This is a genomic window from Kiloniella sp. EL199 (genome assembly GCF_900313065.1).
In the GTDB taxonomy this organism is placed as follows: domain Bacteria; phylum Pseudomonadota; class Alphaproteobacteria; order Kiloniellales; family Kiloniellaceae; genus Kiloniella.
Window position 1 is genome coordinate 115,343 of sequence record NZ_OMPU01000004.1, and the last position, 115,343, is coordinate 230,685.

General features: G+C 43.7%; 102 protein-coding genes (2 of these 102 running past the window's edge). 41 read left to right on the top strand and 61 right to left on the bottom strand.

Annotated elements, in window-relative coordinates:
* The 6 genes from D9A03_RS01235 to D9A03_RS01260 form a co-directional block, all read left to right on the top strand.
* Window positions 1-114, top strand: the end of a protein-coding gene (locus tag D9A03_RS01235; protein WP_120495419.1) for an RNA polymerase sigma factor. Its footprint begins 456 nt before the window's first position; 114 of the gene's 570 nt are visible here — the last part of the coding sequence; its start codon lies beyond the left edge, outside the window; it ends in the stop codon at window positions 112-114.
* A complete protein-coding gene (locus tag D9A03_RS01240) occupies window positions 111-914 on the top strand; it encodes an anti-sigma factor (RefSeq protein WP_120495420.1) in 804 nt (267 codons plus the stop codon). The genes D9A03_RS01235 and D9A03_RS01240 overlap by 4 nt, the downstream gene beginning before the upstream one ends.
* A 166-nt stretch (window positions 915-1,080) precedes the next feature.
* On the top strand, window positions 1,081-1,485 hold the full coding sequence (locus D9A03_RS01245; protein ID WP_120495421.1) for a tellurite resistance TerB family protein: 405 nt from the start codon (window positions 1,081-1,083) through the stop codon (window positions 1,483-1,485).
* A 76-nt stretch (window positions 1,486-1,561) separates the two neighbouring features.
* Window positions 1,562-2,233, top strand: a complete 672-nt coding sequence (locus D9A03_RS01250) for a VOC family protein (protein ID WP_120495422.1) — start codon at window positions 1,562-1,564, stop codon at window positions 2,231-2,233.
* 94 nt (window positions 2,234-2,327) lie between these two features.
* On the top strand, window positions 2,328-3,386 hold the full coding sequence (locus tag D9A03_RS01255; RefSeq protein ID WP_120495423.1) for a COX15/CtaA family protein: 1,059 nt from the start codon (window positions 2,328-2,330) through the stop codon (window positions 3,384-3,386).
* A 29-nt stretch (window positions 3,387-3,415) separates the two neighbouring features.
* Window positions 3,416-4,519 carry a GTP-binding protein gene (locus D9A03_RS01260; protein ID WP_120495424.1) on the top strand — a complete coding sequence of 368 codons (1,104 nt, stop codon included), beginning with the start codon at window positions 3,416-3,418 and terminating at the stop codon, window positions 4,517-4,519.
* 11 nt (window positions 4,520-4,530) lie between these two features.
* On the opposite strand, the gene D9A03_RS01265 is transcribed toward D9A03_RS01260, so the two are convergent.
* The 5 genes from D9A03_RS01265 to D9A03_RS01285 all read right to left on the bottom strand — a co-directional run bounded on the left by D9A03_RS01265 (window position 4,531) and on the right by D9A03_RS01285 (window position 9,616).
* On the bottom strand, window positions 4,531-6,738 hold the full coding sequence (locus D9A03_RS01265; protein ID WP_120495425.1) for an EAL domain-containing protein: 2,208 nt from the start codon (window positions 6,736-6,738) through the stop codon (window positions 4,531-4,533).
* A gap of 133 nt (window positions 6,739-6,871) precedes the next feature.
* Complete coding sequence (locus D9A03_RS01270; RefSeq protein ID WP_162937913.1) at window positions 6,872-7,141, bottom strand: hypothetical protein; 270 nt, start codon at window positions 7,139-7,141, stop codon at window positions 6,872-6,874.
* A gap of 219 nt (window positions 7,142-7,360) precedes the next feature.
* Window positions 7,361-7,954 carry a biotin transporter BioY gene (locus tag D9A03_RS01275; protein ID WP_120495427.1) on the bottom strand — a complete coding sequence of 198 codons (594 nt, stop codon included), beginning with the start codon at window positions 7,952-7,954 and terminating at the stop codon, window positions 7,361-7,363.
* A gap of 202 nt (window positions 7,955-8,156) precedes the next feature.
* Entirely contained in the window at window positions 8,157-9,149 is a 993-nt protein-coding gene (locus D9A03_RS01280; RefSeq protein WP_120495428.1) for a glycerophosphodiester phosphodiesterase, read from the bottom strand.
* On the bottom strand, window positions 9,149-9,616 hold the full coding sequence (locus tag D9A03_RS01285) for an NUDIX domain-containing protein (RefSeq protein ID WP_120495429.1): 468 nt from the start codon (window positions 9,614-9,616) through the stop codon (window positions 9,149-9,151). Before D9A03_RS01285 ends, D9A03_RS01280 begins: the two co-directional genes overlap by 1 nt.
* A 340-nt stretch (window positions 9,617-9,956) precedes the next feature.
* On the opposite strand from D9A03_RS01285, the gene D9A03_RS01290 reads away from it, so the two are divergent.
* From D9A03_RS01290 to D9A03_RS01315, 6 genes are all read left to right on the top strand, one after another.
* Complete coding sequence (locus D9A03_RS01290) at window positions 9,957-11,195, top strand: ABC transporter substrate-binding protein (protein ID WP_216825350.1); 1,239 nt, start codon at window positions 9,957-9,959, stop codon at window positions 11,193-11,195.
* Window positions 11,171-12,952, top strand: a complete 1,782-nt coding sequence (locus D9A03_RS01295; RefSeq protein ID WP_254054951.1) for an ABC transporter permease — start codon at window positions 11,171-11,173, stop codon at window positions 12,950-12,952. Before D9A03_RS01290 ends, D9A03_RS01295 begins: the two co-directional genes overlap by 25 nt.
* Before the next feature lie 8 nt (window positions 12,953-12,960).
* On the top strand, window positions 12,961-13,647 hold the full coding sequence (locus tag D9A03_RS01300; RefSeq protein ID WP_120495431.1) for an ATP-binding cassette domain-containing protein: 687 nt from the start codon (window positions 12,961-12,963) through the stop codon (window positions 13,645-13,647).
* Between the two features lie 206 nt (window positions 13,648-13,853).
* Window positions 13,854-14,246: a Co2+/Mg2+ efflux protein ApaG gene (gene apaG / locus D9A03_RS01305; RefSeq protein WP_120495432.1), complete on the top strand. Its 393-nt coding sequence runs from the start codon at window positions 13,854-13,856 to the stop codon at window positions 14,244-14,246.
* 52 nt (window positions 14,247-14,298) lie between these two features.
* Window positions 14,299-14,907, top strand: a complete 609-nt coding sequence (gene folE, locus D9A03_RS01310) for a GTP cyclohydrolase I FolE (protein WP_047765473.1) — start codon at window positions 14,299-14,301, stop codon at window positions 14,905-14,907.
* 163 nt (window positions 14,908-15,070) lie between these two features.
* On the top strand, window positions 15,071-16,591 hold the full coding sequence (locus D9A03_RS01315) for a TrkH family potassium uptake protein (RefSeq protein ID WP_371682933.1): 1,521 nt from the start codon (window positions 15,071-15,073) through the stop codon (window positions 16,589-16,591).
* Between the two features lie 25 nt (window positions 16,592-16,616).
* Here D9A03_RS01315 and D9A03_RS01320 read toward each other — a convergent pair whose 3' ends face one another.
* Window positions 16,617-17,258 (bottom strand): response regulator transcription factor, encoded by a 642-nt coding sequence (locus D9A03_RS01320; protein ID WP_120495433.1) that lies wholly within the window; start codon window positions 17,256-17,258, stop codon window positions 16,617-16,619.
* Complete coding sequence (locus D9A03_RS01325; RefSeq protein WP_120495434.1) at window positions 17,255-18,649, bottom strand: cache domain-containing protein; 1,395 nt, start codon at window positions 18,647-18,649, stop codon at window positions 17,255-17,257. The genes D9A03_RS01320 and D9A03_RS01325 overlap by 4 nt, the downstream gene beginning before the upstream one ends.
* 285 nt (window positions 18,650-18,934) lie before the next feature.
* Here D9A03_RS01325 and D9A03_RS01330 point away from each other — a divergent pair, with 285 nt between their 5' ends.
* The 4 genes from D9A03_RS01330 (at window position 18,935) to D9A03_RS01345 (ending at window position 23,791) form a co-directional block, all read left to right on the top strand.
* Window positions 18,935-20,029 (top strand): TRAP transporter substrate-binding protein, encoded by a 1,095-nt coding sequence (locus tag D9A03_RS01330; protein ID WP_120495435.1) that lies wholly within the window; start codon window positions 18,935-18,937, stop codon window positions 20,027-20,029.
* A 205-nt stretch (window positions 20,030-20,234) separates the two neighbouring features.
* A complete protein-coding gene (locus D9A03_RS01335) occupies window positions 20,235-20,777 on the top strand; it encodes a TRAP transporter small permease subunit (RefSeq protein ID WP_120495436.1) in 543 nt (180 codons plus the stop codon).
* A gap of 1 nt (window position 20,778) precedes the next feature.
* On the top strand, window positions 20,779-22,404 hold the full coding sequence (locus tag D9A03_RS01340) for a TRAP transporter large permease subunit (RefSeq protein WP_120495437.1): 1,626 nt from the start codon (window positions 20,779-20,781) through the stop codon (window positions 22,402-22,404).
* 181 nt (window positions 22,405-22,585) lie between these two features.
* The gene (locus D9A03_RS01345) at window positions 22,586-23,791 is read left to right on the top strand and encodes a benzoate/H(+) symporter BenE family transporter (RefSeq protein ID WP_120495438.1); all 1,206 of its coding nucleotides are present in this window, start codon (window positions 22,586-22,588) and stop codon (window positions 23,789-23,791) included.
* A 47-nt stretch (window positions 23,792-23,838) separates the two neighbouring features.
* Here D9A03_RS01345 and parC read toward each other — a convergent pair whose 3' ends face one another.
* From parC to D9A03_RS01410, 13 genes are all read right to left on the bottom strand, one after another.
* Window positions 23,839-26,091: a DNA topoisomerase IV subunit A gene (gene parC, locus D9A03_RS01350; protein WP_120495439.1), complete on the bottom strand. Its 2,253-nt coding sequence runs from the start codon at window positions 26,089-26,091 to the stop codon at window positions 23,839-23,841.
* Between the two features lie 105 nt (window positions 26,092-26,196).
* Window positions 26,197-27,018, bottom strand: coding sequence for an ABC transporter substrate-binding protein (locus tag D9A03_RS01355; protein ID WP_120495440.1), 822 nt, complete (start codon window positions 27,016-27,018; stop codon window positions 26,197-26,199).
* 35 nt (window positions 27,019-27,053) lie between these two features.
* Window positions 27,054-27,767, bottom strand: coding sequence for a DNA repair protein RecO (gene recO / locus D9A03_RS01360; RefSeq protein WP_120495441.1), 714 nt, complete (start codon window positions 27,765-27,767; stop codon window positions 27,054-27,056).
* A 111-nt stretch (window positions 27,768-27,878) separates the two neighbouring features.
* Window positions 27,879-28,835: a GTPase Era gene (gene era / locus D9A03_RS01365; RefSeq protein WP_120495442.1), complete on the bottom strand. Its 957-nt coding sequence runs from the start codon at window positions 28,833-28,835 to the stop codon at window positions 27,879-27,881.
* Window positions 28,836-28,837: 2 nt separating this feature from the next.
* Window positions 28,838-29,551, bottom strand: coding sequence for a ribonuclease III (gene rnc, locus D9A03_RS01370; protein ID WP_120495443.1), 714 nt, complete (start codon window positions 29,549-29,551; stop codon window positions 28,838-28,840).
* On the bottom strand, window positions 29,538-30,317 hold the full coding sequence (gene lepB, locus D9A03_RS01375; protein ID WP_120495444.1) for a signal peptidase I: 780 nt from the start codon (window positions 30,315-30,317) through the stop codon (window positions 29,538-29,540). Before lepB ends, rnc begins: the two co-directional genes overlap by 14 nt.
* A 50-nt stretch (window positions 30,318-30,367) precedes the next feature.
* The gene (acpS, locus tag D9A03_RS01380) at window positions 30,368-30,775 is read right to left on the bottom strand and encodes a holo-ACP synthase (protein ID WP_120495445.1); all 408 of its coding nucleotides are present in this window, start codon (window positions 30,773-30,775) and stop codon (window positions 30,368-30,370) included.
* 43 nt (window positions 30,776-30,818) lie between these two features.
* Window positions 30,819-32,966 (bottom strand): bifunctional (p)ppGpp synthetase/guanosine-3',5'-bis(diphosphate) 3'-pyrophosphohydrolase, encoded by a 2,148-nt coding sequence (locus D9A03_RS01385; RefSeq protein WP_120495446.1) that lies wholly within the window; start codon window positions 32,964-32,966, stop codon window positions 30,819-30,821.
* Window positions 32,967-33,086: 120 nt separating this feature from the next.
* Window positions 33,087-33,461: a DNA-directed RNA polymerase subunit omega gene (gene rpoZ, locus D9A03_RS01390; protein WP_120495447.1), complete on the bottom strand. Its 375-nt coding sequence runs from the start codon at window positions 33,459-33,461 to the stop codon at window positions 33,087-33,089.
* A gap of 131 nt (window positions 33,462-33,592) precedes the next feature.
* Complete coding sequence (folK, locus tag D9A03_RS01395) at window positions 33,593-34,105, bottom strand: 2-amino-4-hydroxy-6-hydroxymethyldihydropteridine diphosphokinase (protein ID WP_120495448.1); 513 nt, start codon at window positions 34,103-34,105, stop codon at window positions 33,593-33,595.
* Between the two features lie 97 nt (window positions 34,106-34,202).
* The gene (locus D9A03_RS01400) at window positions 34,203-35,291 is read right to left on the bottom strand and encodes a helix-turn-helix transcriptional regulator (protein WP_120495449.1); all 1,089 of its coding nucleotides are present in this window, start codon (window positions 35,289-35,291) and stop codon (window positions 34,203-34,205) included.
* Window positions 35,224-37,440 carry a xanthine dehydrogenase family protein molybdopterin-binding subunit gene (locus tag D9A03_RS01405; protein ID WP_120495450.1) on the bottom strand — a complete coding sequence of 739 codons (2,217 nt, stop codon included), beginning with the start codon at window positions 37,438-37,440 and terminating at the stop codon, window positions 35,224-35,226. Before D9A03_RS01405 ends, D9A03_RS01400 begins: the two co-directional genes overlap by 68 nt.
* Before the next feature lie 3 nt (window positions 37,441-37,443).
* A complete protein-coding gene (locus tag D9A03_RS01410) occupies window positions 37,444-37,896 on the bottom strand; it encodes a (2Fe-2S)-binding protein (protein ID WP_120495451.1) in 453 nt (150 codons plus the stop codon).
* Window positions 37,897-38,262: 366 nt separating this feature from the next.
* On the opposite strand from D9A03_RS01410, the gene D9A03_RS01415 reads away from it, so the two are divergent.
* On the top strand, window positions 38,263-38,910 hold the full coding sequence (locus D9A03_RS01415; protein WP_120495452.1) for an NYN domain-containing protein: 648 nt from the start codon (window positions 38,263-38,265) through the stop codon (window positions 38,908-38,910).
* A 93-nt stretch (window positions 38,911-39,003) separates the two neighbouring features.
* On the opposite strand, the gene smpB is transcribed toward D9A03_RS01415, so the two are convergent.
* Both smpB and dapA read right to left on the bottom strand, forming a co-directional pair.
* Window positions 39,004-39,492 (bottom strand): SsrA-binding protein SmpB, encoded by a 489-nt coding sequence (gene smpB / locus D9A03_RS01420; RefSeq protein WP_120495453.1) that lies wholly within the window; start codon window positions 39,490-39,492, stop codon window positions 39,004-39,006.
* 4 nt (window positions 39,493-39,496) lie between these two features.
* Window positions 39,497-40,390: a 4-hydroxy-tetrahydrodipicolinate synthase gene (gene dapA / locus D9A03_RS01425; protein ID WP_120495454.1), complete on the bottom strand. Its 894-nt coding sequence runs from the start codon at window positions 40,388-40,390 to the stop codon at window positions 39,497-39,499.
* A 252-nt stretch (window positions 40,391-40,642) separates the two neighbouring features.
* On the opposite strand from dapA, the gene D9A03_RS01430 reads away from it, so the two are divergent.
* From D9A03_RS01430 to D9A03_RS01440, 3 genes are all read left to right on the top strand, one after another.
* Window positions 40,643-42,712, top strand: coding sequence for a lytic transglycosylase domain-containing protein (locus tag D9A03_RS01430; RefSeq protein WP_120495455.1), 2,070 nt, complete (start codon window positions 40,643-40,645; stop codon window positions 42,710-42,712).
* 100 nt (window positions 42,713-42,812) lie between these two features.
* Window positions 42,813-43,499: a haloacid dehalogenase type II gene (locus tag D9A03_RS01435; protein WP_120495456.1), complete on the top strand. Its 687-nt coding sequence runs from the start codon at window positions 42,813-42,815 to the stop codon at window positions 43,497-43,499.
* A gap of 19 nt (window positions 43,500-43,518) precedes the next feature.
* Window positions 43,519-44,502, top strand: coding sequence for a threonine/serine dehydratase (locus D9A03_RS01440; RefSeq protein WP_120495457.1), 984 nt, complete (start codon window positions 43,519-43,521; stop codon window positions 44,500-44,502).
* On the opposite strand, the gene D9A03_RS01445 is transcribed toward D9A03_RS01440, so the two are convergent.
* Both D9A03_RS01445 and D9A03_RS01450 read right to left on the bottom strand, forming a co-directional pair.
* Window positions 44,499-45,167, bottom strand: coding sequence for a polymer-forming cytoskeletal protein (locus D9A03_RS01445; protein WP_162937914.1), 669 nt, complete (start codon window positions 45,165-45,167; stop codon window positions 44,499-44,501). The genes D9A03_RS01440 and D9A03_RS01445 overlap by 4 nt on opposite strands.
* The gene (locus D9A03_RS01450) at window positions 45,148-46,743 is read right to left on the bottom strand and encodes a M23 family metallopeptidase (protein ID WP_162937915.1); all 1,596 of its coding nucleotides are present in this window, start codon (window positions 46,741-46,743) and stop codon (window positions 45,148-45,150) included. The genes D9A03_RS01445 and D9A03_RS01450 overlap by 20 nt, the downstream gene beginning before the upstream one ends.
* Window positions 46,744-47,238: 495 nt before the next feature.
* Here D9A03_RS01450 and D9A03_RS01455 point away from each other — a divergent pair, with 495 nt between their 5' ends.
* Complete coding sequence (locus D9A03_RS01455; RefSeq protein ID WP_120495460.1) at window positions 47,239-49,572, top strand: methyl-accepting chemotaxis protein; 2,334 nt, start codon at window positions 47,239-47,241, stop codon at window positions 49,570-49,572.
* Between the two features lie 73 nt (window positions 49,573-49,645).
* Here the strand turns inward: D9A03_RS01455 and D9A03_RS01460 are convergent, their stop codons facing one another.
* The 6 genes from D9A03_RS01460 to D9A03_RS01485 form a co-directional block, all read right to left on the bottom strand.
* Window positions 49,646-51,208 (bottom strand): alkaline phosphatase family protein, encoded by a 1,563-nt coding sequence (locus tag D9A03_RS01460; RefSeq protein ID WP_120495461.1) that lies wholly within the window; start codon window positions 51,206-51,208, stop codon window positions 49,646-49,648.
* Between the two features lie 182 nt (window positions 51,209-51,390).
* Window positions 51,391-52,398, bottom strand: coding sequence for a hypothetical protein (locus tag D9A03_RS01465; protein ID WP_120495462.1), 1,008 nt, complete (start codon window positions 52,396-52,398; stop codon window positions 51,391-51,393).
* A complete protein-coding gene (locus D9A03_RS01470; RefSeq protein WP_120495463.1) occupies window positions 52,395-52,910 on the bottom strand; it encodes a (2Fe-2S)-binding protein in 516 nt (171 codons plus the stop codon). Before D9A03_RS01470 ends, D9A03_RS01465 begins: the two co-directional genes overlap by 4 nt.
* Complete coding sequence (locus tag D9A03_RS01475; RefSeq protein WP_120495464.1) at window positions 52,903-55,674, bottom strand: xanthine dehydrogenase family protein molybdopterin-binding subunit; 2,772 nt, start codon at window positions 55,672-55,674, stop codon at window positions 52,903-52,905. Before D9A03_RS01475 ends, D9A03_RS01470 begins: the two co-directional genes overlap by 8 nt.
* A 201-nt stretch (window positions 55,675-55,875) precedes the next feature.
* Window positions 55,876-56,829 carry a nucleoside hydrolase gene (locus D9A03_RS01480; protein WP_120495644.1) on the bottom strand — a complete coding sequence of 318 codons (954 nt, stop codon included), beginning with the start codon at window positions 56,827-56,829 and terminating at the stop codon, window positions 55,876-55,878.
* A 1-nt stretch (window position 56,830) separates the two neighbouring features.
* Entirely contained in the window at window positions 56,831-57,730 is a 900-nt protein-coding gene (locus tag D9A03_RS01485; protein ID WP_162937916.1) for a ribokinase, read from the bottom strand.
* A gap of 443 nt (window positions 57,731-58,173) precedes the next feature.
* Between D9A03_RS01485 and hppD the strand changes: the two genes are divergently transcribed.
* Entirely contained in the window at window positions 58,174-59,277 is a 1,104-nt protein-coding gene (gene hppD / locus D9A03_RS01490) for a 4-hydroxyphenylpyruvate dioxygenase (protein WP_254054953.1), read from the top strand.
* Window positions 59,278-59,368: 91 nt separating this feature from the next.
* Here the strand turns inward: hppD and D9A03_RS01495 are convergent, their stop codons facing one another.
* The 3 genes from D9A03_RS01495 to D9A03_RS01505 all read right to left on the bottom strand — a co-directional run bounded on the left by D9A03_RS01495 (window position 59,369) and on the right by D9A03_RS01505 (window position 63,746).
* Complete coding sequence (locus D9A03_RS01495; protein ID WP_120495466.1) at window positions 59,369-60,853, bottom strand: aldehyde dehydrogenase; 1,485 nt, start codon at window positions 60,851-60,853, stop codon at window positions 59,369-59,371.
* Window positions 60,853-62,043, bottom strand: coding sequence for an epoxide hydrolase family protein (locus D9A03_RS01500; protein ID WP_120495467.1), 1,191 nt, complete (start codon window positions 62,041-62,043; stop codon window positions 60,853-60,855). Before D9A03_RS01500 ends, D9A03_RS01495 begins: the two co-directional genes overlap by 1 nt.
* A gap of 245 nt (window positions 62,044-62,288) precedes the next feature.
* Window positions 62,289-63,746, bottom strand: a complete 1,458-nt coding sequence (locus tag D9A03_RS01505) for a PLP-dependent aminotransferase family protein (RefSeq protein ID WP_120495468.1) — start codon at window positions 63,744-63,746, stop codon at window positions 62,289-62,291.
* Window positions 63,747-63,962: 216 nt separating this feature from the next.
* Between D9A03_RS01505 and D9A03_RS01510 the strand changes: the two genes are divergently transcribed.
* The 3 genes from D9A03_RS01510 (at window position 63,963) to D9A03_RS01520 (ending at window position 66,979) form a co-directional block, all read left to right on the top strand.
* On the top strand, window positions 63,963-65,003 hold the full coding sequence (locus D9A03_RS01510; protein ID WP_120495469.1) for a TRAP transporter substrate-binding protein: 1,041 nt from the start codon (window positions 63,963-63,965) through the stop codon (window positions 65,001-65,003).
* 101 nt (window positions 65,004-65,104) lie between these two features.
* Window positions 65,105-66,394, top strand: a complete 1,290-nt coding sequence (locus D9A03_RS01515) for a TRAP transporter large permease (protein WP_120495470.1) — start codon at window positions 65,105-65,107, stop codon at window positions 66,392-66,394.
* A 27-nt stretch (window positions 66,395-66,421) separates the two neighbouring features.
* Entirely contained in the window at window positions 66,422-66,979 is a 558-nt protein-coding gene (locus D9A03_RS01520) for a TRAP transporter small permease (RefSeq protein WP_120495471.1), read from the top strand.
* 22 nt (window positions 66,980-67,001) lie between these two features.
* On the opposite strand, the gene maiA is transcribed toward D9A03_RS01520, so the two are convergent.
* From maiA to D9A03_RS01585, 13 genes are all read right to left on the bottom strand, one after another.
* Entirely contained in the window at window positions 67,002-67,655 is a 654-nt protein-coding gene (gene maiA / locus D9A03_RS01525) for a maleylacetoacetate isomerase (RefSeq protein WP_120495472.1), read from the bottom strand.
* A 3-nt stretch (window positions 67,656-67,658) separates the two neighbouring features.
* Entirely contained in the window at window positions 67,659-68,156 is a 498-nt protein-coding gene (locus D9A03_RS01530; protein WP_120495473.1) for a MarR family winged helix-turn-helix transcriptional regulator, read from the bottom strand.
* Window positions 68,157-68,231: 75 nt separating this feature from the next.
* Complete coding sequence (locus D9A03_RS01535) at window positions 68,232-69,536, bottom strand: TRAP transporter large permease (protein ID WP_120495474.1); 1,305 nt, start codon at window positions 69,534-69,536, stop codon at window positions 68,232-68,234.
* A complete protein-coding gene (locus D9A03_RS01540; protein ID WP_120495475.1) occupies window positions 69,533-70,063 on the bottom strand; it encodes a TRAP transporter small permease in 531 nt (176 codons plus the stop codon). Before D9A03_RS01540 ends, D9A03_RS01535 begins: the two co-directional genes overlap by 4 nt.
* Window positions 70,064-70,139: 76 nt before the next feature.
* Window positions 70,140-71,165 (bottom strand): TRAP transporter substrate-binding protein, encoded by a 1,026-nt coding sequence (locus D9A03_RS01545; RefSeq protein WP_120495476.1) that lies wholly within the window; start codon window positions 71,163-71,165, stop codon window positions 70,140-70,142.
* Window positions 71,166-71,303: 138 nt separating this feature from the next.
* A complete protein-coding gene (locus D9A03_RS01550) occupies window positions 71,304-73,373 on the bottom strand; it encodes a CocE/NonD family hydrolase (RefSeq protein WP_120495477.1) in 2,070 nt (689 codons plus the stop codon).
* Window positions 73,374-73,490: 117 nt separating this feature from the next.
* Window positions 73,491-74,330, bottom strand: a complete 840-nt coding sequence (locus D9A03_RS01555; protein ID WP_120495478.1) for an alkaline phosphatase family protein — start codon at window positions 74,328-74,330, stop codon at window positions 73,491-73,493.
* Window positions 74,331-74,398: 68 nt separating this feature from the next.
* Window positions 74,399-76,033, bottom strand: coding sequence for an ABC transporter ATP-binding protein (locus D9A03_RS01560; RefSeq protein ID WP_120495479.1), 1,635 nt, complete (start codon window positions 76,031-76,033; stop codon window positions 74,399-74,401).
* A complete protein-coding gene (locus tag D9A03_RS01565) occupies window positions 76,033-76,854 on the bottom strand; it encodes an ABC transporter permease (RefSeq protein ID WP_120495480.1) in 822 nt (273 codons plus the stop codon). Before D9A03_RS01565 ends, D9A03_RS01560 begins: the two co-directional genes overlap by 1 nt.
* A 9-nt stretch (window positions 76,855-76,863) precedes the next feature.
* A complete protein-coding gene (locus D9A03_RS01570; RefSeq protein ID WP_120495481.1) occupies window positions 76,864-77,823 on the bottom strand; it encodes an ABC transporter permease in 960 nt (319 codons plus the stop codon).
* 10 nt (window positions 77,824-77,833) lie between these two features.
* On the bottom strand, window positions 77,834-79,420 hold the full coding sequence (locus D9A03_RS01575; RefSeq protein ID WP_120495482.1) for an ABC transporter substrate-binding protein: 1,587 nt from the start codon (window positions 79,418-79,420) through the stop codon (window positions 77,834-77,836).
* A gap of 475 nt (window positions 79,421-79,895) precedes the next feature.
* Window positions 79,896-81,389, bottom strand: coding sequence for an aldehyde dehydrogenase family protein (locus D9A03_RS01580; protein WP_120495483.1), 1,494 nt, complete (start codon window positions 81,387-81,389; stop codon window positions 79,896-79,898).
* Between the two features lie 79 nt (window positions 81,390-81,468).
* Window positions 81,469-82,578, bottom strand: a complete 1,110-nt coding sequence (locus D9A03_RS01585) for a mandelate racemase/muconate lactonizing enzyme family protein (RefSeq protein WP_120495484.1) — start codon at window positions 82,576-82,578, stop codon at window positions 81,469-81,471.
* 117 nt (window positions 82,579-82,695) lie between these two features.
* Between D9A03_RS01585 and D9A03_RS01590 the strand changes: the two genes are divergently transcribed.
* Window positions 82,696-83,598: a LysR substrate-binding domain-containing protein gene (locus D9A03_RS01590; RefSeq protein WP_120495485.1), complete on the top strand. Its 903-nt coding sequence runs from the start codon at window positions 82,696-82,698 to the stop codon at window positions 83,596-83,598.
* A gap of 18 nt (window positions 83,599-83,616) precedes the next feature.
* Here D9A03_RS01590 and D9A03_RS01595 read toward each other — a convergent pair whose 3' ends face one another.
* The 7 genes from D9A03_RS01595 to D9A03_RS01625 all read right to left on the bottom strand — a co-directional run bounded on the left by D9A03_RS01595 (window position 83,617) and on the right by D9A03_RS01625 (window position 92,730).
* Window positions 83,617-84,129, bottom strand: a complete 513-nt coding sequence (locus tag D9A03_RS01595) for a hypothetical protein (RefSeq protein WP_120495486.1) — start codon at window positions 84,127-84,129, stop codon at window positions 83,617-83,619.
* Between the two features lie 116 nt (window positions 84,130-84,245).
* Window positions 84,246-85,871, bottom strand: a complete 1,626-nt coding sequence (locus tag D9A03_RS01600; protein ID WP_120495487.1) for a GMC family oxidoreductase — start codon at window positions 85,869-85,871, stop codon at window positions 84,246-84,248.
* A 170-nt stretch (window positions 85,872-86,041) separates the two neighbouring features.
* Window positions 86,042-86,824, bottom strand: coding sequence for a carnitinyl-CoA dehydratase (locus D9A03_RS01605; protein ID WP_120495488.1), 783 nt, complete (start codon window positions 86,822-86,824; stop codon window positions 86,042-86,044).
* Complete coding sequence (locus D9A03_RS01610; protein WP_120495489.1) at window positions 86,824-88,902, bottom strand: acetate--CoA ligase family protein; 2,079 nt, start codon at window positions 88,900-88,902, stop codon at window positions 86,824-86,826. The genes D9A03_RS01605 and D9A03_RS01610 overlap by 1 nt, the downstream gene beginning before the upstream one ends.
* A gap of 32 nt (window positions 88,903-88,934) precedes the next feature.
* On the bottom strand, window positions 88,935-90,095 hold the full coding sequence (locus D9A03_RS01615; RefSeq protein WP_120495490.1) for an acyl-CoA dehydrogenase family protein: 1,161 nt from the start codon (window positions 90,093-90,095) through the stop codon (window positions 88,935-88,937).
* A gap of 204 nt (window positions 90,096-90,299) precedes the next feature.
* A complete protein-coding gene (locus D9A03_RS01620; RefSeq protein WP_120495491.1) occupies window positions 90,300-91,793 on the bottom strand; it encodes a carnitine 3-dehydrogenase in 1,494 nt (497 codons plus the stop codon).
* A 43-nt stretch (window positions 91,794-91,836) separates the two neighbouring features.
* Entirely contained in the window at window positions 91,837-92,730 is an 894-nt protein-coding gene (locus D9A03_RS01625) for a 3-keto-5-aminohexanoate cleavage protein (protein WP_120495492.1), read from the bottom strand.
* 151 nt (window positions 92,731-92,881) lie between these two features.
* Here D9A03_RS01625 and D9A03_RS01630 point away from each other — a divergent pair, with 151 nt between their 5' ends.
* The 4 genes from D9A03_RS01630 to D9A03_RS01645 all read left to right on the top strand — a co-directional run bounded on the left by D9A03_RS01630 (window position 92,882) and on the right by D9A03_RS01645 (window position 99,130).
* Window positions 92,882-93,856, top strand: a complete 975-nt coding sequence (locus tag D9A03_RS01630; protein WP_120495493.1) for a GlxA family transcriptional regulator — start codon at window positions 92,882-92,884, stop codon at window positions 93,854-93,856.
* A gap of 249 nt (window positions 93,857-94,105) precedes the next feature.
* A complete protein-coding gene (locus D9A03_RS01635; protein ID WP_120495494.1) occupies window positions 94,106-94,642 on the top strand; it encodes a VOC family protein in 537 nt (178 codons plus the stop codon).
* Window positions 94,643-94,678: 36 nt separating this feature from the next.
* Window positions 94,679-95,698, top strand: a complete 1,020-nt coding sequence (locus D9A03_RS01640) for a fumarylacetoacetate hydrolase family protein (protein WP_120495495.1) — start codon at window positions 94,679-94,681, stop codon at window positions 95,696-95,698.
* Between the two features lie 459 nt (window positions 95,699-96,157).
* Window positions 96,158-99,130: an NAD(P)-dependent oxidoreductase gene (locus tag D9A03_RS01645; protein ID WP_120495496.1), complete on the top strand. Its 2,973-nt coding sequence runs from the start codon at window positions 96,158-96,160 to the stop codon at window positions 99,128-99,130.
* 115 nt (window positions 99,131-99,245) lie between these two features.
* Here D9A03_RS01645 and D9A03_RS01650 read toward each other — a convergent pair whose 3' ends face one another.
* The 3 genes from D9A03_RS01650 to D9A03_RS01660 are packed head-to-tail and all read right to left on the bottom strand — an operon-like array spanning window position 99,246 to window position 101,566.
* On the bottom strand, window positions 99,246-100,085 hold the full coding sequence (locus tag D9A03_RS01650) for a substrate-binding domain-containing protein (protein ID WP_120495497.1): 840 nt from the start codon (window positions 100,083-100,085) through the stop codon (window positions 99,246-99,248).
* A gap of 15 nt (window positions 100,086-100,100) precedes the next feature.
* Window positions 100,101-100,862, bottom strand: coding sequence for an ATP-binding cassette domain-containing protein (locus D9A03_RS01655; RefSeq protein WP_120495498.1), 762 nt, complete (start codon window positions 100,860-100,862; stop codon window positions 100,101-100,103).
* Entirely contained in the window at window positions 100,862-101,566 is a 705-nt protein-coding gene (locus D9A03_RS01660) for an ABC transporter permease (protein WP_120495499.1), read from the bottom strand. The genes D9A03_RS01655 and D9A03_RS01660 overlap by 1 nt, the downstream gene beginning before the upstream one ends.
* Window positions 101,567-101,791: 225 nt before the next feature.
* On the opposite strand from D9A03_RS01660, the gene D9A03_RS01665 reads away from it, so the two are divergent.
* Entirely contained in the window at window positions 101,792-102,709 is a 918-nt protein-coding gene (locus D9A03_RS01665; RefSeq protein ID WP_162937917.1) for an aldose 1-epimerase, read from the top strand.
* Between the two features lie 23 nt (window positions 102,710-102,732).
* On the opposite strand, the gene D9A03_RS01670 is transcribed toward D9A03_RS01665, so the two are convergent.
* From D9A03_RS01670 to D9A03_RS01685, 4 genes are all read right to left on the bottom strand, one after another.
* The gene (locus tag D9A03_RS01670; protein WP_120495501.1) at window positions 102,733-103,359 is read right to left on the bottom strand and encodes an AAA family ATPase; all 627 of its coding nucleotides are present in this window, start codon (window positions 103,357-103,359) and stop codon (window positions 102,733-102,735) included.
* Window positions 103,360-103,367: 8 nt separating this feature from the next.
* Window positions 103,368-104,153 (bottom strand): ATP-binding cassette domain-containing protein, encoded by a 786-nt coding sequence (locus D9A03_RS01675; protein ID WP_162937918.1) that lies wholly within the window; start codon window positions 104,151-104,153, stop codon window positions 103,368-103,370.
* A complete protein-coding gene (locus tag D9A03_RS01680) occupies window positions 104,150-105,205 on the bottom strand; it encodes an ABC transporter permease (protein ID WP_120495502.1) in 1,056 nt (351 codons plus the stop codon). Before D9A03_RS01680 ends, D9A03_RS01675 begins: the two co-directional genes overlap by 4 nt.
* A 167-nt stretch (window positions 105,206-105,372) precedes the next feature.
* The gene (locus D9A03_RS01685; RefSeq protein WP_120495503.1) at window positions 105,373-106,401 is read right to left on the bottom strand and encodes a sugar ABC transporter substrate-binding protein; all 1,029 of its coding nucleotides are present in this window, start codon (window positions 106,399-106,401) and stop codon (window positions 105,373-105,375) included.
* A 305-nt stretch (window positions 106,402-106,706) separates the two neighbouring features.
* On the opposite strand from D9A03_RS01685, the gene D9A03_RS01690 reads away from it, so the two are divergent.
* From D9A03_RS01690 to D9A03_RS01700, 3 genes are read left to right on the top strand one after another with little or no spacing between them, the layout of a single operon-like run.
* Window positions 106,707-107,849 carry an ROK family transcriptional regulator gene (locus tag D9A03_RS01690; RefSeq protein WP_120495504.1) on the top strand — a complete coding sequence of 381 codons (1,143 nt, stop codon included), beginning with the start codon at window positions 106,707-106,709 and terminating at the stop codon, window positions 107,847-107,849.
* 29 nt (window positions 107,850-107,878) lie between these two features.
* Entirely contained in the window at window positions 107,879-108,565 is a 687-nt protein-coding gene (locus tag D9A03_RS01695; protein ID WP_120495505.1) for a D-lyxose/D-mannose family sugar isomerase, read from the top strand.
* Between the two features lie 3 nt (window positions 108,566-108,568).
* Window positions 108,569-109,513, top strand: a complete 945-nt coding sequence (locus D9A03_RS01700) for a carbohydrate kinase (protein WP_120495506.1) — start codon at window positions 108,569-108,571, stop codon at window positions 109,511-109,513.
* Here the strand turns inward: D9A03_RS01700 and phnF are convergent.
* Window positions 109,510-110,247 carry a phosphonate metabolism transcriptional regulator PhnF gene (phnF, locus tag D9A03_RS01705; RefSeq protein WP_120495507.1) on the bottom strand — a complete coding sequence of 246 codons (738 nt, stop codon included), beginning with the start codon at window positions 110,245-110,247 and terminating at the stop codon, window positions 109,510-109,512. The genes D9A03_RS01700 and phnF overlap by 4 nt on opposite strands.
* Window positions 110,248-110,373: 126 nt before the next feature.
* Between phnF and phnG the strand changes: the two genes are divergently transcribed.
* The 7 genes in view from phnG to D9A03_RS01740 are tightly spaced (at most 10 nt apart) and all read left to right on the top strand, a layout consistent with a single transcriptional unit that may run on beyond the window.
* On the top strand, window positions 110,374-110,871 hold the full coding sequence (phnG, locus tag D9A03_RS01710; RefSeq protein WP_120495508.1) for a phosphonate C-P lyase system protein PhnG: 498 nt from the start codon (window positions 110,374-110,376) through the stop codon (window positions 110,869-110,871).
* Complete coding sequence (gene phnH / locus D9A03_RS01715) at window positions 110,868-111,497, top strand: phosphonate C-P lyase system protein PhnH (protein WP_120495509.1); 630 nt, start codon at window positions 110,868-110,870, stop codon at window positions 111,495-111,497. Before phnG ends, phnH begins: the two co-directional genes overlap by 4 nt.
* A 1-nt stretch (window position 111,498) precedes the next feature.
* Complete coding sequence (locus D9A03_RS01720; RefSeq protein WP_120495510.1) at window positions 111,499-112,644, top strand: carbon-phosphorus lyase complex subunit PhnI; 1,146 nt, start codon at window positions 111,499-111,501, stop codon at window positions 112,642-112,644.
* A gap of 4 nt (window positions 112,645-112,648) precedes the next feature.
* Window positions 112,649-113,569, top strand: coding sequence for an alpha-D-ribose 1-methylphosphonate 5-phosphate C-P-lyase PhnJ (locus tag D9A03_RS01725; protein ID WP_120495511.1), 921 nt, complete (start codon window positions 112,649-112,651; stop codon window positions 113,567-113,569).
* Window positions 113,566-114,369 (top strand): phosphonate C-P lyase system protein PhnK, encoded by an 804-nt coding sequence (phnK, locus tag D9A03_RS01730; protein ID WP_120495512.1) that lies wholly within the window; start codon window positions 113,566-113,568, stop codon window positions 114,367-114,369. The genes D9A03_RS01725 and phnK overlap by 4 nt, the downstream gene beginning before the upstream one ends.
* A 10-nt stretch (window positions 114,370-114,379) precedes the next feature.
* Window positions 114,380-115,081 carry a phosphonate C-P lyase system protein PhnL gene (gene phnL, locus D9A03_RS01735; RefSeq protein ID WP_216825351.1) on the top strand — a complete coding sequence of 234 codons (702 nt, stop codon included), beginning with the start codon at window positions 114,380-114,382 and terminating at the stop codon, window positions 115,079-115,081.
* A protein-coding gene (locus D9A03_RS01740) for an alpha-D-ribose 1-methylphosphonate 5-triphosphate diphosphatase (RefSeq protein WP_120495513.1) crosses the window boundary here: on the top strand, window positions 115,078-115,343 show its 5' end (the start). Its footprint extends 877 nt past the window's final position; only the first 266 of its 1,143 coding nucleotides appear in the window; it begins with the start codon at window positions 115,078-115,080; its stop codon lies beyond the right edge, outside the window. The genes phnL and D9A03_RS01740 overlap by 4 nt, the downstream gene beginning before the upstream one ends.

Here is a 115,343-nt window from a genome sequence, read left to right on the forward strand (position 1 = left end):
CGGGCAAGAGAAGCTTTGCGAAAATCGACAACAACACAGTCCCCAACGAAAGAACCACTTGTCAGGACAGATGATAAATCCGTAAGAAAACCCGCGATCAGGAGAATAAAATGAGCAAGAACAGATTTGAGGGCTCAGAACTTCTCCACGCTTATGTTGACGGAGAACTGAGTTTAGAAGAAAAACTACGCGTCGAACAATGGCTCGAAACGCATCCTGATGACGCCCGAATGGTTGCTGAGTGGCAAAAACAAAACCAGGGCCTGAATGATCTTTTTGCCACCAAAATCAATGAGCCAGCCCCGGAAACTCTCTCGGTCGGCACCGATTCTCATCAGCCACTTTCCCAAAACAGCACCCTGCCTTCGCTCTTGCCTCAAATTGCAGCATCCTTCCTGATACTCGCCCTTGGCGTTGCTGGTGGCTGGTTTGGACGAGATTATCTCAACAACTTAACAGCCGAACAAACCATCAACCTGGCCACGCATCAAAGCTTTGCCCAACCAGCTATGGAAGCTCATTGGATATACACCCCCGAAGTTCGCCACCCTGTTGAAGTCGCACAAAACGAAGAAGATCATCTTGCCAAGTGGCTTTCTTACAGACTTGAAACACCGCTCACCATCCCGGACCTCACAGCACAAGGCTTTGATCTGATGGGTGGTCGCCTCTTACCTTCAGGAACCGGGCCCGCTGCGCAGTTTATGTATGAAAGCAAAGAAGGCAGCCGTATTACCATCTATCTCAGCAAGTCGTTTAGCAACACCCCGGCGGAGGCTGCATTTCATTTCAACCAAGCCGGATCAACACGCGCATTTTATTGGTATAGCGGTAATCTGGGCTACGCTGTTATCGGGGATATTGAACGGAATAAACTGTTTACAATTGTAAATGATGTCTATCAGCAACTTTGAATGAAAAAATAACGCCCCTTTTCAAGAGTTTCTAGGGACTTATTCATCAAGACTGTTATAGTAATGGAAAAGCTATTGAAATTTACCGCGCTTCTTCTCAAGTAAGATGTTCAGTATTTCAGATATTAAATATAATGTTTATACACGTTCATAAGGAAGTGTCTCAATGACCGATTATCGTTCTGCCTTGGTCTATGTAATGGTTCTTACATCTGCAGCTGACAGCGACATGACTGATTCAGAGCTATCAACGATTGGTGAAATCGTAAAATTCCTGCCTGTCTTCAAGGGTTACAATCCAGAAGATCTTCCGATGGATTCTCGTGAGTGTGCGAATCTTCTCGAAGGCGAAGATGGCATTGACCGTGTCCTTGATAAAGTTGTCGCAGCTCTGCCGGAACACCTCAGAGAGACAGCTTACGCACTAGCGCTGGAAGTGGTTGCCGCAGATGGCATTGCCAGTCAGGAAGAGTTACGTCTTTTGGAAATTCTACGTCATACACTTGATATCGAACGCCTTGCTGCCGCGGCAATTGAACGTGGCGCCCGCGCCCGCTATATGCACGCCTAAGTTTTTCATTACCTGAATTGATAAAAAGGGAGGCCCTTCGCCTCTCTTTTTTCTTCCCCAAAAAACGCTTTTGTCCATGCTTGAGATTGATCATCTTTTTGTCTTCGTAGAACCTCCCAAAGAGGGAGACACACCTGCCGAGGGCTTTCTTCTCGAAAAAGCTGGTTTAGTGGAAAGTTATCGACGCAATCATCCCGGACAAGGCACGACAAACATCTGCTATTGCTTTAACAATGCCTATATCGAACTACTATGGGTGAACGACGTCATAGACATCACAAGTTCCCTGATCAAAGGCACAAAGCTATTTGAACGTTCACAGTGGCAAGAAACAGCAGCCTCACCATTTGGTATTGCCCTTCGTCCGGAAATACCTTGTGACACATGGGATTATCGCCCTCCCTATTTGCCATCAGATATGTCAATTCCTGTGGCAACAACAAGTCTTGATGCTCGCCAACCCTTTATTTTCCAGTCTCCCGGTGGCAAACAACCTGATCATTGGCGCGACCAAAAACCCCTGCAACAAAACGCCCCCATTGGTTCACACACCATCTCATCTATATCTTTGGATATTCCTGAAAACTATCCAGCAAACATCAACTTGGACATGCTGGAGAGACAAGAGCTAATTCAAGTAAATCGTGGCAGACATTCGCACAAGATGGCCCTGTCACTTACAGACAAGAATGGCCAAGTAACTCATTATCTGGATCTCCCGAGTTGCCGTGTCACGAAAGTTCTTTAACAGACAATCTGTACCCCCGTGATTTCTACTATTGATACCCACCGAAATCCTTATATAAGACCTATATAGAACTACCCTTTTCGGCAGACACAGCATGATATCTGACACACGACAACAAGATCGCCCCATTGCCTTCTGGCTTTTGCTTTGCTGCGGAATGATTCTGGCGATGGCCGTGATCGGGGCCATCACCCGCTTAACCGAATCAGGTCTGTCAATTATGGTGTGGGAACCTTTCAAAGGCATTCTACCGCCAATGAATCAAGCTGAATGGGAACGTATGTTTGATATCTACAAACAAATTCCCGAATACCAGCAAGAAAACCTGGGCATGAGTCTGGAAGAGTTTAAAAGCATTTTCTGGTGGGAATTCATCCATCGTCTATGGGGCCGTGCTATTGGTGTTGTTTTCCTATTGCCTTTCCTATGGTTCCTGATCAGAGGAAAAATCCGAAAACCGCTTATTCCCCATTTGATTCTAATGTTTATTCTTGGCGGACTGCAGGGTGGTTTGGGATGGTATATGGTGGCCAGCGGCTTTGCAGACAGGACTGATGTCAGCCAGTACCGATTAACCGCACACCTGTTAATGGCCTTTGCCATTTACGCCTACATCTTCTGGATAGCTATCGGCTTATTACTTCCGCTTCCAAGCAGGAACTCTGCCCTATCAAGCGCAAAGCTACACATAGCGCTTTGTCTTATTCCTATACTCGTCACCATAACAATTGCTTCCGGTGGTCTTGTTGCCGGCCTCAATGCAGGCATGATTTACAACGATAGTTTTCCGTTTATGGGCGAAGGCCTGATGCCTGAAGCTTATAACTTTCTATCTCCTTGGTATTTAAATTTTTTTGAAAATGTAGAAGCAGTTCAATTCAATCACCGAGTATTAGCAGTATCAACATTCTCAATTACTTTGATTGTTTGGGCTTGGTCAATAATACTAAAGCGATCTTCAGCATTGGCTTATGCCCTTAATCTTTTAGTTCTAGCCTCATTCTTACAAATAGGACTAGGTATCGGTACACTTGTCATGGAAGTACCCATCTCATTGGCAGCCATGCATCAGGCCGGTGGCCTCTTGTATCTTACCGCCAGCCTCTATGCTCTCTATGTTGTGCGCCGGGATAAAAACCCCGCACTCTTTTAAAATTTATTGGCTTTTAAGGTTTACTGGATATGTCAGATTATAAATTTCAGGTTCACGATATGGACATCCCCGATGAACCGCTTGCCATCTCTGTTCTGACAGGTTTTCTCGGAAGCGGTAAAACCACTCTGTTGAAAGAACTATTACAACACCCTGATATGGACGAGACAGCCGTTATTGTGAACGAATTCGGTGAAATCGGATTAGATCATCTATTGGTGGAAAACTCTACGGAAGACATCGTCCTGATGAACAGCGGTTGTCTTTGCTGCACGGTACGCGGAGACTTGGTCGAAACAATCAGAAAGCTTTATAAACAACGCTTGATACAGGAAGTGCCAGCCTTCAAACGCATTGTGATTGAAACAACTGGCCTCGCAGATCCTGCACCAATACTCCAGACTTTAATGTCGGACCCTTTTTTAAGTGATCGTTTCCGATTGGATGGTGTTATTGTAACCGTTGATGCCATCAATGGGACAGAAACATTAAACAACCATCAGGAATCGATCAAACAAGCTGCCGTTGCGGATCGTCTTCTCCTGACCAAAACAGATCTTTCCAAAGACGGTGATTTTGGCGCTATTCTCGCCCGCCTCAAAGAACTGAATCCAACAGCCAGTGTCTTTAAAACATCAAAGGGTCAAATTGATCCTGCACAGCTTTTCAACGCTGGCCTCTATAATCCGGAAACGAAATCACTGGATGTACAGAACTGGCTCAAAGCAGAAGCCTTTGAGGACAGTCATCATCACTCTCACGAACACACACATGACCACCACCATCATGATCATAGTCATGATGTCAACAGACACGATGACAAGGTCCATGCTTTCTGCCTGACACATGACAAACCACTCGACTGGGATCAGCTTAATTCTTGGGTGGATATGCTCATCACGCTATACGGCAGTAATTTGCTTCGTATAAAAGGCATACTTAATATTGAAGGCGATCAGAACCCCATCGTCATCCATGGAGTTCAGCATATTTTCCACCCACCAGTAATGTTAGAAAGCTGGCCGGATGATGATCACCGATCAAAAATTGTCTTCATCGTTAGAGATTTGAAACAGGAAATGTTCGAAGATACCTTCAAAGCCTTCATAGAACAGAATCAAGATCTAATCTAAAGAATACAGGTTTAGCTTGCCATATTTTTAAACCGATCTGTTCCCTCTGCAGTACACCATCTGAGGAAGTCTTCGGCAGGCATTGGCTTGGCAAAGAAATATCCCTGTGCTTCTTCACAACCACGTTCCTTGAGAAACAGCATGTGGGATTTTTCTTCCACACCCTCAGCAAGAACTTTGGTTCCCATCGCGTGTGCCATGGATATAATCGCGGCTGTAATCGCAGCATCATCCTGATTTTGATCCAGTTTCAGCACAAACGATTTGTCAATTTTCAACTTATCAACCGGGAATCGCTTCAGATAAGAAAGCGAAGAATACCCCGTACCGAAATCATCAATGGCCAAATGCACTCCAAGTTCAGCAAGACTATTCAGGATACGATCAGCTTCTCTAAAATCAGCCATAATTGCTGTTTCGGTAATTTCCAGTTCCAAACATCCAGGGCTAACCTGTGTAAACTCCAGAACTTCAGCCACCTTATGAACAAAATCGGCCTGCCTGAACGAAATGGCAGACAAGTTAATCGCAACACGAATACCGGGCAAAAGGCTTTGCCACTCTCTGGCCTGTGTACAGGCCGTTGTCATTACCCAATCCGTTATAGGATCAATCAAACCAGTTTTTTCCGCAATGGGAATAAAGCGATCCGGGCTGACCATACCTTCACTGCTATGCCAGCGGATCAGGGCCTCAGCTCCTATCAAGCGACCGGTCTGAAGTTCAATTTGGGGTTGGTAGTAAAGCTCAAATTCATCCTTGTCCAACGCAGCACGAAGCAAGTGTTCTATCCGGCTACTTTCTTCCAGATTCTTTTTTAAACTACTATCAAAGAACGTGTAGGTTGACCGCCCTTTGTGCTTTGCCTGATAGAGCGCCATCTCTGCATGCCCTAGAAGCTCTGTCGCCGTTGATCCATGTTCAGGAGCAATGGCAATGCCAACACTACATCCGGAATAAACCTCTTTGTCACTCAGAAAGAAGGCCTTACCCATCCGCATAAGGAGCCGTTGTGCACAGTATTCTGCATCAACCTTTTCTTCAATTGGCAACATAAGGGCAAACTCGTCTCCACCCAAGCGAGCTAAATGAGCACCCGGTACCAACTCTTCTTTGAGCAACCCTGCAATCTGGCGCAAAAGCTGATCACCGGTTTCGTGCCCAAAGATGTCATTAAGATCTTTAAAATGATCCAGGTCCATCACAAGAACAGCGCAATGTTTTTGCGAACCGCACGATTCGTTATTATTTTGCAGAACAGGGGCTTGATCAACGCAATGTACAAATTGCATACGATTACCAAGTCCGGTTAAAGCATCATGATATGTCATGTGCTCAACTGTTTCCTGCGCTTCAATACGAGCTTTGATCTCCTGGGTCAGTTCTTGCGTACGCTCTGCTACCTTTCGCTTCAACCCCCCTTGGATACGAAGAAGTTCTTCTTGTCGCAACAACAAATCATTAATATCTTTGGCTTCGATTAAATACCCGCCACGTCCACCATGACGAAACCTTGAAACAAACATCTCTACCCGGAGTTCACTTCCTTTCAGGCCGATGAGTTTCAATGGGAAAGCCTGTGTTTCTTCGGAGAGAACGCTGAAATCTTGATTAAAAACAGACTTATAATCCGGGTGAACAAATTCTGAAAAAACCTTGCCAAGAACTTCTTCATCACTTTCACCTTCAAGTAACTTCAACCCGGCAGGGTTCATGTAACTGATACCTTTGTCATCGCAAATACATAGGAATGAAAGAGCAGCATCCTTTAAAATGCGTTGAGACATCTCACTTTCAACTAAAGCGGCGGCATTTTTTTTGGCAAGAGAAAAATCCTTGCCATAAAGGATAATAGTATCCTGTTCAGCTTCAATGACGGAATCTGCGTAAAACATGATTTCATGCTGGCTATTGTTCAACCCGACCAGTTTCAATGGAAAATCAGTCTTGCCGCTTTCAATCAATCCATGCCAAATTTCATCAAAAACATCATGGTAGTCGGCATCAACAATATCAATAACTGCTAGAACAGATTTGTGATCAGCGTCATCATAACCAAGCAGACGACACCCGAAAGTGTTGCAAAAAACAACTTTCTGATCCCGTACTAAAAGGGCTAAATCAGGTAATGCATTAAGGATTTGCCGAATATCTGTATTCAAATCTTGTTTAATGGCGATCACAGAAGAAGCCATCCATCCCATCATAATTTCTGCCATCTTTTATGGCAGACGTCAAAAACTAGAAAAAACTCTATTCAATCTTCTTTCCTAGGCTACCAAAATGACTCTTACTGGAATGTAAACATCAGCACTATTTACTGATTTTTTTGATAATAAAAATTACTTTTCGTTATTCAATATGATTATTCGGTCCACGATCTCTGAAATATTTAATCAGGAAATTAATCGCGACGATAGGTAAGACCAGACCGGCGCCTAAAAGAATATAGTGTCCGCCCCAATCGACAAGCTCGGCAGCTGAATCAACAACCTTTTGAAAATTATCAACTATCCAATTCAAGAGCCCCAATGCATCTGTGTTGAAGGCAGCCAGAACAACACCAACAACAAAACAGAGAAGTACGATCTGAATAATGCGGCCAACCATGTTATTCCCCATACAATCCTTGATCCCGTCAAGAATTTCGTATTGTAAGCAAATTCGATAAATCAGCTATTTTCTAGAATCTGAAAACTCACAGAGCAAGGACAATCAACAAGATCATTATCCGTTTCGATAAAAACAGGCTGTTGTGATTTAAACTACTGAATTGAAAAGAGCGTCATTCTCACGAAGAAAACAACGCTCTTGAACTCTATTCCAAAACGGTAAAATCGATTACTTTCGATTCCCCAGCAATTTCCATGTCGTTGGCAGCAAAAGAGAAGCTAGGGCCAACTTAACGGCATCACCAATCAAGAAAGGGAACATCCCCCATTCCAACACTGGCTTATCCCAACCAACAATAGAACCAAGCCATAAAATACCGAAAGTATAAACCACAGCATTGCCAAGAATCATTGCAACAGCTGTTGAAATATAATTACGATCCCATCCCTTTTCAGCTAACCAGCCAAGTAAGACAGCAGCAAAGAAGAAGCCGAGCAGATAGCCCCCTGTTGTTCCCATCATATAGACAAGACCCAATCCTTTTTCTGGCGTTCCAGAAAAGACAGGAAGCCCCATTGCTCCCTCAAAGAGGTAAAGCATGATCGTCAGGCCGCCAAGGCGCCATCCATAAGCCATACCAATCATAAAGACCACAGTGGTCTGCATAGTCATTGGTACGGGATAAAAGGGGATTTGAATTTTAGCTGACGCCCAAAGAGCAAGGGATCCAACAAGTACCATCAACACCTTTGTTAAAAGACTGGAATAAGAACCAACAAGGTGCTGACCCAGTGTCAGGTGAGCGTTCTGTACCGAGAGCATCAACATGCCTCCTGCAAAATAATCATCTATTTATCGAGTAACACAAACAAAAGAATCGATAATCTCGTTTGGACTCTAACAAGCTCTATACATATAAGAAAGGCGCAATTCTGCAGGTATGAATTGGTAAAGATGCCTCAGAGGTACTCTAGATTCCCCCCATTTCATACCCGTATAACAAAATATTGTATTATTCTTTTACTTAGGGGAATTGTAGATTGGGATAATCGGTAATAATACCATCCACCCCCATTTTCACTAACAGTGCAAAATCTTCGCGATTATTGACCGTCCAGGGAATGACTTTCAGGCCTTGTTCATGAGCTTCATTCAACAGCTCAGATGTAAGTTCCCGATAGAAAGGTGACCAGACACTTCCCCCGGCAGACTTAACCATCTTGGGAACACTGCCCTCATAGTCATCAATGTCAAAATCTGCTGTCCAGCCACTGGTCCCGTCTTGCCCCATGGCAATGTTATCCAGCCATTTTTGTTGAGCAGTCAAATAAACAGTCGGAATATCAGACGCCTCTTTCTGCACAATCTGGAGTGTTCGCCAATCAAATGATTGAATAGAAACGCGATCTTGCATGTTGTATTGTTCAATAACCGTAAGAAGAGCCTTCGCAAAATCATCCGGTCCTACTGTAGCTCTCGGTAATTCGGGATTAATTTTGGTTTCAATATTAAAGCGAACGGTTTCATTGTCCGATTTTTTAACCAACTCAAAGAGATCAGCCAGCTTGGGAATAACCTGAAATTCTTCAGATTGTTGACGAGAAAATCGTTCGGCGTATTTGGTTCCCGGCCTTAATTTACCCACATTAAATTGTGCGATTTGATCGTAATTCATTGTCATTAAAACAAGGAATTTGTCCTCAACCCATTTACCACCTGAATCTCGGGTTATATTAGGGTTTAGATAGGCATCATGATGAATAACAACAACCCCATCTTTGGTAACACCAGTATCAAGTTCAAGCGTTGTCACCCCAAACTCCAGCGCCTTGGAAAAACCAGCCAGGGTATTTTCCGGTGCCAAACCACGGGCGCCACGATGCCCTTGCAGATCAAAATTTTCTTTAGCCCCGAGATCAAGGAGATTGAGCGAGACAGTTTCAGCACCTGCAACCTGCCCAAAACCAGACATAAAACATAAAACAACAGCCCCAAGAGTGATCTTTTTCCAAAACATCAGTTCACTCTGACAGGTTGTTCGACTGGCTGTCCGATTGATTTGTTCTCATCAAAATTCAGAACAAGTACCTGACGAGTTAAAGGAGCAACTTTCATGGACCCCAGATTTCGCGGATCAATCCAGATCGCCTGTTCAATTTCTGCCTGCGGCCCGACAGAAGTATCGCTTTTGATATAAAAAACGTCTGCTTCAACAGCTGCGTGTTCTTCATTTGCTGCCGGAGCTGTAAATTTCCCCAGAAAACGACATTCAGCGCGGTCAAACGTAAAGCCAAGTTCTTCACTGAGTTTACGCTCCAGCGCGACCAACGGTTTTTCACCCGCTTCAATTTTCCCGCCAGCTTGCATGAAAAAAGACATCCCCCGCTTTCGAACCAGAAGCATCTTTCCATGACGATTACCGATCACAGCAGCTGCAATCCTGATTACTTCCGACGTTTCATTATTATTTTCCCGGGAACTCATCAAGGAACTTTCTTCTGAATTAAATAGTTATGCTAACGAATGGTAACTTCGTTAGTCTGAAAGCAAAAAATAACTGTGGAGCGAGTGAAGGGAGTCAAACCTGCGTCATGTTAATATTGAACTACACCTGTAATTATGTTGTACATATTGAACTTATAGTCTTACCTCTCGCCGAGGTGTATGACAAATTATCATCATTTCAAGTTGTTCATCCGACATAAAACCCTCGTGATCAGAGATACTTGAGGCTGACAAAGCAACTTTTGATCTATACCTTTGCGATAATTTAACAAAACAAGAAGCAATCAGCTTGCTGCCGATTTCATAAATGAGGTTATCTATGGGGATCAAAAAGACTTTCACTTCCGCCGTTCTTTTAGCAGGATTTATTTTCAGCTCATCAACAGCACAAAGTGTTCTTGCTCAGGATAGCGATCTGCCTAATCAGGACTGGTCAAAAATTGAAGCCAAAGCCGCGGGACAAACCGTTTATTGGAATGCCTGGGGTGGCAGTGAACTTATTAATGAGTACATTGCCTGGGTTGGCAAACGGGTTTGGGAAGATAATAAAATCACCCTTAAACACGTCAAAGTTACGGACACCGCAGATGTTGTCAGCCGGGTTCTTGCCGAAAAAACCGCCGGTAAAAACACCGAGGGCTCTGTAGATCTCGTCTGGATTAACGGTGAAAACTTTGCCTCGATGAAAAAGAACGAGCTTCTATTTGGTCCCTTCACAGAAAATCTTCCGAGCTATCATCTTGTGGATATCGAAAACAAAGCCACCACAACAACGGACTTCACAATTCCGGTTGATGGTCTGGAAGCGCCATGGGGAATGGCGAAGTTTAACTTCATCTATGACAGCGCCCGTGTAAAGAATACACCAAACTCTGCAACAGAACTCTTAACGTGGGCCCAGAACAATCCCGGACGTTTTACATATCCATCACCACCAGACTACTTGGGGTCTACCTTTCTAAAACAGGTTCTTGTTGAATCTGTTCAAGATCCAGAAATCCTTCGAGAAGAAGTAACCGACGAGGCCGAGTTCAAAAAAACTACCTCAGCTTTATGGAGCTATCTTGATCGGATGCACCCGGCTCTCTGGCGTGATGGCAAACAGTTTCCGGCAAGCAGTTCGGCACAACAGCAACTGCTGGATGACGGCGAAGTCGATATTCACCTCTCTTTCAATCCAGGATCAGCATCTTCCCTTATCAAATCAGGTGAACTGGCACCAAGCGTGAGAACCTTTGTTTTCGGCAAGGGAACAATTGGGAATACCCACTTTGTTGCCATTCCTTATAATTCATCCAGTAAAGAAGCCGCGATGATTGTTGCCAATTTTCTGATGAGCCCGGAAGCACAGGCCCGTAAACAAGATCCGCAGTACTGGGGTGATGATACTGTTCTTTCTATCGCAAAACTGTCACCTGAAGATAAAAAGACATTTTCTGAAATTGAATTGGGTGCTGCGACACTGTCTCCGCAAGATTTAGGGCCAACCCTGCTGGAACCACACCCAAGCTGGATGGAACGCATCGAAAAAGAATGGCTGACGCGATACGGACAATAAACTGTATTATCCGTAAGCGAATACGATACTATCAAGCCATGACAAAACCTTTCAATTCAGCTCTCGGCGTTCTTTTTAGCTTGCGTACTGTGCCTGTGCTGACACTTATGGTTTTTCTACTACCCGTTCTCGCTGGCTTTCTCAGTACCGTTCTACCAGCCTTTGGATACTTGCCCGTCATCGGGCAGGTATCTTTCAATATAACTGCATGGATACAACTTTTTGACCATCCAGCGTTACACAGTGCCCTTCTCACATCTGTAAGCAGCGGGATAATAGCAACACTTCTTTCCTTGATATTATCGTTGTCTTTTGTCGCAGCGTGGCAAGGAACAAACAGCTTTGAAAAAGCACGTCAGCTTCTGGCCCCAATTCTTGCTATTCCACATTCAGCACTCGCCATTGGTCTTGCGTTCTTCATCGCCCCAAGTGGCTGGATCGCAAGAGCGTTTTCTCCCTGGGCAACAGGATGGGACCGCCCTCCAGATGTTGCGATTATCCATGATGAATGGGGGTTATCCCTCATTCTTGGTTTGATGATCAAAGAAACACCCTACCTGTTGCTGATGATATTGGCCGCACTGGATCAATCACAAGCAAAGCAACGCCTCAAGCTGGCTAAAACTTTGGGATACCACCCCGTTTCAGCATGGGTAAAAGGTGTCTTGCCTATCATCTACAAGCAAATTCGTCTTCCCATTTACGCCGTGCTTGCTTTCTCCCTTTCCGTTGTTGACATTGCCCTTATCCTTGGCCCCACAACACCGCCAACATTATCAATACTAGTTCTTCGATGGTTCAACGATCCTGATTTGAGCTATCGAACAATCGCCGCTGCCGGGGCATTGCTTCAGCTTCTTGTTGTTGTCAGCACAATTTTCCTGTGGTGGACCGCAGAGAAAACAATATCCCGGTTGAGCAGACGTTGGTTAACAAATGGTAAAAGACCTCTGGCTGAAAGATCTGTTCGGATACTCTCCAAAGTATCATTAAATAGTATTTTTATTTTGTTTTTTGGCAGCCTACTTGTCATAGTTCTCTGGTCCTTCACCCGTAGATGGAGATATCCGGATTTTGTACCATCGGTCTGGAGTACACAAAATTGGAACCGCAATATACATGACCTGTTGTGCAGCAGTTCCTCGACCCTGATTATCGGCTTGATTAGTTCTTTTATTGCAGTTGTTCTCGTCGTTGCGTGCCTTGAAAATGAGAAACGTCGGGGAAAGTCAGCGGGGTCAGGAGCTCTATGGTTGGTATATTTACCGCTTATGATACCACAGGTTTCTTTTCTTTTTGGCGTACAGGTTTTGACAATAAAGACGGCAATTAACGCCAGTTGGCTTGCAATAATCTGGAGCCACCTTCTCTTTGTTCTTCCCTATGTTTTTTTATCCCTTACAGATCCTTATCGACAACACGATGATCGCTATATCAAAGTAGCCCTTTCCATGGGGATAAGTCCTGCACGTGCTTTTTGGCGTATAAGATTGCCAATGTTACTCAGACCATTGCTTTTTGCGCTCACAATCGGTTTTGCTGTTTCAGTTGCTCAATATCTACCCACTCTCTTTGTCGGCGGCGGGAGATTCTCTACTTTGACAACCGAAGCCGTTAATCTCTCGGCAAGTGGAAACAGACGCATTATTGCTGTTTATGCGTTGCTTCAGGCCTTGTTACCCTTGTTATGTTTTGCGGTTGCATTGGCTTTACCAAATATTGTCTTTCGTAATCGTCGTGCCCTGAAAGGACATTAAGTTACACAATGAAACAGAAAACCTTTCAACAGGCTTCAATTTCTGCAACGTCGGCCCCTTCTCTCCATATAAAAGAGCTTACGCTTTCGTTGGGAGGAGAGCGGCTCTTTTCAAAAATATCTCTGAGTATTTTTCCGGGGGAAATTGTAACTATAATGGGGCCAAGCGGTTGTGGAAAATCAAGCCTGCTTGCTGCAATCAGCGGAACGCTAGAAAGGGATTTCTCTCTCGAAGGTCAAGTTCTTCTGGATGAACTCAATCTCATAAACTTGCCACCGGAAGAACGTCACATAGGTATGCTTTTCCAAGAAGACCTCCTTTTCCCTCACATGTCCATCAACGAGAATCTGGGTTTTGGGATTCCCGCTCATGTGAAAGGAAAAAGAGAGAGAAATACTTTAATCATTCAGGCTCTTAACGATGCCGGATTGTCGAAGTTCGGAAACCGTGACCCGGCAACTTTATCTGGCGGACAGCGTGCACGAATTGCCGTTCTGAGAACGCTACTCTCTCAACCACGCGCACTCTTGCTTGATGAACCTTTCTCCAAACTTGATGCTGAATTACGCGCCCGTTTCCGTAATTTTGTCTTTCGTCACGCCCGCGCCAACAACCTGCCAGCACTTTTGGTGACTCATGATCCTGATGATGCCAAATCAACAGGTGGAAGAATCATTCAAATATCCGATTTTTAGAACCAATTTTCCGAATACTTTTCATCATTATTTGTACAAACAATACAAAGAAGGGATTGCTTTCTGGTGATATATTTATATTAACAGTCATCTCACAAAGTGATATTAGATTTTTTTAATAACAGAATACCATCTTGATTTTTGCTCTCGCGACAGAAACGAGATAAAAGCTTCCACGTTTTAGGATAGCTTAGGAGCCCGTGTTCATGTATAGCCAGACAACCCGGTCTATAACGGTAACAGTAACACCGACTTTTCTTGAAGATCAGTCGTCACCTACTGATGACCATTATGTCTGGGCGTATCAGGTTCAGATAGAGAATACAGGTAATGAAGCCGTCACCCTTAAAAATCGCTATTGGCGGATTACTGATTCAATGGGACGTATCCAGGAAGTCAGAGGTGCAGGTGTGGTTGGTGAACAACCTCTCTTGAAACCCGGTGAAAGTTTCGAATACACAAGCGGGACGCCCCTTTCTACTGCCTCAGGGATCATGTGTGGTAGTTATGAGATGGAAGACCCAAGCGGGGAACTGTATGACGTACTGGTTCCTCCCTTTTCACTGGACAGCCCTTACGAGATCGCGCGTCCAAATTAAAACAACCCTTCTTGCGGAATATGCCCGGAAGAAGCTTTAAGGATTACAGTCCGTGAGTGACAAAGATAGCAAAGTCATCCGCCCTTCACGCGATGAAGCACTGGCCGCTGTTGAAACCCTTCTTCGCTGGGCCGGCGACGATCCGACCCGCGAAGGTCTGCTGGGCACGCCAGATCGCGTGGTACGTAGTTATGAAGAGTTTTTTGCTGGCTATAATGTAGAGCCAAGAGAACTTCTGGAACGCACTTTTGAAGAAGTCGAGGGATACGACGAGATTGTACTGCTCAGAGACATCCGTTTTGAATCTCACTGCGAACACCATATGGCACCGATTATCGGTAAAGCACATGTAGCCTATCTGCCCAATAATCGTGTGGTTGGCATCAGTAAGCTTGCCCGCGTTATTGAAGCCTATGCAAAACGATTGCAGATTCAGGAAAAGATGACGGCACAAGTGGCAAACGCGATTAACGAAGTACTTCAACCCAAAGGCGTCGCGGTTGTTATTGAAGCCGCGCACCAGTGTATGACCACACGCGGTGTCCACAAGTCAGGTGTCACAATGGTAACCAGCCGCATGCTCGGCCTGTTCCGGACCAACCCGTCAACGAGACGAGAGTTCCTGTCTCTGATTGGAAACCCTTCTTCTTCAGCATCTTAAGACAGACAAAAACACAAAGCCCCCATTAATCCGCAATGCGGATAGGGGGCTTTTGCATACCAATAAGCTTAAATTTCTGGTACTCTCCCCGAGATTTCACCCTTGGCTTTGCCCATCACCTTGAACAAAGCCAAGATCTCTTAGGCGCCATTCAGGCAACCCGATGGACGACCCCGGGAACATTTCCGACGGTATTTCATTGGTCAAAATAAACGCTATTCGACCAAAAGGTTTGAAGATGATCAAGTTCCGCCCCGTCGTCTTCGTTACAGGAATACTGCTCTCAATCATGGCCATTGCCATGATCATACCTGCCATCGTCGATGCCGCAGCAGGACACCCTGACTGGCGCGTTTTCGCGACGTCTTCTGCCCTCAGCCTTTCTGTTGGCATATCCATGGTTTTGGCAACCAACGCGACCTGGACTGCCTTTAGTCTGCGCGAAGCCTTTATTATAACAAATCTGGCCTGGCTAACCATTGCCATTGCGGGGGCCGTCCCACTCGCATTTTCGGAACTTGAGTTAAGTATCACCGACGCCTTTTTTGAGTCCATGTCGGGGATCACAACAACAGGATCCACCATTATTGTCGGGTTGGATGAAACACCTCCGGGTATTCTTCTCTGGCGTGGCATTCTGCAATGGCTTGGCGGTATCGGTATTATTGTGATGGCCGTTGCCATTCTTCCGATATTGCAAGTTGGTGGTATGCAGATGTTCCGGGTTGAAGCTTTTGAAGCTGACAAAGTTCTTCCAAAAGCAGCCCAAATTGCCGCCGCTATCGCGATCTTTTACGTCTTTATCACAATTGGTGCTGCTATCGTTTTATCTCTGTTGGGTATGAGCGGTTTTGATGCTGTCGTACACGCAATGACATCAATTGCAACAGGCGGCTTCTCTACCTACGATGCATCAATAGGACATTTTCAGGATCCGAAAATTCACTGGGCTATCAGTGCCTTTATGGTGTTGGGGTCGATACCCTTTATTCTTTACCTGCGTGTTATTCGGGGTGATTTCAAATCGTTGATACAGGATAGCCAGGTAAAAACATTTCTGATCATTCTCGGACTTTCAATTGCTCTGATCACTTACTGGCTCATCGCTGATAATGGCTATTCTTTCGCCACCGCCTTACGGCTTTCAGCTTTTAACGTCATCTCTCTGATGACCGGTAGTGGCTTTACGACTGCCGACTATGGAATGTGGGGTGGCTTTGCCCTTGCTCTGCTATTTATTCTGATGTTTGTGGGCGGCTGTGCAGGATCCACAACCTGCGGGATCAAGATATTCCGCCTGCAAGTACTCTACTCCACAGCAGAGGCACAGCTTAACCGCTTGATCCAACCGAACGGCATTTTCTTTCCAACCTATAACGGTAACCCGATCCCGGAAAATGTATCAAACTCAGTAATGAGTTTCTTCTTCCTCTTTGCCGTCAGCTTTGTCTTGCTCGCAGTTGGTTTGGGTTTCTCCGGTCTGGATTTCATTACTGCCGTTTCAGGTGCAGCAACAGCGATTGCAAATGTCGGTCCTGGTCTTGGGGAAACGATCGGCCCTGCCGGAAACTTCCAGCCTTTACCGGATAGTGCCAAGTGGCTCATGTCCGCAGGAATGCTTCTTGGACGACTGGAACTCTTCACCATTATGGTAATGATTCTCCCACGTTTCTGGCGTGGCTAAAACTATATTTCAGGAAATCATTACTTTAGCTTGAAAGCAATCCATTCTCGAGCGCGTATCGTGTAAGACCAGCTGTGGAACTGATATCCAACTTTCTTTTGATATTCTTGCGATGCGTTTCAACTGTTCGTACACTTATGTCCAATTCCAAGGCAACATGCTTGTTACTTTTTCCTTCTGCCAACAACAACAAGATTGTCTGTTCACGCGTTGTTAACGGCCCCTCCACATCATGATCCTGATATGACATCAGGATTTTAGACACGCCAGAACTAAAATAAGTTCCGCCAAGATGAACTGCTTCAATCGCGGCAACAACTTCCTGAGATGGGACATCCTTCAGCACATACCCCCTAGCTCCATAACGCAAGGCACTTGATATATACTCACGATTATTGTGCATACTAAGGATCAAGAGCTTGATCTCAGGATATTTTTCCGCAAACATCTCAGTTGCATCCAGCCCATTCAGTTCCGGCATGTTAATATCCATTAAAACAACGTCAGGTCTCAGCTCTTCGGCTTTTGCCAAAGCTTCAGTTCCTGTGGTTGCTTCTCCGATCACTTCAATGTTGTCATAAAGCTCCAGACAGGACCTTAGGCCATCCCGAACCAAAGGATGATCATCACATAGCAACACAGATATTACTGTTTGTTCATTTGTCATGATTTAATCTCGGCTTCCGTACGCAGAATACCTTTTGGAAGTGTCGCAACAATTTTTGTCCCTGATAAGGAAGATGTAATCTCCAGCTCCCCACCATGATGTTCCATACGCTCCTGCATATTTCGCAACCCAATTCCGGCGAGAGGATCTTTTTTTGTATGAAGCCCCTGAATATCAAACCCCGAGCCATTATCAGAAATTTCCAATGTCACGATTCCCTGATGCGCAGTCAACGCAATATTTACATAGTCAGCATTTGCATGACGTTCAATATTCGTCAACGCTTCCTGTGCCACTCTAAAGAGAGTTGTCTTTGCATCTTTCGGTAACAAATTTCTAAAGGTTACCGTACTGATTTTAATTTTGATATCCGTACGTTCTGAAAACTCATGCCCCAGGCTTTCCAAAGCTGGGGATAGCCCTAAATCATCAAGCAAACTTGGTCTGAGATCCCTGGAAATACGCCGAACTTCACTAATCGCAATGTTTAAAGCATTTGCCCCTTTTTCAATGGCACCGGCAACACCTTCGGTATCTTCTGTTATCCGCTGGGCTTTTTTCAATGCAATTTCATGTGCATATTTTATGGAAACCAAAATCTGGCTGATACCATCATGAAGTTCGCGTGCCACTCGCCCCCGCTCTTCTTCTTGCGTTTCAATAATACGCTGTGTCAGGTCTTTTAGCTTTCCGTCGGCCACCCGGCGTTCATGCAGATTAATGGCAATTCCTGTAATAAAAACACCGCCGACTGCCGTAAAGGTGATCACTAAAATAATTAAAGACGTTTGCTTGATACGCTCTTCAACTTCCAGCTCAAACTCAGCCACCTGCGCAATGACATCGTCAATATAGAGCCCGGTTCCCAGCATCCAGCCCCATTTATCAAGTGCAATAGCATAACTGATTTTATCTCTAATCTCTCCGCTGGAAGGCTTCGCCCAGAGATAACGATGAAAACCACCCCCCTCTTGCGCTCGGAAGATCAAATTCTGAATAACTAAATTACCTGTGGTATCTTCAAGATTCCACCAGTTCTTCCCAATCAATTCGGACTGCTTGGGATGGACCAGATTTGTTCCTTCGAAATCATAGACGAAGAAATAACCATCTTCACCGTAAGTTAGCGTCTTCAGGATTTCTTTTACTTGCGCCTTGGCTTCTTGATCACCTGCAGCTGCCGGTTCATAGATATGTCTTATGGATGTCTGTGCCAAACTAAGGTAATTGAGCAACTCCAATTTCTTGGCATTAAGCATATTTCGTTCAAATGCCGCTATCTCGTCATTAGACAGACTCTGTGTTTGATAGGTCACCAAAATGGATATGGCCGATATTGCCAATATCAAGGGAACGGTTGCAAGCAAGAGTACTTTCTGCTTTAAATTCATAAAGTTACTTTCCGTTCACCTTTTAATACATATGGGATATTTGCGACAAAATCAGACTATAGCATGCAACTTTTTGCTTTTCTCTCAGTATTAGTTGGTATTTCCGTCCCCCCACTAAACGTGATTAACTACCAACTGCTGCGAATTTAAATCCCGGACTGTTGCTGATAAACAGTCTCCAAGATTCTAGGCATAGAACCAAGCCGTCATAGAAACGGTGTCATAATAAAAATGAGAGATCTTAAAAAACTTTGAGATTATTCTTTCCAACTGGAGGCAATTTTAATGAATCGTAGAAAGTTTCTAACGGGTGCAGCTACGGGTGTAGCAGCAGGTGCTGCAGCGGCCACACTGAGCGCACCAGCGATTGCACAGGGCAAACGCGACCTGAAAATGGTAACCACCTGGCCAAAGAACTTCCCCGGTCTGGGAACCGGTGCCCAGCGTGTTGCCGATCGTATCACGGCTGCTTCCGGCGGCAAGTTGAACGTAAAACTATATGCTGCGGGTGAGCTGGTGCCACCTTTTGAATCCTTTGATGCCGTTTCCAACGGTACAGCGGATATGTATCACGCAGCCGAGTACTACTGGCAGGGTAAACACAAAGCCTTTAACTTCTTCACAGCTGTTCCTTTCGGCTTYACAGCCAACGAACTCGACGCCTGGGTACACTATGGCGGCGGTCAGGAACTRTGGGACAAGCTGTCTGCACAGTATAACCTRAAATCCTTCATGGCYGGTAACACTGGTGTGCAGATGGGTGGTTGGTACAACAAAGAAATCAATACACTCGAAGATTTCAAAGGCCTCAAGATCCGTATGCCAGGTCTTGGTGGTGAAGTTCTACGCCGTATTGGTGCAGCGGCTGTAACCCTRCCGGGTGGCGAAATCTTCCCATCMCTCGAATCAGGTGCGATTGATGCGACTGAGTGGGTTGGTCCCTGGAACGATCTGGCCTTTGGTTTCTACAAAGTCACCAARTACTACTACCAGCCAGGTTTCCACGAGCCAGGTTCCGGCCTTGCTTGCGGTATGAATAAAGATGTTTGGGAAAGCTTCTCTCCGGATGAGCAGGCCCTGATCCAGTCTGCCTGTGCTGCCGAGAACAACATGATGCTTTCAGAGTACAACGCCAAAAACGGTGACTCTTTGGATGTATTGCTCAACAAGCATAATGTTGAGCTTCGGACTTTCTCTCAGGACATCATGGAYGCTCTTGGCGCCAAGTCCGAAGAAGTTGTGAAAGAAGTCGGGCAAACGGACGATATCTCCAAAGAGATCTACGATAGCTATGTTGAATTCCGTCGCAAGGTTTCCCGCTGGACCAAACTGTCCGAGTCAGACTACACAGCTGCACGTGGCGCTGCACTGAAGATCTAACCATTGTCGGATCAGTGAAAACCAACATGAAAGAGGCCAGCCCCTGCTGGCCTCTTTTTGGATAAATAATAAGAGTAGTCATTTTACTTCACTCTTTCTCAGCGTTGCAGCATCCTTCGTGTAAGACAATCTACACGTCACTCTTCGCGCCTTGAGTAAAAGTAAATTAAAAAGACTATGATAATAGATTGATAGGGAGACTACTGTGGCAGGGTTTCTTTCCCTCGCAAAGGCCATYGATGCTTTGAACGAACGCGTCGGCCGGACTGTTTCCTGGCTGGCACTTTTTATGGTGCTCGTTCAGTTCRCTGTGGTTCTGTTGCGATATGTTTTCGGGATTGGTTCCATCTTCATGCAGGAATCAATTATCTATATGCATGGCTTTCTCTTTATGCTCGGTGCGGGTTATACCCTGTTGCACGGTGGGCATGTCCGGGTAGATATCTTCTATGGGGCAGCCAGTGAACGTAAACAGGCCTTTGTSGAYTTCTTCGGGGTGATCTTTTTCCTGCTCCCKGTTYTGGCACTGATCCTGATCTATGGGTGGCCCTATGTSGCAGATTCCTGGTCCATTTTCGAATCTTCCAAAGAGACCAGCGGTATCCCCGCAGTCTATATTCTCAAAAGCTCGATCATTGCCTTTTGTGCCCTGATGGCTTTGCAAGGTATTTCCATGGCCATTCACGCGCTCGCCATTATCAAAGGCGCTGAACATAAGGCCGCAGAAGACGGCCCGGGAGTAATATAGTATGGCTGAAACTCTTGATCTCCTGATGTTTGCCGCGGCCTGCTTCTTTCTTATGGCAGGTTTCCCTGTGGCCTTTACCCTTGCGGGCGTTGCCATAGCCTTTGCCCTGATTGGCTATGCCACAGGTGTTTTTGATCTCTCTTTCTTCGGGGCTTTGCCATCACGTATTTATGGTAATGCCATGACCAATGAGATCCTCATTGCCGTCCCGCTCTTTGTCTTTATGGGTGTGATGCTCGAAAAGTCCAAGGTTGCCGAGGAACTGCTCGATACCATGGGGCAGCTCTTTGGCTCTGTCCGCGGTGGCCTGGGGATTTCCGTGACCATCGTCGGGGCCTTGCTTGCGGCCTCAACCGGGATTGTCGGCGCCACGGTTGTTACTATGGGACTGCTGTCCCTGCCGACCATGTTGCGCCGAGGCTATGACCCTTCCCTYGCTTGTGGATCTATCTGTGCGGCGGGAACCCTCGGTCAAATCATTCCACCCTCAATCGTTCTGGTTATCCTTGGGGATCAAATTTCCAATGCCTATTCCGATGCCCAGCGGGCAATCGGTAACTGGTCTCCTGATCCTGTGTCGGTTGGGGATCTCTTTGCGGGTGCTTTGATCCCCGGCTTGATGCTGGTGGGCATGTACATCGCCTATCAGATGATCGTGGCCATTATCCGCCCGGACAGCTCTCCGCCAATTCCACGGGATGAAAACCATATTGAGCCCGGGGCTTTCCTGAACAAGATCCTTCATGCATTGGTGCCACCGGTGGCGTTGATCGTCTCGGTTCTGGGATCAATCCTCAGCGGGATTGCAACTCCTACGGAAGCAGCGGCTGTGGGTGCCATTGGTTCCCTCTTGCTGGCGGGGATGCGAACACAGGAACTCGGGCTATTAGAACATGCTGACCGGACCTCTCCATTTGACTTTATGGACTTTGGCAGTCGTCGCCCAACCATTATTGCAACCCTCTGTCTGCTCTTTATGCTGGTGCTGATTTCTTTCTTTGACCTGCGGGTTTCCAGAAATGAAATCCCGACAACAGATATGATTGCCATTATTGCTGCGGGTATTGCTTCTATCGGTCTCTTTTGGGGGATTTTGGTATCTCTTGGTCGGGTTTGGCGTACCAACATTCTGCGTCCGATCATGCGCTCGACCATGGAAATTTCTTCGATGGTCTTTGTGATCCTGATCGGGGCCTCCGTTTTCTCTCTGGTCTTCCGTGGGTTGGGGGGGGATGACATGGTGCATGAGTTCCTCAGCCACATGCCGGGGGGAACCTATGGCGCGCTTGTGATTGTCATGCTGGTGATGTTTGTCCTCGGTTTCTTTCTCGACTTTATCGAGATCACCTTTGTRGTGGTTCCCATTGTTGCCCCGATCCTGCTGATGAGTGATATCAGCCCGGTGTGGCTTGGCGTGATGATGGCCATGAACCTGCAGACCTCCTTCCTGACACCACCTTTTGGCTTTGCCCTCTTTTATCTCAGAGGTGTGGCACCAAAGGAAGTCACGACCATGCAGATCTACAAGGGCGTTATTCCCTTTGTGATCATTCAGATTATTGCCCTGCTTATTCTGGCTCTCTTTCCAGAACTGGCAACATGGTTACCGAAAGTCATCTTTGGCTAACACAACAGCCTAAAGACAAAACAAAAAAAGCCGCTGAGGGTTAATTTCAGCGGCTTTTTTTAATTACTGTTCCGAAGAATATTCAAACCTAAAATCATTTTTACCGTCAAGGCTTGATAAGTTTTAGATTTTTATATAACTATGATAATTAAAGTTATCTATAATATACAAATAAAATGCTATGTTACGTGATTTATCATTACAAAGTACATTTATGGGGCTGCTAGTCGCCTTTGTGGGGTTTGTCAGCTCTTTTGCTGTTGTTCTTCAAGGTATCAGAGCTGTTGGTGCTTCGGAAGAAGAGGCTGCGACAGCTTTAATGATTTTATCCATTGCAATGGGATTATGTGCCATTGTTCTCAGTCTGCATAGCAAACTTCCTGTTAGTGTTGCCTGGTCAACGCCTGGGGCGGCACTTTTAGCCAGTACGAGCACTATTCCCGGTGGTTTTTCTGTTGCGGTTGGTTCATTTGTTCTTTGTGCGGTTTTATTTGTTATTGCAGGCCTTTGGAAATCACTGGGACGAGCGGTTAATAAGATCCCCTCGGCTCTTGCCAATGCAATGCTTGCCGGGATTTTGCTTGGTTTATGTCTGGCACCGATTAAAGCAATTGCAGAAAAGCCATTGTTTGGACTTTGCATTCTTTTGGCCTGGATCATAGCGGGGCGTATAAATAAATTGCTTGCCGTTCCAGCAGCTCTGATTGCTTTAATTCTTATCATGATTTTTGGTATCGACTTTACGACAGCCAACAAAACTGAACTATTTAGTAATATTGTGCCTTCTTTTACAACGGTTTCCCCTGAATTCAGCCTAGCGGGGTTAATTGGAATTACCATTCCTCTTTTCATTGTGACGATGGCTTCGCAAAATGTACCTGGTATTGCGGTTTTAAAACTCCATAACTATGAGCCAAACTCCGGGTCACTGATTGCGATTACGGGATTCTTTTCCGGTGTCAGTGCACTTTTTGGTGGGCATGCCGTTAATCTGGCTGCGATTACAGCAGCAATGTGTGCCAGCGAGGATGCTCATCCTGACCCGACAAAACGCTATTGGTCTGCGGTTATAAGTGGCCTTGGTTATATTGTATTTGGCTTACTTTCCGGGCTTGTGACAACATTTGCTGTTATTGCTCCCGGTATATTGATTGCCGCAGTTGCCGGTCTTGCTTTGATTGGTGCTTTTTCCAATGCTGCTCTTGCTGCATTTAGTGACTCTGATAAAAGAGAGGCATCGGCTGTCACCTTTCTTACAACAGCTTCTGGTGTTACTTTTTTTGGAATTTCCGGCGCTTTTTGGGGACTATTGGCAGGCGGTTTAATTCTTTATATAACGCATCTATTTTCTCTAAAGAAGAAGCAAGTAGCTTTAAGCGAAGAATAGAATGATAACGTAAAAGACGATATCATATATTGATATCGCCTTATGATTTAACTGAACTTGTTGGTTCTTGGGAAACCAGTCGGCGGAAGGCGTCCAGCGCTTGCTCTGCGGCCATGCCAATCAATGATTTCATTACGGGTCCATGTACGTCCTGACGTATCACACCAGGTTAGCCCCTCACCTTTTTCCATACCGTTTTTAAATGTTTTAATATCTGACAGACCACCATCTCGATATTTTTGGAGAATAACGCCACGTCCTCTGGCCATTTCAGGTAACTCTTCAAGTTTGAGGACCAGTAACTTTCTGTTCTCACCAATAACGGCGACCATGTCATCGTGTTCGCCAATCTGATAACAGATGAAAGCGCTGGCTCCATCAGCAACATTTAAAACTTGTTTACCCGTGCGTGTCTGGGCAATGACATCATTTTCATTAATCTGGAAGCCTCTGCCATCAGTTGATGCCAATAGCAATTGCTGACCAGGACGATAAACAAGAATATCAACGATTTCCTGATCATTAGGTAAATCCAGAATAAGGCTTAAGGGTTCACCAAAACCACGCCCTCCCGGTAACTTATCAGCACCTAATGTATAGAAGCGTCCATTGCTCGCAAAAACCAAAAGTTTATCAGTTGTTTGTGCAAGAATAGAGAAACGTCCGGTATCGCCCTCTTTGTACTTGGCGTCACTTGTATCTTCCTGATGACCTTTTAGCGCACGTATCCAACCCTTCTCTGAACAAAGAATTGTCAAAGGTTCTTTTTCAATCACAGCTTCAAGCGGCACAACAACATCAGTTGGTGCATCTGCTACTTCTGTGCGGCGTTTGCCAAGTTCTGTTTTTTGTCCGTAGGTTTTGCGCAGATCTTTGATTTGATTGCCAACAATTTCCCATCGGCGCTCTTCTCGCGCCAGAATGTCTTCAAGATCTGCTTTTTCTGCTGTTAGATCTGCGTGCTCACCTTTGATGGCAATCTCTTCAAGTTTTCTCAAAGCGCGTAAGCGCATATTGAGAATGGCTTCCGCCTGAATTTCGGAAAGTGAAAAGCGCTTCATCAGAGCCTGTTTCGGCTTATCTTCTTCCCGGATAATCTTGATAACCTCATCCAGATTAAGATAGGCAATCAAATAACCTTCGAGAATTTCAAGGCGGGTTGCAATCTTATTCAGGCGGAAGTTACTGGCCCGGACAAGAATTACATGACGGTGATCCAGGAATGCCTGTAAAACTTCACGCAGATTCATAACGCGCGGAACCTGATCAGCATCCAGGACGTTCATATTCAAGCTTGCCCGACTTTCCAGTTCGGTCAATTTAAATAATGATTCCATCAAGACGACAGGGTCAACATTACGGCTTTTGGGCTCAAGAACAACACGAATATCTTCAGCAGATTCATCACGGACATCATTAAGAAGGAAGAGCTTTTTATTGTTAATAAGCTCTGCAATTTTCTCAATCAATTTGGATTTTTGAACCTGAAACGGAATTTCGGTAATAATAATCTGATATTGCCCGGCCTTGAGGTCTTCTGTTTCCCATTTGGCCCGAACCCGGAAAGATCCTCGGCCAGTGCTATAGGCTTGTAGAACGGCATCACGCCCTTCGACCATGACACCCCCTGTCGGGAAATCCGGTCCGGGAATAAAATCAACAAGCTTATCAAACCCAACATTCGGGGTTTTGATCATATAAAGAAGTGCATCACATATTTCGCCAACATTATGTGGCGGTATTGATGTTGCCATCCCCACGGCAATTCCCTGGGCCCCATTTGCGAGGAGATTGGGAAAGGCAGACGGCAGAATACAGGGTTCATCAGATTCACCATCGTAAGTCGGACGCATATCAACGGTGTTTTGATCTATATCTCTAAGAAGTTCCCCGGCAATTGCCGTTAGACGGGCTTCTGTGTACCGCATTGCAGCAGCATTATCCCCGTCAATATTTCCGAAATTACCCTGACCATCGATCAAAGGAAACCTAAGGGAAAATTCCTGCGCCAACCTGACAAGGGCGTCGTAGATTGATTGATCGCCATGAGGGTGGAATTTACCCATGACATCACCGACAACACGAGCAGACTTTTTAAAGCCTGATCCAGGATCAAGTTTTAATTGTCGCATCGCATAAAGAAGACGTCTATGGACAGGCTTCAAACCATCGCGAACATCCGGCAAAGATCTGGACATAATAGTTGATAATGCATAACTGAGATACCGATCAGAAAGTGCATCAACGAAACGAATATCCTGGATTTCCCGGGACGAAACTCTATCTGAAGAACTGCTCATAAACCCCTCACAAACTCTTGTTTCATTTTACTCAACAGTTCCGTTGAAGCAACTTGTTTGAATGAATAATGAGACGAATAAAGGACTGTTAAGAAAAAGAAATCATCATTTTGCAATCAAAGGTGATGACGTAATTAGCTTTTCCCATAAACCTTCATTTTTCATTTCACCGAGGGTTTCGTCAAAATCGGATATAAAAGCCTGACCAAAAGGTGATTTTTTAGACACCAGAAGAGGGAACTCTGGGCTGGACTCCATTACGATGGGTAAAATCTTTACCTGTGTGCCCAGTTGTAATTCTTTAATAAAATCCGCTGCTACAGGTTCAGCATGGATAATAATATCTGTCTGCCCTTGTACCAGGTGTTTTAAACAAACATCAAGTGTTGGCACGATCAGGTATTTCAAATTTTTTTTACGATAAAATTCCTTTGCCCAACCATTTCCCAAAACGTCACAATATCGCTTTGATTTGAGAGTGGTTGTTATATCTATTTCAGATTTAAATCTTGACTCTTCTTCTGAGTTGACCCGAACAACTGGCTGAAAGCGTAAGGGAAAAACAACATTTTTTGATGCGCGAGAAAATTCTAATCTTTCATTTGTCGGCGTAGTAATAAAAGCATCTACTTCACCGGATTTAACAGCCTGTTGCGCACGAGCCCATGGAAACCCATGATGTTCAACAGGAATACCCATTCGTTCCTGAATAACGCTTTCCATAAGCTCTGGAAGCATGCCTGTCACAGTCCTGGCCGAGCCAATAGAAATCGGCGCCCAGGATTCTGCGTATGCAATTTTGAATGGCTGTGTCTTCTTCTCATCTGCATGTAGTGAAGAAGAAAAAACGAAAAGACACCACACAGAAATGGCAAGCACAGTATTACGTGCCAAAATCACCTCCGAATCATATATAATTTTATACATACTATAGTATGTTATTATTTTTAACAAATAATAAGTTATATGAAATTTTCTACAAGGCGATCCCTTACAGATGGTAACGTTTTATCATGGGGATGAAATAAGTGACGTTCCAGGAAATATCCAGAAATTTTAAGCCCTTGATAAACCTCTACCGCCCCTCCTCCCTCTCGTCCGAGCAAAAACAGAGGAAGGGGGAAGAGTTTGTCTTTGTAGGGCTCACCGATTGCCAATGATACCGCACGACCTGATTTGGGACTGATGTAAGCCAGTTGATCGTTACTTCCACCGCCTGCGCAAGCACTCAAGTCGATACCAAAACCGAGGGCAGATAGTTGAGCCAATTCCCAGCGGACATAAATCTCTCCCCAGAAATCACTCTCCAGATGTTCCAGAAGAACTAAAAAACCTTCGTAAAAGGATGAATTCTCTTCGCGCTCTGGTACTGACTGTTCACAAATTGCTGCAGCTGATAATAATGCGGCAAGACGTCCTGGCTCATCAAAAAGGCGGCCCGAAATATTATCCAGCACCTCGGCGTCGTAATGTCCCAGGTGTTCTGCTAAACGTCCGCCCCATCTCACATGGAGATGGTTTCCCGGTTCGTAGGTCGAGCGTTTTTTAATGCTTTGCCCACCTCTGACCAAGCCGGCATGGCGTCCGTGTTCACGGGTTAATACCTGTACAATAATGTCATTTTCACCAAATGGCCGCGCAGAAAGGAGTACCCCCTCGTCTTCCCAATGTATCATCACCCAACCCAAAAAGAACAACAGGTGAACATATTAGTCATTTCCAGACCAAAGATCTAGAAAAGAATACCCTAAAATATTTCCCAGATATGGCCGAAAGCATGTCTAGGCTTAACTGTTAAAATCCAATCCCATTTCACGATATCTTTCGGGATCGTCTGCCCATTTTGCACGTACCTTGACGTGAAGGAAAAGGTGAACTTTACGTTCGACGGTTTCTTGCAAATCGTGCTGGGATTTAGAGCGGATCAACTTGATTGTTCTTCCACCTTTGCCAAGACACATTGCTTTGTGCTGTTCACGCTGGACATAAATGGTCTGTGATATCTTAACGCTTCCATCGTCAAAATCTTCCCAGCTATCCGTTTCTACTGTCAAGTTATAAGGAAGTTCGTCATGAAGATTAAGGAAAAGCTTCTCACGAGTGATTTCAGCTGCGATGGACCTCATGGGATGATCTGATAATTGATCTTCCGGATATAGCCACATGCCTTCGGGCACAGTGCTTGCCAAATGATCCAGCAAGTCATTTACACCGTCGCCTTCTTGAGCAGAAATCATGAAAATTTCAGAGAAAACACCCATTGTCATAAATTCTTGTGCCAAGGCCAAGAGCTTTTCCGGCTTTATGGAATCAATCTTGTTCAGCGCCAAGATTGCTTTGCGATCTTGTGTTTCCAATCCAGCGATAATAGCACGGATATCTTCGCCAATTTTCTTTCTGGAGGCATCGTGCAAAACAACAACAATTTCCGCATCCCCCGCGCCTTGCCAGGCGGAAGAAACCATGGCACGTTCCAGGCGCTTTTTCGGCGCAAAAATACCCGGTGTATCAACAAATATCAGTTGGGCATTTTTGTGCATCGCGATACCGCGAATTTGCGACCGGGTGGTTTGTACCTTATGGGTAACAATTGAAACCTTCCCCCCGACCATCCGGTTCATCAGCGTTGATTTTCCGGCATTTGGTGCGCCGATTAACGCGATAAATCCGCATCTCATATCTACGGGTAATTCAGTGCCAAGTTCGTCTTCTATTTTTGAGGGAGTTTCTTCTTTATTGCTCATGGTTACACACCACTTTCGCTAATAAATCGTAAGAGTTCTTTTGCCGCTTCCTGTTCACCCTTGCGTTTTGAATTTCCTTGCTTAATAACCGGGTCAAGGCCTTTAACAAAAACTTGGATGTCAAAAAGAGGAGCATGTGGTGGACCGGAACGTGATACTTCTTTGTAGGTTGGTAACGGTAACCCTCTTCCCTGCGCCCATTCCTGCAGGGTTGATTTGGCATCTTGTGGAGGCGATAAATCCTGATTTAGAAGCGGCTTCCAATTTTTTTGAATAAATCTTTGAACAGCTTCATACCCAGCATCCAGATAAAGCGCCCCGATCAATGCCTCGCAAACATCCGCTTGAAGGGCCGGGTTTTCGCGTTCACCACTTTCTTCTTCGCCTTTGGCGAGGACAATCAGCTTATCAAAGCCGAGTTTTTGCGCCACAATAGCAAGAGCTTCTCGGCGGACCAAGGCTGTAAAGCGCTTCGCAAGAGAACCTTCACTCTCTTTGGGGAAAGTCTGTAGAAGCATATCGGCGATAACAAGCCCGAGGACACGATCACCAAGGAATTCAAGTCTTTCATAGCTATCAGATACAATCTGATTCCGGCCACAGGCACTGGGATGCGTCAGCGCCTGCTTGACTAACTGAGGTCGATCAAACTTGTGTTCGAGAGTTACTGTAGCCACGTCGAGGTTACGGGCGTGGAATTCATCAATCGATGGCATTAAAAATACGCCCAAACCTGATCATTGATGGCCATTTCCAAACTTCCCACCAGTCACCATAATCTTCACCATTATCGTCTCCACGGTGCGAGAAGAACAACATATCAGCCCGACCGATGAAGTTTTCATAAGGTACTGGGCCGACAGAACTGAAACGACTATCCTGGCTGTTATCTCTGTTATCACCCATAAAGAAATAAAAACCTTCAGGAACAACATAAGCAGGGGTATTGTCTGAAAGAGGTTGATTGTCACTACGCTCCCATATCAAATGCTTAACACCATTGGGGAGCGTTTCTTCATATTCTTTTTCACCAAGATTCAAGCCATCACTGCCATCACCGATTCTGACCAGTGTACGAGGAACAACCTGATTGTTTATGTAGAGTTGCCCCTGCTTTACTTGTACTGTGTCACCAGGCAGACCAATCAGGCGCTTAATATAATCAATGTTAGGATCGGTAGGTTTTCTGAAAACGATGACATCGCCTCGCTCTGGCTCGCTACCAAGAATGCGGCCTTCAAAACTATCACCAAAGATTTTCGCACCAAAAGGGAAAGAGTATTTACTGACACCGTAGGAGAATTTAGAAACAAAAAGATAGTCACCGATCAAGAGTGTCGGCTTCATCGAGCTTGAAGGAATATTAAAGGGTTCAAACAGAAAAGTTCGTACCGTTAAGGCGATCAACAGCGCGTAAACAACTGTTTTGACAACACCTTCGTCTTCTTTTGTTTTTTCCACGTTTTCTGACCCAGTCGTCATTTTATTGATTCCATCATTATATCAATCAGATAAAAATTTTATCTAATATTTTAACTATGTTCCGGAACGGCAGAAATAATAACAAAGGCCTGCGCGTGCGGATAATCGTCAGATATAGTCACATGTAGCTGAGCTGTCATCCCCTGAGGGATAATATTATTTAAATGTTCCCGTGCCGCTCCGGTGAGTTTCAGCACAGGTTGACCATTTGAACTGTTCGTAACACCTATATCGGTAAAGAGAACTCCCTGTCGCCACAACCCCGTACCAAGGGCTTTGGCGCAGGCTTCTTTTACCGCAAAGCGTTTGGCATAGGTTGCCACCGGATCAGGGCGAGATGTTGCTCTCTTCTTTTCTTCCTCGGTGAAAACTCGATCAGTAAATCGGTCCCCGTATTTTGTCAGAGATTTCTCAATACGTCGGATATCGACGAGATCATTTCCAATCCCCAATATCATTGAAAACTCTCAATTTGAGTATTATGAAATGATAAAAGGACGATCAATTTCTGGCTCGTTCAACAGAGTTAACAACAGACATAGCCCGAAGTGCAGCGGTAATATCAGCCAGATGCTTTACATCTGTAACCTCAACATCAATCCTCATTTCAAAAAAATCCATTGAACGATGTACAATCTTCAAATTACTGATATTTCCCTGATTTTTACCAATAACAACCGACAGGCTACCAAGGCAACCGGGTTCATTGGCCACAATCAGCTTGAGACGACCCGTATGTTGCGGGCTTTCGACTTCCATGGAATCCCAGGAAACATCAATCCATCGTTCTGGCGTATCCTGATAGTTTACCAGATTATCACAATCTATCGTATGAATTGTAACCCCTTTACCCGTGGTAACAATCCCAACGATACGATCCCCAGGCAATGGGTGGCAGCAACGGGCATAGTGCACGGCCATTCCCGGAATAAGACCTTTAATGGGAAGCGCATTGTCTTTTGTACCTGATGCTTTTTGTTTCTTACGTTGTGTGCCTGGGCTTGGGGATTTCGGTAGAACTCGTGCGCCGGGATAAACCGCGACAAGTACTTCACGGGCCGTATGATGCCCTTGCCCAACGCTGACATAAAGATCTTCGGATTGATCCATATGAAACTTGCCGAGAATGCCTTCAATACCTTTTTCCGTAAACTCGTAGCCTTCCTGGCGAAAAATTTTCTGAACCATCTGATGACCAAGAGAGCTGTATTGATCACGCTCCTGAAGCCTTATATAGCGACGGATACAGGCTTTGGCTTTACCGGAAACAACAAATTTTTCCCAATCGGGTGAAGGGCTTTGGTTCTTTGATGTTAAAATTTGAACCTGATCACCATTATGCAGAATGGATCTAAAGGGAACCATGCGTCCGTTGACTTTTGCACCGACGCAGGTGTTTCCAACCTCGGTATGGACGGCATAGGCAAAATCAATCGGGGTTGAGCCGTTGGGCAGGGAAAGTAATGCTCCTTTAGGGGTAAAGCAGAAAACCTGATCCTGAAACATTTCCATCTTGGTATGTTCCAGAAACTCTTCCGGGTTTGAAGCATGATCCAGAATATCTAGGAGTTCGCGAAGCCAACGGTATTGACGCCCTTCCATATGCTCACCGCCTTGCTTGTAAGACCAGTGAGCAGCAACACCCATTTCCGCAATATCATGCATTTCTGCCGTGCGGATTTGTATTTCAATCTTGTGTTTTTCCGGGCCAATCACACAGGTATGGATTGATTTATAACCATTGGGCTTTGGTGTGGATATATAATCTTTGAAGCGACCGGGAACCACGGGGTAACTACCGTGTATTACCCCCAATGCCTGATAGCAGTTGGCCATATCTTTAACGATAAGCCGGAATGCCATAATATCTGAAAGCTGTTCAAAGGTGACAGCTTTGCGCTGCATTTTTTTCCAGATTGAATATGGCGCTTTCAGGCGCCCAAAAACTTCCCCTTCAATCCCCTGGGTTTTTATCACCCTGTTAAGTTCATCAATAATCTTTTTGGCAAGATTATCTTCATCTTCACCTTTGAGGAATTCCAGACGCTTAACAATAGATTCCCGTGCTTCAGGATTAAGTTCGGCAAAGGAAAGATCTTCCAGTTGATCTTTGAATCTATGCATACCGATACGTTCGGCCAAGGGGGCATAGATGTCCATTGTTTCTCGGGCAATCCGGCGACGTTTCTCTTCTTTTTTAATATACTTAAGCGTTTGCATGTTGTGCAAACGGTCCGCCAGTTTTACCAATAATACCCTGATGTCATCAGACATGGCGAGTACAAGTTTCCGGAAGTTTTCGGCGTATTTACTTTCTTCTGATTGAAGTTCGAGGCGTGTAAGTTTTGTTACGCCATCAACAAGTCTGGCAATGTGAGTGCCGAATGCTTTTTCAACTGTTTCCAGGCTGGCTTCTGTGTCTTCAACGACATCATGCAACAAGGCTGTGATAATGGAATTATGATCCAGCTTGAGATCAGTAAGAATACCTGCGACTTCAACAGGATGTGAGAAATAAGGATCGCCAGATGCTCGTTTCTGTGATCCATGATATTTGGTCGCAAAAACGTATGCTCTGTTTATAGCATCTTCATCTGCGTCATGATCATACGATTTAACGCGCTCAACCAACTCAAACTGACGGATCATTGTGGATCAAACAGCCCTTATGCAAAAATATAGCCTTCCAGAAAATGATACGCCGGGAAAAGGCGTAGGCCAAGCTCTGGAAGGCTATATTCTTAGAATTATTTGCTAAACTGGGTTTATTTACTCAGAATCTTTAGCAAGTTCGGTTGGCGTATCTTCAACAGACATACCATCTGCGTTTGCATACTGTTCGCCAGCATCAGCAGAGATAAGCGCTTCTGGGCCAATTGCATCAAACTCTGGCTCATCTTCGTCAACTTCAGAAAACGCGGCCTGTTTTTGGAGACCTTGCACCAATGAAGACTTCACAGCATCAAGGCTAATTGTTTCTTCTGCGATTTCGCGAAGAGAAACGACCGCATTTTTATCGTTATCCCGCTCTACAGTAAGAGGAGCGCCAGATACGATTTCCCTTGCGCGTTGGGCTGAAAGCATAACAAGTTCAAAGCGATTAGGAACTTTTTCTACACAATCTTCGACTGTGACGCGTGCCATAGATGATAACTCCAGTAGTCGTAGTTCACCCTTCAACAGGGTATTGAATCGATGCAATATATGAAGCGGTTCATAAGAACGCAAGGATAATCAACATTATCCAGTTAAAAAACTTTATAAGAACAAATTGCTTAATTTTCCATAGAACTGTCCGAATATTCAGTTGTTTCCTGATCGACAGGTATGGACAGGGAGAGCTCTTTTGCTGTTTTGCCTATAACAGGATGAAGCCAGTCTTCATCAATATCCATTAAAGGCAAAAGAACGAAAGCCCGTTCATGCATGCGTGGATGAGGAACAACAAGATGATCCCCCGGAGAGCTTATAAAATCATTATAGGCAATTATATCCAAATCAAGTATGCGTGGCGCGTTAATAAAAGGCCTGACACGTCCAAACTCGTTTTCGATACTATGCAGTAACTTCAAGAGTTCATCAGGCTTTAAATCCGTTTTAATTTGCGCAACAGCATTCACATACCAAGGAGCATCTGAAACAGGTACTGGCGCTGTTTTTAACCATCTTGATTGCTTTACTATTTCAACCCCAAGCTCTTCTAGTCTGGAAAGAGCTTTCTGGCATGTTTGCAAAGGCAGACCGTATTTAGGACTTTCGAGATTGGCCCCGATTGCAATAATAATCACTTTGATTCCTAGCTTAAAATGGTGTTCAGTATTCACAGTCTGAAAAGTTAATTATCATACCTTGGCAAAACTTAAAGTCGAATGATTGAGAAACAATTTAAGGATACAGTGACTTCCTATAGGCAGAAGGGCTCATCCCCATACTTGCTTTGAAATCTCGGCTAAAATGGGCGCTGTCAGAAAAACCCAGGCAAAATGCGATTGAGGTTAGAGAGTTTTTTTTCTGAGAAAGCATTTTACATGCAAACTGAATTCGAATGAGTCTGATTAATTTCGAAAAGCTTAGATCGGACATGGTTAAAAGGCGTTGTAGAGAGCGAATGGAATACCCCATTTCCCATGCGACATCTTCAATTTTCCACACTCTACTAATATCATTGGCAACATGTTGAGTTATCTTTTTCACCTTATCCTGATTTTGCAACAAGGTGATCGGCGGGAGTTCAAAATCAAATTCTTTTTGAATATTATCATTATCAATTTTCCGAGGCATAATTTTGTGCCAGGAAATCAACCAACGACTTGTATCGAGATTGTATATAGAAACAGGATTATCTGTGTGTAAAGTGAACTGATGCTTCTCTCTGACCTTATGCCATTCCCCATTTTTATCCGGCATATAACATTCTAAACTTTGACAACCTATTGCTTCAAGCAAGGCAATCATCACGCCACAAATTAGCAAATTTTCTGGTATACTTGGTTGATATCCCTCAATGCCATAACGTGTAAAGCTCGCCGAGCAATCAGACTGTTTTTCTATTCTTACCCTGTTCGTTGAATGCGCATATCTCTCAAATCGGTTCCACTTATCAAACAGAACCTTAGGTGTTCGAGACCTTAGGGCATAATACCAAACAGGATCATACTCGATTGTATCAATTGCTTGCCCAAGAGACAGCAAAGCAATGGCGCCTGCTTTTTCCAACAGTGTTTTTAGAAGCTCTCTTTTCATATCTGCGGAAACATAAGCATTACGAACAGGGTCTGGTGTTGGCTCTGCTGCAGCTAATAATTCAGGGTAGTCAGATTTTATTTGCCCTTGAATAAGCGCACTCAAACTGGCTTTTGCAAAATTCTTAATATTCCCCTCCCCTTCAAATCTAAAATTTGTCTTTTCAGAACAAATCATCATATGTAATTGGCAAATCCCGAATTCGTACACTTGTCGCATTAAAAACAGCATTAGCAATGGCGGCTGCCACAGGCCCCAAAGCGGCTTCACCGGCACCTGTGGCCGGTTTATCGGATTTCACTAATTCAATGTTTATTTCTGGGCATTCGTCATGTCGTAAAATCTGATAACCATCAAAGTTGTTTTCAACAACGTGCCCCTCATCAAACGTTACCCTTTCTTTTATCGCCATACTGCATCCCCAAACAAGATTTCCCATTATCTGGTTTTTAACCTGTTGCGGATTGATAATTGCCCCGCAATCTTGGACACAGTTAATTTTACGGATGAAAATATTTCCTTCAGAATGATCTATATCGACCTGAACAGCAACGGCAACAGGCGTTTGATTTTTATAGACAGCGCAAGCTATGCCATACCCATAATCCCGCTCTATAGAGTTTACAGATTGCTGTGAGCGCTCTTGAAGGCCAGATTTCATTTTTTCCAAGGTTATCAGGGTGTTTTTTAAACGCTCATGATTTGGTGATAGATTGTAAAGGCGAAAATCTAATGGATCAATTCCAGCTTCATATGCAAGCTCATCCATCATACTTTCGATTGCAAAACAATTAGGAGCAGAACCCAGCCCGCGCCAAGCGCCAATTGGTACCTCAGTTCTTATATCAGAATATCGGATACGTTGATTAACTATGCCATAGGGATGAAGGCTCCCTCTGGCAGTTCCTTCATCTGCTTTAAAGCTATCAACAACCCATGCTATCGAGTTTGGGATGGGACCTGTTATAATCGGGGCAGATGCAAAATCATGCTGCCAATAAGCTATACTACCGTTTGCAGTAACTCCGGCTTCGATGGAATGAGAATAAGGCGGTTGGAAATAGTTGTTTTGAAACTCGTCTTCTCTTGACCACTCCACCTTCACGGGCTTGCCGACAAGCCTGGATAATAGAGCGGCTTCCTCGGCAGGTTGACACAAAACGCGTCCACCAAATCCCCCGCCAACGCGCAATGAGTGAACAATGACATCATTAAGATCACTGCCAAGTAGTTTTGCAACTCTGCTTTTTACAAAAAAGGGATCCTGGCTCCCACACCAGATTTCAACTTTATCCTGCTGGACCCACGCTGTGGCAGCACGAACCTCCATTGATGCATGTGCCATACAGGGGGTTGAATAATTTGATTTTATGATCTTTGCGTTTGGGGGTAATGTTTCACTATCACCTTTTTCAACAAGAATGTGCTCTAAGTCTTTATTATTTTTTATTTTCGCTACATTTATCTTACTGAGTAATTCAGTCGTATTAATGCTAGATGATCGCCAAATTACATCTATTTCTTCAACGGCCAAACGCAGCGAAATGGGATCTGTCGCGACAACGGCAACCAGATTTTCCTCTATTTGTTTCTTAACTCTAATAACACCATTTATATCCTGCACATTATTCAGGTGAGCACTTTCGATTTTCACTCCTAATGCAGGGGGTCGAAAAAAATGCCCAAACACTGTATCCGGTATTTTAAAATCACGGGCATAGATCTCTGTCCCTGTAACAATGTTTTTCATTGTTGTAGAAACTCTATCATGTCCAATATGAAGTTTGCTTCTGGAACTTTGCAGGGAATATAGTTTTACGTTTTTAACTTCTATCGGATCCGGAACATTGAGAAGAATAGGTTCATCAGAAACCAAATCATGATAAAGAATTATACGATCATCCTCTATCTTGAAGCCATTATAAGCATCACTTATTTTGTCAACTTCAATTCCGGCAAGACTAGCGGCTCTCCCTCTCAATGCTTCGCGCATATGCGCTGCGCCATAGGCGACAGGTTGCCAAAATTTGGCAATCCCCTCTGATCCGACAGTCATTTTAAAAGGGGGCACTTGCTCTGTGGAAGCGGTCAAACATTCTATGTCTGCAAAATCAACATTCAACTCTTCGGCAACAACTTGGCTGAGACCTGTTGTTGTGCCCTGCCCCATCTCTATTCTGGGACAGAAAAATTTTACCTTGCCTGATGGCAAGAGTTGGAACCAATAAAAAGCATCCTCAGAAACAGGATCAGATGTTGAAGGTAAAGCAGGTAAAATTGAGCTACAGGAACTCAGAAGGGTCATGCCAACCGCTGACCATCCTGTCGCCTTTAAAAGTTGTCGTCTAGACAGAGAAATATCTTTAATCGAATTAACCATTATTTAGCCCCCGCGAACAACTTCATTAATTGCAGCTTCAATTTTAGGGTAAGTGCCACAACGACACAGGTTCCCTGACATAGCGTTTCTAATTTCAGCTGTAGATGGCTGGCTGTTTTCTTTTAACAATGCTGAAGCTGACATAAGTTGACCTGCCTGACAGTAACCGCATTGTGGAACAGCATTTTTAATCCATATTTTTTGCAAAGGATGTAAACCGTTTACGGAAAGCCCTTCTATGGTTGTCACGGCTTGTCCATCAATTTCTTCTATTGAAGTTTGGCAGGCACGAACTGCCTGTCCATCAAGATGTACCGTACAGGCACCACAAAGCCCCTGCCCACATCCATACTTGGTTCCCGTCAAACCCAACACATCCCGCAAATAATTTAATAGAGATAAACTCTTGTGCTGTTCGGGGATCGTTAAATCGATTTTATTCACTGTGATCTTCATTCCTGACCTCCTGTTTCAAGTAGGTTAGGTGAAGTAGACGAGAGTTAATTTGATAATCACGCCAATATTTTGGAAACTGTATGCCAATCTTCCACAGGTAAAAAGTGTAGATTCAGAGATAATTCCTGTTACGTTAGAACGTCGTATTTATAACTCTCAAAAATCGCTAAATTTATAATTTAAATTACCTTTTATGTGTTTTTGCTTTAATTTGATTGTTGATAGGTGGTCAAAAAAGAGTAAGCTTAGGGCACGAAGGAAAGAATATAATTTCGCGGGATCCGTTATTTTTAAGAATATCTCGGTATAATCATCGTTAATTTATGTTCTGAATGTTATTTAAATATATTTTTTAAGGGTTTAAGAATGAAATTTTATCCTCAGGAACGCGTTGCCCTTTTTATTGACGGATCTAACTTATATGCGACGGCGCGCGCGCTGGGATTTGATATTGATTACAAAAGGCTTTTATCGTTATTTGCGGAACAGTGCAGTCTTGTCCGTGCTTTTTATTACACAGCACTAATCGAAGATCAGGAATATTCTCCAATACGTCCACTCGTTGATTGGCTGGATTATAACGGTTACACAATGGTAACCAAGCCAGCCAAAGAGTTTACCGATGCGGCTGGACGCAAGAAAATCAAAGGTAATATGGATATTGAATTGGCAATTGATGTCATGGAAATGTCCGAACATATCGAACATATTGTTTTATTCTCTGGCGATGGTGATTTCCGTCGCCTTATAGAAGCTGTTCAACGCAAAGGTGTTAAGGTAACGGTTGTCTCAACAGTCCGCAGCCAACCTTCTATGATTGCCGATGAACTTAGGCGTCAGGCAGATATCTTTCTGGATTTGATTGAACTCAAAGACGAAGTTGGTCGTAAGGTATCAGATAATCGTCCTGTTACTCCTAACCCTATTCAGGCCCTTGATGACCAGCCTGTTGATGAAGACTACGATGATGAATACTATGATGACGAAGACGATTACGATGAAGAACAGGATTAATATCTTCGGTGTATTCAATCTGGAAATTAAAGGCTATCTGGTATAAATTAGATAGCCTTGTTTCTTGGTATTGCCGACTGAAGCCTGCAAAACTTATCCACGATCTCGTAAAATTCGAGATTGCTGGCGTTTCCAATCTCTTTCTTTTTCCGTATGGCGCTTATCAACAGCCTTTTTACCACGAGCAAAGCCCAGGTTGATTTTGGCAATACCTCTGTCATTGAAATAGAGAGACATGGGAACAATCGTGTACCCATCCCTGCGGCAGAGACTAATCATCTTTGCGAGTTCTTTACGGTGAACAAGTAATTTTCTATGACGTTTCGGTTCGTGATTAAAGCGATTTGCAGCTTCGTAAACGGGTATATTAGCATTAATCAAAAAGAATTCACCCTCTTCTTCACTGGCATAGGCTTCTTGTATCGAAGCCTTGCCGGTGCGAAGAGATTTGACCTCTGTCCCTGTTAGAACAAGGCCAGCTTCCAGCGTATCTTCAATATTATAGTCGTATCGGGCGCGGCGGTTAACCGCGACCGTATTTCCTTTGCCAGAAGAAGTACTTTTCTTTTTTGACTTAGCCATAAACTTAACCGTCGATCAGGCCTGCATGTGCCATGGCTGCACGAACGCGATTTTCGGTTTCCTCGCTAACGGGAAGCAAAGGCAAGCGAAGTGTGTTTGTCCCCCACCCCAGAAGGTGCATACCGTATTTCACAGGTCCTGGGCTTGATTCAATAAAGAGAGCCTCATGTAAAGGTGTCAACAGATCATTAATCTTGCTCACCTTTTCAAAATCATTCGCCCACCAGGCTTCATGCAATTCAGAGCAAAGTTTAGGTGCTACATTTGCTGTCACCGAAATACATCCGTGTCCGCCCAGAGACAGGAACGGAACGATGGTCGCATCTTCGCCACTTAAAAGCGTGAAGTCATCACCACATGCCAATCTGGTTCGTACTGGCAAAGCCAGATCAGCCGTTGCGTCTTTTACGCCCTGTATTCTCGGTAAATCTGACAAACGTTTTAGTGTGTCAACATCGACATTAACAATACTGCGGCCAGGCACGTCATACACAATAACAGGAATATCTGAATTATCGTGGATTGCTTTAAAGTGCTGATACAAGCCTTCTTGTGAAGGTTTGTTGTAGTATGGCGTAACAACCAATGCAGCGTCTGCACCAACTTGCTGTGCGTGTTGTGTAAAATCAATTGCTTCGCGTGTAGAGTTTGAACCGGCACCAGCAATAACGGGTACCTTGCCCTTTGCAACTTCAAGACAGAGTTCTGTTACACGTTTATGTTCGTCGTGACCTAGGGTTGGCGATTCCCCCGTAGTTCCGACGGGGCATACCGCGTGGCTCCCTTGATCGATCTGCCACTGTACGAAGTCTTGAAACCGTTTCTCGTCAACATCACCACTTTCAAGCATGGGCGTTGCGAGAGCAGGAAAAGAGCCTCTAAAAAGCGGGCCGGTCATAGCGATACCTCAAAATATCATCGTTTCGTTGTCAAAAGGGCCGAATGCCTTAATGAAAGGCGGAGAATAGCGGCAGATTTGCATTGCGAAAAGGCTAAATAAAGAGTTCGGTGTTATTTCTTTAATAGTTAAGGGATATCCTTGGTAAATATGTGCGGATTTAACGCCAGATTTGCTGATAGAATCGCTCCTGTTTATTTTGTGATCATCCTTTATGTGGTCAGGACTGCGAACGACTGTTAAGGTTCGAATATGTTTGAAATTATGCGCCGGCTTCGGAAAACCAATTCATTAAAAGCAATCGGGATCATCGGGATTCTCGGAAGTATTGATTTTACCCATACTTCCCCCTCTACGCAGCTTGTATCCTCATTAATAAGACAAGCAGAAGCTAATACAACGACAGAAACAAAGGATTTTATGACCGATAAGGCCAATTTTAAATCTGTTTCTCAGCATGTATCCCAAAAGCAATATACCCGTGCCCTTGCTCAAGCAAAAAAGATCCAAGCACCTCTTATGCAAGATGTTGCGCTTTGGATGATTTATTCTAATGATGGGTCGACAAGTGACTTTGAGGCACTTTCCAAGTTTACAAATGATCCATTAAACTGGCCGAGACAATCAAAGCTCACCAGAAACGCAGAAAAAGCTCTTCCCGGCGCTCTGTCTAACCAACAAATTCTGGAATGGTTTCAAGATAAACCCCCCAGAAGCTACAGTGGTTTGGTTAGGTATGTTGTTGCTCTGAATGCCACAGGCCAACAAGAAAAGTCAGAAACCACAGTTAAAAAATTTTGGATCGAACAGTATTTGGGAAAAACTGACGAGAAAAAATTTACGACTAAATATAAATCAATTATCACATCACAAGATCATATTGATCGCCTTGATAATCTGATCTGGAACAAGCACTTTGTTGCTGCACAACGACAATTAACAAGAGTATCCAAAGACTATCAGAATTTAGGCAAAGCAAGGATTGCGTTGCTTACAGATAAAGGAAATGTGGACGGTTTAATTAATAAAGTTTCTGCCGAGTTAAAAAAAGACCCGGCCTTAATCTATGCACGTGCGCGATGGAGATTGCGGGCAAATAAAAACAAAGAAACTATTGAACTTCTTGATCCTCCCATACCTACGGCAAGGCAAGCCGATAAATGGTGGGCTATTCGCCATTGGGCAGCCAGAAAAGTTCTTGTACAAAAGGACTATGAAAAGGCCTACCGCATAGCATCGGGACATGGCCTGACCCAAGGCGTCGGCTTTGCCGAAGGGGAGTTTCTGGCTGGTTGGATAGCGCTTAGAAAGTTATCTATGCCTCGGCGGGCCTATACACATTTCCACCAGCTTTATAATGGTGTCAAATCCCCGATTAGCAAAGCAAGGGCATCTTATTGGGCCGGACGAGCAGCCAAAGATATTGGTCACAATGATTGGGCGACCCGCTGGTATAATCTTGCGGCTACACATCAAACGACTTTTTATGGGCAGCAGGCAAGTTATGAGCTTGGGCAAGAGCCGACGATAGACATCGCACATAAGGAAATTGATACAGCTCAGAAAGTGGTATTTAATAACAAAAAAATTGTCCGCACCATAAAGCTTCTGGATCAACTGGACGAAGACAAGCTGGTGATAACCTTTTTGACGCGACTTAGGCTTGATGCTCAAACTGATGAAGATCATATTTTAGCTGCAGAACTTGCCAATGAAGTTTCTCATCCAAATATTGCCTTGAGAACTGCGAAATCAGCTCGCCAAAAAGGAATTCTATTACCGGACCTTCTTTATCCTGAAATGCAGATAGACGCGATAAAAGATTCCAATGCAGAACCTGCTCTTGTACTTGCTCTTATCAGACAAGAAAGTGAGTTTAATCACAAAGCCATAAGCCATGCTGGTGCACGTGGTTTGATGCAATTGATGCCCGCGACGGCCAAGTCAGTCGCAAAAAAAGAAAAATTGTCATACAAAAAACGCCAACTAATAGACGATCCCACGTATAATATACAACTTGGCACGGCTTACCTATCTGATTTAATAGGTTATTTTAATGGATCATACGTTATGGCTCTAGCGGGTTACAATGCTGGCCCTCACCGTGTTCGGAAGTGGGTTAAAGATTACGGCGACCCCAGACATTCCGATGTTAATATTATCGACTGGATGGAACAAATTCCCTTTAACGAAACCAGAAACTACGTCCAGCGTATATTAGAAAGTCATGTCATATATCGCAGTAAAATAAAACAGACTAAAACAGAGATTACAGGTAATCTTCCCTTTTCATTATGGGGACATACAAATGCAGGAGGATGATCACTTTAGCTTTGTTCTCCAACTCTGAATTGTGACTGTAAGTAATATTTGAGTTAGCCTTTCAAGCATGTTCCTGTGCTAAAGTTTTTTTGGTATTAACATGACACAACGTGATATCAGAGCATTTGTATTTGATGCTTATGGCACCCTGTTGGATGTCTATTCAGCTACTCGTTCGCTATCCGAAGAACTTGGACCCAACGCACAGAGTATTTCGGATCTTTGGCGTACAAAACAATTGGAATATTCCTGGTTACGCAGCCTGATGGAAGCGCACAGTGATTTTTGGAATGTCACCTCAGATGCTCTTACTTATGCGTTGAAATATCATGATATAAAAGATCAGGATCTACACGCCAGATTAATGTCTTTGTATCTTGAACTAACAGCTTATGAAGATGCTATAAGCACCTTGAAAAAAATAAAAAAACACAAACACACTACTCTGGTTTTGAGTAATGGTTCTCAGGAGATGCTTGATAAATCTTTAGAAAGCTCAGGTCTCCAACAATTTCTTGATAAAACTATTTCAATTGATGATGTCGGTGTCTACAAACCGAGCCCGCAAGTCTATAAACTGGCAACTGATTACGTCAGGTGCCACCCTGAAGAAATTCTGTTTGTTTCTGCTAATGCCTGGGATGTCGCCGGAGCAAATCATTTTGGTTTCAGAGTAGCGTGGATTAATCGTTTCAAACGACCACCTGAAATTTTGCCCGGCGGACCCGAACTCATTATTGATAGCCTCTCAGAGCTTAATCAACTGTATAAATTCAGCAGCAATTAATTATTTGGAATTATCGACAATGTCACCCATGGCACCCCCGACTTATGAAGATATTTGTAAAGCCCGAGAGAACCTGTACGAAAAAGCCATCTATACACCGCTTCTCGAAAATGCAGAGTTAAACCGTATTACTGGTGGGCGGATTTTTCTTAAGGCAGAAGTTCTTCAACATACCGGTTCTTTCAAATTCAGAGGTGCATTTAGTTTTATTAGCACGCTATCCTCGCAGCAAAAAGAACAAGGCTTGCTAACATTCTCATCAGGAAATCATGCACAAGGCGTTGCTTATGCATCGAAGTTACTCAACGCCAAAGCCACAATTATAATGCCGAGCGATGCACCCGAAATCAAAATCGAAAATACACGTTCTCACGGCGCCAAGGTCATTCTCTATGATCGTTTCAATGAAGATCGGGAAGCAATCGGCGCTGACATCATAAATTCTACAGATGCATTATTAATCCCCCCTTATGATCATCCACTTATTATTGCAGGACAAGGCACATGTGGGACAGAGATTATAGAACAATTATCCGATAAAGACATTTCTCTGGATGCGGTCGTTTCCTGTTTTGGTGGTGGTGGTTTAACCTCTGGTATTGCTCTTGCGTTCAAAGAAAAATCCCGAAATACTAAAATTTATTCTGCTGAACCTTTTGGGTTTGACGATATGGCCAAATCGTTAAAAACAGGAAAACGAGTGAGTAATGATCCCTCAGCCAGATCTATTTGCGATGCTGTTTTAACACCAACCCCGGGCAAGATAACCTTTTCACTTTGCAGTGAACTGATGGAACAAGGTCTGGTTGTTACAGACGAAGAAGTCAAGACTGCAGTTAAGTTCGCCTTTAAAACACTCAAGTTGATAGTTGAACCTGGTGGTGCTGTTGCCTTAGCCGCAGTACTGCATAATAAATTACCAACAAAGAAAAGGGTCATCGCCCTTATCCTGTCTGGTGGGAACGTTGACCCTTCAACTTTTAAAATGTGTCTGGAAAGCTAGTTAGAGCTATTCCACGATGAAGAAGCACCATAGATACTGGATTTCTTTTCTTCTGGTTTTTCTTCTGATTTAACTTCGGTCAAAGGTACAGTTGATGCTGAAGAGCCTGCCGCACTACTTTCCTGTGAATCAGTTGATTGTGTAGTGGAGGAAGAAGATCCTTCTGAAGCATTCTCTACGGCATTAATTGCTCCACTATTAACTGCGGCTGGTGATGCAATCTTTGCGGTTTCAGTTTCAGGAAGCGCGCTAACTGTTGAACTAACAGGCTGTTCTGCTTTATCAGAAATACGTCTGAACTGACCTTCTACCTGAGCACCTGCTTCTATTGCTATTGATTTGTGTAAAATATCGCCTACAACCTTTGCGGTACTTGCCAAGGTAATTGTATCGGCATTTAGTTGACCACTAACCATTCCACACACGCGTACTTCATCGGCTTTTACAGAACCAGTGACAACTGCTTTTTCACCAATAGTAACCGCGTGGCAAATAATGTCACCTTGTACATTACCATCTATCTGCAAATCACCCGTAGATGTTAAATCACCAACGAGGCTTAAATCAGGACTCAAAATAGAAGGTATCCCCGAAGGAGCAATTTTTTTTGGAGTATCAGAAGGAGCAGCAACTTTTGTGTTTGTTTTACTGGACTTTGAAAACATGTCTACCTGCCAAAATAAATTTACGGGGATCAACGGGCTTATTGTTATAAAGAACTTCATAATGAACGTGAGGCCCTGTACTCCGTCCAGAATTACCAAGTAGAGCAATCTTTTCTCTGTGAGAGACTTCCTGACCTTGTTTTACGAGTAACTTTCTCAAGTGCCCGTAGCGTGTCCGAATGCCATTACCATGGTCAATTTCTACCAATCGACCATAACGACCTCTCCAACCGGCATAAACGATTTTACCTGGTGCTGGTGCATAAACGGATGATTTCATCGGTGCAGCCATATCAAGGCCATTATGCACAGACGTTTTACCTGTTACTGGGTCGCGACGTTTTCCAAATGAGCTTGTGATACGATATTGATCAATCGGTGTCGTTAGCGGTAGCTTGGCAACCACATCCTGTAGTGTTTCCCAGCGAGTCAATTGCATATCAAGCATGTTAACTGAAGCTTCAAAGTCGGCACTTTCCTGGATTTCATCAACAGGAATGTATGGCCCTCCCTGCCCCGTATCCAGATTTTCTGATCCAAGCAAAGTTTCCAGATTGAGACCAGTCATCTCTACAGTTTTTTCAATAACCCCTAAACTATATTTTGACCGTTCTGTTAAACGATCTACGAGTTCTCGCTGGATATTGGACACTTCTATTAAAGAATTCTGTAACTGATCAACTTCACTTTCAAGACCCACGTTCTTCTCACGGTACATTTCGAGGATAGAAACTTGCTCGATAAATTTATCTTTGGCTTCTTGTGAAGACTTGTCAGCGACTCTCCTTGCTTCCATCAGAGAAGCCATTTGCGCTTGCTGCTCTTCGAAAAGTTCGTCTTTTTCAGATATCTGCCCTTTAAGACTTACAATTTTTGCTTCCAGAGCATCAACATTTGCAAGAATGGTAACCTTGTTAGTTTCCAACTCTTCTTTTGCCAGAGTGACGGCTTCCAATTCTTTTTGAAGTTTTAAAAGCTTGCTTCCAAGCATTTTCCCTGCTTCGGCAGATTTAAACCTTTCCTCTTCTGATGTTGCCAAGACCCGCCGTAACTGTTTTGCTTGGGTTTCAAGTGCTTCGCTCTGTCCAGCTATTGTTTCCAGATCATCTTCAAATTGGTCAAGTCTGTCTTCGAGAACCTGTCGTGCCAAAGCGACACGTGCGCGCTCATTTTCAGAATTCTTTAGATTAACAACCTTAGTACTTTCATCTGTATCAACTTCATTACCATCCAACAGGCTGATAAGCTGGTCCTGATTTTCCTGAAGGTCTTTTGTAATTTTAGAGAATTGAGTGTGATATTCTCCAACCTGTTGTAACAGATCAAAATAGTTGAGCTTCTGTTCTTCTATAATCGTATCTTTTTGGGCAAGCCTTTGTTCCGTATAAAACAAAGATCCCGAAGAAAAGGCAATCCAACTTGTTAAAGCCAGAACACTTGTTGTTATGATTTTCTGAAATCGCGGTGTCAGGCGGATAAACTTTACCTGATCATGAGAACGAATATGGATTTCACGCTGTGCAAATACTTGGTCAATTTTAAGCTTTGCGTTTCGCGCGAACTCATGCACGTCCATTCTTCCCCCCCTCTTACCTTTTGTCTGTATCTTTACAAAATGACCCATGTTGGAAATTTTGTATGTAGGATGGCAAATAATTCTGGGCGAATTTATACATCATGATTTCACTTCTTTCAAAGAGAAACCGCGAGCAAATTGCATTTGTTTGTACAACAGGAAGCATTCCAACGTTCCTTAAGGCTATAAAGGTGGCAAAGCTCCTAACCAAATATGTCAAAAAATATTATGATATTAAAAGGTTAATAGAAAAATAACACTAATGTTTAACCTAAAATAGAGATTTAGATTTTAGCAGAATAAATTTCGTCTAAAAATGCAAGAAAGTAATATGTATAAAACATAAAAACCATATCTTTTACCCAATACCATACGAGATAAAGTCGAGATTGAATAAAAGTACTTTTATTTACCATATCGCAACACTTGTATGAACAAATTTGCAAAAGAAAAAAATTTAAACAATAGTGTAACAATAAATTAGGAACAAAAATCATGTTTGGGTCGGGGGACCATAAAAAGTCCACTATATGGACTTTGCGTAAGATACTTTTTTTGATTGGCCTATTGGCCTCTATTGCGATTGTTGCTGCGCAGTTCTGGTCGTTTGAGAAATATAAAAATTTCTCACTTGATACATTGCAAAAAGAAAGCACTACTCAATTTCAGCTAATGGTGCTCGAGCGGGTTATTCAGGCTTACGAACCCAAGCTCAACACTCTTGGTTCTGATTGGGCCAGATATACCCATCTTGTCAAAGCTATGAAAACCAATGATCCAGAAGAAATCGTTGCTTTTGATAAATGGTACCGTGATAATAAAGAAATTCAAACCGGTGAAATTTCCCTTATATCCACGCACTTTTATAATCCAGATATGGACTTGATTACCTCTTCACAGGATGGACGCATCACCGATAATGCAACCATACTGGAAGAACTCAAAGCCAGAGACAAAAAAGAAAAACGTAAACCTGTATCTTATATTTGGTCTGATCCTAATGGACGCCCCGTACATTCAACAATCTTCCCCATCGGGGGGTTTAAAGTGGCTGGTTTTGTCGAACTTGTCACTGATCCCATGCAATACCTAGCCGGCATTAGTGAAACATTAGGGGCCGATGTAACAATCTATGATCCATCAAGCGAAACCGGGTATGCTTTTCAAGAAAACAGTCACAAAGAAACCGAGACAACAGAAGAAACAGCCGAACAGGTAATCGAAGCAGAAACGTCTTCTGCTGAGAGCGAAGAAGTAAAAGAGCCAGAAGTTACAGAAGATGTAAAAATAGATAGCAGAGCCCTAGAAGATGGTCTCAAGCTTGACGGATCAACAGCCTATATCACAGCAACAATTATGGGAACGCATGATACTGTCTGGGCAAAAGCTACCTTGGTGCGTGATGTAAGTGATTTTGCCGAAGGCTCTCAACAATTGACCGAGGACGCAATCAAGGTTCTGGCGGGTGTATTCCTGACAACGTGGCTTGTTGCCTTCCTCATGCTTCGTTTTGCTGTTTTTGGCAAATTAAAAGCCTTTGCCAAAGCAATGACCTCCATTAGCGAAGGCGAAGTTGACATTACGCCCCCAACAGTGGGACCCGATGAATTCAAAACCATGGCAACCGCTTTGGATCAACTCAGCAACAGCGTTGCCCAGGTTTTCCAACTGCAAAACATGGTTGAAACAAGCCCTATGTCTACGGTTATGATTGACTTGGATGGTGCTCTCTCTTTTGCGAATCTAAGAGCGAGAAACTTTATTAGTCCAGAAAACGCAGATACTGATTTAACAGGGACAACAGGTAACTTCTTTCAACTTGAAGAAACTGAATTCAATGAGTTAACTTCACCGGAAAACCTGCCGTCGAAACGTACGGTTACCTTCCAAGGCCGACAACTGGAAGTATCTGCATCTTCTGTGATAGATAATGCCGGTGAATTCAAGGCCTGTATGCTTACCTGGCTTGATGTGACAGATCGCGAAAGCAATAAACAGGCGGCAAGTGAATTAATTAGTAGTGTTCAACGTGTTGCCGATCGTGTGAGTGCTTTGTCTAAAAGTGTTGAAGAAACTTCTACATCTTTGAACACGCAGTCACAAACAGTTACTGAACAAGCAGAGAATACACAACAATTAGCACAAAGCGGTTATGATTCTGCACAAGGTGTTACACAGACAACAGAAACCATGTCTTTTGATATCAGAACAATTAATACTGAATCGGATCATGCAAGAAACACATCAACAGAAGCCTTAAGTCATCTGACACAAGCATCTGAAACGGTTACTCAACTTCGTAGTTCCAGTGACAAAATCAACCAGATTAACGAGTTGATCACGACGATTACCAACCAAACCAAAATCTTGGCTATGAACGCGACAATTGAAGCAGCAAGAGCTGGAGAAGCCGGACGCGGGTTTGGTGTGGTGGCATCAGAGGTAAAAGCACTTGCAGAACAAACCGCCTCTGCGACAGATCAGGTTGCCGCAATGATCAGAGAATTACAGGTACACGCCCAGGCCACGACAGATAAAATGGATTCAATAGATACAGTTATGCAGCAAGTGGGGGAAACCCAGAACAAGATATCTGATTCCATTAATGAGCAGGATCGGGCGGCAGGCGAAATTGCCCAGAACATTGAAAGTATGGCACAGGGATCAAGACAAATTGTCGATCTGGTAAATGACGTGCACCAACAGTCAATTAACACGGGAAGTTCGGCACAGAGTCTTCTTGGAACATCAAAAGAACTCGCCGAAGAAGCTGAAAAATTAAGCGAACGTCTATCCGAATATCAAAGACATTTGGATCAGGCAGGATAATAAAAATTACAGATCTTATTTGCTAAAAAGAAGGCGGTGGTTCATTGGATCATCGCCTTTCTTAATTTACCGATTAAATTCTGCTATACTCGCGTTCTAAAACCCCATCAGGTGTCAGCTGAATATGACTCATGCGACGCGCAACATAATTTTGACGCCAGCTAAGCATTTTCTGAGTATAAGATAACACGGTAGACGTATAATCAGAGTGTTCAGCAAGATTGACAGATTCTTCATGGTCGTTTTTAAGATCAAATAATAAAGGTGGAAGAGTTGTAAAGTGAACATATTTAAAATCATCATCTCGAATGATTGTCATGACACACTGATCGCTTGTTAGACCAAACTTTTCTTCTGCGCTGAATTTCTTCAAGTCTCTAAAATCGACTTCCCAGTGGACTTCATCTCTCCATTTATCGGGTACCTCACCTTCAATAAAAGATCGAAGAGAATGCCCGTCACATTGCATCGGTGGTTTTGTTCCAATCAAATCAAGAATGGTCGGCATAATGTCGACAGCTTCTGTAAAGTAGCCCTCAACGACCTTCCCGCGTGACCTATTAGCGTCTTCTCTGGGGTCCCTGATAATCAGGGGAATATGACAACTCTCGTCAAAGTAACCTAGTTTTCCCCAAAGCCAGTGATCTCCAAGTTGCTCGGCATGATCAGAGGTAAACACTATAAGCGTCTTATCGTACTGATCAGAATCTTTCAGTGCTTGGATAACACGCCCTATTTGATCATCAACCTCGGAAATCAAACCATAATAGGCGGCTCTCATTTGTTTGATTTCATGGTCAGGAAGGTCGCGAACATTTTCCTCATGTCCCATATACGCACTAACTTTGGCCATGTTATCCAATGCAAATTCCAAATAAGGATGTTGAGTTTTCTCTGCCTCGACATTCCTTGCACGATGCGGCATTTCAATATCGTCAGGATTATACATTGTATTGTAAGGCTCTGGGGCAAACAAAGGAGGATGAGGCCTCAAAAAAACACCATGAAGGAACCAGGGATCTTTGTGAATCTTTATATAATTGATAAGTTTGTCAGCAATAAAAGCTGTATCGCTACTGTCCTTGTCATAGGCAGGAGGTGCGAAGCTCAATCCCCTCTCCTCTACGCCAGGATAATCATCTTTGCCAATTGTTATATCAAACTGATTTCCCGGTAACTTATATCCTTTGGTTTCCAGTTCTCCGAACCAGTCAACGGCCATTTCTTCGCTAACCAAAGAACCTACTTTAAATCCAGGCATAATCCCGCAGTAAGTCTTTAAATCAGGATCATTTTGATCTCGCCCTCTGGGGTCGACGGGTGTATCTGTATAACCATAGAGTGTCGGTTCATAGCCTTTTTTACGAACTTCCAACGCAATATTTGTAAAATTTGCATCCAATGGCGTTCCATTAGACACATGTCGATGGTTCATCGCATACATTGATGTTAAGAGCGATGTTCTCGAAGGGCCACAAGGAACGCACTGTGTATAGTGCTTTCTAAACGCGATGCCATCCGCAGCCAATTTATCAAGATTTGGTGTTTGTACCATATGTCCTGCGGCAGAAAGACATTCCCCGCGCCATTGATCGACGGAAATAAGCAGGATGTTTCTAATTTGTTTGTCTGTCATCTTTACACCGAAGCTAAGCAGATTGGCGATTGGTATTGTTTTTCTTATTTAAATGCTTGTTCTGAAGACAAGTATAGATCCACTTTGCCTTTATTGACCAAGCCACAACAATGAAATTTTTACAACAGATATAATTGGTCGTTGCAGTCATAAAAAAGCCCCGCATAAGCAGGGCTTTTTTATCAGGGTTTACCACCTATTGGATCGAGTATACAGCCTAGCCTTGCCAACTCTTTTTTGTCGCCTTTTTGATAAGCATCATGACAGCTAAGAATTTCAGATACTGATTTGGCATAAATGACATTCCATTGTGCTTCAGAATGGAAGTTGCCGACAGGCATAAAATGCGATGCAGGATAGGTTTGTGCCCAAGTATTGGCGTTTGGAATATCTACCATTCCGACAGCCTCTTCTGTTGCTTGACCACTGGTGAAGTCAACACCAAGACGGTGGCAACCAACACAAGGGTTATCGCGAGTGCTCAAAGAAATTGGTTTCCATTTTTGGAAATCTCGCCCCAGATGTTTATACCACCCTTCGGGATCAGTAGGTACTTTGTCCCAGACTTGCCCAATAAATGGACTGAACATAAAGGGGTCATTATCATGACAATCTCCGCAACCGTCGTTTGAGACTTCTTTCGGCGTATTCCAGAATTGTTTGGCTTCTTCATACTCGTTAAAGGGAGCCTTCTTCATTGGCGAGGGTACCAAGGATCCATCAATTGGAAGTCCGTTTGAACCAGTTGCCTGAAACCAGCAAGTACTGCCATCTTTTGCAGAATGAGCCACAACATCAATTTCATCGTAATAGATACTGCTTGCTGTTCTGATTTTCTTTTGCCTACACAGAACTGCTACCTGATCATCACCTTCTGACAAATCAAGTACGCGCGAATAAGGAACGCATTGACCATCAGCATCTTTGCCAAGCGGCAATAGCGAAGGACGATCACAATCCATATTCGGATAATATTTATCCGGGGTCTCTCCGCCATTAATTGTGATTGGTATTATGGTTCCAGCCTGACAATTAAAGGCGGGTAAATCTCTTATGGCTTCCGCGCACATATTTCCATAGGAAGCAAGATCCTGCCCCTCTTCATGCTGTTTCGGCTGTTCACCAGGTGTGCAACTGACTAGAAAAACAAGAGATGCACAGGAAACACTTTTTAGAAAATTTTTCATCATGCCACCATCCCCGGCTGTTTGAGAATAGCAGCCTTAACTGCCTCATAGTACCTTATATATCCGGTGCAACGACAGATGTGATCCTTCAATGCATCATCAATAACTTTATCCAACGAAGCTTTTGGAATGGGGTTATCTGTTAATCGATCCCAAAGGGTCATCGCTGCCATAAGAAAGCCAGGCGTGCAATATCCACACTGAAAAGAAAAATGATCCAAAAACTCTTGCTGTAGCGGGTGTAACTTACCGCCATCAGCAACGCTTTCTACCGTATAAACCTCGACACCAGACAGGGATGATAAAGGCGTAGAGCAAGCAATCATCGGTTCGGATGGTGCTCCGGGTTGACGCCGGACAGATACGGTACAGGCACGACAAACACCAATACCACAACAGAATTTAGTGCCGGTTAGATTTAAATCTTCTTGTAGAAAATCAATGAGCGGCAAATCTGCTTCTTCCTGAGAAGCATGAACAGTTTTACCGTTTACTGAGAAAGAGATATCAGCCATTTTTATCCATCCCCTTGCGAATTTTTTCTGCTGTTATGGGAAGGTCACGAAACCTTACGCCGGTTGCGTCATAGAGGGCATTGGATATTGCCGGAGCCACTGAACACATAACTGCTTCAGCGATACCTTTACCGGTCTTGTCATGCTTGAGAGGTTCCAACGTAATCAACTCCTGTCCCTTGAGTGCGACATCACCTGAACGAGGAACGAAATATCTATTAAGGTTCCAGTCTCCATCCGCAGGACCACCTAACCCTGGCGGCATATCTTCGAGCAAACTATATCCAATGGCCATGGCAACACCACCCTGACTTTGCCCGGACACTAGCCCTTCTGTGATAATCTTTCCTGCATTAAGGACAGATAAAGATTTGCGAACAACAGTTTCTCCGGAAACAGGATCAACTGTTAAACCGATGATATTCCCACAAGGTGCAAATGTGGTTCTGGAATAACGAGACGACGCAGGTGATGGGTAAATCCCCGTATTAACTTCCCGTCGAATAATTTCAGGTTTGTTCTGTCCTGCCGAATAAACCGCCAGGCCATCAATCTCCCAGTTATGGGTGATACCTTGGACATCAAAATCTGCTTTTACCCAAATTTCCTGAAAATAAGCGTGCACAAGTGCACCTTTGATACGACCTGTACGATGAATAACATCCGCAATAAGATCCATTGGAATTGGGGGAAGGTCCCTGTCTTTTGCGTATAGTCGCTCATTATCCCAGATTAGATCATGAGCCGGAATATCAGGTAACCCGAATATTTCCCGTGCAACAGGGGCAATTGCGGTATCAAACAGGACTTTTGAAGCCTGGTTAATAGCATGTACTTGATGAAATGCGGTAAGACAGGCACTTGATGACCCAACCCCGTTAGCCGTCCAATCAGGTTCTTTCCATGATCCTTTGTTGTCAGAGTTCATTTTTAGAACTGGATAGAGATCAGGGTTCCCCATATCAATGGACGATGCATTGCGGCCAAGATGATGAGCAGTTGAAACAGCGAGGGTTGTTGCAGATCCATTCCCCATGTCAACTGCGTTTGTTTTCACAACCAGTTGACCTTTGGGATCAAGCTCAACATAACCGATTAATCCATCACCAGAGGTGCCAAAAGCCTGCATGGACATTGCAAAACCAACGCCATATAACAAGCCCTCCTTGCGCCATCTCTCTTTTTCTATTTTCTGACTTTTCCAGATATCATGATTTTCTGATTTATCGAGAATTTCATGTAAACGAAGTTTCTCTGTTATAGGTCCCCCAACAACCGTATTTTCACCTTCATCAAGGGTGTTTTTTCGTCTGAATTCAATAGGGTCCCAACGGTTGTCTTTGGCAATATCGTCAAGAAGCGTTTCAATGGCAAAAAACGCCTGAGGGCCGCCAAAACCGCGTTGAGATCCGCCAGAAATATTTTTTGAATACATGGCGTTAGAATTAATAGCGGCACGGGGAATGCTATAAGATCCGCCTGCGCACAATCCTGCGAGTTGAGCAACCCACGGGCTGAGGTTTTCACGCCCGCCGCCATCAAAGGACATCATAACATCCAATGCCTGGATTTTCCCCTGATCATCAACAGATAAGCTCTCTGTTAACTCACAGGCATGACGCTTTAATCCTGCTTGAAATTGCTCAAAACGATCATAAGCTAATCGGATAGGTTTTCCACCAGCATAGGCAGCAGCGATAGCAAGGTTCAAGGTAAAGACAGAACTGTCTCTTCCACCAAACCCACCGCCGGGATAGCAAGAAATGATATTAACCGTTCTAACCTTAACGACTGGGTTATCCCCGGTAAACATTTCCAGAACGTCTTTCATGTCACCATCTGGAGATTGCGTACCAACCAGCAAGTTTAATGTTTTATTCGCGGCATCGTACCATCCCAGACCATTTTCTGGCTCCATGAACATAGGATCCATTGCCTGCATTGAACAATCGGCACTATAGGTCTTCCACTTTCCAGAGGCCATTTGCTCTTGAATTCGAGTTCGATGTGCAAAGGCTTTTTCGGAATAGTTTTTATCGTCCCCATTTTTCGCATAGGAGAAGACATCTACCCCTTTTTGTTCAGATGCCACACGGACATAATTTGTCAGAGGGTTAAATGGAAAGACAGGTTTGTTACTCGGTCTTTTGTCATAAAGCACAAAGTCAGCGTTAAATTGTATTGCTTTTTTTGCTGCTCTATAATCTTTACGGTTTTCAAAAATCAAAAAAGCTACTGGCTGACCATAAAAGCTTGCCCGTTTACCCTTGGAAACAATAAAAGGCCAAGTTAACGCACTTGGTCGTTTGATTTCTACATCTTGTATAAGAGGCTTGTTCTCTTGCTTATCTTCGTCCTGTAACTTATTAGGACGAAGAACTTCTTTTATGATTTTTTCGCCATAGAGTATCTCTACAGGTTGTGCGTTCTTTGGGATTAAAGAAAGATCCAGCCCTGTAAATGGATTATTAACATCGGTTGCCCGAATGATCATTACAGGGCGTTCTTCTTTGGGCCACCCGGGAAGGTTCCACGCGTGATAGTCACGTGCAAAAACCTTCTGTCCTGTAACTTTCACCAAGCCATCAACACGGTACCGGGCTTTCCCGGGTGATTTTGACCAGTCGCCACTATTTAAGGATGTTATCTCGTCCGTTTCATCCGCAAGCAACTCTGTGACAGGTATCATGTTTACGGAAAACGATACCCCTGCTACGGTTTTAATGAAACTCCGACGCGTCATCGAAAACGCGGTATTTTTCATGAACTCTCCCCTGAGAAAAGATTACGGGTAATTAAAATTACCTCTCACTTTCGAATTCACAGTGAAGCATTCCAATGGTTTATTCTTGGTAAAGTTTTGTAATTATTTTTCTCCTATTAAGAGAATTGACAAAGGCGCCACCAATCATGATAGCGCCTTTAATTATTTAAAAATAATTGCGTGAGAAATTAACTGACAAATTTATTCAGCGAATTTAGCGATCGTTCCCAAAACTTCGTCTTTTGTTTCTGTATCCTTAACCTGCATTAAGATCTTGTGATTACGACAACCATCCCATTCTGTTGATGGTCCCGGATGTCCCTTTGGTTTAATCAAAGTTTGCCCAAAAGCCGGTCCTTCACAACTCACCCGTACGGCAGCATCAATTGATCCAAAAAGCTCTGGATTTACATAATACGCTGTCGCACACGGATCATGAAAATAGCATCCGTCTATTCCAAACGTCCCATTATAAAACTTGAAATACAGATCTGCAGCATCAAGCAAGAAACCACCAATTCTTGGTACTTTTTGTGCCAGTTCTTCAGCTTCTTTTCTGTGCAAAATAACTTGATGAGTTACATCAAGCCCAGCCATGACCATTGGCCAGTCAGCACCAAAAACGATATCAGCAGCATGAGGATCATTGAATATATTTGCCTCGGCAACAGCAGAAACATTTCCGTATTCTTTAGCAGCACCGCCCATAATAATGACTTCTTTAACCAACGGGGCAATATCTGGTGCCATACGAAGAGCCATTGCCAGGTTTGTTAAAGGTCCAACCGCAATAATGGTTACTTCGCCCGGTTGTTTTCGCACAGAATCAATAATGAACTGTGGGGCGTATGTTTTTTCAATACTGCCTTTAGGATCTGGCAGATTGATATCACCAAAACCATCAGCCCCATGGATAAAATCGGGGAAACCTTTGTGCTGGGCGACAAGTGGCCCTGATGCCCCCTGAAACACAGGGATATCCTGACCAGCCATCTCAACAAGAATTTTTGCATTCTTGGCAGCAGTTTCTACCGGAACATTTCCAAAAACAGTCGTTAGGCCGATCAAATTAATTTCAGGATGGTAAAGGGCATGATGTATGGCAAAAGCATCATCAATCCCCGGATCTGTATCAAAAATTACAGGGTTTTTCATTTTATAAATCACTCATATTTTCTATAAATTGCGTCACCTCGGCAGAGGCTGGAATTGCAACTGAAGCTCCTGCTTTTGTAACAGCCAGTGCCGAGGCCGCACTTGCTCTTTGCATTGCTTCTTTTAACGGTAACTTTTGAGCTATAGAGGATAATACATAGCCAACAAAGGTATCCCCGGCACCAGTAGTATCAACAGCCTCAACTTTAAATGCCGGAACCTCAATCGTCTCATTTCCAGAATAGCAGATGGCACCTTTTGTGCCTCTGGTCACAATCACAACCGGACAAAGTTCTCCAAGTTTGCCCAAATCCCCTTGGCACTTTGCTTTAGCCAGCTCTTCCGCTTCCAAATCATTTACAATCAATAAATCCACAAGATCATAATCAATTGCTTGTGCCGCGCTATCAAAGGGGGCGGGATTAACAGCAACCTTGGCACCCATTTCTTTTACCAAAGAAATCATCTGATTGAGATTTGGCATCTCATTTTGAAAAAGGACCCATCCCCCTTTTTCAAATCCAGTTAACTTATTAGATAAATTATCAACATTAAGCTCATGATTAGCGCCAGCAAAAAGCAAAATGCAGTTTTCCGCATTATCATCAACCTGAATCAAGGCATGACCGGTTGCAACAGACACAACCTCAATTGATGATGTATCAACTTTTGACGATTTCAGTTCATCAATAATCCAAGTGTGATCATCGCCGATAACACCAATGTGCTTTACGTTTTCGCCAGCTCTGGAAAGGGCAACAGACTGGTTTGCGCCCTTCCCGCCTAAAACCCGTTGATAGGATTTGCTTGGCAGGGTTTCGCCCGGCTTTACGAAATAAGGAACGCGATAGACGTGATCGACATTTATAGAACCAATGTTGATAATTGTATTGTGTTTCACAAAATTCTTTCTGGCATATAGGTCTGGAATTAGTTGATCATACACAGGTCCATAAAAGCCAGACAATAATTTTCTGAATGGTAAATTTTTTATCACATTAATCTAAGAACAACATGATAAATTTTTACGGAAATACTCTCTGAAAACTCTTTAGTTATTCTTGACTATCCAACCATTCGTAAATATAATTTCATATGAAACTAATATCTTATCCATCTTAACCAAGGGTTACACGCGATGAAAAAATATCACCGTATAAAAACAGCCCTTAGTTATGGTATTGATGCTTTTCGCTTAATGGTGCTTATACGGGTTCTTGCCCCTTATATTGTTATGACAATTGGGCAGACTCTATTCAATGAAAACAGAGGTCTATCCAGAGGTTCCCCTCGGTAACAAAGTTAGAACAACCCTAATTTTGATTACATTCTATGGATAAAAAGATGACCACAATGAACAAAATGGCAGAACGTTCCGATTTGTTTGATAACCCTATGGGCCTGAATGGCTTTGAATTTGTAGAATTCGCAGCCCCAGACCCCCAAGTGCTTATAGATCTCTTTACGACAATTGGATTTTCGCTAGTTGCGAAGCATCGCTCAAAAAATGTTGATCTCTATCGCCAAGGCAATACGAATTTTATCCTTAATAAAGAAAAAAACAGCCCGGCATATTATTTTGCGGAAGAACATGGCCCTTCCCCCTGTGGTATGGCGTTCAGAGTGGATAATGCACATCAAGCTTATAACAGGGCGTTGGAACTTGGTGCCCAACCGATGGATATTCCCTGCGGCCCGATGGAACTCAAGCTGCCTGCAATCAAAGGTATTGGCGGTGCACCGATCTATTTAATTGATCGCTATGAGGACGGGTCCAGTATTTATGATATCGATTTCGAGTACCTACCCGATATGGACAGAAATCCGATTGGTTATGGCATGGATATCATCGATCATCTCACACACAACGTCTATCGTGGTCGCATGGCCTATTGGGCTGATTTCTATGAGGAATTCTTTAACTTTAAAGAAATTCGTTTCTTTGATATCAAGGGCGAATACACTGGCCTAACGTCGAAAGCAATGACGGCACCTGACGGAAAAATTCGTATTCCCTTGAACGAAGAATCTTCAGCTGGTAAAGGCCAGATCGAAGAATATCTAATGAAGTTTAATGGCGAAGGCATTCAGCATATCGCATTAACGACACCAGATATTTATAAGACAATATCAGACATGCGCGCCAATGGCGTTGAGTTTATGGATGCTCCCCCAGCAACCTACTACGAAATGCTGGACGATCGCCTCCCCGGTCATGGTGAAAACCCGGAAGAGCTAAAAAAACTCGGTATTCTTTTAGATGGCGCAACAGAAGCAGGTGATCCACGCCTTCTGCTTCAAATCTTTACCAAGTGCGTCATCGGCCCTGCCTTTATTGAAATCATTCAGCGTAAAGGTGACGACGGCTTTGGCGAAGGTAACTTCAAAGCCTTGTTTGAATCAATCGAACGCGATCAAGTTAATCGCGGTGTGTTGAAAACAGATTAGGTTTTACGCTGAAATTTTAAAAAGAACCCTGGATTTATCAATCCAGGGTTCTTTTTACTGCCTCTTGATCAATATACAATCTAATTCCTAGTTAATTATTGATCCAGATTGTCTTGGTTTGAGTGTATTGCGCCAGCGCTTCGGTACCATTATCACGCGCCAAAGAACCAGATTGCTTATAACCGCCAAAGGGCGTTTTAATATCTCCTTCGGAGAAACCATTTACAGACACAGTTCCGCAAGGCAGCGAACGGGCCATATGAATAACCCGATCAATATCCCGGGAAAAAATTGTCGCATGTAGTCCATAATCTGTATCACAGGCTATCGCCAGAGCATCATCCACTGATTGTATTGGCATGATCCCGAGTACTGGACCAAAAATTTCCTCACGTGCTATTTTCATATCCGGGGTAACATTCTGAAAGATCGTCGGTTCTATAAAACAGCCCGGTAAATTACTGTGTCCTCCCATAATTAGCTGAGCACCTTCATCTTGGCCACTTTGAATATAATTCATGACCATTTCCTTATGATTTTTGGTAATCATAGAGCCAATATCAGTAGCTGTATCCAGCGGATCTCCAAGACGAAACTTTTTAACACGTTCACTTACTCGAGCTGTAAATTCTTCGATTAGAGGGGCGGCAATAAGCTGGCGCATATTAGCTGAACAATTTTGCCCTCCATTCCAAAAAGCGGACATAGCAGCATGTTCAATCAAATTATCATTGATCACAGCATCATCAAGCACAATAAATGGGCTTTTACCCCCCATCTCAAGACCTACACCTTTAAGGTTGCTATCTCCGGCATAACGCAAAAACATCCGGCCAACCTCAGTTGATCCAGTGAAGGAGACTGTATCTATATCATTATGTAGGCCAATAGCTTGACCTGCTGTGTGACCATAGCCTGGAAGAATATTAATAACACCAGCAGGCACACCTGCTTCTTGCATCAACTCTGCCAAACGAATAGTGGTGAGTGGTGTTTGTTCCGCTGGCTTAATCACTGCTGAACAACCAGCGGCAAGTGCGGGGGCAATTTTCCAGGCGGCCATTACAAGTGGGAAATTCCAAGGTAAAACTGCCCCGGCAATACCTGCAGGTTCTTTTATAATCAATGCTAATGCACTTGGGCCAGTAGGAGCAATTTTACCAAACGTTTTATCAGTTAATTCTGCGTACCACTGAAAAAAGTTTGGTACTTCTGTGCCTATTTCATGAAGGCAATCAGTAATTGTTTTACCAGTATCCAAACTTTCAAGAACAGCCAACTCATTTGCATGTTCTCGTACCAAACTAGCTACTTTTAAAAGAATTTCCTTGCGGTACTCTGGTTCAGTGCGAGACCATGTACCATCATTAAAAACGCGTCTTGCGGCAACAACAGCGCGATCGACATCTGCAGATTTGCAATGGGCAACACTCGTTAAAACTTGGCCAGTGGCTGGATTGATTGTTTCAAATTTATCGCCATCGTCTGCATCACAAAATGCCCCATCAATGAAAGCTTGACCATTGGGAGACAATTTCGCCGCTATAGATTGAAATTCTGTATAAGAAAGAGTCATCAAAGACCTCCATTATTTGAAGAACGTAAAGAACGTGCAAATTTACGAATATCAGCGAGGAGCATTTCCGGCTCTTCCATTGCTGCAAAATGACCACCATGTGGCATCTCTGTCCATTGCTGTATGTTGTATATCCGGTCTACATAAGAGCGTGGAGGCCAGTTCAACATCTCAGCTGGGAATACTGCACAGCCTGTGGGCACTTCAACACGGTGCCCTTCTGGTGACAGAATACGACCTCCTTCTTCTCGTCGTCCGTAATAAATCCACGAAGCCGAATTGAAGGTTTTCGTTGTAATGTAGATCATAATATTTGTAAGTAGATCATCCTTTGAATGAACTGCTTCAATGTCATTATTTTCAATATCAGACCAAGAATGGAACTTTTCCACTAACCAAGCTGCTATACCCACTGGACTATCCATCATTGCATAGCTGAGTGTCTGTGGTCGGGTAGCTTGTTGTGTACGATAGCCATTTTGCATAACTTGGTCGTGATCGAACTGTATTTCCCAAGCTTGTTCTTCAGGGGTTTGGGGGCCATCAGGGTGACGCATTGTAAGAACATTAAGGTGAATAGCAGCACAAGCAGGTGCATGTTCATAGCCTAACCAAGAACAAATTGCCCCTCCCCAGTCACCTCCTTGTGCCAGATAGCTGTCATACTCCAGAACCTGACACATCAAAGAATTGATAACGCCCGCAATTTTTCGAGGTCCATATGGACGTGGAGGTCGGCCAGAAAAAGCAAATCCAGGCAAAGATGGCGCAATGACTGTAAAGGCATCCTTTACGTCACCACCAAAACGTTCCGGATGTGCTAGTGGCTCTATCAGATTGTAAAATTCTGCGACAGATCCAGGCCAACCATGACTTATCATCAATGGTATAGGGTTATCACCACTACCTTCTTCATATATGAAATGCATGTCGATACCTTCGACAATGGCTCTGCAATTCGTGAAGCTATTTATTTTCGCTTCCTGGGCTCGCCAGTCAAAATCATTAACCCAATAAACACAAAGCTCCTTGAGGTAATTCATATTAGTTCCATAATCCCATCCCCCATCATTGGGCATTTCGTGCCAAGGGTAATTCGCAACACGTTCCTTTATTTGTTTGAGAGTTTCATCTGCTACAAAAAACTGGAATGGTGTCACTTGCGGGTTGGAAAAAATACAATCTGTCAACGGACCAAATCCTCAATCTGAAAGGGTGATGCTCTGTCATAATTGTTCAGCATCTTCCATATCAAATAACGAATATTTAGCTCTTTCGGCGAGAGACAGGTAAAGGCTTTCGAAAGGACAGTTGACGATATTAAAGATATCCCTCAACTTATTAATAGTGAATTACAATATGAATAATTATTACAAATCAAATAGATAAAAAGTATTGTTGCAAGATTAAGATTACTCATTTGATTTAATTCAAATTATAACATGGCACGAACTTCATCTGCGATCAGTTGCAATCCCGCGTCCATTTTGGATACAGGAACATACGCAAATCCAAGACGAAAACTGCGATTATCATTATTATTTAAATAATAGTCTTGGCCTCGATCCACGAGAACACCTTTTTCACTCAAACGGTTTGCTAATTCACTTGCATCAAAGTTATCAGGCCCAGTGAGCCAAAATGAAGTTCCACCCTCAGATTGAGTATGTTTGAGCATGTTGAGGTGCTTTGTCAATGCAGAGTACATAGCATGCCAACGCTTCTTGTAACGTCGCTCAATATTACGTAAGTGTGCATCGTAAAAACCTAATTGAAAAAATAAGGCTACAATTTCTTGTACGATTGTTGGTGGATGTCGCATCATAACACCACGGGCAATTCGAGCCTCGCGAATAATGTCTCGATGGGCAACAATGAAACCTAATCTAATTCCTGGAGAAATGGTTTTTGAGAGACTGCCAATATAAATAACTCGTCCATTTTTATCTAAAGAACGTATTGATGGAGACGATTGAGCCACATAATTCATTTCTGCCTCATAATCGTCCTCTACAATAAGAAAATCTTTCTTTTCAGCCATCTCGAGTAATTCTTCACGACGATGTTGATTCATAGTCACCATGGTTGGGAACTGATGACTGGGCGTCGTAAAAGCCAGCTTACAGCCAGTAGGAATAGCAGAAGGAATCAATCCTTGATCATCAATAGGTACACCAATTAACTCATTGCCAGATAATCGAAACGCATTACGAGCTCCAAAAAAACCAGGGTCTTCTAATGCGATCGGACGTCGATTTTGAGCAAAGATGGTACCTAGAATAAACAAGGCATTTTGTGCGCCAAGGGTAATAAGAATTTCATCTTCATCAGCATAAATACCACGTGTATTTAATAATCTTTGTCGTAATTGCTGCACCAGATGTGGACTGTCACTTTCAACGGAATCACTTGCCCAAACGGGCATTTTTTTACGTCCTAGGGCTTGTCGGGTACATTCGCGCCAACCATCCACAGGGAACAAATCAGGATCAATTTGATTATAAATGAAGGGATAAGGATAACTTTGCCAATCTAAAGGGTTGACCACTGGAACCAATTCATTTGATTGAAATTTAACAGGGCACGAGATGTTATTTTCCGTTGTATTTTCTGGTGTTGTCTCTTTAGGGATCACGACATCCGAGTTCACAAAATACCCTGATCTATCACGAGATACCAAAAAATCCAAATCCACAAGCCGATTATAAGCTGCAAACACAGTATTACGTGACACACCCAGTTGATTTGCCAATTTCCGACATGAAGGTAACGGGCGATCAATAGCTAATGCCCCTGAAATAATTGCTGCGCTAACGGATTCGCAGATTTGATCGCGTAAACTTAAGGTCGAATGTTCGGGTAATTTGGTAAACCTGGGCGTCGTTGAACTCAATTATTTACTCCTAATCAATACATCCCTTATTCCACAAAGGCTATGCGATTCTTCTAACGCAAGCTATGTGTTTCTGTTATACAGGCTATGCGATTTTTACTTTACTCATCAGGTATCTTCTCGTCTGTCCCTTTATTTCGCGCGATCTGTCACTTTCAATGTGCTCTGACCAGCTTAATGCTAAGCGAAGAAAAAAAATGTCAATGGGAGGTTTCGATGAAGTTAAAATTTATAGGAAAATTGCTGTGTGCAGCTTCAGTTATTACAATATTCACACAAACAGTAGCTGCAGAAACAGTCTTGAAGCTCGGCACTGTCGGGCGTTTAGGTATGCCTATTGGCGATGCCATTGACCAAGCTTTGATTCCCACCTTAACCAAAGTCTCAGGAGGACAGATGAGTGTTGAACCGCATTATCGGGGGTCACTATGCGGAGAACAAACTTGTGGGGAGCAAGCTAATCAAGGGCTTTTACAACTTTGGACAAGTTCTACTGCCAATTTTGGGAACTTTGGAACTGCTCTCTCTATTTTTGATTTACCATATATTTTTAAAAGCATCGAAGATGCGGATAGAATTTCTTCTACATGGTTGGCAAAAAAACAATGCGATATTGCTGCTGAAGAATCAGGACATGTTTGCTTAACAGTTTATTCAAGCGGTGGTTTCCGTCAATTGGGTAATGCCTCACGCCCAGTACACGTTCCTTCGGATATGGAAGGTATTAAGTGGCGTGTCACCAAAAGTCCAATTGAATATACGCTAATCAAAAATTGGGGAGCGGTTCCGGTTCCCTATGACTGGACTCAACTTTATCAAGGGCTTCAAACCGGCGTTGTTTCCGGGCAATATGTTGCAACACCGTGGCAACATATTGCCAAACTTCATGAAGTCGCAAAATATTACACTCAAATCGGAGGTTCTTGGTCAGGAAATCAACTATCAATGGACAAGCGCCAATATGACAAGTTGAGTGATCAGGAACGGGAATGGCTTCACATGGCTGCAGAAGCTTTTGGTCAACGTGTTCAAGAACTTGACCGCCAATGGGTCGCAGATGGCGAAGCTGCTATAAAATCTGAAATAAAAGAATGGTACGTACCAACAGAAGATGAGTTAGCACTCTGGCGAGCGGGCGCTATTGATGCCTGGATCAATGCCAAAGGTACTTTTGATCCAGAGACAGCCACGCGTGTTCTCGAAGAACAAGGAATGACTGATTTCATTGACCAGCTTAAAGCAGCTAACGCTCTTTAAAAGAAGATTGGCTTTAATTTCCAATCGTTGGCGCGAAGCTTTCTTCGCGCCAACTCACTTTTAGTTCTTCAAAGTTTTATTGTGTAAAAAGGGATACGTTAATGGAAAGCATCATACTTTTAGTTGTCCTTGTACTACTGATTATGCTGGGTGCTCCTGTAGGATTTACTTTAATCTTAATTCCAGTGGTTTATATTCTTATTACAGACGTAGCCCCTATGATTCTGATCCCGAGCCAAATGTTCAGTGCCATAGACGCAGTTCCTCTTACGGCTATTCCTTTCTTTATGTTGACTGGTGAGTTGATGACCAGCGCAACCATTACTGATCGGTTAGTTGAATTAAGCCAACGTTTAATTGGTCGGATGCGTGGCAGCATGGCACAAGCCAATGTACTAGTTAGCATGTTTTTTGCTGGTATGAACGGGTCTGTGGTCGCTGATACTGCCACTGTGGGATCACTATTGGTGCCCGCAATGAAACGTGCTGGTTATCCAGGCGCCTTTGCCGCAGCAATCACAGCTGTAAGCTCTACTATTGGTGGAATTATTCCACCGTCGATTATGATGATTGTTCTGGCAAATGCTGGTGGGATTTCTGTCGGCGCTCTGTTCGCTGGTGGTATCATACCTGGAATCATGATTGGTGCCCTCTTGATGGTGATCAATCATATCATCGCAAAACGTAATAATTTTGAACGTAATGAAGAACCTTTCAGCCTCAAGGCCATTGCAATTGTCAGTTATAAATCATCCTTTGCTCTACTGATACCTGCAGTATTGGTGGGGTCTGTTGTATTTGGTATAGCTGGCGTTGTTGAAGCTGGTGCATTAACTGCAAGTATCGCCCTTTTCGTTGGACTTTTTGTTTATCGCACAATTAATTGGGATAATTGCAAAAGTGCTTTTGAGCGAGCTTTCCGTAATTCAGCTATGGTATTCATCATTATTGCCGCATCTGGACCGTTCAGTTGGCTGTTAACATCGTTGGGTGCCATTAATGAGCTAGAACAATGGCTGCTTAGTTATACTTATAATCCTTTGCTTTTTGCATTGGTTCTCGTGTTGTTTATCTTTCTTTTAGGCATGGTAATGGATTCAGCAGCAAACATTATTGTTGTCGGCCCAGTCTTGGTCGATGTGATGGTTAAAGCAGGTTATGCTGATGTTCAAGCTGCACTGGTTGTCGTTGTTGGGTTTTTGATCGGCTCAGTAACTCCGCCTGTTGGTGTTGCATTCTTTACCGCAGGGGCTATTGCCAAAGTGCGGTTAGAAAAGGTTGCCTTGGCCATGTTACCTTATCTGGTTGCCTTATTCATGCTCTTGTTTTTATTAATAATTGCACCCCAAATTACAATGTTTTTACCTCAGGCTTTTGGGTTTGTGAAATGATGCGATTATTTTGTGGAGATTTGCCAAATGGCTGAAATTATCAAATTGTTTGATGTTGCGGTCAGTAAAATTCTTACAGCCCTTTGTTCTGTTTTGCTTCTTCTGATGGTAATTTTCACCGTTTATTCTATTGTTATGAGATATGTTTTTGAAAATCCACCTGTTTGGGGAGATCTTCTGACTGTACTCAGTAATATCTGGCTCGTTTTTTTCGCTTTAACCCTGACGGTTAGAAATAAAGATCATATTGCTCTGGATCTTATATATTCTCTCCTCCCCCTTAATGTTGCTTTTGCAATTCAGCAATTTTGGACTTTGGTAATTGGCGGATTGGGCGTAATAATGATTATTTATGGAATGGAAGCTGTTGAAACAATGGGGGGTAAATATTGGGAAATGTGGTATTTTACCTGGGAAAATGGGACAATAGTATTCAAAGAAAATTACATGCCCAAGAAATATGCAATTGCTATCGTACCTATTTCGGGATTTCTTATTTGTATTGCAGCATTAATTTCGGTTTTGGAAGATATTTTTCGATTAAAGGCAGGAACTTACGAAAGAGCACAGGAAGCAGATCTATAATTCAGTTTTATGAATTAACTCCTCAATTTATTTCTGCATCTATCTGATTTTCTGGTCGCGCTTTTTCAAAAGCTTCCAACTTCAGACAGTTTTCTTCTATTCTTCTTATCTCAGAAAATTTTGCGATAGAGATATCAAAGCGGTGCGCGTTATAGAGTTGGGAAACCAGACAACAATCAGCCATTCCCGGCTCTGTTCCAATACAATATGGCCCTTCTGTTTTACGCATTTTCAAACGCTGTTCAAACGCTGATAATCCCTCTAGAACCCAATGCGCGTACCATGTGGATTTTTGATCTTGAGAAAGTAACATTTCCCCCGTTAGGTACTTAAGAACTCGTAGATTGTTTATCGGGTGAATGTCACAACAGACCAGTTGAGATAGGCTTCTGACAAAGGCTTTATCGGCGGCATTATTTGGTAATAAATTATGCCCAGACAGGACCTCATCCAGATATTCAATTATTGCCATTGATTGCGTTAGAGTGCCGTGTTCTTTCGTTTCCAAGACTGGCACAAGTTTTTGTGGATTTATTTCTTTATATTTATCCCCCAGTTGCTCTCCACCATTTTTAACAAGATGCACAGGTACAATATCGTATTCAACTTTTTTGAGATTCAGAGCAATTCGAACACGGTAAGCCGCTGTTGATCTCCAATAGCTATAGAGCTTCATTGATCAAATATCCTCGACCAGTTTATCCGCCCCAAAGCATTTATCTGCATTTTTCAAAACACGAGCCATAAGCTTTTCCAGCGTTTCCTTTTCAGTTTCACTCAAACCATCAAGAATTTCCTGTTCGCGTTTCAAGACAAGTGGAATAAGCTCTTGAAGTGTATCGTTCCCCTTCTCTGTCAAAAGCAAATTCACTTTGCGCTTATCAATCTCATCCACATGGCGTTCTATAAACTCTCGCTCTAAAAGACCTTTGATCGCCCTGCTGACCTGTACCTTATCCAGACTGGAATAGTCGACCACTTCGCTAGCTGAAAGCGGTTGGCTATTCCCTAAAACAACCATCACACGCCATTGATATACGGTTAGCCCCTTGGACTTTGTATAGACTTCGGCAATCGACTGGCTTACAGAGCGGTAAAAAACACGAACTTTATAAGGAAAAAAGTCCTTTAAATCTAATATTTCGCTATCTGGCTTTATTGAATTCTCATCGGTCATTTTGTCTTATACGCCACGTTTTATGAATAGGTTGATTTACATTTTTGTCTGTTTAACAAATCGACATCATCTCAGCTAATCCATTAATAATGCCGGCAACCACATAGATAGTGCCGGGAAAAGGATTAAAAGAGCCAACCGAACAACATCTGCCATTAGAAATGCGACAACGCCTCGGCTAATCGTTTGCAATTTTAATCCAGGTGTCCCCGCCATAATGATAAACAAATTCATTCCCACAGGTGGGGTAATCAAGCCAACTTCGACAACTGAAACCATAATCACACCGAACCAGATTGGATCAAATCCCATGTTGGTAATCAAAGGATAGATAAAGGGTAACGTCAGCAAAATCATTGATAACGCATCCATGAAACACCCCAGGATAATATAGAAGACAATAAGCAGTATCAGGATGGTATATTTATTCCAGCCCAGTTCACTGACATAAGCTACCAAAGCTTGCGGAAGTCCCGTTGTTTCTACAAAATAATTGAACACCGCAGTTCCAATAAGAATCATAAAAATCATTCCGGTTGAACTCGCGGTTTCTTCCAAACATTCGATAAATGTATGGCGATCCATTTTCCTCTTGAGCAATGCAAGAACAAAGGCCCCTATAGCCCCTATCGCAGCGGCTTCTGTTGGGGAAAACCATCCAGCGTAAATTCCACCAATGACAACAGCAAATAACAGGATAACCGGCCAGACATTTAGCATGGAAATTACCCGCCCGGACCAGTCAACAGGTATATCTGCGGGGGCCAAGCCGGGATTTTTGGCCGTTTTTATTCTTACGGCCAGCATGTAAAGTATCGTCGCAAGTAAACCGGGTATGAGAGCCGCAGCAAAAAGACGACCGATCGATTGCTCTGTCAAAATGGCATAGATCACCATAATAACGCTGGGAGGGATCAAAACCCCGAGTGTTCCACCAGCAGCAATTGTTGCGCTCGCCAAGCCATCGTCGTAATTCCGACGGCGCATTTCGGGCATTGCAACACGACACATGGTCGCTGCCGTTGCCAAAGACGATCCGCAGATGGCACCAAATGCAGCGCAAGCCCCAACCGTTGCCATAGCCAATCCACCCTTGTAATGCCCGATAAAAGCGTGCGCAGCATCATAGAGTGCCCTGGATAACCCTGCTTTCGAAGAAAAGACACCCATCAAGATAAATAGTGGAATGACAGATAATGAATAAGGGAAAATTGATTCGAAGGGAACAGACCCCATAATAAAAGCAACGGAATCAAATCCGTTAATAATTAAACCGCCAACCATACCAACAATCCCCATCGCAATGGCAATGGGGACTCTGATGGCAATTAAACCAAAAAGAATAGCAAAAGCAACGAGACCAATAGTCGTCGATGTCATGACTTCGTAGCCCCCTCTTCTTCTAATGGATTTTGTCTTTTTCCAATCAGATTTAAGAAGCTGGTGATTAACAATCCAACAGAAATTATTCCTGATAATGCAGAGCCAACTAAAACAGGTATCCAATAATAAATCATCGGCAAACCAAGGGTGATCGAAATATCGCCATATTGATGCTGTTGCTCAGCCTGCTGAAAACCAAACCAGGCAATGGCGCTCATAAAGATAACGCAAAGAACCATTCCCAAGGCTTGGCACAACGCGGCCGCCTTTTCCGGCATACGTTCAGATAAAATGGATACCGCAACATGGCTTTTTTTCATAAAAGCATAGGGTATTGAGAGATATGCAGCCGACATAACCATCAGCTGCACCAAATCAATGGTGCCATAAATCCCTACGTTATCAATCTTTCTCAAAACAACATCCACCGTTGTAATGAGCATTGCGCCCAGTAAAAACAAGATCGCAACCCAAGCAACATATTTAATTAGATGATTAAAATATTTAGATATTGTTATAATCATTCTTCACACGAACAGCTCTACGATGACTTGAAAATGGTCACTTCAAGCGATGGTTAAAGCGACCATCTGAAAGGGATTACTGTTCGTATTTTGCGATAGATTTTACCGCAGCACCATAGATTTCCTGTGCATTATCCACGCCCGCCTCTTCCAAATTTTTTAGATAATTTTCTGTGGTCGGTTCTAGAGAACGACGCCATTCTTCCCTTTGATTGTCGTCAAGAACAACAATTGGGCTTCCCTTTTTCTTGATATCTTCAAGGCCCGGTTTATCCCAGTTATCCCACCATGGGCCAAACTTCGCGACCAGGGTTTCACCAGACATGTCATCTATGATCGTTCTGATTTTTTCCGGTAACGCGTTATACTTTTTCTCGTTCATGATGAAATAAAAGCTTGTTGTATAAGCTTTTGCATCAAGATGATAATCCAGAACCTCAGCGAGCTTAAAGCCATGAACCCCGTCATACGGAAATATTGTACCGTCGATCACACCCTTTTGAAGGTTTTCATAGACTTGTGTCGGAGGGAGACCAACCGGTGTTGCCCCAAGTTGCTTGAGCATCATGGATGTTGCCGCAGAAGGTGCGCGCACACGTAATCCTGCAAGGTCTTCCATGTTTTTAACCTGCTTTCCACGGGTATGAATAAGGCCGGGGTTATGAGCATGTAAGGCGAGTACCTTTAGGCCTTTATATTCTTCGGCAAGGTAGGTCGGATACAAATCCCATAATGTACGGGATGCTGCATCAGATGATTTTGTCATGAATGGCAAATCCATGATCAAGGTACGTGGCAAACGTCCACGGGGAAATCCGGTAAGGCCATGAGAAATATCAACAACACCTGCCTTTACCTGATCATACTGCTTCGCGACATGACCAAAGGCAGATCCGGCAGGAAAGATAGTTACCTTGACCTGCCCCTCGCTCCGCTCTTCGAGCTCTTTAGCCCATGGTTCAAGGAATTGCGTTTGGGTTGGATGAGACGATGGTAAAAAATGACTTAACTTTAATTCTATTTCTGCCCCGACAGCATTCGAAAAAATCGTCGTCAATGTCGTGGTTGCAACTGTTGCCAACGCAATGAGTGTACGTTTCATCCTATAACCTTCCCGCTCTTTTTTTATTTCAGTATGTGCAGATCTTAAAGTTATTTATTTGCAGGACGAGTATAGTTTCATGTGAAACTATACTGCAAGCTATTCTTGCAACTCATTGCATAGACAATGTAATTTCCTCTACATATGATCTCTGGGAATAGCTTTTTGATAGTCACGGGCAAAAATCTCTTTATCCCCTTCGTAAGCATTCATTTTACCTGAAATATCAAAATTATCTGCATTTAAAACCATTGAAACGTCAGTTTCCAGTTTGATTGACCAACCATCGCGAGACATATAACAGCACCATTGTGACGTTGCTTCCGCTCCCAAGGGCGTATCAGGATTTACAGACCATTTGGTAAAGCTGGTATGCCTGACATGTAAAGCGTGTCCCAGAATTTCAGTTGTCCCTGTATCATCCTCGGTAATGTAATGTGTCCGATTTCCAGCGAGGTCCTTTTCAACTCTGCGCTCTGTCTTAGATGGCGTAATATCTTTGTAAGCAGGTAACGGATTTGCATCTTCTGGTTCAGGCATATGAATTTCATCATTGACTATCGTCTGATTACCCGTAGCTCTTGCCGGCAATGAAAGTGCCGTGTTTTCCCCAAGGGAAATTGAAGCTGTTACATGATAGGGTGACGGCATGATTAATGGCCAATAGGCTGTGGATATTGAAACTCTAATTCGGTGCCCAGGTAAAAACCGATAACCGATATGATCTAGTATTACCGTGATATCTTCTGCCTGCCCCGGTATCATTTCCTTTGGCGTTTCGTTGTTATGGCGATGCGCCAAATTCAAAACACCAAAACATACGCGATGAGATACACCGTCAGGATGCACATCGATCAATCGTACGGCCAGATTTCCAAGCGGCGCATCAATTGCCACGTTTAAAGATAACGTTGGTTGGCCAAGGATCTCAATTGCGTCACTAAGAATATCTGTTTCAAAGACCAAAGATCCCCCATCATCAATGCGTTGATCGCCCGGTGTTTCCGTATCTGGTTTCAAGGCAAAGACCTCACCACAGGCAATACCTGTATCTTCGGGAGAACAGATAGATAATCGGCCTCCACAATCATTTCTACTTGTCTCAGTAAGACTGTGATCTGCATTCAAGTATAATTTTTGCATCGAAATATTATTGGATGGCCAGGTTTCTTCTTTAACCCATCTTCCCTCTTCATGTTCTCGCCAGCGAGAAGGTTTAACATTCTGCGAGATATAAGCACGATAGGCCGGTAAACTTTCTGCTTCATTTTGTTCATCACAAAGCCAACGATCCCACCAACGAAGCGCTTCCTGATGAAAATTTGATCTGGGATGAGGATATGCAAAATGCGGATATTTGTGAACCCAGGGGCCGTTAATGGCCTTGGTGAGGTTTGGCATATTCTTAGCTGCTTCGGGTGGTGCATTCTTATAGGCGTCAGCCCAACCGGAAATTACCAAACTTGGAATTTCCACCGCACCATAATCCTGTTCAATCGAACCATGCTTCCAAAAATCATCATACCGTTGATGAGATAACCATTCATCCAGAACAAGGTTTGCGCCCTCTAAGCGATCAAGCCACATATCCCGCCACTTATCGCCAACCAAATCAGGATCAGGGGGACGATTTGCAAAACATTGCATCACACCAGACCAGGACAGGTTTGAATTCAGGTGGCAGCCGCTTTTATAATGAATATCAGAATTATATCGATCAACCGTAGAACCAATCGATATAATTGCTTTTAATGGTTCCGGTCGCAAAGCCGCAATTTGCAAGGCATTAAAGCCCCCCCATGATATGCCCATCATGCCTAGCTTGCCGTTGCACCAGTGCTGTTCCGCTATCCAGTTAATTGCTTCTACGCCATCAGCAAGTTCGCGAGGGGAATACTCATCATCAAAAACCCCGTCAGATTCACCTGTTCCAGATATATCGACACGGATCCCTGCGTATCCTGCTTTGGCAAAGACCGGATAGGTGCTTTCATCTCTCTGTGCTGTTCCATCACGCTTACGATAAGGAAGATACTCAAAGATCGCAGGAACGGACTTAATTCCCCCCTCTTCGACTTCAACCAAATCAGGCATCCAGATACGCGCAGACAGTTGGCGACCATCCTTTAGTGGTATCCAGATGTTTTCCCAGACACAGAAACCGTCGTGTTGAGTGACATTTGATTGGGGTTGGAAGCTTGTCGCCATATTACACCTCAAGAACTATATCAGGAAAAATAAACAGCTATAAAAAAACTGGATACGAAGACCTTATCGAAAGTTTTCGCACCCAGTTACAATTAAAACAGACAAAATATAGTCAGTTTACTTCAAAAAAGGCTTTGCCTTCATCGTATCTGCAATCGATGCACCCATCCTGGAAAGAATTGTCGGAGCAAGCTGCAGTTGATCGAGTAACACATCTTCTTCCGGTCCGTCACCGCCGCCAAACCAATACAGCGCAACATCCTGTTGATCGTCTCCCCGACCACCGTGGTGTCCACGATCTGATTGTCCGTGATCAGCTGTTACGATGACTTCGTAACCATTCTTGATCCAGCGTGGCAAGAAATGTGCAAGCATCGCATCTATAGCAAAGCAGGCGTGATCCATTTCGCCGCAATCATGCCCAAACCTGTGCCCCATGGAATCAAGGGTACATGTATGAAGGATGCCGTAATCGATTTTATGACGTTCCGTCAACATGGTCAGTGTGGCAAATAAATCCGCATCTGACGGGGTCATCTGGTTTTTGTGTCCATAGCCGGTCATGGTATGAAAACGACCATAATTAATAGGGCTGTCTTCTTCGTCATATTCAATATCACGAACCATATCAAAAGGTGCACGATTAAAGAATTCAGACCAGAATGAATGCGTGACAGCACCAGTTTTTCCGCCAGCTGCCCGTACCTGACTAAAGATATCAGCCTGTTTAACACGGAAAATGGACTCATTAGACACAACATGATGCTGTTGCGGCGTTACCCCCGTATGAATCGAGGCATAACAGGATGCAGATGTTGATGGCAGTACTGCGCGCATTTTCCAGACACGTGCTTCACCGGATTGAACCCAGCCTTCCAGGTTGCCCATATAACGCCGCGCATCTCTCCAGGGTTGACCATCCAAAATGATCAACAACACTTTATTTTTAAGAGCCAAGAGATTACCTCCCCAAACAGCACTGATATTAGCCAATGTTCTATATTGGCAGTGGATATAAGTGCCGACTAATTGCCGGCACTTTCCATTTTTCGATGCGCCAAAACTTCTTCCAACCACCCCAGCTTCATTTCAGGCACAGAGGAAAGTAGTAGGTCAGTGTAATCATCGAAAGGAGGTGAAAGAACCTCGGATTTGGTTCCATATCTCACCAATTCCCCAAGATACATAACAGCAATGGAATCAGATATTGATTTTACTGTTGCAAGATCGTGGGTAATAAAGAGATAGGCGACATTCTCAATCTTTTGCAAATCAAGCAAAAGCTTCAAAATACCATCAGCAACCAGTGGATCGAGCGCAGATGTAACCTCATCACAAATAACAAGCTTGGGTTTTGCCGCCAATGAACGTGCAATACAGACACGCTGCTTCTGACCACCGGAAAGTTCTGCGGGATAACGGTCAATGAACATTTCACCCATTTCAATTTCGTCCAGCAGTTCAACAACGCGTTTGCGTTTTTCAGCGCCTTTCATGCCGAAATAAAGTTCAAGCGGGCGACCAATAATTTGCCCGACAGTCTGGCGGGGGTTCATTGCCACATCAGCCATCTGATAGATCATCTGAAGTTCGCGCAGATCATCAAGGCTTCGATCAACCAGAGCCGGAGTTAGCTCTTTACCATCAAAGACAATACGCCCCTCACTTGGGGGTAAAAGCCCTGTAATCACCCGTGCCAACGTTGATTTTCCTGAGCCAGATTCCCCAACAACAGCCAGTGTTTGACCCGCATGAATATCTACAGAGACATCTTTCAGAACTTTAATGGTGCCTTCATAAGATGCCGTAATATTCTCTACACGAAGGATAGGATTGTCTGTCGGCTTTTTTTCTTCATGGGTGATCGAATGCGCCTTTACCAGTTCCTGTGTGTATTCTTCTTTCGGGGCTTCAATAATTTGCTGAACAGTTCCATGTTCAACCATATTACCGTGTCGCAAAACAAGAATTTCATCAGAAACCTGTGCAACCACAGCCAGATCATGAGTAATGTACAATGCAGCAACGCCTGTATCTTTGATGGCTTTTTTAATCGCCGCCAAAACGTCAATCTGGGTTGTTACATCAAGCGCTGTTGTCGGTTCGTCAAAAACAATCAGATCAGGCTTCGGGCACAGTGCCATAGCCGTCATAACACGTTGTAACTGTCCGCCAGATACCTGATGCGGATAACGATTACCGATGTTTTCCGGATCGGGAAGCCCCAAAGATCTGAAGAGCTCAACAGCACGTTCTTCTGCTTGCGCTTTGCTTGAAAGCCCATGCAACAATGTGGTTTCGATAACCTGGTCCATCAAACGCATGGCCGGGTTAAAAGAAGCCGCCGCAGACTGGGAAACATAAGTAACTTCCCTGCCCCGCAATTCCCTTAAACCATGGGCCTGAATTTTCAGTATATCGCGCCCATTGACGAAAACCTCGCCACCGGTAATTTCAACACCACCCCGGCCATAGCTCATCGAAGAAAGGCCAATGGTTGATTTCCCCGCACCACTTTCGCCAATCAATCCCATAACCTGACCTTTTTTCAGGATAAGAGAGACATCATGAACAATGGTAATATCGTGCGGTTTTTCACCCGGAGGATAGACGGTTGCACCAATTTTGAGGTTCTTAATCTCAAGAAGATTATCAGACATTATCCGCGCCCTCCTTTCAGATCACTCGTTCTATTGAGGATCCAATCCGCAACAAGATTTACAGAAATTGTAAGTATTGAAATTACAAAAGCAGGAATCAACGCAGCGGGAATATGAAAAATAATACCTTCTTTATTTTCTTTGACCATACCACCAAGGTCGATATCTGGTAACTGTACGCCCAATCCCAAAAACGATAACGATGATAAGAATAATATAGCGAAGATAAATCTAAGCCCTAATTCAGCAACTAGTGGAGATAAAGCATTTGGAAGTATCTCTCTAAAAACAATCCAACTGGTACCTTCTCCTCTTAAGCGAGCCGCTTCGACATAATCCATGACATTAATATCAACAGCAACAGCCCTAGAAAGCCTATAAACACGCGTACTATCTAAAATTCCCATTACAAGTATTAGTGTAATAATATTTGCAGGTAAAACAGCAAGTACAACTAATGCAAAAATTAGTGTGGGTATAGACATTAAGAGATCTACTGCACGAGAAAGTATCATATCAAGCCAACCACCTTTAACTGCGGCAGTAAAACCTAGAATAGATCCCAAACTGAAAGAAATGAATGTTGCAGCTCCGGCTATAAAGATAGTGGTTCTTGTTGCATAGATCATTCTTGAAACAAGATCTCTACCAAGATTGTCCGTCCCTAGCGGAAGTTTATCAGAAGCCCCCTCCCATACATCACCAATACTTTGACCCAATTCATAAGGAGCTAACAAAGGAGCAAAAATGGCAACGAATAAAAAACCAAAAGATACTAACATCCCTACAATTGCGCTAAGGGGTATACGTCTTAAATTCATATTGCTCCCCTATTTTGGATGCCTTAAACGTGGATTGGCGATAATAGAAACAAGATCTGCAATAATATTTAGTGTAATATAGACACTCGCGAATATTAGAGCACATGCTTGTACAACTGGTACATCTCGTTTTGATACATGATCAACCAAATACTGGCCTAAACCAGGGTATACAAAAATACTTTCTACAATGATTACACCAACTACAAGATAAGCAAGGTTAATCATAATAACGTTTACAATTGGAGCAATTGCATTTGGGAATGCATGTTTTCGTATTACAGTAAACGGAGATAATCCTTTAAGTTCAGCTGTTTCTATATACGCAGACTGCATAACGTTTAAAATTGCAGCTCTGGTCATACGCATCATATGCGCTAAGACAACAAGAACTAAAACTGTAACGGGTAGTGCAATAGTATCTAATTTCTCCAGTAGAGACATCGATTCATTAGGTATAGAAACGGAAGGAAACCACCCCAAAATCACGGCAACATAGAACATCAACAAGTACCCGATAAAAAACTCAGGCAGTGAGATAGATGCTAATGTCACACCAGAAATCAATTTATCAGGCCAGCGATTTTTATACTGTACGGCAAAAAGTCCGAGAATTACGGCAAGTGGAACAGAAAATAATGCAGCCCAAGATGCTAGAAATATTGTGTTAGAAAATCGATAACTAACAGCTTCACCAATAGGTTTTCCATTTGACAGTGCTGTTCCAAGATCTCCTTGTAATAAGCCAGCCAACCACTTGAAATAGCGGACATAAGCCGGGTCATTCAGGCCAAGTTCTTTACGCAGATTAGCAACAGCTTCCGGTGTTGCCGACTGACCTAGAATAGATTGCGCGACATCTCCTGGCAAAATCTGGGTTCCAATAAAAATCAACCCCGATGCCAGAAAGAGAAGAAGGAGGCCCAACGCTATGCGTTGAGCCACCAGATTCAGAATGGGATGTCCCATGGATCGCTGATTACGCTAACCAGGTTTTTGCGAGGGCGAAACCGTTCATCATTTCGCCACTTGGATCGTCTTCATAACCGCCGACTTTATCGCTAACAGCACCAATAAAATCATTGAACATTGGAACAATCACACCACCTTCATCACGAACCATCACACCCATTTCACGGTAGAGAGCAATACGTTTGGCCTGATCGAGTTCACCACGTGCTTCAACCAAGAGTTTGTCAAAATCTGGACGGAAGAAACGTGTATCATTCCAGTCAGCAGATGACTGATAAGCTGTAGAATACATTTGATCCTGCACTGGACGAGATCCACTCCAGTAAGAAGCAGCAAATGGTTGTTTATTCCATACTTCAGTCCAATAGCCATCATCTGGTTCACGCTTAACATCCAACGTGATACCACATTTAGCCGCAGATTGTTGGAATAGCTGTGCCGCATCGACAGCACCAGCAAAAGCAGTCCCGGCAGTCCGAAGTAGTATAGATCCTTCGTGACCTGATTTTTTGAAATGGAATTTCGCTTTATCCGGATCAAAAGTCCGTTGTTCAATATCTTCAGAAAATAACGGATATCCACCATTAATTGGCATGTCATTACCAACAGAACCATACCCACGCAAAATTTTATCAACCATTTCTTCACGATTAATGGCATATTTCAATGCAAGACGAAGGTCATTGTTATCAAATGGTGCCGTATTACAGTGCATCAAGAATACATAGTGACCACGACCTGAAACACTTTTCACCTGAATACCCGGAACGCGTTCCAAAAGGTCAGCAACTTTTGGCTCTACACGGTTAATCATGTGAACTTGACCACCTTGAAGAGCTGCAGTTCTGGCTGTTGCATCATTTAAGACTACAATCTCAATTTGATCTGCATGACCACGACTGGAATCCCAATAATTAGGATTACGTTCTCCGCCCTGTCTAACTCCTGGTTCATTAACAGTTACCTTATAAGGCCCAGATCCAATACCTGCATCAGGAGCATCCATTCCACCATCAGGTTGGATAATAAGATGATAATCTGACATCAAATAAGGCAAATCAGCATTAGCAGTTTTCAAAGTCACTGAAAAAACATCACCGTCTGCTTTCATAGACTCAATATTACGCATAACACCCAAAGCACCTGATTTTGTATCATCGCTTGAATGGCGCTGCATTGTTTTCAGGACGTCTTGGGCTGTTACTGTTTTCCCGTTATGAAATTCGACACCTTTACGGATGGTAAAGTGCCATGTCTTCGCATCGGCAGAAGGTTCGATACTTTCAGCCAAACGATAATTAATTTCACCTATACGGGAAACCTCAACGAGTGTTTCTCCCCAACATTTACCAAAATCATGAGAAACCTGGGTCAGGAAAGTTGCCGGATCAAGACTATTCGTACTTTCACCACCGGCAAGCCCAGCTTTTAGAGTTCCACCTTTTTTGGGACCTTCGGCCATTGCAGCGCTGGATAACAGGCTGCCCGCAGCAGCGGTAGAGACACCGACAGCAGCAGCTTTGCCCAGGAACTCACGACGACCCAGTTTTCCCTGAGCGGCAAGCTTTGCCAGATAATTAATATGTTGTGTCATTCCTATTCTACTCCCTGTTTGCATTTATCTTTTTAGGCGAGAACCATATAAGCGTTTAATCGCTTTTATTTTATCATATGATTCAAATGATTATAAGTTTTAATTATTTTTCGACCCTCCACTTTACAACCTGATAGCATCAGCTAAATCATAAAGCGGCACAAAACCTCGTTCTTTTTGCATGAAGAAAAATTAACCCTATACACGCCCTCCAGTTTTGATTCTGTTTTTCAGAATCTTTAATTATGAATAGATTCTACTATTCATAATTTTGTCGCATTAAAGACAACACCACCACCTGCAGCGACTTTCCATGCAAAAAACGTCACCTTCTTATCAAAAAACCACATCTTGGCGTCGGTTTAGGATAAATTTTAATCAAGTTATTTTTACTCACCAATTGAATACAACTTATTTTCGAAAACAAAGATCAAAAACACAATCAAACTATTGAGTATTTTTACCATAAAACGGATCAAAACGTCATCGTAATTGCTTTGGTCGTTACGTAATTACGAAGCGCCTCAACCCCTTTTTCACGACCTATACCTGATGATCTATTGCCACCAAAAGGAACCTCTATGCCCCCGGCCCAATAATCGTTTACTGTTACCTGCCCGGAATCGATTGACTTGGACAGTTTAAGAGCCTGAGAAATGTTTTGAGTATAAACGCCTGCAGCAAGCGCAAAATCTGTGCAGTTAGCTGCTTTTATAGCCTCATCCACACCATCAACAATCTGAACCGTCAACACAGGACCAAAGATCTCTTCTTGAACCAACTCGTCATCCATTGGGACATCGTCCATAATTGTTGGCGCATAAAACCAGCCGTTTTCAGTTTCTTTTGTCTTTATGCGTTCTCCACCGCAAACAACTTTTATGCCCCGTGCTTTGGCGCGTTTTACAAAACCATCTATTTTCTCTAATTGCTCTAAAGAATTAATGGCCCCATAGTTTGGATTGGTCAGCGCATGCCCTGCCTTTAACTGTGAAGTTTTCTCAACAATTCTATCAACCAATTCGCGATGAATTGTTCTTTCTACGACCAACCTAGAACCAGCAGAACAGATTTGCCCGGCATTGTAAAAAATCCCCCAGAGAACTCCCTCGGCAGTTTTCTCCAAATCACAATCTGCCAATGCTATGATTGGTGATTTCCCGCCGAGTTCCAGTGTCACACTGTTTATATTCTTGGCAGCGGCCTCCATTACCAATGTTCCAGTACCGACAGAACCAGTAAAGGTAATATGCTGAACGTTTGGATGGTTGACCAGCGGGCTACCTGCTTCTGTCCCGGTTCCGGTTATTACGTTATAAACCCCACCGGGAAGGCCAGCTTCAGCAAAAACATCAGCCAACATTAAAGCAGTTAAAGGCGTTTGTTCAGCAGGTTTCACAACGGCGGTACAACCTGCTGCCAAAGCTGGGGCTACTCCCCTTATTGTTGTCGCAAGGGGATAGTTCCATGGAATAATATGCGCCGTGACGCCAACAGGCTCGACAGATGAGAAAGAAAAAACACCATCGCCCAAGGGGAATGTATCACCCTGGATTTTATCGGCACAGCCAGCATAATAACGCAATGCCCCGACAGAACTTGCGACATCACCTTTCGCTTCACCTAATGGTTTACCTGAATCAAGAGCTTCGACAACAGCAAAATAATCGGCTTTTTGCTCCAGTATTTCAGCAGCATTGGAAAGTATCAGACCACGTTTACCTGGCTTCATATCACGCCAAACATTGAGAAAAGCATCTCTCGCCGCTTGAACAGCTTTGTCTATATCCTCGGCTTGCCCGGCACTCACAGACGCAAATATCTTCCCGTTCCCCGGATCTTTACTCTTAATTGTTTCTGTCGTCGAGGCAGATATCCACTCACCATCAATAAACAATTTATTTGGCAGGCCCTGTAATGTACCTGTTTGAAAATACTCACTGATCAGTGCGTCTGTCGTTTTAGTCATAATCACACCTAAAGGTCTTATAGTATCTATCGTCATATGTTTCTATTTAGCTTCTTACGTTTTCTATTTTGAGGTTTCATTAAAAACGAGAAGCATTGTAACTAACCTGATAATCAGCATTGGCAAGCCACTGGGGATCAACTTCAATTCCCCACCCTGGTTTATCTGAAAGTATGAGATCGCCATCCACAATTTCGTATCCAGGCTTAAACAAACCTGCTTGCCATGGATAGTAATCCAGTCCCTCAATTGAAAATTCCAGATATTTACCCGGATTGTTAATTGCCGCCATAAAGTGCGCAGAAAACAGGGTCACGAGGGACAAATTTGCGCAATGTAACGTACAGGGAATTCCAGCCTCTTCGGCCAGTTTCGCAACGTCGAGACTGCGTGTAATGCCGCCCATATAACAAATGTCTGGTTGCACTATATCAACAACTCTGTTTTGAATTATCTGGTTCCAGACAACCATGTTATTGTCTTGCTCTCCACCTGACACATCAAGATCAAGGGCCTCTGTTACCTGTTTGGTCCAGTCCAGTTCCCAATAAGGACAGGGTTCTTCAAAATGACTAATGCCGTAATCCTGTAAGAGATGTCCGACTTCAATGGCTTTCTGCGGTGTATAAGAGCTATTTGCATCAACCAAGAGAGTGACATCATCACCCAGGGTTTCCCTCACCCTTTTCACAATATCTTCCGTTCTACCCGGCCACTGATCAACATCGTGACCACATTCGCGCCCTACCCTGAATTTGAATGACTTGTACCCAAATTTCTCCTTAAGGGCGACAAACCTTTCTGCTTCTTCTTCCGGGGTAATATCGCGCTGCATACTCGATGCATAAACAGGAAATTTACTTCGTGTACTTCCCAACAAGCTTGCTACGCTTTTCCCTGCTCTTTTACCGTGGATATCCCACAGAGCCGTATCTACACCGCAAAGCGCGCGATAGAGGTAACTTCCCGGAAACTTTTGTTCACGCTCCAACACAGTTTGCGTCAAAGCCTTAAGATCCGAGGCGTCTTGTCCAAGTGTGTGTGGCGCAATATGTCTGTGTACTATTTGAGACGTGATATCTGCATTATAGGTTGAGACCTGCCCCCAACCTTCATCTCCTTCGACGGTTCGTACCCGAACAAAGCCGACATATTCATTGGTAAAGGTTTCAATACTCGCTATTTTCACGCCGATCTCACTCGATAAAAATTAATTGCGTACTATTGTCCGAGCTTGAAGATAAAAGCAAACGAAGTATTATTCACCTAAGACATCATTTTATTTGAAGCTGATAATTGTATTCACATGGCCTATCAACTCCCGCCTCTTAACTGGTTACGCGCATTCGAAGCCGCCGCCCGTTATAATAACTTAACTACCGCCGCCAAAGAACTTAACCTCACCCCGGCTGCGGTTAGCCACCAGGTAAGATCGCTTGAAAAAGAGCTGGATTTCCTGTTATTCGAGAGACTTGCCCGCAGTTTGAAATTAACCGACAAAGGAAGAGCCTACCTGCCAGCAGTGCGGCGCGCATTTGAAGATATATCAGTATCAACGACTGGGCTTTTCGGTACAAAAGGCAAACAGACCATCAATATTCTTTGTACTGTTGCCTTTTCTGTTTCCTGGCTGACACCTAGGTTAAGGGATTTCCTCACGAAATATCCTGATATCAATATCAGATTGCATACCGCAATCTGGACAGAATCTCTCGACCACAACAATATTGATATCGACATTCGAAGTGGACATGGAAACTGGCCTGGATTTCATAGTCAAAAAATACACACAGAGCCTTCTGTTCTGGTGGCCACACCGGAAAATGTCAGGTTTATTAAACAATCAATTGAGACAGGTGATAAATCACTTATCAGTCACCTGAGCTGTGTCCGAATTATGGGGTGTGAAGGTCGTTGGCAAAAAATATTTGACACCCATCTTAAGGGCGCAGATCTAGAGGTAAATATTACAGTAGATACCTCACTCAATTCTGTACAACTGGCGTCTTCGGGTGCCTGTGTATCCCTTGTCCTCAAGGCTCACGCCCAACCAGATCTGGACAGCGGAAAATTAGTGAGAGTTGTCGAACAGGATTTTGATTATGATGATTCTCATTACCTGTTAACACCAATAAAAGAGGAGAAGTCAAAACCTGAAAGTTTGCTGTTTAAGAATTGGTTATTGGATCAAGTTCAGATAGAGCAGTAAATAAATTAATAGAGAGCACTATGAAAGAAGCAGCAAGCTCCCGACTATAAATGCTACATAACTGAAAATACCAAATATAAGCGATAGCCACATTGTAATACCAATCTGCTTATTGTCATATTCAATACATTTATTCAACTCAGTTATATTCTTTGTATTCTCTTTTTTATTTTCATCATTCCCATAATAAGAATCAGCCAATTCCCATGAAACCCTTATTCCTTCATTACGATAAACTGCGGACATTTTTAAAAAATTCCAGTAAGTAACAACGCAACAAAGAGCAATACAAATAAGTCCTAGAACAAACCACATTGCAGAACATTTTGCAGCTTCTAATGTTGTTAGTTTTGCTGTAACAGTAGGCAAAGCAACTAAAGCTCCACCGTTTAAAATAAAGGCCCATTTAACTGCTATTTGTGCATAGCTTATAGCGTGTCCCAAACCAACTTCGAATGAATGAAATGCAGGGTCTCTGTGAAGTTGTAAATCTTCATTAAATAATTTTCGCCTGTCTAAATCATCAATCACTATTGCCTCCAAAGCAGCATTGTATTTTTATCACTAATAGATTGTTTAATATTATAATCTAAGCACTTGATAATAAGCTATCAAATTAATGCAATTATATATCCTTCAATAAGCACTTAAGCATCATCCAAAACAAGATCAGCCCCTTTTTCGCCGACCATAATGGCGGCTGCATTGGTGTTGCCAGAGGGCACATTCGGAAAGGTTGACGCATCGATCACACGAAGAGCGTCGATACCGTGAACCCTCAGTTTATGATCAACGACAAATTTTTCTGGATCAGGCCCCATTCGACAGGTTCCTGAAGGATGAAAACAGGTCCAGGCATAACCCCGAATATCGGCGATTAACTCTTCATCTGTTTTACAGTCTTTTCCGGGGCGAAATTCCTCAATAATAATATCTTTAAAGGCTTTTGTTTCTGCCATTTTTCTCAAATATTTCACACCTTCCAATATCTCCGCGACATCTTCGTCTGTAGAAAGGTAATTAGGCTTTATCATCGGTGGCTCAAACGGGTCAGTTGATTTAATTTTAATTTCGCCCCGGGATGTTGGACGGCAGTTTGTTAAACCCAACTGAAAAGCAGAAAAAGGATCTGGATTGAGCATTGGTCGCGTTCCCGCAGGTGCGCGCGTATAACTGACGGGCGAGAAATACAGTTGTATATTCGGCTGTTCCAGATCCGGCCGGGTTTTAATAAAGCCTCCACCCTGATTGATGCTCAAACTAAGAGGACCACGGCGGAACAGGACATATTTCAGTCCCGCAACCAGCTTGCCCCACCAAGAGTGTAATTCATCATTCAGGCTCGGAACTGTGCAGGAATAAAGATAGTCCATTCCAATATGATCTTGCAGATTTTGTCCAACTGCCGGGCTATTTATAACAATGGGTATATTGTGTTCATCAAGCAGAGCTTTAGGCCCTACTCCCGATAGCTGTAACAATTGAGGGCTATTAATGGAGCCTCCGCTGAGAATAACTTCTTTTTTAGCCGTAACAGTCGAGGTTTTCCCTTTGCGAACATACTGAACACCGATAGCTTTTTTACCATCGAAAAGCACTTTTGAAACGTGGGTATGAGTTGTGAGCTTAAGCTTTTTGCGCTTTAAGGCTGGATGCAAAAAGGCCTTGGCCGCGGACTCTCGAAAACCATTACGGGTTGTCGTCTGGTAAAGCCCGATGCCCTCCTGTTCTGCACCATTAAAATTTTCATTATAGGCAAGACCAAGTTCTTGCCCTGCTCGAATAAAGTTTTGACATAAAGGGTGTAAATCTTCTGAAACATCAGAAACATGCATCGGTCCATCTGTTCCCCGATAGCCATCATCCCCCAGTTGGTTAACTTCCGACTTCTTGAAATAGGGCAGAACATCCTGATAGCTCCATCCCGGGTTTCCAAGTGCAGCCCAATCATCGTAGTCCTTTTTATGTCCACGGATATAAACCATGGCATTAATAGAACTGGACCCCCCAAGAACCTTTCCGCGTGGCCAATAGCTCTGCCTGTTTGCTGTACCTTCATCTGCTTCGGTCAGATACATCCAGTTCACAGCTTTTTGGTAGTACGTCTTGCCATATCCAATTGGGACCTGAACCCAAAAGCGTTTATCGCTTCCCCCGGCCTCGAGAAGTAAAACAGAATATTTACCGCTTTCACTCAGACGATTTGCCAAGACACAGCCCGCAGAGCCTGCACCAACAATGATATAGTCAAAAGACTGTTTCTGCTTCCCCATGGTCCAAAACCTGAAAAATTACGTACCAAAATGAATTTCTTTTTCATTTATGTGCAAAATCCCAAGCATTTCAAACAAAATTTCGCCTCATTAAACCAAGGCATCATTTCATTTGTCATTAGAGGCGTGATGATTTGTTTTAAAACACCTATGCAATTGATTTAATTCTATTACTGTCCCTTCCAGACAGGTGATCTTTTTTCAACAAAAGCACGTGATCCTTCTTTAGAGTCTTCGCTACGAAGCATCTTTTCATAATAGTGCCACTTCCCGGAACGCATATCCCTATAACAGGCTTCATCATCAAGATCGGATGTTTTTTGCAGGACTTCTTTCACAGCCATAACAGACAAAGGCGCCGCTTCTAAAATTTGATCTGCGAATGCTCTCGCGGCTACTAAAAGATCTTCGCTAGCCACTACCTTATTGACCAGCCCCCATCGTGCGGCCTCGTTTGCATCCATACGTCGTCCGGTCAAAAGTAATTCCATGGCAATTGCCCGGGGCAATCTTTTGGGAAGACGGAAAGATGCGGCATCAGCAATCAACCCTACTTTGGCTTCTGGCAGGAAAAATTGTGCATGATCAGCGGCAATAATAAAATCAGCAGCGAGAGCAAGCTCAAAGCCACCGCCGACAGCCATTCCATTTACGGCGGCAATAATTGGTTTATAACAATCATGAAGTTCTGTTATTCCTGCAAATCCTCCGGGACCATAGTCAGTATCAGGGGCCTCGCCCTCGCTACTGGCAACCAAATCCCACCCGGCAGAAAAAAACTTTTCACCGCCACCTGTTAGAATCGCAACCCGAAGGTCAGGATCATCCCGAAAATCGCAAAAAATCTTTCCCATAATCTTACTGGTATCAGCATCAATCGCATTTGCTTTTGGGCGATCCAGTGTGACTTCCAGAACAGCCCCGCGTCTCTCAACTTTTACAACATCTGACATCAATTTTTTCTTTCCTCTGAAGCCATGCGGACCATCGCATCTGCTATAACAACGCCTTTTCCTTTTGGAAGTACCATAACCGGGTTTAAATCCATTTCGGCAAGTTTCTTTTCATTATGAAGTGCAAAATCAGCCACAGATAAAATCGCATCAATCAGCGCATCAATATCACCAGCCAGTTGCCCTCGATAACCTTCCAATAATTTATAGAGCTTGAGTTTTTTTAAAGCGCTGTGGATATCATCACGGGAAACTGGCAACAGTAATGGTATTGAATCCTGCAACAACTCCACCCAAACACCACCAGAACCGACCACAAGTGAAAGCCCGAACTGAGGATCTCTTGTCACCCCAATGATAGCTTCGGCAACAACATCTGTGATCATACTTTCGACAAGAATTTTGTCAGATAAATGAGCCATTCTTTCTGCAGCACATGTTACCTCTTCTACGCTTTGCAAATTCAAAGCAACACCGCCAGCCTCTGTCTTGTGTGCAAGGTCAGTACTCACAGCCTTAACAACAACTGGAAATCCAATTTTTTCTGCTACAAAGCCCGCTTCTGAAATAGAGACTGTTTCACTTTTAGGTACAGTAAGCCCATGTTCTTTTAGAATTGATTTTGCCTGAGCTTCATCAAGTAAAACGATTTCATCTTCGACCAAAGAAAATTTCTCGACACTAGAAGATACATTGTTATTCGCAAGCTCCTTCCATCTGGCATCTATCCATGCCGCGGATGAGATTGCTTTTAACCCATCTTCGACGCCTTGTAGTGGCACCACCCCGTTTCTGATTAAAGTGGATCGTGCTTTTTCTGGAAGATTTTCTGGAAGCGTGGCAAGAACAGCCGCTTGATAACCTGAATTTTTCTGTGCCGAAATCATCGCATCCAAGGCAATATCCCACTCATACGCTTCGCTCAAATCGCTTTTTGGATAATCGAGAACCAAAAGACTGATGTCGTATCCACCTTGCATAACACACGTAAAACAGTCGATTTTTTCTTCGATATCTCCCCAGATATAAGTGTGGTAGTCAAAGGGGTTTGATATAGAGACCTTATCCCCAAGCTGTTTTTGCAACTGCGATGCCTGAACATCGGGGATAGGATTGAACTTCAATCCAAGCTGACTGCCAAAATCAGCAATCAAAGCTGCATCACCCCCGGAACAACTAAGAGATGATATATTGTTACCAGAGAGGGGCCCTGCCACATGAAGTAGTTTGAGAGTTTCAATCATCTCACTTAATGTACGAACCCGGGCAATCCCTAGTCGATGGAACAATGCGGTATAAAGCTCATCAGATCCAGCGAGAGTAGAAGTATGGCTCAAAGCAATTTCAGCACCAATATCTGACCCACCTGATTTCAAGGCAATGATTGGTATACCCTTACTTCTGGCTTTATTCACTGCATTACAAAACCCGGGAATATCATCAACACCTTCCATATGAAGGCCTATCGCCGTCACACGATCATCATCACAAAGTGCATCAATATAATCCGGCATAGATAAAACAGCCTGATTTCCGACCGATATCATATAGGCCACAGGCAATGACCTTTCCTGCATCGTCAGACTAATACCTATATTTCCACTTTGGGTTATAATCGCAATGCCTTTGTCAACATGCCGCCCGCCATGGTGATCTGGCCACAGAGCAGCACCATCCAGATAATTTAAAATACCGTAACAATTTGGACCAACCAGAGCCAAATCACCAACGCTGTTCATGAGATTTTGATGATATTCATGTCCGTCAGAGGTCTCTGAAAAGCCAGAAGCATAACAAATGACGCCACCTGCCCCCATCGTCTCCAGGTCTTTAATCACGGATATAGCTGGCTCCCGAGGTATCGCGACAAAAGCTGCATCAGGTGCGAGTGGCAGATCTTTGACAGATGCAACACACTTTATACCCTCAATCTCACTTCTTCGTGCATTAACGGCCCAAATTTCACCCTGAAAACCCGTTTTACGACTTTGTCGAATGACTTCAGCAGCCTCATCACCACCAATAACAGCTATGTTTTTAGGGCAAAGCAGACGTTTGATGTTTGTCGTTTTGGACATTACAGAACTCCCCAGATCAATCACGTGGTCAATTACGCGCCCAGAGGTCGAAGTAAACCTCGCGAAATGATATGGCGTTGGATTTCGCTGGTTCCGTCCCAAATTCGTTCAACACGGGCATCCCGCCAAAATCGTTCGATTGGAAGTTCTGTCATTAAGCCCATCCCACCAAAGATCTGAAGACTTTCATCCGTTACTTTGGCCAACATTTCTGTTGCATGAACTTTTGCCATGGCAATGTCCTGATCCGCGGGAAGATCTTTGTCCAGTTTCCAGGCTGCCCCCATGGTCAGATATTCAGCAGCCTGAATATCTGTCGCCATATCAGCTAATTTGAAAGAGACACCTTGAAACTTTCCAATAGCTTGCCCAAACTGTTTACGTTCTGCAGCCCAGTTAACAGCCAAATCAAAACAACGCTGTGCCCGCCCGACAGACATGGCTGCCACAGTCAACCTTGTGGCCCCTAACCATGTGTTAGCTTCGTCAAATCCCTTCCCCTCTTCTCCAAGTATTTGAGTTGCTGGAATACGGCAATTATCAAAATTGAGAATGGAATTATTGTACCCTCGATGCGATACACATCTATATCCTTCTCGAATTTCAAACCCGGGTGTTCCTTGATCCACGAGGAAACAGGTAATCTGTTTTTTCTTGCCCCTTGGGGTCTCTTCTTCCCCCGTTGCAATAAAAACAATGGCAAAGTCAGCTTCATCAGCGTGTGTAATAAAATGCTTGGTACCATTCAGTATCCAATCATCCCCATCTTTGACTGCTGATGCTTTCATGGACCTTACATCTGATCCTGCATCAGGTTCAGTCATGGCGATACAGTCAATCTTTTCCCCACGGATCGCAGGCATAAGATATTTTTCAATCTGCTCACCTTTACACCCGCAAAGAATATTCGAAGGACGTCCAAAGATAACACTCAGCGCCTGAGAGGCACGCCCTAACTCTCTCTCGAGCAGGGACATAGTGACATAGTCCAGTCCACCACCTCCGAACTCTTCCGGAATGTTTGCAGCATAAAACCCTAAATCCAGAACTTTTTGACGTATTTCCTTGGTTAATTCAGGGGGAACATACCCCAATTCCTCGACTGTATCCTCATGAGGGTAGAGCTCCTTTTCAACAAAGTCCCGAACGGTATCAACAACCATTTTCTGTTCTTGCGAAGGACCAAAATCCATATCACTTCTCCCGAAACCTTAACCAACCCTGGTTACTATTTTTTGTTTTTAAATCAGGGTATCAACAGGTGTTTCCATGTTGAAAATCAATACTGATTACCAACGCAGATTAAATATCATTACCTCCCGGTGTCATGACGACACAGGTATCTGGCACTTGTTTACCGGTCTGTTTTAAGAAAAACCCGGCAGCCATTATATTTATTATTTAGGTGGCGGCACCATCATTTGCCTACTCAAGCGTTCTGGCGCTGGCAGTTTTTTATGCGCATCCAGTATTCTACCTAAAATATTCTGTATCTCAGGTTTCGCCGGGCAGGCCTTCCCGGCCTTCATATCAACATGCAGGACCATTTGCTCGGCTGTGGCCAGCAAACTGTTATCTTTTGAGTTATACATTCGATGGTAAAAATGAAGGCGCTTGTCATCCAAGCCAAGTAACTGCGTTGTTACTCGTAAGGGTTCATGTACCGAAACTTCCAGAATATTGTTAATGTGGGTTTCGACCGTGTAATAGGAATTTCCATTGGCATGGTATTCTGCATTTACGCCGACATAGCGAAACAGTGCATCAGAAGCATCACCGAAAACTTGCAAATACCGAGATTCTGTCATGTGATTATTATAATCAACCCACTCAGGATGAACTTTATCACCATGAAGATCCAGCGGTTGGCTCAAATCATCCCCATCTGCCCACTCAGTTGAGCCAGAGGTTTCTTCATATTGTCGTTCATCATCTTCCTTGAGGACTTTTCCTGAAGCATAGTTAAAGTTGCGCAGGGACTGCATGATAGAAACAAGACAGTTGTCACGCAGTTGCTCAAGATCGCGGATAGAATAACCATCTGCTTGTTCTTGTGTGCCCTCTACCATGCGATCGATAAGCTGATCTGTAAGTTCCGGTGCTTTAAGCTTTGTCCACGGCAACTCAAGTGCTGGTCCGAACTGTTCCAGCATATGACGCATCCCCTGCTCCCCACCTGCAAGATGAAATGTAAGGCAGGTTCCCATAAAAGCCCACCGCAGCCCTGGTCCATATATAACCGCCTGGTCAATTTCGTCTGTCGTTGCAACACCATCCGCAACCATATGCAAAGCTTCGCGCCATAAAGCTTCCTGAAGGCGGTCAGAAATATAACCTTCAATTTCCTTGCGAACTTTAAGGGGCTTCATGCCGATAGAGCTATAGAACGCCATCGCGTCTTCTATAAATTGCGGCCCGGTTTTTTCGCCGCCCAGAACTTCGACCAATGGCAAGAGGTAAACAGGATTGAAGGGGTGGCCGATGAGAACCCGTTCTGGATGGGCACAGTCTGCCTGAATAATAGACGGGAGCAAACCGGAAGAGCTGGATGCAATAATAACATCCGGTGCGACATGTTTGCTGATTTCGGCAAGAAGATTTCTTTTTAAATCTTCCCGTTCAGGCGCATTTTCCTGAACAAAATCGGCTTTAGAGACTGCCTCAACAAGATTTGTCGTAAAAGTCAGCGTGCCCTTTTCCCTTCGAGGGGCAAGACTAAGCTGGTTCAAAGCTGGTTCAGCATTGGATACAACGTCTCTCATGCCACGTTCAGCGTCGGCTGAGACATCGGTCACGACGACATCAATGCCTCGATGAAGACATCGAGCAGCCCATCCAGCTCCGATTACGCCAGCCCCAACGACAGCAACAGTTTTGATTTCACGTGCCATTTTGTAACGCCCTGTTCTAATTTATCTATTTCGAAATTATTATTTAAGCCTGTTTGACGGCACCAAACTTCTTACGCGCTTCTTCGGCCGTAAGTGTTTTTGCCCCCATCCGTTCTATGATTTCCTTGGCTCTGCTCACTAACTGTCCATTTGTAGCAAGAACGCCTCGTTCCAGATAAAGGTTATCCTCCAGACCAACGCGAACATGACCACCAAAAATGACTGACTGTGCAGCCATCGGCATTTGCGCCGGACCAACCCCGAAAGCCCCCCAATTTGCCCCTTCAGGAAGCATATTGCGCATCGCAAGCATAGTTTCCCCATTTGCTTCAGCTGCAAAGGGAATACCCAGACAAAGCTGAAACAAAGGCGGCGCATCAATCAGACCTTCAGACATTAATTGCTTTGCCATCCAAATATGGCCAAATTCAAAAGCTTCAATTTCGGGCTTCACCCCCATCTTTTGAATGATTGCTGCCATTTCGCGCAACATATCTGGCGTAGAAACATAGGCGTAGTCACTGAAATTCAAAGATCCACAATCAAGTGTGCAAATTTCCGGACGAATGGCATCAATATGCTTGAGGCGATCAACGGGGTTGAGCATATCTGTTCCCGGCCCACCAACGTTCGGATTTGTTGCATCGGGTACAAACTCTCCCCCCATACCAGCAGTAATGTTGATGACAACATCCACGCCTTTTGTCTTCATTTTGTTGCGTAGAAGACCGACTGTTTCCTGATAGAGTTCCAGATCGTTACTGGCTTGACCAGTATCGGGATTTCTAACGTGTAAATGAGCAACTGCCGCACCAGCCAATGCAGCTTCAATAGCAGCATCGGAAATTTCTTCTGGTGTCACCGGAACATTCGTATGGCGTTCTTTTTTAATGCCTGAACCTGTGACAGGACAGGTGATAATAACTTCGCTATTCATAACAATTCCCTCTTTTTGACCAGCCTGTCTATCCCAGTAATGGCCTCTTTATTTTTCTCAGTTTAAGTCGGTTTCCTTTTCTCAATTTACATTTTGCACTAATTATGAAACATTTTGCCTAGCATCATATCTGAAAGATGAGAACGGTCAGATGTATCTATTTGGAAAAGAAGCAGTATCAAAACCTCAAAAAATTGCCTTTTTGCTTGTGCCCGGTTTTTCCATGCTTTGCTTCTCATCAGCACTGGAGCCTTTGCGCGCAGCCAATTTCAAAGTTGGCGAAAAAATATATGAATGGAAGTTATATTCCATTCAGGGCTCAACTGTACGCGCCAGTAACGGGATGGACATTAATGTTGATGCTGAAATTGCGCTGGACGACAACATTCCCGTTTTAATAGTTTGTGCCAGCTATGATGTAGAAGAGAGTAATACAAAACAGCTAGCTGCAATTCTACGACGACTTCGTTCTAAAGGTACCGAATTTGGTGGCATGGATGCGGGTAGTGAAATTCTTGCCAAGGCCGGTCTTCTCGATGGCTACAAAGCAACCGTTCACTGGGAAAACTTTGAGAGCTTTACCGAGACCTATCCTAATATACAGGCTGAATTGGATCTCTATATTGTTGACCGGAACAGATTTACATCAGGCGGCGGTACAACCAGTCTGGACATGATGTTACAGCTCATCAGGGTTCAACACGGTTTAAAGCTATCCACAGATGTTGCTGATATTTTTATTTATCAAAGATTTCGCGAAGGAAACAACCCTCAACGACTGATTTCCAACAACCCACAGATCCGGAACAATAAAGTCCTGACCAAAGCAATTGAGACAATGGAAGCAACCATCGAAACACCGTTGTTAATAACAGAACTTGCAGATCAAATCGGCTCTACGGTCAGAGAGCTTGAGCGACTTTTCAAGAAACACCTAAAGACGTCACCAGCTACGTATTACAGAAATCACAGACTGGATATAGCACAGCGACTATTGAAACAAACAGATCTGTCAATCCTCGACATCGCTATACGCTGTGGCTTTAATTCAGCAACCTCTTTTGCCCGTAGCTATCGCAACCGTTTTGGCCAAGCCCCGAAAACAAGCCGACGTATATTATCTTAATTATTTAGATAATATAATCCACAAAAACCATTGATAATATTTATAAATGTTAAATTAAATTCAATACATTTTCATTGATTTTTACTTTTAAAAACATTTCTCATTTCGTTTAAACTTGCATTAGTTTCATTTGCAACTAATATTGTATATCAAGATACAATGCAGAGAAAATGGTGGCCTATCACCTCTTCTTAAAAACAAATTACAGGATCAGTTTTCAGAACTGCCTAAAACAATGCGAGGCTTAAAATGAAAATAGAACAAATCCATCACGTCGCTTACAGATGTAAAGATGCAAAAGAAACTGTTGAATGGTACGGAAAGTACCTCAACATGGATTTTATTCTCGCAATCGCTGAAAATGAAGTGCCTTCAACCAAGGCCCCTGATCCCTATATGCATATCTTTATGGATGCAGGGAAAGGATCCATTCTGGCCTTTTTCGAAATTCCAAATTCTCCACCGATGGGCAAAGATCCCAACACCCCGGAATGGGTACAGCATTTAGCCTTGTCTATTGCCACAATGGATGAAATGTTGGCCGTAAAAAGCAAACTCGAAGCCGACGGTATTGATGTATTAGGTCCTACAGACCATACGCTTTTTCAATCTATATACTTCTTTGATCCAAGCGGCCACCGCATTGAATTAGCTGTTAACACAGCAACACCGGACATGAGCAAAAAGCTCGACGATGTAAAATGGCAAATGCTTGAAGAATGGTCCAAGACGAAAAAAGCCCCAACGCATGCTGATTGGATGCATAAAAAAGAACTTTCCTCATAAGTTACGGTTAAGAGCCTAATAACTACGGTTAATAAAATGAAACTAGCTACCTATAAAAATGGCACCAGAGATGGTGAGCTTGTTGTTGTCAGTCGTGATCTGAAAAGGTGTGTAAAAGCGACAACAATTGCCCCAACATTGCAATCAGCATTAGACGATTGGAATAATGTTTCCACCTCACTGGAAGAGCTCTATCAATCTCTCAATAATGGTGATCTACCAGATATTCTTGATTTTGAAGAACCTGCATGCTCATCGCCTCTTCCCCGTTCCTACCAGTGGGCAGACGGTTCTGCCTATGTAAATCATGTCGAACTTGTGAGAAAAGCAAGAGGTGCGGAACTACCGGATAGCTTCTGGACTGACCCTTTGATGTACCAAGGGGGCTCGGACAGCTTTATTGGCCCGAGAGACGATATTCCTTTGAGCTCTGAGAGCTGGGGCATTGATTTTGAAGCAGAGATTGCGGTGATTACAGATGATATGCCTATGGGCACCCCTGCTGAAAAAGCTACCGATCACATCAAGCTTTTGATGCTGGTTAACGATGTGTCCCTCCGTGGCTTAATCCCGGCAGAGCTGGCAAAAGGCTTTGGTTTTTTTCAATCAAAACCATCCAGTGCCTTTTCTCCTGTTGCCATAACACCGGATGAGCTGGGGCATGCATGGAAAGACGGTAAGGTTCATTTGCCTCTATTGTCGAAGCTAAACGGTGAACTCTTCGGAAAGCCTGAAGCCGGCGAAGATATGACTTTTAGTTTTCCAATAATTGTCGCACATGCAGCAAAAACGCGCCCATTAGGCGCTGGTACAATTGTCGGCTCAGGAACCGTTTCCAACAAACTGGATGGAGGCCCGGGTAAACATGTGAACGACGGTGGTGTCGGTTATTCCTGTATTGCTGAAGTCCGTATGATTGAAACAATTAACTCTGGCTCCCCTCACACCCCCTTTATGAAGTTTGGTGATACCATCTCGATAGAAATGCTGGATAAAGAAGGTCAATCAATCTTTGGAAAAATTGATCAAAGAATTGTGGAATACTCTATTTCGTAATGAATGAATTATAATGTCGTCATAAAACAGCTCTGAAATCAAACTCAGAGCTGTTCTAATAATGCCATCGCGCAAAAATACGTATCCTTTGGCACCCTTCCCCTGTGCCAAGAAGATCTCACAATCAAAATCCTATCTGTTTTCTCAAATCATATAGTAGGATTTGCCTATCAAATCCTGCTATACTCACAAGCTAAACAGCAAGTGGTCGTATTTACCACATTTTGCTGCGCTGATCGGCATACCCCTGATTTACAGGGAGTATATACAGCGCATGGAATGCAAAATTTTGAAATTTTGTGCTGCAATTGGCTGGTAATTGAACACCAAATTACTTTTTAGGCTCTGGATTATTTCGATTAAGCCTATTTTCTTACGATTGACAACAATCGACAGATCGTGTGCATTCATCACGCCCAGCAGGCCATCACTATTGAGTAACACAGGGAATTTAATATCATGGTATCGATTGATGACCTAAAGGCACAACGCGATGCGTCCTTGGCTGCTACCGCAAACGGTGCTCCAACAAGAACGTCTAACCAGTTCTTTGGCGTAGGCCCAATTACAGATATGACATCTGACGAAGTTGACGGGCGTCGGCTGCGCTTTGAGTTCGATGCATGGCTCGAAGAAAATTATGCAAAAGTCAATGATCGTGGTAATCGCATCGGTAGCTTTACAACAGCTGAAATCGGTCGCAGCATGCACCGTGGCTATCCGGCTGATAAAGTACTGCTAGATATGGCACGTGAAATTCATCGTTACTTTGAATTCCCCAAAAAGAATAAAATGGCTATTGGTCTTGGTGGTGGACACAGCGGCTTTACCGTTTCCATTCTTCACTTGATGAATGCAAACAACGCTGATCAAAAAATCTACGTCGACACACCAAAACCTGAATCTGCCGAAGGAAAAGCAGGTGGCTTCTTCCGCCAATCCTGGGGTTCCCAGATTATGGAAATGCAGCAATTTGCAGAAAATGGTGATATCGAACGCATCCACTATTCAGAAGGTGAAGGCGCAATCCCGACTGCTGCCGAACTATCTGAAAAAGGCATCAAGCTTTTTGTTGGTGTAGGCCACGAAACAACAGGCGCGACCACCTACAAAGAAAGCGAAATCAAAGAACTTCTCAAGTGGATTGATAGTAACCCATCTGAGCATCATGCAATCATCGACAGCACATCTATGCTCGGTGCTATGCCATGGGCTGAAGAAGTCGTTCTAGAAGTTCTCGACAAATGCTGTATGTTCATGCCTTTCCAGAAGGCTATCGGTGGGATCTCTGGTTACTTCATCGCTTCTTACACACCAGAAGCACTGGCTCTTATGAATGAGAACCAGAAAGACCCAGCTTGGGCGATCCCTCGCCAATTGAAAATTGCGGTTCCAACTGACCCTAAAGAGCCAATGAGCTCTGAAAAGACATGGGAACTAGGTCCTGTTTACGATCCTGCTGAGCACAAAATGCTCGGTGGTATCATCAACACTTTCTCTACATTGGCTTTTGCTGAGACAACTTTTGGTCTGCTTCGTGCAGAGAAGTCCCTCGGCTCTGTTCGCGATCTGAACAAGCGTTCTATCAAGAACCGTGAAACTGCGAACGAGTGGATTTCGAAAAACCCAACTCTGGAACTTGGTGTAACCGACGCTGACAACCGCGGTGCGGCTGTTACCCTTCTGAAAGTAACTGAGGGTGCTAACACTGATCCAGCTATCCACGCTGAAATCATCTCAAAATCTAAACAGCTTCTTGGTTACGAAGGCCTGACACACCCGAACGGTGAGCATGAAGAAGGCCTGGACGTTGCCCGTTACGTCAACGCTTTCCCTGGAACACCAGGTGATTACCGTGCATGGATCGGTGGTCTGCGTCCTGTTGAAGACGTGGTTGCTCTTCTCGAAAACCTTGAATACGCCTATCACCGCGCCAAGATCGTTGTTCTTGAAGAACTTCTTGCTAAAGAAGGTGTTACCTTCGAAACTTCTGCCTCTGGCAACAGTAGAGTTCGTCAGGACGATGCGAACAAAGCCTACAAGGTTTTGGTTGCAGACCTTATCGGCCTGAAGTTCGACGCAAATGGCAACCCGGATCACTCTGAAGTACGCGATTACGTAGAAGCCAAAGGTGGTGTATTCCACGAAGGTCCATTTGCTGACGAAGCAAATCTGGAAGCAGGTAAAATCCACTTCTCTTATCAGCCAAACCTCAGCACTGAAGAAGAACTTCTGCCAATTACAAAAGACGGTCAATTTGATGCGACTATTGCAGCAGCAACCTTCCTTCCTAAAGGCTCTGTCTTTAAGTCTGGTGGCGTTCGCATTGGTGCTGGTACAGGCAACATGGGTTCTGATTCATGGGGTGGAGGTAATGGTGATGGTGGTGAAGCCGCACTCATGAACACACCAAGCTTCAACAGCCGTGCAACAGCACAAATGGCGATGAAAGCCCTGCTCAAAGTAACCCCGGATCTGCCCGTCGAAGAAATGCACAAACTTGTCTGTGCTGGTGATTTTGATACCGGTAAAGACCTGTGCAAATTCCCGACAGAAAAACTTGAAGGCAAACGCCTTGCAGTTATTGGTTATGGTAACATTGGCCGCGAAGTTGCTAACCTTGGTAAAGCCTTTGGCATGGAAGTGTCAATCTATGCCCGCGCACGCCATAAAGCCTGGATTGAATCAGAAGGTTTTACTTACGCTGAGACACCCGAAGAAGCCGCAAAAGGTTCTGATGTAATCAGCCCTCATACTGGTCTCGGTGCCTTTAATGCAGAAACTGGTAAGTTTGCCAATGACAGCCTAGTCAACGAAACTGTTCTCAATGCATTGAATGACGGCGCTATCGTTGTGAACTATGACCGTGGTGAAGTCATCAACATCGATGCACTGGATGCTGCGCTGACAAGCGGTAAAGTAGCCTACGCCGCTATTGATGCGGATCTCTTCAAGAACGCAGAAAGTGGTGAGCTTAGCGGCCCAATGGTTCCATACCTGAGCCTGGTTGATCGTCACGCAGACAAACTTGAACTTCTGCCGCATGCTGCAGCAGATACAGAGCATGTTTCCCGTGTTCAGGGTGCAAAGCAGGCTGTCGATCAGATCTTCGATGCGATCCAGTTCAAGTCTATCATGAACCTGAAAGGTGATCTGCCCGCTGGATACACTGATGCAGGCGCAACAACAGTTAACGGCGTCGGTAAAGTTACACCAAACGCGCTGTCTTCTGTTGCGGCTGAAGACGAAACAGCAGCAGAACTTCGTAAACTAACCGAAGATATAGCTGCCATCTGGGGCGCTCTGTCTGTCACGAAAGACGCAGAACGTCGTCAAGAACTGATTGATCGTTATGGTGCTCAACTAACCCTGCAATCCAACAAGTACATTACACTTGTTGAAAAGCTCGGCCTGAAAGGCCCTTACGGATAATTTAACTACGAGTAATTACAAAAAAGTGATTACTAAAAAAGGGTGTTGTCTGGTTTAGACAACACCCTTTTTGTTTTACAAAAGAGAATTCACTCTTATCGCTTTTACCCCGAATTCAATTCATGGCGTTTGGTATAAAAAGCTGTTCACCAGATAATTGATACCCTGCTATAGCATCTTGCCCTTCCGAAGATAAAATCCAGTTCACAAAAATCTCGGCAGATTTTGCTTTTATGTGCGGAAACTTCTCAGGGTTAACAACAATAACACCGTATTGATTGAAAAGGCGCTTGTCTCCCTCAAACAATATTTCCATGTTCTGTTTGTTTTTGTAGCTGATCCAAGTCGCACGGTCGCTAAGTGTATAGCCCTGCATCGCCACAACTGTATTCAAGGTTGCCCCCATGCCGGATCCAGTTTCACGATACCATTCACCCGAAGCTGACTTGGGGGTGCTCCCATTGGCCTCCCAAAGCTCTAACTCTCTTTTATTGGTACCGCTATCATCGCCACGCGAGAGAAAAATCGCTTGCTTGGTTTTAATTTTATTTAATGCCTCAACGACTGTTGCTGTTTCTTTGACTTGCGCGGGATCACTATCCGGCCCTACAAGAACAAAATCATTGTACATCACATCAAAACGCTTCACACCATAACCATCAGAAACAAATTTCTCTTCAGAAGTTTTATGGTGCACCATTAGAACATCAGCATCCCCATTACGCGCGAGCTTAAGTGCAGCTCCTGTCCCAACGGCAACAACGTGTACCTCAACACCTGTCTGTTTTTTAACGAGCGGCAAGAGGTAATCAAACAAACCTGAATTTTGTGTTGATGTTGTAGATGCCAGTGTAATTTCACTTGTTGTTTCATCCGCATATGAGCCTGAAACATATCCGCCCACAACCAATACTGTTGCGAAACCAAGTGTACGAACAATGGATCGATTAATCATTTAAATATTTTGCTCCTAAATTTGTACATCATCTTTGTCAGGGCGGCGTTTCCACCAAATAAGCTGACCGTCTAAAAAGGCCTGTGCCAAATCGTTTTGTGGACCCGCAAAGAATTCATCGGCAGAAGACATTTCCTTGATACGTCCTCTGAACATGAAAAGAACATCCGTCGCCAAACGCTTTGCCTGCCCGAGGTCATGACAGGTCATAATAACCGTCGTTCCCTCTGCTGAAATTTCGTGAATAAGCTCTTCAATGGAATGAGTTGCAGGTGGATCCAAACTGGCCGTTGGTTCATCCATAAAAAGAACCTGTGGCTTAAGCACCCACGCCCGCGCAATTGCCAAACGTTGTTGCTCACCCAAGGAAAGAACCGTTGCGAGTTTGTTCGCAACCCTTGTTAATCCCGTACGTTGAATAACAGCGTTAATCATATCAGGACGCAGAGCTTTATCGACACCGCGAACAGAAAGTGCATAGTCAATATTTGCATAGGCCGAGCGCCGTAACATAACGGGTTGCTGGGTAACCATCGCCTGATGGTGTTTGGGATTAATATCTTTACCTGCTGACCACACAACTTTGCCAGATTTTGGTTTCAGTAAACCATGACACAATCGAAGCAGAAGTGTTTTTCCTGCGCCGTTAGGCCCCAAGAGAAGATATCTTTTTCCATTGCTGAACTCGCAGTTAATATTTTTGACGAGATGCTTTCCACCTGCCTCGTAACCAAGGTTTTCAACTTTTAAAGGCAAAATTGAAGGGTGTTTTGTCATTACTGATGCCGCCTCTTTACAGTTTCAGTAATGCTATAAGCAAAGAGGTTGATGCCAAGGGCTACCGTCAATAGCACTAAACCAAGGGCAAGGGCCATAACCAGATCTCCTTTTCTTGCCTCTAGTGCAATCGCCGTTGTCATAACACGGGTCAGGTGATCAATATTGCCCCCGACAATCATAACGGCCCCGACCTCGGAAATAGCGCGCCCAAACCCGGCTAATGCAGCCGTTGTCAGTGAGAATCTTGCATCCCAAACCAAGGCAGTTACTTTGCGATACCAAGGCACATCAAGTGATCTCAGGAGTTCGTCATATTCAAGATGAAGCTCTTCAAGAACCTGTCGCGTAATTGCCGTTACAATGGGTACAACCAGAATAACCTGGGCAATAATCATGGCTGTCGGTGTAAACAATAATCCAAATACCCCAAAGGGTCCGCTACGCGATAACAGCAGATAGACAAAAAGTCCAACGACGACGGGCGGCAAACCCATAAAAACATTAATTACAATAACCAAGATACGCCGACCCGGAAATTTCGTCAGCGCAAGAACAGCCCCCAATGGCAATGCAATAAGTAGGGCAATCCCCACTGCTGACAAACTCAATCGCAAGGACAAGAAGACGATTTCAAGCAACTTGTCATCAAAAGTAACAACAAGCGATATGGCTTTGAAAAATGCCTGCCAAAGATCGTTCATAAAATTCCAAAATATAACTGAAACGGGACGCACATAGAGTTTTACGCCATAAAACTGTTATGGCAAAATATTCAGGCACACTACGTAGTTACCTTTGCTTTGTATGTATTTATATTTGAAAATCTAGATTTGAAAAACGGATTAAACTTTATAGGCTTGTAAAAATATCTGATTAAAGCGATATCAAAATAATAATATCCTCAACCTATTAAAGGCCAAACACTCTTGCCTTCTGATCTTATCATTGAAACCCAAACAGCCATTGCTTCCTTTTCCTTAGATGGCGGCTGTATTGCGTCATATGCTATCAAGAAAGATGGCACTGCCTATCATATTCTGCGCCCCTATCAACAAGAAAGTTCAGTTTCTTTTTCACCACTGAGTGCAGCTTCCTTTCCTCTAATTCCTTATTCGAACCGGATTAAACACGGAAAATTCACCTTTGATGATCAGTCTTATCAACTAGCATTGAACTTTGCAGATCACCCCCATTCCATCCACGGAACTTCATGGCAAAAGCTTTGGCAGATTAAAGAGCAAAGTGAATCTCAAATCATTCTAGAACTAAATTACATCTCCAGAGGTAAGACATCCGGGGATTGGCCATTTAATTTTAAAGCCGTCCAAACTTTCAATTTGACTGGAAACGATTTAACCCAACAGATCTCTGTCACCAACACAGGTAACGATCAAATGCCCCTTGGTCTTGGGATGCATCCATATTTTCCCAAACGCAAAAATACCCGTTTAAAGGCCAACGCACCAAAAGTTTGGACGACAGATCAAACCTGCCTTCCTCAAGAACTGGTGGAATGTCCTGGACACTGGGACTTGAATACAAACCTTTTGGTCGAAAATCTAGAATGCGATAATCAGTTTGAGCCATGGGATGGCAAAGCACAAATCCATTGGCCTGAAGACAAGATTACAGTTGATTTAAGTGCCAGCTCAAACCTAAACCGTTTAATCGTATACGCACCCAAAAATGAAAACTTCTTTTGCGTCGAACCAACATCACACATAACAAATGCTTTGAATTCATCCTCAAAAGGCATGTCTTTGCAGGACACAGGTATTCATGTTCTAGCACCACAAAAAGCAATTGAGGGCTGGATGAAGTTCAAAGTCAATGCAGAATTCTAGACTATTTCAACGATAATAAACGGCTAAAGTTCAAGAACAATATCAGCAGGTAAGGAATTGTTGTTCACAAAATTGGCATTGGGGATATCATTGGACACTGCACGCTTTGTTGCCGCATCTTTGGTAAAACCATGATCCAGCCATCGTTTGACTAAACGTTTTTCTAGTGTTTCCATTGGCACTTTTAGAAAAACACTCAAACTCACAAAATTACTGACTTTATGCCATGGATCATCCTTTAGCTGAAGGTAATTACCTTCAAGTAAAATCAGATTATGAGTTTTGAGAATATTTTTGGCGTGTGGAATTGGGCAATCCTGTTTTCTATCAAACACTGGAATAGCAAGCTCGGCACTTTTCTCGCATGTCTGATGCAAATCATAGATAAAGCTTTCAACATCAAAGGTTTCTGGCGCTCCTTTTCTAGATAGTAACCCCTTGCGTTCAAGGATCAAATTATCAAGATGATATCCATCCATTGGCATTACGACAGCTTCATCACGACCAATCTGAGTATTGAGTAAGTCACAGAGGGCTTCGCTTATAGTAGATTTGCCTGATCCGGGTGGCCCCGCAATAGAAATAATAAGACGTTGATCCGATCTATCCAAAGAAAGAATATAAGTCGCGAGTTCATCAACGTTACGCATTATGGTACTCAAGCGACGATCTCTTTTGGTGGTTCTTTTGCTCCTGTCATAAAAGCAACAGCATCAGACATTGAATATTCTTTCGGGTTAATTACACATAATCGACGGCCAAGACGATGTATGTGAATTCTATCCGCGATTTCAAATACATGTGGCATATTATGAGAAATCAGAACAATGGGAATGTCACGTGATTTTACATCCTTAATCAATTCCAGAACGCGACGAGATTCTTTAACACCCAATGCAGCGGTTGGCTCATCCATTATAATAACTTTAGATCCAAAAGCTGCGGCACGTGCGACGGCAATCCCCTGCCGTTGACCACCGGATAAAGTCTCAACCGCTTGAGAGATATCCTGAATAGTCATAAGGCCAAGTTCGCTCAATTTCTCGCGCGCTATCCTGTTCATTTCTCGCCGATCAAGCTTTCGAAAAAGCGATCCCATGATTCCCTGTTGTCGAATTTCACGGCCTAGGAACAGATTATCAGCAATGGAAAGTGCCGGAGACAGAGCTAAATTTTGATAAACGGTTTCAATTCCTGCTTCACGCGCTGCCATAGGGGATAGAAAACGTACAGGCTCTCCATCCAAGTTAATTTGCCCTTCATCCAATTGAACTGCACCGGACATAGCTTTGATCAGAGACGATTTGCCTGCCCCGTTATCACCAATGACGGCAAGAATTTCACCGGGATATAGATCAAAATCGGCATGATCCAATGCTGTAACCCGACCATATCGCTTTACGAGGCCTTTTGCAGAAAGTATCGGTTTCATATTTTCTGTCATGACGATAATTTCCTGATCCATTGATCAATAGCGACCGCAATTATAATCAACCAGCCAATGGCGAAGACTTGCCAGAGCACATCCACACCTGAAAGGCGTAATCCGGATTGAAAAACACCAACAATCAACGCCCCGATCAAAGGTCCTATAATTGAACCTCGCCCGCCAAAGAGCGAAACCCCACCAATCACAACAGCGGTAATCGACTGCAGGTTACCTTCGAAAAAACTCTGTGGTGAAACAGACCCAACCCTGCCAATGGAGGCCCAGGCACCAACAGCACAAATCAGGCCTGCAACCATGTAAACGGATACGAGTGTCTTGTCCGTACGAATACCAGCCAACTCAGCAGCTTCTTTGTCATCTCCAACAGCATAGACATGGCGCCCCCAAGCCGTTCTGTTCAAGCAATACCAGAGCACACCAAAAACAACCATCATCAGGATTGTACCGTAGGTTAATTGAGCACCAAAAAATACGATACGCTCACCAAACCATTTTAATACGGGTGCAGTACTATCAATATCCTGCCCGCGAATTGATTGTGCGCCAGAGTACCAAAGATTCAGGGCATAAAAGATATTCCATGTTCCCAAGGTAACAATAAAAGGTGGGAGTTTTAAGAGTGTGATTAACTTTCCGTTGAGGTAACCGCAAAAAGTACCGACAGCCAAACCAAGCGGAATAGCCAAGTATACAGGAATACCATAAACAACGGCAAAACGCCCCATAACAACCGATGTCAGAACCATTATTGCCGCTACAGACAGATCAATGCCTGCGGTTAAGATAATCAAGCTCTGACCCGCAGCAAGAATACCAATAATAGATACCTGCTGCATAATAAGAGACAGGTTAAAAGGGTGAAAAAACTTGGTTCCTGCAATTAAACCAAAGACAACAATACTCAGCGCCAAAACGATGACAGGCACCATCGTCGGATTGCGATGAAAAAAATGTTGAATATGATTAAGAAATGACCTGTCTTGTTCCTCGAAAGAGGCCGGAGCATCTTTGGTATCAGGTAGAGCGTGTTCGTAATTTTTTGTCATGAAGGCAAAGTTATCGCATTCGTAATGGATTGTTAATCGGGGCCCTTACCGGTAACAGCACAAACCGTTAGCAGAAGTCGTTATCAAGTAACCTAGACGATAATGCCCTTAGAAAATGAAAAAGAACAGGACCGGTAACCAAACCAGCCCTGTACTTCGCAGGAAAACTAGCCCCAACACTTTTCAAGGCCAGCTTTGGAATCAATACTTTCAACACCTTTAACAGGCTCGTCTGTAATTAGCTGTACGCCAGTATCGTAAAAATCCAGGCCGGGTGTGTTTTCCGGTTTTTTACCAGTGTCCGCCCAAGCTTTGATAGCTTCAATACCTTTTGACGCCATTAACAACGGAAATTGCATTGATGTTGCACCAATAACGCCTTCTTTGACGTTCTGAACACCGGGACAGCCCCCATCAACAGAAACAATCAACACATCCTTTTCACGACCAACAGCCTTTAACGCTTCATACGCGCCTGCTGCGGACGGTTCGTTGATTGTATAAACCAGATTGATCTCTGGATCTTTCTGCAGAAGGTTTTCCATGGCTTTACGCCCGCCCTCTTCATTACCTTGCGTAATATCATTGCCAACAATACGAGGATCATCTTCATCCCCGATATCTTTCGGATCCTTAACATCCACGCCAAAACCTGTCAGAAAACCTTGATCACGCAAATAATCAACAGAAACTTCCGATACATTGAGATCCAACAGAGCAATTTTTGCATTTGCAGCATCGCTGCCCATTTTAGCTTTAGCCCATTCTCCGATCAAAACACCCGCTTTGAAATTATCAGTCGCAAATGTTGCATCTGCGGTATCAGCTGGCTCAAAAGGTGTATCCAAAGCAATAACAAGTAACCCGTTATCACGCGCCTGTTTAACAGCAGGTGTTAGAGCAACTGAATCAGAAGGCGTGATTAAAATACCTTTAGCGCCCGATGCAATACAGGTTTCAATCGCCGCAACCTGTGTTTCAACATCGCCATCAATCTTTCCGGCAAAGGTCTGCAGATCAATACCGTTTTTTTCTGCGCCGGAAAGTGCCCCTTCTTTCATTTTAACAAAAAAGGGATTTGTATCTGTCTTGGTAATCAAACAGGCACTTACATTATCAGCCAGTGTTGGTGACATACTCATTGCCCCTATGGCAACAGCCCCCATAAGACCGTACTTCAAAGAATTGAATTTCATGACAATTCTTCCTCCCAGTAGTGATTGAATTATTAATTTTATAGACATACTGTTGGCTTTTTTTGTTCAGCCTTAAGTAATTCCAACACCATATCAGTTCGACTGTCAATAAATAAATCACTCTTATTTATTTATTGACCACACCGAAATAATTCCCGATATTATCATCAACAAAAACGGGCGATTTAAGATCTCAAGATCTATATATTGTCAAAATAACAAAGGCTTGAAAGTTGGATCAAGAGCAGAGTAGCGGAAATATTTTTGAATTAGATCAACGATTAAAAGGATCTAATCAAAGTAATATGAGAGCTTACAATGAACGCTTGGTACTTTCGCTTGTTCGCCGACACGGGCAGTTACCCAAGATGAAAATCGCGCAAATGACGGGATTATCTGCACAAACGATATCTGTCATCATGCGATCATTGGAAGCCGATGGTTTGCTTATAAAGGGTGAGCCTGTACGCGGAAAAGTGGGTCAACCCTCGGTCCCCCTCTCTCTTAATCCTGATGGTGTGTTTTTTTTAGGGCTGAAGATTGGACGACGTAGCTCTGAACTCATACTTGTCGATTTTTTAGGCCAGGTGAAGAAAAGAACTATCCATACCTACCTCTTTCCTGAACCTGATGACATTGAAAAGTTTGCTCTTAGATCAATTAAGAAATTCGAAACTGATTTAGGAAAAACAGCATCCAAAATTTCCGGTCTCGGAATCGCAATGCCATTTGAATTATGGAACTGGGCTGAAGCTATAGGCACCTCAATTGACAAGATGGAAAGTTGGAAAACATATGACATACAGAACATATTAAGTAACAGCTGTTCCTATCCTGTTTATTTACAAAATGATGCAACAGCAGCCTGTGGTGCTGAACTGGCTTTTGGTACAAACCAAAACAAGCGCGATTTTGCATACTTCTATATCGGTACTTTTATCGGTGGTGGTCTCGTTATTAACGGTAGCCTTTTTATTGGGAAGCATGGAAACGCCGGGGCCTTAGGCTCTATGCTGATCAGCGACAAGGCTGGTTATACCAGACAGCTTATTGACGAAGCCTCAATCGTCACCTTTGAAAAACAGTTACTAGAAGATGATGTTGATCCCTCTCCACTCTGGAACAGGGAAAATGGCTGGCAAGATTTCAATGAGAAAATTGCCCCCTGGATAGAACGTGTTGCAAATTGCCTTGCTCAGGCAATTATTTCAACGACAGCACTGATCGATCAGGAAACAACAGTAATTGATGGCGCTTTTCCAAAACACGTACGCCGTCGCATTGTAGAAGCCACCCGAGAAGCCATTAAAAATTATAATCAACAAGGGATCAAACTTCCAATGGTCAGTGAAGGATCACTCGGAACAGTGGCCCGCGCCTTGGGTGGAGCAAGCCTTCCCTTGTTTGATCACTACCTTGTTGATCAAAATATATCTCTTAATCAATAGCTCTTTAAAACATGCGAGAATTAAAGAAAATGCAACGTTCAGAAATCAATGAAATCCTTGCTCAGTCAGATAGTTTCATCAAATCACATGGCTACATTCTGCCTCCCTTTGCGTACTTTACCCCCCAAGACATGCAAAACCGTAAGAAAGAGCTAACAGGCATTACAAAAGCCCGAATGGGATGGGATATTACAGATTATGGTCAGGGAAAATTTGATGAATTGGGATTATTCCTCTTTACGGTCAGAAACGGATTTGCAGAAGATCTGGAAACCGGAAAAGGCATGCTGTATGCGGAAAAAATCATGATTTCCCGCAAAGATCAGATTTCCCCTATGCATCGACATAATATCAAAGCGGAAGATATTATTAACCGGGGTGGTGGTGATCTGGTACTTGAGCTTTTTATGTCTAATCCCAATGGTGACATTGATGAAGAAGCCGAAGTTGTCGTGCCCTGTGATGGTATTAACAGAAAACTTAAAGCTGGTGGCCTTTTAAAATTGGCACCGGGCGAGAGCGTTACCCTTCTGCCCGGTGTTTGGCATGCTTTTTGGGGTGAAAGAGCAGATGTTCTCATCGGTGAAGTCTCAACAGTGAATGATGACCTTACAGATAATGTCTTTCGGGATAAAATAGGTCGTTTCTCTCAAATAGAAGAAAACGAACCTCCCAAACACCTGTTGGTTTCTGACTACGATAAATGGATGAAATAACCCATGATTATTTGTTGTGGCGAAGCTCTCATTGACATGTTGCCAATAGAAATTTCTTCGCAAAAAGAAACCGCCTATCAGCCAGTTTCAGGTGGCGCAATCTTCAATACTGCCATCGCCTTGGGGCGTTTGGGGATTAAAACAGGCTATTGTGGTGGCATTTCGACAGACCTCTTTGGAGAACAAATCTGTCAATCACTTGCGGAATCAAATGTTGATTACAGCTTTTCCTATCGACAAACGGCGCCGACAACCTTGTCATTTGTAAAGTTTAAAGATGGGCAGGCCAGTTATGCCTTTTACGATGAAAATACCGCGGGAAAACTATTCCAAAGAAACAACATAAAAGAAGTACCTGCGGATGTAGAAGCCTTCCATTTCGGAGCTATCAGCCTCATTCAAGAGCCTTGCGGAACAGTTTTTGAAGACCTTGTTACCTCAGCAAAAGAAAGCTGCGTACTGTCTTTTGACCCCAATATTCGGACAAGTTTCATAACTGATTCTGATGGATATCGTCAACGTATCCATCGATTGCTATCAATAAGCGATATTATCAAAGTCTCAGACGAAGACCTGTCATGGCTTTCACCAGAGACTAAACCAAAGGATTTTGCACGACAGCAATTGCAACGTGGCGCATCAATCGTACTTTTTACCGAAGGTTCACAAGGGGCAACTGCCTATAGTAAGAATTCAACCCTAAAACTGAGGAGTAAAAAGGTTGAGGTAAAAGACACTATTGGCGCCGGAGACAGCTTCAATGCAGGTTTCCTCTCAAGTCTAAGTGAGCAAGCCCTCCTGTCGAAATCGTGTTTGAGGGATTTGACTGAACAGCAACTATCTATCGCATTAGATAAAGCCAACCGGGTCGCCGCCTTTACGGTTACACAAAATGGTGCTGTACCTCCCTGGACCGAAGAGCTTTCCTCAATAGCATATATAAACTAAGAGAGCGGGTTTGCGCTCTCGTTATCAACAAAGAGCTGGACACGTTCGCTGGCAAAGTGAGTAATACCAAACTGTATCGCTTTGCCAGTGGCATCCACATCAACACTTTCAGTAATCAGAACAGGTTTGTTTTTAGCCTGTTGCAGTAATTCTGCTGTACGTTTGCTTGGCATCTGCGCCGTAATTCTCGTATTTTTACGGGTGTAATCATTTAATCCGAAATGTTTAAAAGCCTCTGTCAGAGATTTTGTTTCAGCAAAGACCGTCTCAATCCCCTTGAAACGGAGCGCTGGCAAGTAACTGATTGAGTGGGCGAGCGCGACACCATCTGCATGACTAACAGCTTCGAGCTTGATTATTTTTTCATCTCTGGCAACCATCAATCTTTTTGCAACATGTTTCGTTGCCTTTTCCTTTTTACTACTTAACAGTGTTTTATCTGGCAAGCGATGGCGCCCTGAGACGATTTGTGAAAAGCGGGTTCGACTTCCCAAGGTATAGTCCATCAGATTTTCCTGAACAAAGGTTCCCCGCCCTTGTTCAACACGCATTACATTATCTTCTGTAAGGGCCGCAATCGCGCTGCGTACCGTATGGCGATTTACACCAAATCTTTTTGCCAGTTCATTTTCAGTTGGCAACTTATCACCGGGCTTAAACACACCCGCTGTAATATCCTGAAGCAAAAGACGCCCAATCTGCTTCCAGATTGCTTCACCCTTTTCCCACTCCATTTTATTGTCCTTTAAAGTTCATAAAACTTTCATCAGTCGTCAATTGTCTTCGTTAACTCTACATTCTATAAACTAAAAAGGTATAGACGTCTAGACAAATATATCATTTGTCGAAAGGAGATAAAAGTGGCCGATGTTTCGAGACAGTTAGATCAGAAAGATACTAATAGCGAGAGGCAGAAATGGTTGTCTGTTCTGGCTCGTTGCTCATTGAACGATCTACAACAACGTTGGGATAAGCTGACAAAGTCAGAAGCTGACTTAAGTAACCTTCCCTATCGTTTCCTCCGTAAAGCTGAAACCGGACTAGTTATGGTTCGTGGAAGAGCCGGTGGTGACGGTCAACAATTTAACTTAGGTGAAGTATCTGTAACTCGCTGCACTGTGTGCCTTGATAGCGACCATATTGGATACGCTTATATCCGCGGCCGAGATCATAAAAAAGCTGAACTGATTGCTGTACTGGATGCCCTGCTCCAAACCAATCGCTGGTCTAAAAAAATACGAAATACTTTCGTCACACCTCTGGCTTCTCTTCAACAAAAAGTAAAGCAAGATCGTAAATCACAGATTGCAACCTCCAAGGTTGATTTCTTTACAATGGTACGAGGAGAAGACGCGTGATAAACTCCCAAACAAACTCCCTTTCTGCGCAAGATATTGGCCAAACAACTCTTCCGGGTTTTCATAACCCTGTTTTTGATGCTACGGCCGTTTTCAGAACCGTTCTGGATGCGATGTCACGCCCTGGCGCCATCATAAAAATTCCTCTTACCTGTGAAAGCCCAAATAAGCTGAATTCATCTGCAGCCTCGATACTTTTGGCTCTCGCAGATATGGACACCACTGTCTGGTTATCTCCGGAAACAGAATGCTCTGATGTCGCAGATTATTTGCGCTTTCATACCGGATGTACCCTGAAAAAAAACACGAGTCATTGTGATTTTGCCGTTATCAATGGCCTTGAAGATTCTGATCTTGTTATGAATTTGCCAATTGGTTCAACAGAATACCCAGATCGTTCCGCAACACTTATCATTACCGTTGATCATTTCAATGCAGAACAAAAAGCTGTGTTAAGTGGTCCAGGTATAAAAACGACAAGTAATCTGTCTCCATCCCCCCTCAATCCAAAATTTTGGGGATGGATGAAGGAGAATAGGAACACCTTCCCTTGCGGTGTTGATGTCATCTTTGCCTCTCCCACCCATATTTGCGCCCTTCCACGTTCTTCAGAAATGGACATTTAAAATGTATGTAGCTGTAAAAGGTGGCGAGAAAGCGATCAAAAACGCCCACCGTCTTCTCGCAGAAAAACGACGCGGCCCAAAAGAAATACCTGAGCTTTCAATTGCACAGATAAAAGAACAACTCAGCTTGTCTGTATCTCGTGTCATGGCAGAAGGATCATTGTTTGATGAAGATCTCGCTGCTTTGGCTATCAAACAGGCACGTGGAGACTTGATTGAAGCTATTTTCTTAATTCGTGCTTATAGAACAACACTACCACGCTTGGCCTATAGTCTTCCGATCAGAACGGACAGAATGACCGTCGAACGCCGAGTTTCCGCGACATATAAAGACTTGCCCGGTGGGCAAATCCTAGGCCCTACCTTTGATTACACACACAGACTTCTTGATTTTGATTTGATGGAAACGGGTGATGGTAACCTATCAGAAAAGAGTGAACCAGATACTGGGGAATCACAAGATAGCAAAGCATCCGAGACAGAAATGCCACGGGTCTTGGGCGGTCTTTTAAATAACGAAGGTCTTATTCAGGCAGAAAAACTTCCCGAAAACGAAGAAGAACATCCTGTTGGGGATTTAACCCGCGAACCACTTGAATTTCCAGTAGATCGCGACCAAAGGTTACAAAACCTTGCGCGGGGAGATGAAGGTTTCATCCTGTCACTTGGCTATTCAACGCAACGCGGATACGCCCGAAATCACGCCTTTGTCGGCGAGATTAGACTGGGGACTGTTTCAATCGAAATCCTGCCTCCTGAACTAGGATTTACGATTGATATCGGCGATCTGGAAATAACCGAATGCGAAACCGTTAACCAGTTTCAAGGATCAAAAACAGAACCACCACAATTTACACGTGGATACGGTCTGGTTTTTGGGCAAAACGAGCGAAAAGCTATTTCAATGGCGCTAGTCGATCGTGCTCTACGCGCAAAGGAAATGGGCGAAGATATTGTTGCCCCGGCACAAGATGAAGAATTCGTTATGTCCCATAGCGATAATATTCAGGCAACGGGTTTTGTCGAACATATCAAGCTCCCTCATTACGTGGATTTTCAGGCCGAGCTGGGACTGGTTCGTCGCATGCGCGAAGAACAACAGGACGCACATCAACAACAGGCACAACCACAACAGGCGGCAGAGTAAAACAATGTCTCAAAGTACAACTGCATCGTCCTATAATTACGCATATCTGGACGAACAAACTAAACGCATGATCCGCCGGGCGCTTCTGAAAGCTGTGGCTATTCCGGGTTATCAGGTTCCTTTTGCCGGACGAGAAATGCCGATGCCTTATGGTTGGGGAACAGGTGGCGTACAGGTGACAGCAACTGTCATTGGGCCGTCGGATACATTAAAAGTAATCGACCAAGGCAGTGACGATACAACAAACGCTGTAAGTATCAGACAGTTTTTTGAAAAGACTGCAAATATTGATACGACTGAAAAAACCAAGGACGCAACAGTTATCCAAACCAGACACAGAATTCCCGAAGAAACTCTGACTGACGGACAAATTCTGGTTTATCAGGTGCCAATTCCCGAACCACTGCGCTTTCTGGAGCCAAGAGAAACAGAAACCCGCAAAATGCATGCACTGGAAGAATATGGCCTGATGCATGTAAAGCTGTACGAAGACATTTCACGCCACGGACATATCGCCACAACCTATGCCTATCCAGTAAAGGTCAATGATCGCTATGTCATGGACCCTTCCCCGACACCAAAGTTTGACAACCCCAAAATGGATAACTGCGCAGCCCTGCAGCTTTTCGGTGCTGGTCGAGAAAAACGAATTTACGCCATCCCGCCTTATACCAAGGTACAAAGTCTGGATTTTGAAGATCATCCCTTTGAAATTCAATCCTGGGATGAAGACTGTGCCCTGTGCGGATCCAAAGATAGCTTCCTGGATGAGGTCATTCTGGATGACAAAGGCAACCGTATGTTTGTCTGTTCCGACAGCGATTATTGCCAGAGTAGAAGGGATGATTCTATATCCCCGCCAGTGGAACACACACTCGCCCAAGCTGCCCAGATGCAATCAGTAAATTCAGAGGCATCAAAATGACTTCCTTAAATCAAACTCTATCACCTGAACAAGCACTCTTGAGTGTTAAAGACCTAACTATGATGTATGGCAGCAGGATCGGATGTCAGGCCATATCATTTGACCTCCGTCCTGGCGAAGTTCTTGGGATTGTTGGTGAATCTGGATCAGGAAAATCTACCTTACTCAATTGTATTTCCGCACAGCTGAAACCAACTTTTGGTTCCGTTAGCTATCATACACGTCATGATGGATCACAGGATCTTTTTGAAGATATGAGCGAACCAGAACGTCGTTTTCTTATGCGAACAGACTGGGCCTTTGTTCATCAAAATCCTCGTGACGGCCTTAGAATGGGTGTCAGTGCAGGTGCAAACATTGGTGAAAGACTGATGGCTGTTGGTTGGCGTCACTATGGAAATATTCGCCATACTGCAACGGATTGGCTCGGCAAGGTCGAAATATCTACAGAACGTCTGGATGACCTGCCTTCAACTTTTTCCGGTGGTATGCAACAAAGACTGCAAATTGCCCGAAATCTTGTGACGGCACCTCGGCTGGTGTTTATGGATGAACCGACTGGCGGTCTGGATGTTTCTGTACAGGCAAAGCTTCTTGATTTGCTACGTGGTCTTGTACAGAATCTCGGGCTTTCTGTTGTTATCGTCACCCATGACCTCGCCGTTGCCCGACTATTATCCCATCGTCTTATGGTGATGAAAAGCGGACACGTCGTTGAAAGTGGTCTGACAGATCAAGTTCTTGACGACCCTCAAGACCCATACACACAGCTTCTTGTTTCATCGATATTGCAATCTTAAGGACATGAATATGTCAAAAATGATTAACGTGGAAAATGTCGCAAAACATTTTACTCTCCACAATCAGTCAAGCATGACCATCCCGGTATTCGAAGGTATTTCCTTCTTTTTAAATCAGGGAGAATGCGTTGCGTTAACGGGTGAATCAGGTTCAGGCAAGAGTACTTTTATGCGCATGCTATATGCCAACTACATATGCAACAAAGGTAGTATTCATATCCGCCACAATAATCAACTGGTTGATATAGCCACGGCAGACCCACATCAAATTCTGGATGTAAGAAAGCGTACCCTTGGTTACGTCAGCCAGTTCTTGCGCGTTATTCCAAGGGTCCCAACGATCGAAATCGTTGCCGAGCCATTGATTGCTCTGGGACAGGATAAAGAACTGGCCATTGCAAAGGCGCAAGATATTCTGACCCGTTTGAGAATACCGGAACGTTTGTGGAGTTTATCGCCCTTGACGTTTTCTGGTGGTGAGCAGCAGCGTGTCAATATTGCCCGTGGATTTATCGCAGATTATCCAATTCTGCTGCTTGATGAACCAACAGCTTCTCTTGATGCCGTGAACAGACAAACCGTCCTTGATCTTATCGAACAGGCAAAAAGTAGAGGTTGCGCTATTCTCGGCATTTTCCACGATCAGGAAGCCAGAGAAGCAGTCTGTTCCAGAACCTTTGATGTCACCCAATTCCAGAGTGTTGAGAGATGAATGAAAAAGTATTCACCAATGCAAAAATAGTTCTGGCGAACGAAGTCGTTTATGGATCATTAAAAATTGCCAATGGCAAGATTGAAGATATCTCGACAAGAAATACATCCATATCCAGTGCGCTGGATATGGATGGCGATCTCTTGCTTCCTGGACTGGTAGAACTGCACACTGATAACCTTGAAAAACACATGACCCCTCGTCCCAAGACTGAGTGGCCATCCGTTGCAGCTGTCGTCAGTCATGATAGCCAAGTTGCAAG

Bases quoted from the DNA above. Each gene is read 5' to 3' on its own strand.
- D9A03_RS01240 (WP_120495420.1), top strand. From the start codon at position 111: ATGAGCAAGAACAGATTTGAGGGCTCAGAACTTCTCCACGCTTATGTT.
- D9A03_RS01245 (WP_120495421.1), top strand. From the start codon at position 1,081: ATGACCGATTATCGTTCTGCCTTGGTCTATGTAATGGTTCTTACATCT.
- D9A03_RS01250 (WP_120495422.1), top strand. From the start codon at position 1,562: ATGCTTGAGATTGATCATCTTTTTGTCTTCGTAGAACCTCCCAAAGAG.
- D9A03_RS01255 (WP_120495423.1), top strand. From the start codon at position 2,328: ATGATATCTGACACACGACAACAAGATCGCCCCATTGCCTTCTGGCTT.
- D9A03_RS01260 (WP_120495424.1), top strand. From the start codon at position 3,416: ATGTCAGATTATAAATTTCAGGTTCACGATATGGACATCCCCGATGAA.
- D9A03_RS01265 (WP_120495425.1), bottom strand. From the start codon at position 6,738: ATGGCAGAAATTATGATGGGATGGATGGCTTCTTCTGTGATCGCCATT.
- D9A03_RS01270 (WP_162937913.1), bottom strand. From the start codon at position 7,141: ATGGGGAATAACATGGTTGGCCGCATTATTCAGATCGTACTTCTCTGT.
- D9A03_RS01275 (WP_120495427.1), bottom strand. From the start codon at position 7,954: ATGCTCTCGGTACAGAACGCTCACCTGACACTGGGTCAGCACCTTGTT.
- D9A03_RS01280 (WP_120495428.1), bottom strand. From the start codon at position 9,149: ATGTTTTGGAAAAAGATCACTCTTGGGGCTGTTGTTTTATGTTTTATG.
- D9A03_RS01285 (WP_120495429.1), bottom strand. From the start codon at position 9,616: ATGAGTTCCCGGGAAAATAATAATGAAACGTCGGAAGTAATCAGGATT.
- D9A03_RS01290 (WP_216825350.1), top strand. From the start codon at position 9,957: ATGGGGATCAAAAAGACTTTCACTTCCGCCGTTCTTTTAGCAGGATTT.
- D9A03_RS01295 (WP_254054951.1), top strand. From the start codon at position 11,171: ATGGCTGACGCGATACGGACAATAAACTGTATTATCCGTAAGCGAATA.
- D9A03_RS01300 (WP_120495431.1), top strand. From the start codon at position 12,961: ATGAAACAGAAAACCTTTCAACAGGCTTCAATTTCTGCAACGTCGGCC.
- apaG (WP_120495432.1), top strand. From the start codon at position 13,854: ATGTATAGCCAGACAACCCGGTCTATAACGGTAACAGTAACACCGACT.
- D9A03_RS01315 (WP_371682933.1), top strand. From the start codon at position 15,071: ATGGACGACCCCGGGAACATTTCCGACGGTATTTCATTGGTCAAAATA.
- D9A03_RS01320 (WP_120495433.1), bottom strand. From the start codon at position 17,258: ATGACAAATGAACAAACAGTAATATCTGTGTTGCTATGTGATGATCAT.
- D9A03_RS01325 (WP_120495434.1), bottom strand. From the start codon at position 18,649: ATGAATTTAAAGCAGAAAGTACTCTTGCTTGCAACCGTTCCCTTGATA.
- D9A03_RS01345 (WP_120495438.1), top strand. From the start codon at position 22,586: ATGTTACGTGATTTATCATTACAAAGTACATTTATGGGGCTGCTAGTC.
- parC (WP_120495439.1), bottom strand. From the start codon at position 26,091: ATGAGCAGTTCTTCAGATAGAGTTTCGTCCCGGGAAATCCAGGATATT.
- D9A03_RS01355 (WP_120495440.1), bottom strand. From the start codon at position 27,018: ATGTATAAAATTATATATGATTCGGAGGTGATTTTGGCACGTAATACT.
- recO (WP_120495441.1), bottom strand. From the start codon at position 27,767: ATGATACATTGGGAAGACGAGGGGGTACTCCTTTCTGCGCGGCCATTT.
- era (WP_120495442.1), bottom strand. From the start codon at position 28,835: ATGAGCAATAAAGAAGAAACTCCCTCAAAAATAGAAGACGAACTTGGC.
- rnc (WP_120495443.1), bottom strand. From the start codon at position 29,551: ATGCCATCGATTGATGAATTCCACGCCCGTAACCTCGACGTGGCTACA.
- lepB (WP_120495444.1), bottom strand. From the start codon at position 30,317: ATGACGACTGGGTCAGAAAACGTGGAAAAAACAAAAGAAGACGAAGGT.
- acpS (WP_120495445.1), bottom strand. From the start codon at position 30,775: ATGATATTGGGGATTGGAAATGATCTCGTCGATATCCGACGTATTGAG.
- D9A03_RS01385 (WP_120495446.1), bottom strand. From the start codon at position 32,966: ATGATCCGTCAGTTTGAGTTGGTTGAGCGCGTTAAATCGTATGATCAT.
- rpoZ (WP_120495447.1), bottom strand. From the start codon at position 33,461: ATGGCACGCGTCACAGTCGAAGATTGTGTAGAAAAAGTTCCTAATCGC.
- D9A03_RS01400 (WP_120495449.1), bottom strand. From the start codon at position 35,291: ATGCTGTTTTTAATGCGACAAGTGTACGAATTCGGGATTTGCCAATTA.
- D9A03_RS01405 (WP_120495450.1), bottom strand. From the start codon at position 37,440: ATGGTTAATTCGATTAAAGATATTTCTCTGTCTAGACGACAACTTTTA.
- D9A03_RS01410 (WP_120495451.1), bottom strand. From the start codon at position 37,896: ATGAAGATCACAGTGAATAAAATCGATTTAACGATCCCCGAACAGCAC.
- D9A03_RS01415 (WP_120495452.1), top strand. From the start codon at position 38,263: ATGAAATTTTATCCTCAGGAACGCGTTGCCCTTTTTATTGACGGATCT.
- smpB (WP_120495453.1), bottom strand. From the start codon at position 39,492: ATGGCTAAGTCAAAAAAGAAAAGTACTTCTTCTGGCAAAGGAAATACG.
- dapA (WP_120495454.1), bottom strand. From the start codon at position 40,390: ATGACCGGCCCGCTTTTTAGAGGCTCTTTTCCTGCTCTCGCAACGCCC.
- D9A03_RS01430 (WP_120495455.1), top strand. From the start codon at position 40,643: ATGTTTGAAATTATGCGCCGGCTTCGGAAAACCAATTCATTAAAAGCA.
- D9A03_RS01435 (WP_120495456.1), top strand. From the start codon at position 42,813: ATGACACAACGTGATATCAGAGCATTTGTATTTGATGCTTATGGCACC.
- D9A03_RS01440 (WP_120495457.1), top strand. From the start codon at position 43,519: ATGTCACCCATGGCACCCCCGACTTATGAAGATATTTGTAAAGCCCGA.
- D9A03_RS01445 (WP_162937914.1), bottom strand. From the start codon at position 45,167: ATGTTTTCAAAGTCCAGTAAAACAAACACAAAAGTTGCTGCTCCTTCT.
- D9A03_RS01450 (WP_162937915.1), bottom strand. From the start codon at position 46,743: ATGGACGTGCATGAGTTCGCGCGAAACGCAAAGCTTAAAATTGACCAA.
- D9A03_RS01455 (WP_120495460.1), top strand. From the start codon at position 47,239: ATGTTTGGGTCGGGGGACCATAAAAAGTCCACTATATGGACTTTGCGT.
- D9A03_RS01460 (WP_120495461.1), bottom strand. From the start codon at position 51,208: ATGACAGACAAACAAATTAGAAACATCCTGCTTATTTCCGTCGATCAA.
- D9A03_RS01465 (WP_120495462.1), bottom strand. From the start codon at position 52,398: ATGATGAAAAATTTTCTAAAAAGTGTTTCCTGTGCATCTCTTGTTTTT.
- D9A03_RS01470 (WP_120495463.1), bottom strand. From the start codon at position 52,910: ATGGCTGATATCTCTTTCTCAGTAAACGGTAAAACTGTTCATGCTTCT.
- D9A03_RS01475 (WP_120495464.1), bottom strand. From the start codon at position 55,674: ATGAAAAATACCGCGTTTTCGATGACGCGTCGGAGTTTCATTAAAACC.
- D9A03_RS01480 (WP_120495644.1), bottom strand. From the start codon at position 56,829: ATGAAAAACCCTGTAATTTTTGATACAGATCCGGGGATTGATGATGCT.
- hppD (WP_254054953.1), top strand. From the start codon at position 58,174: ATGACCACAATGAACAAAATGGCAGAACGTTCCGATTTGTTTGATAAC.
- D9A03_RS01495 (WP_120495466.1), bottom strand. From the start codon at position 60,853: ATGACTCTTTCTTATACAGAATTTCAATCTATAGCGGCGAAATTGTCT.
- D9A03_RS01510 (WP_120495469.1), top strand. From the start codon at position 63,963: ATGAAGTTAAAATTTATAGGAAAATTGCTGTGTGCAGCTTCAGTTATT.
- D9A03_RS01515 (WP_120495470.1), top strand. From the start codon at position 65,105: ATGGAAAGCATCATACTTTTAGTTGTCCTTGTACTACTGATTATGCTG.
- D9A03_RS01520 (WP_120495471.1), top strand. From the start codon at position 66,422: ATGGCTGAAATTATCAAATTGTTTGATGTTGCGGTCAGTAAAATTCTT.
- maiA (WP_120495472.1), bottom strand. From the start codon at position 67,655: ATGAAGCTCTATAGCTATTGGAGATCAACAGCGGCTTACCGTGTTCGA.
- D9A03_RS01530 (WP_120495473.1), bottom strand. From the start codon at position 68,156: ATGACCGATGAGAATTCAATAAAGCCAGATAGCGAAATATTAGATTTA.
- D9A03_RS01535 (WP_120495474.1), bottom strand. From the start codon at position 69,536: ATGACATCGACGACTATTGGTCTCGTTGCTTTTGCTATTCTTTTTGGT.
- D9A03_RS01540 (WP_120495475.1), bottom strand. From the start codon at position 70,063: ATGATTATAACAATATCTAAATATTTTAATCATCTAATTAAATATGTT.
- D9A03_RS01545 (WP_120495476.1), bottom strand. From the start codon at position 71,165: ATGAAACGTACACTCATTGCGTTGGCAACAGTTGCAACCACGACATTG.
- D9A03_RS01550 (WP_120495477.1), bottom strand. From the start codon at position 73,373: ATGGCGACAAGCTTCCAACCCCAATCAAATGTCACTCAACACGACGGT.
- D9A03_RS01560 (WP_120495479.1), bottom strand. From the start codon at position 76,033: ATGTCTGATAATCTTCTTGAGATTAAGAACCTCAAAATTGGTGCAACC.
- D9A03_RS01565 (WP_120495480.1), bottom strand. From the start codon at position 76,854: ATGAATTTAAGACGTATACCCCTTAGCGCAATTGTAGGGATGTTAGTA.
- D9A03_RS01570 (WP_120495481.1), bottom strand. From the start codon at position 77,823: ATGGGACATCCCATTCTGAATCTGGTGGCTCAACGCATAGCGTTGGGC.
- D9A03_RS01575 (WP_120495482.1), bottom strand. From the start codon at position 79,420: ATGACACAACATATTAATTATCTGGCAAAGCTTGCCGCTCAGGGAAAA.
- D9A03_RS01580 (WP_120495483.1), bottom strand. From the start codon at position 81,389: ATGACTAAAACGACAGACGCACTGATCAGTGAGTATTTTCAAACAGGT.
- D9A03_RS01590 (WP_120495485.1), top strand. From the start codon at position 82,696: ATGGCCTATCAACTCCCGCCTCTTAACTGGTTACGCGCATTCGAAGCC.
- D9A03_RS01600 (WP_120495487.1), bottom strand. From the start codon at position 85,871: ATGGGGAAGCAGAAACAGTCTTTTGACTATATCATTGTTGGTGCAGGC.
- D9A03_RS01605 (WP_120495488.1), bottom strand. From the start codon at position 86,824: ATGTCAGATGTTGTAAAAGTTGAGAGACGCGGGGCTGTTCTGGAAGTC.
- D9A03_RS01610 (WP_120495489.1), bottom strand. From the start codon at position 88,902: ATGTCCAAAACGACAAACATCAAACGTCTGCTTTGCCCTAAAAACATA.
- D9A03_RS01615 (WP_120495490.1), bottom strand. From the start codon at position 90,095: ATGGATTTTGGTCCTTCGCAAGAACAGAAAATGGTTGTTGATACCGTT.
- D9A03_RS01620 (WP_120495491.1), bottom strand. From the start codon at position 91,793: ATGGCACGTGAAATCAAAACTGTTGCTGTCGTTGGGGCTGGCGTAATC.
- D9A03_RS01625 (WP_120495492.1), bottom strand. From the start codon at position 92,730: ATGAATAGCGAAGTTATTATCACCTGTCCTGTCACAGGTTCAGGCATT.
- D9A03_RS01630 (WP_120495493.1), top strand. From the start codon at position 92,882: ATGTATCTATTTGGAAAAGAAGCAGTATCAAAACCTCAAAAAATTGCC.
- D9A03_RS01635 (WP_120495494.1), top strand. From the start codon at position 94,106: ATGAAAATAGAACAAATCCATCACGTCGCTTACAGATGTAAAGATGCA.
- D9A03_RS01640 (WP_120495495.1), top strand. From the start codon at position 94,679: ATGAAACTAGCTACCTATAAAAATGGCACCAGAGATGGTGAGCTTGTT.
- D9A03_RS01645 (WP_120495496.1), top strand. From the start codon at position 96,158: ATGGTATCGATTGATGACCTAAAGGCACAACGCGATGCGTCCTTGGCT.
- D9A03_RS01650 (WP_120495497.1), bottom strand. From the start codon at position 100,085: ATGATTAATCGATCCATTGTTCGTACACTTGGTTTCGCAACAGTATTG.
- D9A03_RS01655 (WP_120495498.1), bottom strand. From the start codon at position 100,862: ATGACAAAACACCCTTCAATTTTGCCTTTAAAAGTTGAAAACCTTGGT.
- D9A03_RS01660 (WP_120495499.1), bottom strand. From the start codon at position 101,566: ATGAACGATCTTTGGCAGGCATTTTTCAAAGCCATATCGCTTGTTGTT.
- D9A03_RS01670 (WP_120495501.1), bottom strand. From the start codon at position 103,359: ATGCGTAACGTTGATGAACTCGCGACTTATATTCTTTCTTTGGATAGA.
- D9A03_RS01675 (WP_162937918.1), bottom strand. From the start codon at position 104,153: ATGACAGAAAATATGAAACCGATACTTTCTGCAAAAGGCCTCGTAAAG.
- D9A03_RS01680 (WP_120495502.1), bottom strand. From the start codon at position 105,205: ATGACAAAAAATTACGAACACGCTCTACCTGATACCAAAGATGCTCCG.
- D9A03_RS01685 (WP_120495503.1), bottom strand. From the start codon at position 106,401: ATGAAATTCAATTCTTTGAAGTACGGTCTTATGGGGGCTGTTGCCATA.
- D9A03_RS01690 (WP_120495504.1), top strand. From the start codon at position 106,707: ATGAGAGCTTACAATGAACGCTTGGTACTTTCGCTTGTTCGCCGACAC.
- D9A03_RS01695 (WP_120495505.1), top strand. From the start codon at position 107,879: ATGCAACGTTCAGAAATCAATGAAATCCTTGCTCAGTCAGATAGTTTC.
- D9A03_RS01700 (WP_120495506.1), top strand. From the start codon at position 108,569: ATGATTATTTGTTGTGGCGAAGCTCTCATTGACATGTTGCCAATAGAA.
- phnF (WP_120495507.1), bottom strand. From the start codon at position 110,247: ATGGAGTGGGAAAAGGGTGAAGCAATCTGGAAGCAGATTGGGCGTCTT.
- D9A03_RS01720 (WP_120495510.1), top strand. From the start codon at position 111,499: ATGTATGTAGCTGTAAAAGGTGGCGAGAAAGCGATCAAAAACGCCCAC.
- D9A03_RS01725 (WP_120495511.1), top strand. From the start codon at position 112,649: ATGTCTCAAAGTACAACTGCATCGTCCTATAATTACGCATATCTGGAC.
- phnK (WP_120495512.1), top strand. From the start codon at position 113,566: ATGACTTCCTTAAATCAAACTCTATCACCTGAACAAGCACTCTTGAGT.
- phnL (WP_216825351.1), top strand. From the start codon at position 114,380: ATGTCAAAAATGATTAACGTGGAAAATGTCGCAAAACATTTTACTCTC.